At 71.0% G+C, this 85,781-nt stretch carries 67 protein-coding genes and 1 pseudogene; 45 read left to right on the top strand and 23 right to left on the bottom strand.

All coding sequences use genetic code 11. The features are described from left to right. The coding region (locus H613_RS26765; RefSeq protein ID WP_035738244.1) for a glycosyl hydrolase family 95 catalytic domain-containing protein at nt 1-2,528 on the bottom strand (2,528 nt) is incomplete at its 3' end. Nucleotides 2,529-2,700: 172 nt separating this feature from the next. After that, nucleotides 2,701-3,468: a FadR/GntR family transcriptional regulator gene (locus tag H613_RS0115015; RefSeq protein WP_084546650.1), complete on the bottom strand. Its 768-nt coding sequence runs from the start codon at nt 3,466-3,468 to the stop codon at nt 2,701-2,703. A gap of 151 nt (nt 3,469-3,619) precedes the next feature. Between H613_RS0115015 and H613_RS0115020 the strand changes: the two genes are divergently transcribed. The 6 genes from H613_RS0115020 (at nt 3,620) to H613_RS26770 (ending at nt 11,155) form a co-directional block, all read left to right on the top strand. Continuing rightward, nucleotides 3,620-4,888 carry an ABC transporter substrate-binding protein gene (locus H613_RS0115020; protein WP_026924456.1) on the top strand — a complete coding sequence of 423 codons (1,269 nt, stop codon included), beginning with the start codon at nt 3,620-3,622 and terminating at the stop codon, nt 4,886-4,888. A 4-nt stretch (nt 4,889-4,892) separates the two neighbouring features. Beyond that, entirely contained in the window at nt 4,893-5,876 is a 984-nt protein-coding gene (locus H613_RS0115025) for a carbohydrate ABC transporter permease (protein WP_026924457.1), read from the top strand. Further along, a complete protein-coding gene (locus tag H613_RS0115030; RefSeq protein WP_026924458.1) occupies nt 5,876-6,703 on the top strand; it encodes a carbohydrate ABC transporter permease in 828 nt (275 codons plus the stop codon). The genes H613_RS0115025 and H613_RS0115030 overlap by 1 nt, the downstream gene beginning before the upstream one ends. Nucleotide 6,704: 1 nt before the next feature. Next, on the top strand, nt 6,705-7,853 hold the full coding sequence (locus tag H613_RS0115035; RefSeq protein ID WP_026924459.1) for a mandelate racemase/muconate lactonizing enzyme family protein: 1,149 nt from the start codon (nt 6,705-6,707) through the stop codon (nt 7,851-7,853). Between the two features lie 36 nt (nt 7,854-7,889). After that, on the top strand, nt 7,890-10,295 hold the full coding sequence (locus H613_RS32405) for an RICIN domain-containing protein (protein ID WP_084546651.1): 2,406 nt from the start codon (nt 7,890-7,892) through the stop codon (nt 10,293-10,295). Nucleotides 10,296-10,411: 116 nt separating this feature from the next. Next, nucleotides 10,412-11,155 (top strand): alpha/beta hydrolase family protein, encoded by a 744-nt coding sequence (locus tag H613_RS26770; protein ID WP_051393380.1) that lies wholly within the window; start codon nt 10,412-10,414, stop codon nt 11,153-11,155. An 89-nt stretch (nt 11,156-11,244) separates the two neighbouring features. On the opposite strand, the gene H613_RS31725 is transcribed toward H613_RS26770, so the two are convergent. Next, nucleotides 11,245-12,960, bottom strand: coding sequence for an RICIN domain-containing protein (locus tag H613_RS31725; protein ID WP_035738229.1), 1,716 nt, complete (start codon nt 12,958-12,960; stop codon nt 11,245-11,247). Between the two features lie 292 nt (nt 12,961-13,252). On the opposite strand from H613_RS31725, the gene H613_RS0115055 reads away from it, so the two are divergent. The 23 genes from H613_RS0115055 (at nt 13,253) to H613_RS0115165 (ending at nt 44,232) form a co-directional block, all read left to right on the top strand. Beyond that, nucleotides 13,253-14,200 (top strand): carbohydrate ABC transporter permease, encoded by a 948-nt coding sequence (locus H613_RS0115055; protein WP_211234839.1) that lies wholly within the window; start codon nt 13,253-13,255, stop codon nt 14,198-14,200. A gap of 9 nt (nt 14,201-14,209) precedes the next feature. After that, nucleotides 14,210-15,028, top strand: a complete 819-nt coding sequence (locus H613_RS0115060; protein WP_026924463.1) for a carbohydrate ABC transporter permease — start codon at nt 14,210-14,212, stop codon at nt 15,026-15,028. Between the two features lie 44 nt (nt 15,029-15,072). Then, a complete protein-coding gene (locus H613_RS26775) occupies nt 15,073-16,401 on the top strand; it encodes an ABC transporter substrate-binding protein (protein WP_035738230.1) in 1,329 nt (442 codons plus the stop codon). A 32-nt stretch (nt 16,402-16,433) separates the two neighbouring features. Beyond that, a complete protein-coding gene (locus tag H613_RS0115070; RefSeq protein ID WP_026924464.1) occupies nt 16,434-17,456 on the top strand; it encodes a LacI family DNA-binding transcriptional regulator in 1,023 nt (340 codons plus the stop codon). A gap of 126 nt (nt 17,457-17,582) precedes the next feature. Beyond that, the gene (locus H613_RS0115075; RefSeq protein WP_026924465.1) at nt 17,583-19,661 is read left to right on the top strand and encodes an alpha-galactosidase; all 2,079 of its coding nucleotides are present in this window, start codon (nt 17,583-17,585) and stop codon (nt 19,659-19,661) included. Nucleotides 19,662-19,717: 56 nt separating this feature from the next. Continuing rightward, complete coding sequence (locus H613_RS26780; RefSeq protein WP_051393381.1) at nt 19,718-20,956, top strand: ROK family transcriptional regulator; 1,239 nt, start codon at nt 19,718-19,720, stop codon at nt 20,954-20,956. 75 nt (nt 20,957-21,031) lie between these two features. Continuing rightward, nucleotides 21,032-24,049, top strand: coding sequence for an alpha-mannosidase (locus tag H613_RS0115085; protein ID WP_026924466.1), 3,018 nt, complete (start codon nt 21,032-21,034; stop codon nt 24,047-24,049). A gap of 131 nt (nt 24,050-24,180) precedes the next feature. After that, the gene (locus tag H613_RS26785) at nt 24,181-25,677 is read left to right on the top strand and encodes a PQQ-dependent sugar dehydrogenase (protein WP_084546652.1); all 1,497 of its coding nucleotides are present in this window, start codon (nt 24,181-24,183) and stop codon (nt 25,675-25,677) included. Nucleotides 25,678-26,174: 497 nt separating this feature from the next. Continuing rightward, on the top strand, nt 26,175-27,863 hold the full coding sequence (locus H613_RS0115095) for an ABC transporter substrate-binding protein (protein ID WP_026924467.1): 1,689 nt from the start codon (nt 26,175-26,177) through the stop codon (nt 27,861-27,863). 5 nt (nt 27,864-27,868) lie between these two features. Further along, nucleotides 27,869-28,843 (top strand): ABC transporter permease, encoded by a 975-nt coding sequence (locus H613_RS0115100; RefSeq protein ID WP_026924468.1) that lies wholly within the window; start codon nt 27,869-27,871, stop codon nt 28,841-28,843. Then, entirely contained in the window at nt 28,840-29,838 is a 999-nt protein-coding gene (locus H613_RS0115105; protein WP_026924469.1) for an ABC transporter permease, read from the top strand. Before H613_RS0115100 ends, H613_RS0115105 begins: the two co-directional genes overlap by 4 nt. Then, on the top strand, nt 29,835-30,698 hold the full coding sequence (locus H613_RS26790; protein WP_051393383.1) for an ABC transporter ATP-binding protein: 864 nt from the start codon (nt 29,835-29,837) through the stop codon (nt 30,696-30,698). The genes H613_RS0115105 and H613_RS26790 overlap by 4 nt, the downstream gene beginning before the upstream one ends. Next, nucleotides 30,695-31,564 (top strand): ATP-binding cassette domain-containing protein, encoded by an 870-nt coding sequence (locus H613_RS32410; protein WP_026924470.1) that lies wholly within the window; start codon nt 30,695-30,697, stop codon nt 31,562-31,564. Before H613_RS26790 ends, H613_RS32410 begins: the two co-directional genes overlap by 4 nt. Further along, nucleotides 31,561-32,841: an alpha/beta fold hydrolase gene (locus H613_RS0115120; protein ID WP_035738231.1), complete on the top strand. Its 1,281-nt coding sequence runs from the start codon at nt 31,561-31,563 to the stop codon at nt 32,839-32,841. The genes H613_RS32410 and H613_RS0115120 overlap by 4 nt, the downstream gene beginning before the upstream one ends. Beyond that, a complete protein-coding gene (locus tag H613_RS26795) occupies nt 32,838-34,283 on the top strand; it encodes an aminopeptidase P family protein (protein ID WP_035738232.1) in 1,446 nt (481 codons plus the stop codon). The genes H613_RS0115120 and H613_RS26795 overlap by 4 nt, the downstream gene beginning before the upstream one ends. Then, a complete protein-coding gene (locus H613_RS26800; protein ID WP_035738233.1) occupies nt 34,280-36,979 on the top strand; it encodes a glycoside hydrolase family 127 protein in 2,700 nt (899 codons plus the stop codon). The genes H613_RS26795 and H613_RS26800 overlap by 4 nt, the downstream gene beginning before the upstream one ends. A 94-nt stretch (nt 36,980-37,073) precedes the next feature. Then, the gene (locus tag H613_RS0115135) at nt 37,074-37,754 is read left to right on the top strand and encodes a GntR family transcriptional regulator (protein ID WP_035738234.1); all 681 of its coding nucleotides are present in this window, start codon (nt 37,074-37,076) and stop codon (nt 37,752-37,754) included. Nucleotides 37,755-37,830: 76 nt separating this feature from the next. Beyond that, complete coding sequence (locus H613_RS26805) at nt 37,831-39,027, top strand: NAD(P)/FAD-dependent oxidoreductase (RefSeq protein WP_035738235.1); 1,197 nt, start codon at nt 37,831-37,833, stop codon at nt 39,025-39,027. Next, a complete protein-coding gene (locus H613_RS0115145; RefSeq protein WP_051393384.1) occupies nt 39,024-39,338 on the top strand; it encodes a (2Fe-2S)-binding protein in 315 nt (104 codons plus the stop codon). Before H613_RS26805 ends, H613_RS0115145 begins: the two co-directional genes overlap by 4 nt. Next, entirely contained in the window at nt 39,335-40,741 is a 1,407-nt protein-coding gene (locus tag H613_RS0115150) for an FAD-dependent oxidoreductase (protein WP_026924474.1), read from the top strand. The genes H613_RS0115145 and H613_RS0115150 overlap by 4 nt, the downstream gene beginning before the upstream one ends. Before the next feature lie 15 nt (nt 40,742-40,756). After that, the gene (locus H613_RS0115155; RefSeq protein ID WP_026924475.1) at nt 40,757-41,689 is read left to right on the top strand and encodes a dihydrodipicolinate synthase family protein; all 933 of its coding nucleotides are present in this window, start codon (nt 40,757-40,759) and stop codon (nt 41,687-41,689) included. Between the two features lie 42 nt (nt 41,690-41,731). Beyond that, nucleotides 41,732-42,733, top strand: a complete 1,002-nt coding sequence (locus tag H613_RS0115160; RefSeq protein WP_026924476.1) for a proline racemase family protein — start codon at nt 41,732-41,734, stop codon at nt 42,731-42,733. A gap of 8 nt (nt 42,734-42,741) precedes the next feature. After that, entirely contained in the window at nt 42,742-44,232 is a 1,491-nt protein-coding gene (locus H613_RS0115165) for an aldehyde dehydrogenase (NADP(+)) (protein ID WP_026924477.1), read from the top strand. Between the two features lie 3 nt (nt 44,233-44,235). On the opposite strand, the gene H613_RS26810 is transcribed toward H613_RS0115165, so the two are convergent. Beyond that, nucleotides 44,236-44,688 (bottom strand): MarR family winged helix-turn-helix transcriptional regulator, encoded by a 453-nt coding sequence (locus H613_RS26810; RefSeq protein ID WP_051393385.1) that lies wholly within the window; start codon nt 44,686-44,688, stop codon nt 44,236-44,238. Nucleotides 44,689-44,784: 96 nt separating this feature from the next. Here H613_RS26810 and H613_RS26815 point away from each other — a divergent pair, with 96 nt between their 5' ends. After that, complete coding sequence (locus H613_RS26815) at nt 44,785-46,263, top strand: MFS transporter (protein WP_051393386.1); 1,479 nt, start codon at nt 44,785-44,787, stop codon at nt 46,261-46,263. A gap of 64 nt (nt 46,264-46,327) precedes the next feature. Here the strand turns inward: H613_RS26815 and H613_RS0115180 are convergent, their stop codons facing one another. Then, nucleotides 46,328-48,013 (bottom strand): cellulose-binding domain-containing protein, encoded by a 1,686-nt coding sequence (locus tag H613_RS0115180; RefSeq protein ID WP_169732008.1) that lies wholly within the window; start codon nt 48,011-48,013, stop codon nt 46,328-46,330. Between the two features lie 576 nt (nt 48,014-48,589). On the opposite strand from H613_RS0115180, the gene H613_RS0115185 reads away from it, so the two are divergent. Then, nucleotides 48,590-49,249 (top strand): DUF4360 domain-containing protein, encoded by a 660-nt coding sequence (locus tag H613_RS0115185; RefSeq protein ID WP_035738236.1) that lies wholly within the window; start codon nt 48,590-48,592, stop codon nt 49,247-49,249. Between the two features lie 81 nt (nt 49,250-49,330). Here H613_RS0115185 and H613_RS0115190 read toward each other — a convergent pair whose 3' ends face one another. The 4 genes from H613_RS0115190 to H613_RS26830 all read right to left on the bottom strand — a co-directional run bounded on the left by H613_RS0115190 (nt 49,331) and on the right by H613_RS26830 (nt 54,435). After that, nucleotides 49,331-49,714 carry a peptidase associated/transthyretin-like domain-containing protein gene (locus H613_RS0115190; protein WP_026924480.1) on the bottom strand — a complete coding sequence of 128 codons (384 nt, stop codon included), beginning with the start codon at nt 49,712-49,714 and terminating at the stop codon, nt 49,331-49,333. Between the two features lie 57 nt (nt 49,715-49,771). After that, entirely contained in the window at nt 49,772-51,049 is a 1,278-nt protein-coding gene (locus H613_RS32895) for a galactose-binding domain-containing protein (RefSeq protein ID WP_051393387.1), read from the bottom strand. A gap of 63 nt (nt 51,050-51,112) precedes the next feature. Then, nucleotides 51,113-52,141: a discoidin domain-containing protein gene (locus H613_RS31730; protein WP_211234840.1), complete on the bottom strand. Its 1,029-nt coding sequence runs from the start codon at nt 52,139-52,141 to the stop codon at nt 51,113-51,115. Continuing rightward, nucleotides 52,108-54,435, bottom strand: a complete 2,328-nt coding sequence (locus tag H613_RS26830; protein WP_211234841.1) for an MGH1-like glycoside hydrolase domain-containing protein — start codon at nt 54,433-54,435, stop codon at nt 52,108-52,110. Before H613_RS26830 ends, H613_RS31730 begins: the two co-directional genes overlap by 34 nt. Before the next feature lie 502 nt (nt 54,436-54,937). On the opposite strand from H613_RS26830, the gene H613_RS0115205 reads away from it, so the two are divergent. Continuing rightward, complete coding sequence (locus H613_RS0115205) at nt 54,938-55,639, top strand: hypothetical protein (protein ID WP_211234842.1); 702 nt, start codon at nt 54,938-54,940, stop codon at nt 55,637-55,639. 164 nt (nt 55,640-55,803) lie between these two features. Here H613_RS0115205 and H613_RS26835 read toward each other — a convergent pair whose 3' ends face one another. Then, nucleotides 55,804-56,502: an NUDIX hydrolase gene (locus H613_RS26835; RefSeq protein WP_035738238.1), complete on the bottom strand. Its 699-nt coding sequence runs from the start codon at nt 56,500-56,502 to the stop codon at nt 55,804-55,806. Between the two features lie 68 nt (nt 56,503-56,570). Here H613_RS26835 and H613_RS0115215 point away from each other — a divergent pair, with 68 nt between their 5' ends. The 3 genes from H613_RS0115215 (at nt 56,571) to H613_RS0115225 (ending at nt 60,497) form a co-directional block, all read left to right on the top strand. Then, on the top strand, nt 56,571-57,572 hold the full coding sequence (locus H613_RS0115215) for an SPFH domain-containing protein (protein WP_026924482.1): 1,002 nt from the start codon (nt 56,571-56,573) through the stop codon (nt 57,570-57,572). Beyond that, nucleotides 57,569-58,474, top strand: a complete 906-nt coding sequence (locus H613_RS0115220; RefSeq protein WP_026924483.1) for a diacylglycerol kinase catalytic domain-containing protein — start codon at nt 57,569-57,571, stop codon at nt 58,472-58,474. The genes H613_RS0115215 and H613_RS0115220 overlap by 4 nt, the downstream gene beginning before the upstream one ends. Nucleotides 58,475-58,673: 199 nt before the next feature. Beyond that, entirely contained in the window at nt 58,674-60,497 is a 1,824-nt protein-coding gene (locus tag H613_RS0115225; RefSeq protein ID WP_026924484.1) for an alkyl/aryl-sulfatase, read from the top strand. Between the two features lie 145 nt (nt 60,498-60,642). Here the strand turns inward: H613_RS0115225 and H613_RS26840 are convergent, their stop codons facing one another. Both H613_RS26840 and H613_RS26845 read right to left on the bottom strand, forming a co-directional pair. Beyond that, nucleotides 60,643-61,572, bottom strand: coding sequence for an alpha/beta hydrolase (locus tag H613_RS26840; protein ID WP_051393388.1), 930 nt, complete (start codon nt 61,570-61,572; stop codon nt 60,643-60,645). Between the two features lie 111 nt (nt 61,573-61,683). Then, nucleotides 61,684-62,310, bottom strand: coding sequence for a TetR/AcrR family transcriptional regulator (locus tag H613_RS26845; RefSeq protein ID WP_051393389.1), 627 nt, complete (start codon nt 62,308-62,310; stop codon nt 61,684-61,686). Between the two features lie 194 nt (nt 62,311-62,504). On the opposite strand from H613_RS26845, the gene H613_RS31465 reads away from it, so the two are divergent. Beyond that, nucleotides 62,505-63,239 (top strand): DUF4440 domain-containing protein, encoded by a 735-nt coding sequence (locus H613_RS31465; protein ID WP_169732009.1) that lies wholly within the window; start codon nt 62,505-62,507, stop codon nt 63,237-63,239. 217 nt (nt 63,240-63,456) lie between these two features. On the opposite strand, the gene H613_RS0115250 is transcribed toward H613_RS31465, so the two are convergent. Together H613_RS0115250 and H613_RS0115255 are read right to left on the bottom strand one after the other, a co-directional pair. Then, the gene (locus H613_RS0115250) at nt 63,457-64,086 is read right to left on the bottom strand and encodes a shikimate kinase (protein ID WP_026924485.1); all 630 of its coding nucleotides are present in this window, start codon (nt 64,084-64,086) and stop codon (nt 63,457-63,459) included. A gap of 70 nt (nt 64,087-64,156) precedes the next feature. Further along, nucleotides 64,157-65,317 (bottom strand): pyridoxal phosphate-dependent aminotransferase, encoded by a 1,161-nt coding sequence (locus tag H613_RS0115255; protein ID WP_026924486.1) that lies wholly within the window; start codon nt 65,315-65,317, stop codon nt 64,157-64,159. A gap of 18 nt (nt 65,318-65,335) precedes the next feature. Between H613_RS0115255 and H613_RS30960 the strand changes: the two genes are divergently transcribed. Then, nucleotides 65,336-65,503, top strand: coding sequence for a hypothetical protein (locus H613_RS30960; RefSeq protein WP_156926057.1), 168 nt, complete (start codon nt 65,336-65,338; stop codon nt 65,501-65,503). On the opposite strand, the gene H613_RS0115265 is transcribed toward H613_RS30960, so the two are convergent. Both H613_RS0115265 and H613_RS0115270 read right to left on the bottom strand, forming a co-directional pair. Next, on the bottom strand, nt 65,500-67,101 hold the full coding sequence (locus tag H613_RS0115265) for a multicopper oxidase family protein (RefSeq protein ID WP_051393391.1): 1,602 nt from the start codon (nt 67,099-67,101) through the stop codon (nt 65,500-65,502). The genes H613_RS30960 and H613_RS0115265 overlap by 4 nt on opposite strands. Beyond that, nucleotides 67,094-67,531 (bottom strand): hypothetical protein, encoded by a 438-nt coding sequence (locus H613_RS0115270; protein WP_035738239.1) that lies wholly within the window; start codon nt 67,529-67,531, stop codon nt 67,094-67,096. Before H613_RS0115270 ends, H613_RS0115265 begins: the two co-directional genes overlap by 8 nt. A gap of 109 nt (nt 67,532-67,640) precedes the next feature. Between H613_RS0115270 and H613_RS0115275 the strand changes: the two genes are divergently transcribed. From H613_RS0115275 to H613_RS0115290, 4 genes and pseudogenes are all read left to right on the top strand, one after another. Beyond that, nucleotides 67,641-68,540 carry a LysR family transcriptional regulator gene (locus tag H613_RS0115275; RefSeq protein ID WP_211234844.1) on the top strand — a complete coding sequence of 300 codons (900 nt, stop codon included), beginning with the start codon at nt 67,641-67,643 and terminating at the stop codon, nt 68,538-68,540. Nucleotides 68,541-68,775: 235 nt separating this feature from the next. Then, nucleotides 68,776-69,483: pseudogene (locus H613_RS32640) on the top strand (phosphotransferase); the annotation flags it as partial. 309 nt (nt 69,484-69,792) lie between these two features. Beyond that, nucleotides 69,793-70,200, top strand: a complete 408-nt coding sequence (locus H613_RS32645) for a YciI family protein (RefSeq protein ID WP_026924498.1) — start codon at nt 69,793-69,795, stop codon at nt 70,198-70,200. Nucleotides 70,201-70,208: 8 nt separating this feature from the next. Further along, nucleotides 70,209-71,351 carry an RNA polymerase sigma factor gene (locus H613_RS0115290; protein ID WP_026924490.1) on the top strand — a complete coding sequence of 381 codons (1,143 nt, stop codon included), beginning with the start codon at nt 70,209-70,211 and terminating at the stop codon, nt 71,349-71,351. Between the two features lie 2 nt (nt 71,352-71,353). Here H613_RS0115290 and H613_RS26865 read toward each other — a convergent pair whose 3' ends face one another. Further along, nucleotides 71,354-72,058 (bottom strand): TetR/AcrR family transcriptional regulator, encoded by a 705-nt coding sequence (locus H613_RS26865; RefSeq protein WP_084546662.1) that lies wholly within the window; start codon nt 72,056-72,058, stop codon nt 71,354-71,356. A 102-nt stretch (nt 72,059-72,160) separates the two neighbouring features. Here H613_RS26865 and H613_RS0115300 point away from each other — a divergent pair, with 102 nt between their 5' ends. Both H613_RS0115300 and H613_RS26870 read left to right on the top strand, forming a co-directional pair. Further along, nucleotides 72,161-73,330 (top strand): FAD-dependent monooxygenase, encoded by a 1,170-nt coding sequence (locus tag H613_RS0115300; RefSeq protein ID WP_026924491.1) that lies wholly within the window; start codon nt 72,161-72,163, stop codon nt 73,328-73,330. A 192-nt stretch (nt 73,331-73,522) separates the two neighbouring features. After that, entirely contained in the window at nt 73,523-75,754 is a 2,232-nt protein-coding gene (locus H613_RS26870; protein ID WP_051393392.1) for an alpha-L-rhamnosidase, read from the top strand. On the opposite strand, the gene H613_RS0115310 is transcribed toward H613_RS26870, so the two are convergent. The 4 genes from H613_RS0115310 to H613_RS26880 all read right to left on the bottom strand — a co-directional run bounded on the left by H613_RS0115310 (nt 75,751) and on the right by H613_RS26880 (nt 81,585). Then, nucleotides 75,751-76,644, bottom strand: coding sequence for a helix-turn-helix transcriptional regulator (locus H613_RS0115310; protein WP_026924492.1), 894 nt, complete (start codon nt 76,642-76,644; stop codon nt 75,751-75,753). The genes H613_RS26870 and H613_RS0115310 overlap by 4 nt on opposite strands. 64 nt (nt 76,645-76,708) lie before the next feature. After that, on the bottom strand, nt 76,709-77,731 hold the full coding sequence (locus tag H613_RS0115315; RefSeq protein ID WP_026924493.1) for a zinc-dependent alcohol dehydrogenase family protein: 1,023 nt from the start codon (nt 77,729-77,731) through the stop codon (nt 76,709-76,711). A 196-nt stretch (nt 77,732-77,927) separates the two neighbouring features. Further along, the gene (locus H613_RS26875) at nt 77,928-80,438 is read right to left on the bottom strand and encodes an ATP-dependent Clp protease ATP-binding subunit (protein ID WP_035738240.1); all 2,511 of its coding nucleotides are present in this window, start codon (nt 80,436-80,438) and stop codon (nt 77,928-77,930) included. A gap of 133 nt (nt 80,439-80,571) precedes the next feature. After that, a complete protein-coding gene (locus H613_RS26880) occupies nt 80,572-81,585 on the bottom strand; it encodes an erythromycin esterase family protein (protein WP_084546663.1) in 1,014 nt (337 codons plus the stop codon). 80 nt (nt 81,586-81,665) lie between these two features. Between H613_RS26880 and H613_RS0115330 the strand changes: the two genes are divergently transcribed. Then, nucleotides 81,666-82,370, top strand: a complete 705-nt coding sequence (locus H613_RS0115330) for a TioE family transcriptional regulator (protein ID WP_026924494.1) — start codon at nt 81,666-81,668, stop codon at nt 82,368-82,370. Nucleotides 82,371-82,415: 45 nt separating this feature from the next. On the opposite strand, the gene H613_RS0115335 is transcribed toward H613_RS0115330, so the two are convergent. Beyond that, entirely contained in the window at nt 82,416-83,714 is a 1,299-nt protein-coding gene (locus H613_RS0115335) for a ricin-type beta-trefoil lectin domain protein (RefSeq protein WP_051393394.1), read from the bottom strand. Between the two features lie 177 nt (nt 83,715-83,891). Next, nucleotides 83,892-84,701 (bottom strand): nucleotidyltransferase domain-containing protein, encoded by an 810-nt coding sequence (locus H613_RS0115340; protein WP_051393397.1) that lies wholly within the window; start codon nt 84,699-84,701, stop codon nt 83,892-83,894. 181 nt (nt 84,702-84,882) lie between these two features. Here H613_RS0115340 and H613_RS0115345 point away from each other — a divergent pair, with 181 nt between their 5' ends. After that, the gene (locus H613_RS0115345; RefSeq protein ID WP_026924497.1) at nt 84,883-85,185 is read left to right on the top strand and encodes a hypothetical protein; all 303 of its coding nucleotides are present in this window, start codon (nt 84,883-84,885) and stop codon (nt 85,183-85,185) included. Nucleotides 85,186-85,781: the final 596 nt, after the last annotated feature.

Here is an 85,781-nt window from a genome sequence, read left to right on the forward strand (position 1 = left end):
TGGATGAGCTTGGCTCCCGCGGCGGTCGAGGCGCCCTCGATGTCCGCGGCCTTCCCCGAGTGCTGCGCCACCAACCGATAGAACACCCCCGGCTCCACCACCGATCCCGCTCCCAGGGAGGTACCGCGGTAGGTGCGGCCCGACCGGACGGCGAACTCGATCAGGTCGTATTCGAGCTCCTCGGCCTCGACCGGCCCGCCGTCGGACTCGTCGACCAGTTCGTAGTCGCCGGTGAACATGCCGCTGCGGACCCTGACGGTGCCGTCCCGGTCGGGCCGGAGGGTGAACTCGTCGATCCGGCCGCCGCTCCAGACGGCGCCGACCGTGTGACCGCCGCGCCCGCGCAGGCCCGCCACGCTGCCCTCGGGCCACGCCGAAGGCAGGGCGGGCAGCAGGTGCAGCTCGCCGGTGTGGCTGTGCAGCAGCATCTCGGCGATGCCCGAGGCCGCTCCGAAGTTGCCGTCGATCTGGAACGGCGGGTGCAGGTCGAACATGTTGGGCGCGAGCCGCTCGGGCGTCAGGAGATCGCCGATCAGGTCGTGCGCCCGCTCGCCCTCCTCCAGGCGCGCCCAGAAGTTGATCTTCCACGCCAGCGACCAGCCGGTGCCCGCGTCGCCGCGCAGCTCCAGGGTCCGCCGGGCGGCCTCGAACAGCTCCGGCGTGCCGCGCCTGGTGATCTGGTTGCTCGGGTGCAGGCCGTACAGGTGCGAGACGTGCCGGTGGCCGGTCTCGGGCTCGATCCAGTCGTAGAGCCACTCCATGATGTTGCCGCGCGACCCGATCCGCATCGGTGCCAGCCGGGCGCGGGCGGCCTGGACTTCGGTCCGGAAGTCGGCGTCCACGCCGAGGACCTCGGCGGCGCGGTCGCAGCCGTCGAACAGGTCGCGCAGGATCTGCATGTCCATGGTGGGTCCGGCGCACACGCTGACCCCGGAGTGGTGCGCGAGCTCGGGCGAGTTCGAGGGGTTGGTGACGAGCCAGCCGAGGTTCGGCTCCTCCACCAGGGTCTCCAGGAAGAAGCGGGCCGCGCCCTTCATCGCCGGGTAGTGCTCCTGGAGGAACCGCGTGTCGCCGGTGAACCGGTAGTGGTCCCAGATCAGGCTCGCCAGCCACGCGCCGCCGGTCTGCCACATGCCCCACAGCGCTCCGTCGACGACCGAGCTGCCGCGCCATCCGTCGGTGTTGTGGTGGGTGACCCAGCCGTCCGCGCCGTACTGGGCGTCGGCCACTCGCGCGCCGGTCTCGGTCAGGTCGCCGACCATGTCGAAGACCGGTTCGAGGCATTCGGCGAGGTTCGTCGAGTCGGCCGGCCAGTAGTTCATCGGCAGGTTGGCGTTGAGGGTGTACTTCGAGTCCCACGGCGGCGTCATCGACTCGTTCCAGAGGCCCTGGAGGTTGGCGGGCTGGGAGCCCGGGCGCGAGGAGGAGATGAGCAGGTATCTGCCGTACTGGAACAGCAGCGCCGAGAGCTGCGGGTCGTCGGTCGAGGCGTGCTGTGCGATGCGGACGTCGGTCGTCTGGTCGGCGGCCGCGGTACGGCCGAGGTCGATGGTGGTGCGCTCGAACAGCTCCCGGTAGTCGGCCACGTGCCGGTCCCGGAGGTCGTCGTACGCCGTGGACCGGGCGCCGTCGAGACGGCCCCAGGCCACGCCCCGGTAGTCGCCGCCGACGTTCTGGTAGTCGACGTAGCCGGTGCCGATGGAGACCAGCAGTGTCACGCTGTCGGCGGCCGATACCCGCAGCGTCCCTCCGGAGCTGCTCACACTTCCACCTTGGGCCACGGCGCGGGCGAGCGCCAGGAAGCGCACGGCACCGGGGACGCCCTCGAAATCGCCGGACCTGCCCTCCATCGCGATCGTCGTGCTGTCGGGGCTGGACGCGGAGGCGCGTTGCGGGGTGCCGAACGATGCCGAGAAGGAGATCGAGCCCGGCGTCTCGGCGGTGAGGCGAACGGCGATCACCTGGTCGGGCGCGCTGGCGATCACCTCGCGCCGGTACCGCACGCCGCCGGCGACATAGGTGACGGCCGCGGTGGCGGTGGTGAGGTCGAGCCGGCGTTGGTATTCGGTGACGCCGTCCGCGCCGGGGAAGGCGATGGAGAGGTCGCCGACGGTCTGGTACGCCAGCTGTCCGGCCGGATTCCCCAGCATGGTCCGGTTGATCAGGTCCTGCGCCCGGCTCCACTGGTCGTCGAAGACCAGCTGCCTGATCTCTTGGAGCGCTTCGGCGCCCGCGGGGTTGGCGGAGTCGTACGGCCCGCCCGCCCAGAGCGTGTCCTCGTTGAGTTGGAGGCGTTCGGTGCCGGTGTTGCCGAACACCATCGCGCCGAGTCGGCCGTTGCCCACCGGCAGCGCCCGCAGCCAGTCCGACCCGGCCGGTTCGTCGTACCACAGCGCCAGGTCGTCGGCGGCCTCCACCGCTGGAGGCGCGGCCGACGCGGCGCCGGGGGCGGAGGCCCACTGGAGTGGGAGCGCCATGGCACCGGCCGCTCCGTACTGGATCAATCGCCTTCGCGGCAGTGCTGCCATGTCGATCCTCCGATGTGGCCGCCGATGCGGCCGTCGCACTTTGTATCGACGACAGTCTATAAAGATTGGATCTATAGAGTCAAGTATGCGAATATATACCTGTAATAAAGTACTTCTGGAGGCGCAAACGAGTCGATACATCAGACCTATGGCTCGACGTCGCGCCGCGGCGTCAGCGCGCGAGCCGGTCGGTCCCGCGTCCACTTCGGCGGACGATCCAGGCCTCGGTGATGTGGGTGAACATCGCTTCGGCGGCGCCGTCCGGATCGCGAGCGGCGAGGCGCTCGTAGACGCGGCGGTGTCCGCGGTTGGACGCCACGCACAGGGTCCGCTCGGTCCGGCCCACGTACCGGGCGGTGTTGACCGCCTGGCTCTGCAGCGATCGCACGACGGCTCGGGCGATGCGGTTGCCCGAGGCCCGCATGACGGTGTCGTGGAACTCGCGGTCGTGTTCGTGGTAGGACGCCGTGTCGTCGACGAGCCGGTCCATCTGATCGACCAGCTCGCACAGGCGGTCGAGCACCTCCTGATCAGCCACTCGGGCGGCGACGTTGGCCATGTCGGACTCCAGCAGGCGCCGGGTGACGACGAGGTCGTCGAGGACTGTCAGGTCCTCGTCCTCGTCGATGCTCGCTCCGAGGACGAGTTCGTCGAGCATGTTCCACGAGGCCGAGGGCAGCACCGTGGTCCCGGTGCCCTGGCGGATCTGGACCAGTCCCTTCTCCTGCAAGCTCTTCACGGCCTCCCTGACGACGGTCCGGCTCACCGAGAACGCCTGGCACAGCGCCGGCTCGGGCGGCAGCGCGCTGCCCGGCGCGTACTGCCGATGGACGATCCGCTGCACCAGCTCGGCGGTGACCGCCTTGGCCAGGTTCGTCGGCCGACTCGCCCACGCGGGGGGCGCGAGGTCGCCTGTGCCGGATTGCCGCAATGCCGCCATGTTCTCCCTACCCGCCTTCCGTCGCAGGCAGGAACCCCTGACCTGCTCGATCAGTATACGTCATTCCATTGACATAAGACGTCATACGAGTTATGTTCACGGCAGCAGTAGCGCCGGGCGACCGGCCACCCCCTCTGGAGAGTGATCCGCAATGAAGCAGCGAGCACTATCGGCGATCGCCGTGGCCACGACACTGGTGCTGGCCGGCTGCGGCAGCGCCGCCGACCCCGGCTCCGAGTCCGAAGGCTCGGCCGACAAGCTCGTGGTCTGGGACTGGAAGTCCGGCGACGAGGCCGCGGCCTCCTACATCGAGCAGGCGAAGGACGACTTCGCCGAGAAGCACCCCGACGTCGAGGTCGAGTTCGTGGCCCAGCCGTTCGACCAGTACTACAACCTGCTGGGGACGGCCATCCAGTCCGGCGAGGGCCCCGACGTCATGATGTTCAACGGCGGCGGCCAGATCCGGGACCGCGTCGACGCCCTCGTCCCGCTCGACGACTACGTCGCCGACGACCGGGACCGACTCGCCGGATGGGAGGCGTTCGGCCAGGACGGCCACGTCTACGCGGCACCGGTGACCTTGCAGGGCCACCCGATCTACTACGACAAGACCCTCTACGAGCAGGCCGGCCTCGACCCCGAAGCCCCCGCGACCACCTGGGACGAGTTCCTCGCCGACTGCGACACGATCGCCGACGAGACCGGCGCGACGTGCTTCGCGCAGGGCAACAAGGAGGGCTACGGCATCCAGTTCTGGCTCTCGGGGCTCGGCTCGGGAGTGCTGACCGACACCGAGTACGAGGACTGGATCGCCGGAGAGCGGGACTGGACCTCGCCGAACGTGAAGCGGATCTTCGAGTCGTGGCAGGAGGCCGGAACCTCCGGCCGGTTCAACGACGGCGCGAACTCGACCGCGATGTTCAACGACATGTTCGCGGTCTTCGAGTCCGGCGAATCGGCCCATGTCATCGGCCTGATGTCGGACGTCGGCCACTGGAAGGACTTCGCCGAGTTCCTCGGCGCCGAGAATGTCGGCGTCATGCAGGCCCCGGTCGTCAACCCCGAGTCGACACCGAGCCTGCCCTACGACGGCGGCATCGGGTACGGGGTCGCCGAGTGGACCGAGGACCCCGCGCTGGCGGCGGACCTGGTCCGGTCGCTGACCTCCACCGACGCGCTCACCGCCTTCTACGACGATGCCGGAGCCATCGCCGCCGACACCACGATCGACACCTCGACCGCCGGACCGGCCGTGGCCGACCTCGTCTCCTGGCTTCCGAGCGGCCGTCCGGCCCTGCACGTGGCCCTGTCCTCCGAGACACTGGAACTCATGGGACGGCTCTCCCAGCAGCTCCTGAGCGGATCGGTCACTGTAGACGACGCACTCGGCCAACTGGCCGAGAGCGACCAGGCGGGCTGAGGGCATGCCGATCGGAAGCCCGCCCTCCTCGGTCCGCGCCTCCGCTCTCGGGCGGATCGAGGGCCGGGAGGGCGCACCGGCGCGCCGCGCCGCGCCGAGATCGCGGCGCGGACGGGCCTCACGCCGCCCCCGCGCCGACCGCCTCGCCCCGTACGTCCTGATGGCACCCGCGGTGCTCATCATCGCCGGGCTGCGGCTGTACCCGCTGGCGCTCGGCGTCAACTTCTCCTTCACCGGCGACGGCGACCGGAACGGGCAAGCGGTCGGGCTCGACAACTACGCGGCCCTGTTCGACGACCCGCTGTTCCGCCAGGCGCTCCAGAACGTCGGACTCCTGGTCCTGCTCCTGCCGATCGCGGTGGCGATCCCGGGCCTGCTGGCGACGTTCATCTACCTGCGCGTGCCCGGCCACCGGATATATCGGAGCGTGTACTTCTTCCCGGCCGTGCTCTCGCCGGTGATCGTCGGCGCGATCTTCAATCTGCTGCTGGCCTACGACGGCACGGCCAACACCGTGCTCGGACTCGTCGGCCTCGGCCCGGTCGACTGGCTCGGCGATCCGGACACCGCCATGGTCACGGTCGTGGGCGTCCACGTGTGGGCGACCTTCGGCATGGCGCTGGTGGTGTTCCTCGCGGGGTTCGCCACGCTGGACGCCGCGCTCGTCGACGCCGCGCGGATCGACGGCGCCTCGCTGCCGCAGGTCGTCCGGCACGTGATCGTCCCCGGCCTGTCCCGCACGATCCAGTTCGTCTTCGTGACCACGATGATCGGCCTGCTGACGTCGATGTTCGGCCTGCTCTACGTCATGACCAGCGGCGGTCCGGAGGGCTCGACCTACTTGCCGGAGTACTACATCTGGGTCCAGCAGGGCCAGATGAACCGGCCCGCGCTCGCCTCGGCCGCCTCCACCGTCCTCTTCGGCATCATGCTCGTGGTGGGCCTGCTCCAGATCGCCGTACTGCGCCGCGCGGGGAGGGAGGACTGATGTCCCGCAACCGGATCGGCAGATGGCTGATCGCGGTCCCCATGGCCGCGTTGGCCCTGGCCACGATCTACCCGCTGGTGTTCACCGCCAATGTCGCCTCCAAGACCCGGCACGAGTACGTCCTCGACCGCTTCTCGGTGGCCGAATCGCCGCGGTGGGAGAACTTCGGGGCCGCGTGGAGCGGCGCCGACATGGAACGCTACTTCCTCAACTCGGTCATCGCCGTGGCCGGAGCGGTCGCGCTGCTGCTCCTGATCGGATCGATGGCCGGATTCGCGCTGAGCCGCTTGCGGTTCCGCGGCTCGCGGGCGCTGTTCCTCGGCTGCCTCGCGGCCCTGTTCATCCCCTTCCAGGTGATCATGGTGCCGCTCGCCCGCGTCATGGGGCAGATCGGCCTCATGGACACCTACCCCGGACTGATCCTCGCCTACGTCGCGCAGTTCCTGCCCTTCACCGTCTTCCTCATGACCAGCTACTACACGGGCATCCCGGCCGAGATCATCGATGCCGCCAGGATCGACGGCAACTCGGTGTACGGCGTCTACCTGCGGATGATGCTGCCCCTGGGCAGGCCGGCGCTGCTGTCGGTGGGCATCCTCAACGCGCTGTTCTGCTGGAACGACGTGCTCATCGCGCTGCTGATGATGCCCTCGGCCGAGCACCGCACCCTCATGGTCGGCATCACCTCGCTGCGCGGCCAGTACTCCGACGACATCCCGGCCTTCGCCGCCGGGGTGCTCATCGCCGCGCTCCCGATACTGCTGCTCTACCTCTTCTTCCAACGCCAGATCACCGCCGGCGTCACCGCCGGCTCCACGAAGGGGTGACATGAAGATCACCGGGTACCGCACCCTGACCACAGTCCAGGAATGGGGACGGCCCGTCGGCGACGCCAACGGCGTCATCGCCGACGGACGCGTCGCCGTGCCGATCGTCCTGGTCGACACCGACGAGGGCGCCACGGGCATCGGCATCGGATCCCATGCGGGGCTGGAGACGGTGTTCGCCGCCATCGACGGCGAGGACCCGCGCTCCACCGTCGCGCTGTACGACCGCATGCTGCGGCACACCTTCAAGGCCGGTCACGCCGGAACCGTGTTCGGGGCCGCCGGCGCGCTCGACACCGCTCTGTGGGACATCAAGGCGCAGGTGGCGGACGAGCCGCTGTGGCGCCTGCTGGGCGGACGCGACCGGACGGTCCCCGCCTACGCCTCGGCGCTCGACATCGGCCTGGACGACGAAGAACTGGCCGACGCCTACCGCCGCTACGCCGAGCGCGGCGTGCGCGCGGCGAAACTCAAGGGCGGCCTCGACGTCGAGCGAGACCGCACCCGGCTGACCCTGGTGCGAGAGCTGCTCACCGAGGCGGGGCGCGGGAAGCGCCCGAGCCTGATGCTCGACGCGAACGAGACCTGGACGCGCAAGCAGGCGGTCCGCCACGTCGAAGCACTCGAGCGCACCCTCGACCTCACGTGGGTGGAGGAACCCGTGCGGCGCTGGGACGCCGAGGGACTGGCCGCCGTTCAGCGGGGCGTGCGAGCCTCGGTGGCCAGCGGCGAGAACCTGACCGGCATCGAGCAGTACCGCCCGCTGCTGAAGGCCGGCGGGCTCGACGTCGTCCAGGCCTCGGCGGTCTGGGGCGTGACCCATTTCCTGCGGGTCGCCGCCCTCGCCCACGCCCACGACCTTCCGGTCAGCCCCGTGGGCAACACCCCGGTCGGGCTCCTGCACGCGGCGACCGCCGTCCCCAACCACATCGCCAGCGAACTGCAGGATCTGCTGCCGCCGGTCGGCCTCTCGGTCGACCTGCGCATCGAGGACGGGTCCTTCGTCCTCGGCGACGCCCCGGGCCTGGGCATCCGGGTCGACGAGGAGAGGATCGCCGCGCTCGATCCGCCCCCGAGCGCTCCCGGCCCCCGCGGGCCGGGTGTGCGCCCCGAACGCGCCGGGCAGCGGCTGCTCGACGACGACAACTGAAGCACCGAACCGCAACGACGCACGAGAGGAAAGGTCATGCGACACTCACCCCCCAAATACGGACGCGCGCCCGCTCTGGCGGCCGTCGGCCTCCTGGCGGCCGCCGGATCACTCGTCGGCCTGGGCGCCGCCCCGGCATACGCCCAGGCGGCCGAATACACGCTCTTCGTCGCTCCCGGCGGTGACGACGACGGCCCCGGCACCGTCGAGCAGCCGCTGGAGACCCTCGAAGAGGCACAGGAGCGGGCCCGGCAGGCCGCCGCCTCCGGCGACGGCGATGTCGAGGTCAACCTCCTGGACGGGACGTTCCGGCTCGATTCCCCCCTGCGGTTCGACGAGGCCGACTCCGGCCGAGGCGGGCACACCGTGACCTGGCGGGCCGCCCCCGACGCCGAACCCGTGGTGACCGGCGCCCGGGCCGTCACCGGCTGGGTCCTCGACGACGCCGCCGCGGGAATCTACCGGGCCGAGGTCGGCACCGGAGCCGAGACCCGGCAGCTCTACGTCGACGGCGTCCTGGCGCAACGCGCCCGCCTCAACCTGTCCCCTTCGGACATCTCCCTGAACGCCGACGGGTTCACCGTCCGGAACCCGAACCTCGGCTGGCTCTCCTCGCTGCCCGACCAGCGGCGCCTCGAACTCCTGGCGCACCTGACGTGGAGCACCCGGATCACACCGGTGGACCACATCTCCGGCTCGGCGGTCACCATGCGGCAGCCCGCCTGGGACAACAACACCTTCGGATACGACACGATCCAGAACCCGTACGTGGGCCCGCGCTTCTTCCTGGCCAATGCCAGGGAGTTCCTCGACGAGCCCGGCGAGTGGTACCTGGACACCGACGCCGGAACGCTGTACTACAAGCCGCTGCAAGGCCAGGACCTCGCGAACGCCAGTGTCGAACTGCCGAGGCTGGAGTCGCTGGTCGAAGTCGGCGGCACCTACGACCGGCCGGTCCACGGCCTCCGCTTCGAAGGGCTGACCTTCACCGGCACCACCTGGCTGCACCCGAACTCGTCCGACGGCTATGCCAACCAGCAGACCGGCACCTTCATCACCGGCGTCCAGCCCACCCGCCCCGCCGACGCGTTCGACTCGTGCTCGCGCGGCTGCTACGGATTCGAGGGCTCCCGCAACGGCTGGTCGCAGACCCCCGCCGCGGTGCAGGTCTCGGCGGCCGAGGACATCGCCTTCGAAGGCAACACCTTCGTCAACCTCGGCTCGATCGGGCTCGGCATCGGCAACGATGCCAACGCGCACGCCACCGGCGTCGGCCTCGGCGCCCATGACGTCGCCGTGGTCGGCAACACCTTCACCGAGAGCGCGGGCGGCGGCATCGTCGTCGGCGGCATCCGCCCCGACGCCCACCACCCCTCCGATCCGCGCATGACCAACAGCGACATCGTGATCAGCGACAACAGCATCTACTCGACGGCGCTGGAGTACCTCGACAACGACGCGATCCTCGCCACCTACGTCACCAGGCTCACCATCGAGCACAACTACATCGCCCACATGCCTTACAGCGGCATCGGCGTCGGGTACGGGTGGGGCGCCAACGACGCCGGCGGCAGCCAGGAGTACCTGAACCGCGGCCTGTACGACTTCCAGCCGATCTACGACACGCCGACGACCCTCACCGACGTCCACATCGTCGGCAACCACCTGGTGGACACCGTGAACACGCTCTGGGACGCGGGCTGCATCTACACGCTCTCGGCGCAACCGAACAGCTCCGTCGAGGGGAACTTCTGCGACGGCACCGGCCAGCTCGGCATGTACTTCGACGAAGGCTCCCGCTACCTGGACGTGACCGGCAACGTCATGATGAACACGGCAGGGCAGTGGGCCCACGCGAACATCGCCGGAGGCCACAACACCGGCGACCTCACCTTGACCGGGAACTACTCCACCAGTGCGGACATCACCGGCATCGTCGACGGCGAACGCGGCAACACCGTCCGGAACAACACCGTCTTCTCCGTCGGCAACATACCGGCCGGGGCCGCCCAGATCATGGCCGCCGCGGGCCCGAGCGACGGCGGCCCGGCCCCCGCCTCCGGCGAACTGCTCGGCGTGGGTTCGGGCCGGTGCCTGGACGTGCCGAACCAGTCGACCGCGAACGGCACGCAGGTGGAGATCTGGGACTGCAACGGCGGGTCGAACCAGCAGTGGACGTATACCGATGCCGGTGAGCTGCGGGTGTACGGGAACAAGTGCCTGGACGCCGAGGGCGCCGGGACGGCGGACGGGACGCTGGCGATCATCTGGGACTGCCATGGCGGCACCAACCAGAAATGGAACCTCAACGCCGACGGGTCGATCACGAACGTCCAGTCCGGACTCTGCCTGGACGTGGAGGGCTACGGCACCGCCAACGGGTCCCTGGTCCACCTGTGGACCTGCCACGGCGGCACCAACCAGCAATGGAACCTCGCATGAGGTCCGCGGACCGAACACCGCGCCCGTGTGAACGAGCGTAGGGCCGCGGGTCGGCCGGGCGGGACTCGCGCTCGCCCGGCCGACCCGCACCGTCGGCCGTGCTAGCTTTACGCCTCATGCACTCCTTCGACTTCGAGCACCGCGGCCGCACGCTCCGCGGTGTCCTGCACCTGCCGCAATCGTCGCCGTCTCCGGCCGTGGTCCTGTGCCACGGGTTCTCCGGCACCCGCGTCGAGTTCGGCTACATGTTCGTCCGCCTCGCGAAGCGACTGGCCGAGCGCGGCATCGCCGCCTACCGGTTCGACTTCGCCGGGTGCGGCGATTCGGACGGCGACTTCGCCGACCTGGCCGTCTCCGACCAGGCCGACCAGGCGCTGGCCGCGCTCGACGCGCTGGGCCGCCACTCCGGCATCGATCCGGACCGGCTCTCGCTCATGGGCATGAGCCTGGGCGGCCTGGCCGCGTCCCTGGCCGCCGCCGCTCGCCCGGTCCGCTCCCTGACGCTGTGGGCCCCGGCCGCCGTCGCCGTCGACCGCGCGGTCCTCCAGCATCGGCGGACCGCGATCGCCGAGCACGGCTACGACGAGCTCTACGGCATGCCGGTCTACGAGCGCTTCGTCGACGACGCCGAGGCGATCGACGCGTTCGAAGGCGCCGCCGGGCACACCGGCCCCGTGCTCCTCGCCGGAGGGTCGATCGACGACATCCTCCACCCGGCGATCCTCGACGGCTACCGGCGGATCTACGGCGACCGGCTCGAACAGCACGTGCTCGACGGTGTCGGCCACGGTTTCGAGACCGTCGCCGCCCGCGAGCACCTGCTCGAGCTCACCGAGGCGTTCATGCGCCGCCACGCCTGAACCGTTCGGGCCGAAACCGAGGGAATCCGCCGCCTGAGCCCTCTCCGGGCTCAGACGGCGGATTCCTCAATGCTCGGACGCGGCCCGGCTCACTCCAGCGACCACTGCTGGTTGGTGCCGCCGTGGCAGTTCCAGAGGATGGCCCGTGCGCCGTTGGCGGTGGAGGCCTCCTCGACGTCGAGGCACAGTCCCGACTGCTGGCCGACGACGGTGCCGTCGCCGTTGAAGGTCCATCGCTGGTTGGACTGGCCGTTGCACGGCCAGATGATGACCGGGGTGCCCGCGGTCGTCTGGCCCTCGTAGGCGTCCAGGCACATGCGCGACTGGCCGGTGTAGACGCTCAGCTCGCCGGAGGCGGTGTGGGTCCAGGTCTGGTTGGCCTGGCCGTTGCAGTCCCAGATGTTGAGCTGGGTGCCCTGAGCGGTGGACGATTCGGGGACGTCCAGGCACTTGCCGGACGCGGCCGAGCGCAGCCGGCCGCTGTCATCGTTCGATCCTCCCCCTCCCGGGGTGAGGACGAGGCGGTAGGCGCCGAGGTAGTCCTGGTCGTTGACGGGGATGCTGACGCTGCCGCCGTTGACGGTGAAGGTCCGCGTCCACACGTGGGTCGCTCCGCCGACCGGCGTGGTCCGGCCCGAACCGGGCACGTACTCCAATGTGGCGCTCACCTGCGAGCCGAGGCCGCCGATGCCGTCGACCTGGATCGTGTTGTCCCCGGCCTCACCGGCGAAGACGACGCTCACCTCCTGCGCGCCGGCGTCGTAGGCGGCGACGGCGTCGTTGTAGGCGGTCGGGGTGACGTCGACGATCTGCCCGGACTGCTCGGCGTACCACTGGTACATCCAGTACGAGGCGGTCGGCTGGTTGTCGTGCAGCAGGCCGTTGAGCGTCCCGGCCTCGAACCAGAAGGCGCGCTCGGCGTCGCGGACGCCCTCGCGCTCGAACTGGGCGATGTAGTGGTTGACGCTTGAGGGCACGTCGATCTCGTCGGGCGTGGCGTACTCGTTGATCGAGATCGGCAGCGGCCCGATGCCCAGCTCCCGCTCCAGATCGCGGTAATCGCGGATGTGCTGGGCCACGCCCTGCCATCCGGACAGCTCATGCCAGGAGATGACCTGCGGCACGGTGCCCGAGGCCTTGGCGGCGGACAGGAAGTTCCGCATCCGGTTCTCGTCCCAGTGCGACTCGCTGGGGCCCATGATCGGTGTGGTGGCGTCGGAGGCGCGGATCCGGTCGTAGGTGCGGGCCCAGCCGTCGTTGAAGCTCCCCGCCGAGCCCGGCCAGGTCCAGTCCGGCTCGTTCCAGATCTCCCAGGCGGTGACGTTGGTGATGTCGGGGCGGGCATCGAGGTCGGCGATCATCCGGTCGACGCGGCCGAGCCAGTCGTCCCAGCCCTCCCAGTTGTAGGGGAAGCCGCTGAACGAGTCGGCCATGTCGACGGTGATGTCGGCTCCGGCGGCCATCGCGTTGTCCGCGATCAGGAGGGTGTCGCCGATACGCGGTTGGTCCACGCCGTTCGGAAAGTGGTCGTGGTTCGGCGGCGGCTGCCGCAGCGTGTTCAGGTCCAGCGGCATCAGCAGCTCCACCGGAGGCGTGTCCGCAAAGGCCAGCCCGTAGAGCATGCCGTTGCCGACCTGGCTGACCGGGCGGATCGGCGAGGAGGCGTCCACTACCAGAACGCTCTGGGTCGAGACCTGTGCCTGCGATGAGGCGGCGGCGCCGAGCAGGGACGCCGTCACGGTCACGGCCGCGGCCGCGGCGCCGAGGAGGCGCCATCGGCGTCGTGTGAGGGGGGTGGTGCTCATCAAGGTGTTCCTTTCGTACGGGACTTGTGGAGGACCGCGGGAGGCGCGGCGTGCCGGAGGCCTCCGGCAGTCGAAGCGTGAAAGTTAGCGCTAACAGTTTCACACTGTAAGTCAAGACATAGACGAACGTCAAGGTCTGTGCCTCTGGCTCAGATATCGGCAGGTTACGGCCGGGAAATGGGTATGCACAACCGCTCGCAACGGAAATCTCGATGCCGCCTTGACACGAGCGAACCGTGAGCGCTAACATTCGGTGGCATTAATCCGACCCCTACACGACGAGCCAGGTGCCATGCAGACCCTTCACGACATCGATCGGCCACCGCGGCCGACGGCCGCCCCCCGCGTGAGGCCGACGCGGCGCTGGAACCCGAAGACGACCATCGAGGCCTACGGGATGCTGGTCCCGAGCATCGTCGGCTTCGCGGTCTTCCTCATCGCACCGATCGCGGTGGTCGTCGCCCTGAGCTTCTACGACTGGAACTTCCTGTCCGATCCCGAGTTCGTGGGCCTCCAGAACTACCGCGACCTCGCGGGCGACGACCGGGCCCTCCGGGCGATCGGCAACACCTTCTACTACGTGCTGCTCAACATCCCCGCCCAGACCGTCCTGGCCCTCCTCCTCGCCCTGGCGCTGAACGCCAAGATCAAGGCCCGCAACGCCTTCCGCGTCGTCTACGTCCTGCCGTGGATGGCCATGCCGGTGGCGCTCGGCGTCATCTGGCGGTGGCTGTTCGACCCGATCAACGGTGGGCTGAACAAGTTCCTCGCCCTGTTCGGGATCGACGGCCCCAGCTGGCTGACCGACTCGGCCTGGGCGATGCCGGTCATCGCCTCGGTCAACGTCTGGCAGTACACCGGCTACACCATGCTGTTCTTCCTCGCCGGGCTCCAGGCCATCCCGAGCCAGCTGTACGAGGCGGCCGACGTGGACGGCGCCTCGAAGGGCTACCGGTTCTTCAAGATCACCCTGCCCCTGCTGCGCCCTGCGATGCTGTTCGTGCTCATCACCAGCGTCATCGGCTCGTTCCAGGTCTTCGACACCATCCACGTCATGACCGCGGGCGGCCCGGCCGGGTCGACGGCGACCTTGAACTACCAGATCTACCTGGAGTCCTTCACCCAGCGCAACGCCGGATACGCCTCGATGCTCGCCGTGCTCCTGTTCGCGATCATCGCCGCCATCACGCTGCTCCAGGCCCTGTTCCTCAGCAAGCGCACCGTCTACGACTTCAGCTAGGAGCCCGCCGTGCCGAAGAAGATCCTCCTCTACCTGGTGCTCCTGGCCGGAGCCGTGGTCTCGGTGGGCCCGTACCTGCTGACCCTCAACGCCGCCTTCAAGTCCAAGCAGGAGATCCTGACCTCCGAGCCGTGGGCGCTCCCCTCGAACCCGATCCTGTCGAACTTCGCCGAGGTGTGGAGCCGCTACGACTTCGCGACGTTCGTGCTCAACTCGGTGATCGTGGCGGTGGCCGTGACCGTCGGCCAACTGGTGTTCTCCACACTGGCGGCCTACGCCTTCGCCAGGCTCGAGTTCCCCGGGCGCGACGTGCTGTTCTGGGCCTACATCGCGACCATGATGGTCCCCCAGATCGTCACCCTGGTGCCCACCTTCCTCATCGTGCGCGAACTCGGCCTGGTCGACACGCACCTCGGCCTGATCCTGCCGTTCGTGTTCGGCTTCCTCATGCCCTACGGGGTGTTCCTGGTGCGCCAGTACTTCAAGACCATCCCGGCCTCGATCGAGCAGGCCGCCCGCATGGACGGCGCCGGCACCTTCACGATCCTGTGGCGGGTCATGATCCCCATGGCCAGGCCGATCCTCGGCACCCTCGCGATCATCAGCTTCGTCAACACCTGGAACAACCTGCTGTGGCCGCTGATCATCACCCACTCCGAGTCCACCAGGGTCATCACGCGCGGCATCGCCCAGATGCAGTCCCAGTTCAACCAGGAATACCACCTGATCCTGGCCGCCTCCGTGATGGCACTGCTCCCGCTGGTGGTCGTCTTCCTGACCTTCCAGCGCCACATCGTCCGCTCGATCGCCCTGAGCGGCATGAAGTGAGCAGGGCGAATACACCAACCTCTCAACGAAGAAAGGCAAGAAGGATGAACAAGACGCGAACGGCGGCCCTCGCCGCCCTCGCCGTCGCCGTGCCGCTGGGGCTCGCCGCCTGCGGCGGAGGCGACGATGACGGAGCGGTCACGCTCCGGTACGCCTTCTGGGACGACAACCAGCGCCCGGCGCTCGAAGCGATGATCGAGGAGTTCAACACCGAACACCCCGACATCACCATCGAACTCGAACAGAACCCGTGGGACGACTACTGGACCGGCCTGGACACCCAGTTCGCCGCCGAGGACGCCCCGGACGTGTTCTGGGACCACGTCTCCCGCTTTCCCTCCTACGCCTCCAACGGCGTGCTGCTGCCGATCACCGATCGGATCGAGGAGGACGGCCTGGACACCTCGATCTACCCCGAGAACCTGTACGACTCGTGGCAGTACGAGGACGAGCAGTACGGCCTGCCGAAGGACTGGGACTCGATCGCGCTGGTCTACCGACTCGACGCGCTCGAAGCGGCCGGCATCGACCCGGCGACCGTGAACGACCTCGAATGGAACCCCGTCGACGGCGGCACCTTCGTCGAGTTCCTCCAGAAGCTCACCATCGACGAGAACGGCAACAACGCGCTCTCGCCGGACTTCGACGCCGAGAACGTGGCGCAGTACGGCATCGCCCAGGCCTCGGGCACCGGCCAGACCGACTGGTGGAACTTCGCCGTCCAGAACGGCTGCTCGCTCCAGAGCGAGCCGTGGGGCCCGTACGCGATCGACGAGCCCGAATGCGTCGAGGCGATCCAGTTCACCGCCGACCTCTACAACCGGTGGGGCGTCTCGATGCCCGCCGAGGCCACCAACCAGCCCAACGGCGGGCTGGGCGCCGAGTACGTGGTCGCCGGCCAGGCCGCGACGACGATGGACGGCTCCTGGATGCTCGGCACCTACCGCGACGGGCTCGACCCGGGCACCTGGGCCGTGGCCGACAACCCCGCCGGCCCGGTCGGTTCGGGCTCGGTCATCAACGGGCTGTCCAACGCGATCTACGCCGGTACCGAGCACCCCGACGAGGCCTGGGAGTTCGTGAAGTTCCTCGGCTCCGAAAAGGCCCAGCGGATCGCCGCCGAGACGGGCTCGGTGTGGCCGGGCATCGCCTCGCTCAACAGCGTCTTCGCGGACTACTGGAGCGAGCAGGGCGTCGACGTCTCCGGTTTCCAGGCCGCCGCCGAGGGCACCACCATCGGCTATCCGCTCTCGATGAGCGACGCCGCATTCGGCACCGCCGCGCTCGACGAGTTCAATCAGGTGTGGCTGGGTCAGAAGGACGCCCAGGAGGCGGCCGAGGCGGTCGTCGAGATCGCCAACGCCGAGCAGTAGCCGGATCCCGAATCGAGAGGTGACCGACCGACATGAGCGCAGCCGAACCGAAGCCCGTCAGCATCTTCGACGTGGCGAAGCTGGCGGGGGTGTCGCACCAGACCGTCTCGCGGGTCATCAACGACGCGCCGATGGTCGCCGACGCCACCCGCGCCAAGGTCAAGGCCGCGATCGCCGAGCTGGGCTACCGGCCCAACCGCTCGGCGCGCGCCCTCGCGGGCGGCGCCGTGCGGTCGGTCACCGTCCTCACCACCGACACCTCGCTCTACGGCACGGCCGAGACGCTCCGCGGCATCGAGGACGCCGCCCGGGCCGCCGGGTTCACCATCCTGGTCTCGGTCCTCGACCCCGACCAGGACTACACCGAGGCCGACGTCCTCGGCAGGCTCCCGCACGACGGCGCCCCGGCCATCGTCATCGCCCACGACGAGACCACCACCGGGGCCATGCAGGTGCTGCAGCGCAAGCAGGCGGGCGCCACCGTCGCCACCGGCGGCGAGCACCTGGACATCGAGCAGCACGCGGACGACTGGCTCGTCTCGCTCGACGACCGCACCGTCGCCGCGCGCGCCACCAGGTACCTGCTGTCCATGGGCCACGCCACGGTGCACTACCTGGCGATCCCGTCCAAGGCGAACCGCCAGGCGGGCTGGGCCGAGGCGCTCGCCGACGCGGGCATCGAGGCGCCCGAGGTCGTCCACTCCGGATGGACGGTGGGCTCGGCCTACGAGGCCGCGCTCGAACTGGTCGCCGACCCGGAGGTCACCGCGATCCTGTGCGGCAACGACGACCTCGCCTTCGGCGTCCTGTACGCCGCCCACCGGGCCGACCGGAGCGTGCCGGGCGACCTGAGCGTCATCGGTTTCGACGACAGCCCGCTGGCCGCCTACCACGTGCCGCCGCTGACCACTGTGGACCTCGACTTCCGGGGCGTCGGCAGGGGGGCGTTCGAGCTGCTGCGTCAGAAGCTCGAAGGCGGCTCCCACCCCAGGCCTACCTGGCGGTCTCCCGAGCTCATCGTCCGCGAGACGTCCGGGCCGCCCGGTCGGCGATGACGAGCGAAAGGGCCGCCATGACCTCGCTCATCGTCTGCTGAGGAAGCCCGCCCCGGCTCCGGGGCGGGCTTCGGCTCGGAACGCGCCGAGACCGCAACCCTGCACACCGCCTTGAAAGGAAAGCGCATGTCAGCGCCGCAACCACGCCTGTGGGTCGTCGACACCCCGAACACCAGCCATGTCGTGGCCTTGGACGCCGTGGACCGACTCCACGGCCTCCACTGGGGCCCGCGGCTGTCCCGGGAGCAGGCCGCCTCGCTGCTCGACCTGCCCGAGGCCGTGGGGCGGTCGGTCACCGACGGGTGCGACGCCGTCCTCGACTTCACTCCGGGGGCGGCGTTCCGATACGGCGCGAACGGCCTGCAAGTGCGATTCGCCGACGGCACCCGCGAGCTCGAACTCGCCTTCACCGAGGCGGTCGAGACCGAGCGCGACCTGACCCTGGTGTTCGACGACGGGCATTACGGCCTGGAGGTCCGCCTCCACTACCGCACCTTCACCGACAGCGACGTGATCGAGCGGTCGATGACATTGCGCAACAACGGCGCCGAACCGGTCGAGGTCGTCCGCGCCGACTCGGCGACCTGGGCGATCCCCGAACAGGAGGACTACCGCCTCACCCAGCTGTACGGCGAGTGGGGCGCCGAGACGCGGCTGAACCGGACCACGCTGCCCTTCGGCGAGACCCACCTGGGCTCGCGGCGCGGCATCACCGGCCACCAGGCGAATCCCTGGGCGGCCGTGGACGACGGAACCGCTGGAGAGGCGCACGGCGAGGTGTGGTCGACCGCGCTCGCCTGGAGCGGCACCTGGCGCCTGACCGTCGAGAAGGCGCCCACCGGCCGCGTGGCCGTCTCCCTCGGATTCGGGCACGATCCGATCTCGGTCCTCCTGGCTCCGGGCGAGACCCTCCAGACCCCGGTTGCCGCGGGCCTGTACGTCGCGGGCGGCTTCGCGGCCTCGGCCGCGGCCTGGCACGAATACGCCCGCGCCCACGTCCTGCCCCACCCCGAGGAGGTGCGGCCGGTCGTCTACAACTCCTGGGAGGCCACGGAGTTCGACATCGCCGCCGACAGCCAGGCGGCACTGGCCGAGAAGGCGGCCGCGATGGGCTGCGAGCTGTTCGTCATGGACGACGGCTGGTTCGGCGCCCGGGTGCACGACCGCGCCGGGCTGGGGGACTGGCACCCGAACCCCGACCGGTTCCCCGACGGGCTGGGGCCGTTGATCAAGCGCGTGCACGGGCTGGGCATGCGGTTCGGGCTGTGGGTGGAGCCCGAGATGGTCAACCCCGACTCCGACCTGTACCGCGCGCATCCGGACTGGGTCTACCACCAGCCGCACCGGCGGCGCAGCGAGATGCGCCACCAGCTGGTGCTCAACCTGGCCAGGCCCGACGTGGCCGAATGGATGCACGGCTGGCTCGACGAGCTGCTGACCTCCAACGAGATCGACTTCCTCAAGTGGGACATGAACCGGCCCTTCACCGAGGCCGGCCGACCCGGGGCCGAGGACCCCGACCGGCTCTGGTTCGACCACACCCGCAATCTCTACGCGATCCTCGACCGGCTCCGGGCCGACCATCCCCGCCTGCGGATCGAATCGTGCGCCTCCGGCGGCGGCCGCGTCGATTTCGGCATCCTGCGCCGCACCGACCAGGTGTGGACCTCGGACAACACCGACGCGGTCGACCGCATCGAGATCCAGGAGGGACTCGCGCAGGCCTACCCGGCGAACGTGATGGGCGCGTGGGTGACCGACTCCCCGAACCCGTTCACCCGCAGGGAGGTCCCGCTCGACTTCCGCTTCCACGTCGCCATGGCCGGAGCGCTGGCCGTGGGCGGCGACCTCAACGCCTGGACGGAGTCCGAGCTCGAGCGCGGCGCCGAACTGGTCGCCGACTACAAGCGCATCCGGCCCACCGTGCAGCTCGGGCGGCGACACCCCCTGCGCGCCGGGAACGTCGCGGGGGTGCAGTACAGCCGTGGTGACGAGACCGCGGTGCTGGCCTGGCGGCGCGCGCGCCGGTTCGGCTACCGGGATCCTCTGCTGAAGCCGGTCGGGCTCGACGCCGCGGCGCGCTACCGCGAAGCGGGCACCGACCGGGTCCACCACGGGGCGGTACTGCTCGCCCACGGCCTCGACCTCCGCCTCGATCGGGGCGACTACGCGTCCACCATGGTCCACCTCGTCCGAGCGGAGTGAGGCGGTACGCTGCTGGCACTCGACGGTGCCTCCGCTGGGTGGAAGGGCTGTGACTGATGCGTCTAGGGGCGAATCTCCCGCGGATCGGCGACTACAACGAGCTCGTCGTCCTCCAGGCCGTGCGCCAGGACGCGGGGATCAGCCGGGTCGCGATCGCCGACCGCACCGGGCTGGCGCCGCAGACCGTCTCGGGCCTGGTGCGGCGGCTGCTGGACGCCGGGCTCGTCGAGGCGGCGGGGACCGAGGTCATCGGCCGCGGCAAGCCGAGGACCCGGCTGCGCATCGTGCCCTCCGCGCGCTACGCGCTCGGCGTCCACTTGGATCCGGCGGTCGCGACCGCGGTCCTGCTCGACTTCCAAGGGGCGATCGTCGATCGGTTCGCCGACGCGGAGCTGCTGGACCGCGACCCGTTCGGCTCGACCCGGCGGGTCGCCGACGCGGCCTCGGCGCTGGTCTCCCGCAACGGCGTCTCCCCGGACCGCGTCGTGGGCCTGGGCGTCGCCACTCCGGGGCCGGTCGATCTGTCCTCGGGCACGCTGGTCGCGCCGCCGTGGCTGCCCGGCTGGGACGGATTCCCCCTCCGGCGGGAACTCGCCGCGAAGTTCGGCGGCGCGGTGAGCTTCGACAAGGACACGACCGCCGCGCTCGTCGGCGAGATGTGGCTCCGGTCCGGATCGTACGCGGCGGGGACGGTGCTCTTCGTGTACCTGGGGACCGGGATCGGCGCGGCGCTCGCCGCGGAGGGCGAGATCGTGCGGGGAGCGGGCAACGCCGGGGGGATCGGGCATGTGGTCGTCGATCCCGACGGGCCGCCGTGCCCTTGCGGCAGGCGCGGCTGTCTCGGCGTCGCCACCGACCCCGCCAGTCTGGTCGCCGAGGCCGTCCAGTCCGGACTGCTGCGTCCGCGACCGGGGCCGATGACGCCGCATGCGATCGCCCTCCAGTTCGCGGAGCTGTGCGAGGCCGCCGACCGCGGAGCGGCCGAGGCGGTGGCCTCGCTGGAGCGGGCCGCGCGGCGCATCGCCGAGGCCGTGCGGATGCTCGTCGGCGTGCTCGACGCCGGACACGTCGTCTTCGGAGGGCCCAATTGGCAGCGGCTGGAACGCTACTGCCTCCCGGCATGCGAGTCCGCGCTGTCGGGGAAGTGGCGGCCCGAGCCCACGGTCGTGCGGGGGACCGTCATGGGGTCCGACACCGGCGCGGTGGGCGCGGCGGCGATGGTCCTCGACGAGCGCTTCGTCCCGCGCGCCTCCCGGCTGCACGCGGCCTTCGAAACCGAGCGCGGCAGGGCTTGACATTATTAACGCTGAATGATGTGCTAAATCGGTTCGGAAGTTCGGGCACCCCCAGCGACGAAGGGAACCATCCCCGTGCATGACGATTCGGCGATACTGAACAGGAAGCTGGCACGGCTGCGCCGCGAATGGCTCGAGCCCGCCCGTGAGGCCGGAACGCATCCGGTCACCGTCGAGGCATGGGACGTGCCCGACGAGCCCGTGCCCCCCGCCGAGGCGCTCGCGGCCGAGTACAAGCCCTTCGCCGTCGGCTCACCGTGGTCGCGCCCCTGGGGCACGACCTGGTTCCGCGTCACCGGCACCGTCCCCGACGGCTGGGGCGACGACGCCGCACTGCTCGTCGACCTCGGCTACCTGGGCGGCGGACCGGGCTTCCAGGCCGAAGCGCTCGCGTTCCGGCCCGACGGTGTGAGCGTCAAGGCCGTCTCGCCGTTCAACCGGCAGGTGCCCGTCGAACCCGGCCCCGGCGGCGAGTTCGAGCTGTACATCGAGGCCGCCGCCAACCCCGACGTGATGCGCGACAGCTGGACTGCGCCGACCCCCCTGGGCGACAAGGCGACCGCCGGAGACGAACCGATCTACCGGCTCGACCGCCTCGAACTCGTGCGCCGCGACCGCGAGGTCGAGGAACTCCTGCTGGACCTCGACGCCCTCACCGGCCTGCTCGGTGAGCTGCCGCCCGAACTGCCGCGCTCCCAGGCGATCCTCGGCGCGATCGAGTCGATGATGCGCGCCCTCGACCTCGACGACGTGGCCGGCACCGCGCGGGACGCCCGCGCCGCGCTCGCCCCCGCGCTCGCGTCCCCCGCCGCCGCCAGCGCCCACGAGGTCTACGCCGTCGGCCACGCCCACATCGACTCGGCGTGGCTGTGGCCGGTGCGCGAGACCGTCCGCAAATGCGCCCGCACCTTCTCGAACGTCCTGAACCTGATGGACCTCGACCCCGACTTCACGTTCGCGGCCTCCTCCGCGCAGCAGTACGCCTGGATCAAGGAGTGCTATCCGGAGCTGTTCGAGCGCATCCGCGCCCGCGTCGCCGAAGGCCGCTGGATCCCGGTGGGCGGCATGTGGGTCGAGTCCGACACGAACATGGTCGGCCCCGAGGCGATGGTCCGCCAGTTCACCGAGGGCAAGCGGTTCTTCCGCGAGGAGTTCGGCGTCGAGCCGCGCGAGGTGTGGCTGCCCGACTCCTTCGGCTACACGGCGGCCCTGCCGCAGATCGCCCGCAAGGCGGGCGCGGACTGGTTCCTCACCCAGAAGATCTCCTGGAACGACACCAACAGGTTCCCGCACCACACCTTCCGCTGGGAGGGCATCGACGGCACCGACGTCTTCACGCACTTCCCGCCGGTCGACACCTACAACTCGAACCTGTCCGCGAAGGAGCTGGCCCGGGCCGAGCGGCAGTCCCGCGACCAGCGGCGCTCGAACCGCTCGATCGTGCCCTTCGGCTACGGCGACGGCGGCGGCGGACCCACCCGCGAGATGATCGGGGCGGCCCGGCGCACCGCCGACCTCGAAGGCTCCCCGAAGGTCCGCATGGCCTCACCCGCGGCGTTCTTCACCGACGCCCAGCGCGAGCACCCCGACGCGCCCCGCTGGCTCGGCGAGCTCTACCTCGAATACCACCGCGGCACCTACACCTCCCAGCACCGCACCAAGCTCGGGAACCGGCGCTCGGAGCACCTGCTGCGGACCGCCGAGCTGTGGGCGGCCACCGCGGCCGTCGCCGGGGCCGCCGACTACCCGGCCGAACGGCTGCGGCGCCTGTGGCGCACGGTGCTGCTCCAGCAGTTCCACGACATCCTCCCCGGCTCCTCGATCGCGTGGGTCCACCGCGAGGCCGAGCGCAACTACGAGGCGGTCCGCGCCGAACTCGAGGCGCTCATCGCCGAGTCCCTGCGCGCCCTCGCCGGTGACGGCGAGCTGCCGCTGGTCGCGAACGCCGCCCCGCTCGCGGTCGACGGCGTCCCGGCCGGAGCGGTCGCCGTGCGCGGCGAGGTGACCGCCGAGCCCGTCTCGCTGAGCGCCGCGGACGGCAGTCACGTCCTCGACAACGGCCTGCTCCGGGTCGAGATCGACGCCGACGGGCTCGTGCGCTCGCTCATCGACGCCGAGACCGGGCGCGAGGTCGTCCCCTCCGGTGAGCGCCTCGGGCTCCTGCGCGTCCACCGCGACGTCCCCGCCCACTGGGAGGCCTGGGACCTCGATCGGGACTACCGCGACAGCGCCGAGGAGTTGACCGGCGCCGACGGCATCGACGCCGAGACGCTCCCCGACGGCTCGGCCGTCGTCCGCGTCCGCCGCACGCACGGGGCGAGCGCCTTCGTCCAGACCTTCACGCTCGCCCCGGGCCGCAGGCGGCTCGAACTGGGCACCGAGGTCGACTGGCACGAGCGCCGCAGGCTCCTCAAGCTCGCGCTCCCGTTCGCGGTGCACACCGACCGCGCGGCCTCGGAGATCCAATTCGGACACCTGTACCGGCCGATCCACGCCAACACCTCCTGGGACGCGGCGAGGTTCGAGACGATCGCGCAGCGCTGGCTGCACGTCGCCGAGGACGGCCTCGGCGTGGGCGTCGCCAACGACCAGACCTACGGGCACGACGTGACCCGCCACCACAACGACGACGGCGTCTACGTCGTGGTGGGGGAGTCGCTGCTGCGGGCCCCGATGTCACCCGACCCCGATGCCGACCAGGGCCGCCACTCGATGCGCACGGCGGTCGTCGTCGGCGGCGTCGACGATGCGATCGGCGAGGGCTACCGGCTGAACCTCCCGACCATTGCCGTGCAGGGCGCGCGAGCGGTCGAGCCGCTGGTCGGCGAGGCCTCGCCCGGCGCGATCGTCGAGGCCGTGAAGCTCGCCGACGACGGCGGCGGCGACCTCGTCCTGCGCGTCTACGAGGCCTGGGGCGGCAGGCGCACCGCGCTCGTCCCGCTCGGCGCGGACGCCGCGTCCGCGGTCGACGCCGACCTCCTCGAACGGCCGCTCGACCGCAACAGGGTCGAACTGACCGGCGACCGCGAGCTCCGGCTCGAACTGTCGCCGTTCGAGATCCGCACCGTCCGGATCGCCCTTCGACGCGGGTGAAAGGCCGATCGACCTGTATTGACCCTCTTACCTCGGCGCAAAACCTCCTTTGTATCGATTACCATCGATACAAGAGTTTATGTCTGCCACTGGGCCGGGCGGTGCGCGCCCAGCCGGAGGAGGGTCGCCACATGGAAGCCGCGCGAAGTCGACCGAGACGGCTCACCACCGTCGCCGCAGCGTCCGGAGTGCTCGCCGCCGGTGCCGTCGCGGTGGTCGCGGCGAACCCGGCACACGCCGCGGCCTGCGAGTCGATCGAGTACACCGTCGTCAACGACTGGGGCAGCGGCCATCAGGCCGCGGTCTCGCTCACCGCCGGAACCGACAGTGTGGACGGTTGGACCCTCTCGTTCGACCTCCCCGGCGGGGCGGCGGTGCAAAGCGCCTGGAACGTCGACTGGGACCAGGCCGGGGCCACCTTCACCGGCTCCGACGTCGGATGGAACGCCACCGTCCAGGCCGGGCAGAGCCGGGAGCTGTTCGGCATGATCGTCTCCGGCAGTGGCGCGCAGCCCGAGTCGTTCACGCTCAACGGCGTCGAATGCGGCGGCGAGGGCGAGGAGACGCCGACGGACGAGCCGGACCCGACCCAGGTCGGCGCGGGCCTGGTGCAGGTGGCCAGCGGATCGATGCCCACGGCCGGAACGGTCGGACCGGGCGGCGACCTCTGGATCGCCAACCGGACCGGCACGATCCAGGTGCTCGGCGACGACGGATTGAGCGATCCGGTCCTCGACATCAGCGACGAGACCACCACCGACGGCGAACGAGGGCTGCTCGGCATCGCCTTCGATCCGAGCTTCGCGCACTTCTACATCTCCTACACCGACCTCGACGGCGACACCGCCATCGAAGAGTTCGACATGCAGGGCGACCAACTCCGGCTCGACACCCGGCGGACCGTGCTCACCCAGGAGCAGCCGTTCTCCAACCACAACGGCGGCCACATCGCCTTCGGGCCCGACGGGATGCTCTACATCGGGCTCGGCGACGGCGGCAGCTCCTTCGACCCGAACGACAACGCGCAGAACCTCGGCACGCTGCTGGGCAAGCTGCTCCGCATCGACCCCTCGGGCGCCGACCCGTACGCGATCCCGCCCGACAACCCGTTCGTCGACGATCCGAACGCCCGTGGCGAGATCTGGGCCTACGGACTGCGCAACCCCTGGCGGTTCTCGTGGGACGCGGCGACCGGCGACCTCTACATCGGCGATGTGGGACAGAACGAGCGCGAGGAGATCGACGTCGCGCCCGCCTCCAGCGCCGGCGGTGAGAACTACGGCTGGGCCCGCATGGAGGGCACCCTCCCCGTCTCGGGCCAGGAGCCCGCGAACCACCGGCCGCCGTGGTTCGAGTTCGACCACGCCGGCGGGGCGTGCTCGGTCACCGGCGGGTTCGTCTACCGCGGCAGCGCGATCCCCGACCTGCGGGGGGCCTATGTGTTCAGCGACTACTGCCTCGGAGTCGTGCGGGCGCTGACGATCGATGACGACGGCGCGGTGGGGGAGGAGATCGAGTTCAGCGGCCGCATCGGCGCCGGATCGATCGTCTCGTTCGTGGAGGGCCCGGACGGCGAGCTCTACGTCCTGAGCCTCGGCGGCGCGATCCTCCGCTTCGAACCGGAGTGAGCGTTCCGACCGGCGGCCGTTGACGGCCTTCTCAGCGGGGGCCGGATCGCCCAGCGGTTCGGCCCCCTGCCGCGGCCGCCGGATGTCACGGGTTCGGGGGCGGTGAGCAGTCGGACGCCGAGTCGCCGCTGGTGGTGTCAGGTTTGCGAGCGGTCCTAGCGTCAGTGGTATGTAATATGTTACTGTCGCCAGGCGGCGCGAGCGCCGAGGGTGTTCTCACCGATACCCCTCGGTCTTCATGCCGGAGGTCCGAATTCTCGGACTTCCGCGCAGACGCGGCGCGCGCAGTGGCGGCACGGATTCGGCGATCCGTGCGCGCCGCAGTGATATATCACATGTCACACAGAAGGGCGGTGCGAGCGCGGATGGACCTGAACGGTCCGCCGCGAGGGCATCGCGGCACGGAGGTTCGCCGAACCCCCTGATCCGGCAACTCCGGCGTCCCGCTCGGACTCACGACGCGGCCGACCGGCGGAAGAACCGATAGGAAGTCCCTCATGAACAAGAGATCGACCCGCGCCCCGGCGGCCATCATGGCCGCGGCGCTGCTGCTCACCGGCTGTTCCGGCGGAGGAGCGGACGACTCCGGCGGTGGCGGCGGGGGCGACCCCGTCGAAGGCGGAACCGTCCACATGCTCCAGAACGCCGACTTCTCCTACCTCGACCCCGCGCGCGGCTTCGACGGCGGCGTGAACGCGTTCTACCGGCTGATCTACCGCGGCCTCACCACGCAGGCCGCCGGCGACGCCGAGGACCCGAACGCCATCGTCCCCGACCTGGCCGAAAGCCTCGGAACGGCCTCAGAAGACGGTCTCACCTGGACCTACACCCTCAAGGACGGCCTGAAGTTCGACAACGGCGACCCCATCACCTCCGCCGAGGTCGAGTTCGGCATCTCCCGCGCGTGGGACCCCGAGATCGGCATCGGCTCGCCGTGGCTGAAGAAGACCATCGCCGCCCCCGAGGACTACCTCGGCCCCTACCGCTCGGGCGACCACCCCGGCATCGACGCCCCCGACGAGCACACCATCGTCTTCCACCTCATCGAGCCCTTCCCGGAGTTCGACAACGTCCTCGCCCAGCCGAACGCGGTGCCCTTCCCCGTGGGCTCGGGCGCCGGTGACGAGTTCATCAACGACATCATCGCCTCCGGCCCCTACACGCTCGAGAGCTACACCCCCGGCAGCCTGATCGAGCTCGTCCGCAACGAGCACTGGGACCCCGAGACCGACGACGTCCGCAGGGCCTACCCCGACGCCTGGGAGTTCGAGATCGGCCTCGAAGGGGCCACGATCGACGAACGACTCATGGCCGGGCAGGGCTCCGACGTCAACGCCATCTCCGGCGTCATCCAGGCGGCCACGCTGGCGCGCGTGCAGACCCCCGAGCTGCAGGAGCGGCTGAAGACCTCGCCCGCCTACTGCACCACCTACATGTCGATGAACATGACCAAGGCGCCGTTCGACCAGCTCGAGGTGCGTCAGGCGATCAACTGGGCGATCGACCGGAAGTCCGTGCAGACCGCCTCGGGCGGCACCCAGCTCGCCGACCCCGCCACCACGATCATCCCCGAGGCGGTGACCGGCCACCAGGACTTCGACCTGTACCCGAGCGAGGACTACGGCGGCGACACCGACAAGGCGCTGGAGCTCCTCGCCCAGGTCGGCCTCGAAGACGGCTTCTCGTTCGTCCTCGACATCCGCTCGCAGCCCAAGATGCAGGCGCAGGCCGAGGCCATCCAGCAGGCGCTCAAGGAGATCAACGTCGAAGTCGAGCTGAACGTCATCGACACCTCGACGTACTACGAGACGATCGGCACGCCCTCGCAGCAGCACGACGCCGCCATCACCGGCTGGTGCCCCGACTGGGCCTCCAGCGCGAGCACGATGGTCCCGCCGCTGGTCGACGGGCGCAACATCACCGACAAGGGCAACACCAACCTCGCGCAGATCGACGATGAGACGATCAACGCCCGCATCGACGAGATCAGCGCCATGACCGACCTCGAAGCGGCGAATGCCGAATGGGGCGAGCTCGACGAGGAGGTCATGGCCCTCGCGCCGATCGCCCCCCTCGTCTGGGAGAAGGGCATCTTCCTCCCCGGTGAGAACATCGCCGGCTACCACCCCAGCACCAGCATGACCGACCTGACGATCATCGGGCTGGAAGACCCGTCGCTGGGCTGAAACCGATGACCTTCACCTCGACAGACCTCGAAGTCGAAGGCGCGGCGGGCGGCGAGACGGTCGGTGAACCCGCACCGGCCTCGCCGCCCGCACAAGGGCGACACCTCGTCCACGCCTTCCTCCGCGACCGCGTGGCCGTCGCCTGCGGCGTCTACATCCTGCTCGTCGTCCTCATGGCCCTCGCCGCGCCGCTGCTGGTCAAGATCAGCGGCTACGGGCCCCTGGAGTTCGACCAGAGCGCCGTCGACCCGAACCTCGGCGGGCTCCCGATCGGCTGGGGCGGCGGCATGGGCGCCGAGCACTGGTTCGGCGTCGAGCCCGGCAACGGGCGCGACATCTTCGCCCGCATCGTCTACGGCGCGCGGGTGTCGATGACGATCGCCCTCGCCGCGACCGTGCTCACGAGCGTCCTCGGCGTCGTCTTCGGGCTCATCGCCGGCTACTTCGGCGGCCGCGTCGACATGGTGGTCTCCCGCGTCATGGAGTTCCTCATGGCGTTCCCGGCGCTCATCTTCATGATCGCCGTCCTCTCCGCGCTGCCGGCCGACAACCGCCAGTTCCTGCTCGTCGTCGTGATCTCGTTCTTCGGATGGCCGTACCTGGCCCGCATCGTCCGCGGCCAGACCATGTCGCTCAAGGAACGGGAGTTCGTCGAGTCGGCACGGGCGTCGGGGGCCTCCAGCCTCCAGATCATCTTCAAGGAGATCCTCCCGAACCTCGCCTCCACCATCATCGTGATGACCACGCTCGCGGTGCCCGGCTACGTCGGCACCGAGGCGGGGCTGTCGTTCCTCGGCGTCGGCGTCGTCCCGCCGACGCCGTCGTGGGGGCAGATGATCGCCAGCTCGGTGCCCTGGTACGCCGTCGATCCCGCCTACTTCCTCATCCCGGGGGCCTTCCTGTTCATGCTCGTGCTGTCGTTCACCGTGCTCGGCGACCGCGTCAAGAAGATCGCCGAATCCGGGGAGGGCAGGGCATGAGCCGCTTCCTCCTCAACCGGCTGCTCGGCATGGTCGTCGTGCTGTTCGGCGTGTGCCTGTTCACCTTCGTCATCTTCTTCGTCCTCTCGCCCGATCCGGCGGTGCAGATATGCGGGAAGAACTGCACGCCGGAGGCGATCGACCAGATCCGGGAGAACCTCGGCCTCGACCAGCCGTTCTGGACCCAGTTCTGGACGTTCATCAGCGGGCTCTTCGTCGGGCGCACCTACGGCACCGGCCCCAACGCCATCGATTGCGCGGCGCCGTGCCTCGGCTACTCGTTCCAGACGAGCCAGCCGGTCACCGACATGATCATGCAGCGCCTGCCGGTCTCGGCGACCATCGCGATCGGCGCCGCCCTGCTCTGGCTGCTCTCGGGCGTCGCCGGGGGGCTCATCAGCGCCGTGCGCGAGGGCAGGTTCGCCGACCGCTTCATCGCGGGGCTCACCCTCACCGGCATGTCCATCCCCAACTACGTGCTGGCGCTCTCGCTCCAGTTCGTGCTCGTGGTCACGCTCGGCTGGCTGCCCTTCCCGCAGGCGGTGTCGTTCGGGAACGACCCGCTCCAGTGGTTCCTCAACTTCCTGATGCCCTGGATCGTGCTCGCCATCGGAGCCGCGGCCGTCTACACCAGACTCACCCGGGCGAACGTCATCGAATCGCTCCAGGAGAACTACGTCCGCACCGCGCGGGCGAAGGGCCTCAGCCCCGGCCTGGTCTGGCGGCGGCACGCGCTGCGACCGGCGCTGACGCCGATCGTCACGATCTTCGGCATGGACTTCGCCAACCTGCTCGGCGGCGCCCTCATCACCGAGACCGTCTTCGGGCTCAACGGCGTCGGCAAGCTCGCCGCCGACTCGATCACGAAGAACGACCAGCCGGTCATCATGGCCGTCACGCTGCTCGCGGCCTTCCTGGTCGTCGTCGGCGCCATGGTCGTCGACCTGCTGTACACCGCCATCGACCCGCGCGTGCGAGTGGGGAGCGCCAAATGAGCACCGCAACGGACACCGCCGCGCCACTGCTCCGCGTCCGCGGCCTCACGGTCGGCTTCCCGACCGCGGCCGGAACCACCGACGTCGTCAAGTCCCTCGACTTCGACCTGGAGCGCGGCGGCGCGCTCGGGATCGTCGGCGAGTCGGGCTCGGGCAAGTCGATGACCAGCCTCGCCATCATGGGGCTCCTGCCGAAGGGCGCCACGCGCTCCGGTTCCATCGAGTTCGACGGCACCGAGCTGACGACCCTGCGCGAGCGCGCGATGCGGGCCGTCCGCGGTGACCGCATCGCGATGATCTTCCAGGACCCGCTGTCCTCGCTCAACCCCTACTACACGGTGGGGACGCAGATCGCCGAGGCGTACCGCTCGCACCGCAAGGGCGTGACCAGGCGGCAGGCGCGAACCGTGGCGATCGAGGCGATGGAGCGCGTGCACATCCACGACGCCGCCCGCCGGGTCCACCACTACCCGCACCAGTTCTCCGGCGGGATGCGGCAGCGCGTGATGATCGCGATGATGCTCAGCATGGAGCCCGAGCTCATCATCGCGGACGAGCCGACGACCGCGCTCGACGTCACGGTCCAGGCGCAGATCCTCGACCTGCTGGCCGAGATCCGGGCCGACACCGGCGCCGGACTCATCCTCATCACCCACGACCTCGCCGTCGTCAGCGAGGTGACCGACCACATCGTCGTCATGCGCGAGGGCGACCTCGTCGAACAGGGCTCGGCGGAGCGGATCTTCACCGATCCTCAGGAGGAGTACACGCGCATGCTCCTCGACGCCGTGCCGCGCATCGACGACGAGATCGGCCTGCTGCGCACCACGGCCGCACCGAGCGCGGAGGAGGACCGATGAGCGACGGAAGCGAAGCCCTGCTGCGGGTGCGGAACCTGGTCAAGGACTTCACCTCGCCCGGCGGCGTCTTCGGCCGCACCAGGCGGTTCCGCGCGGTCGACGACGTCTCGCTCGACGTGGCGACCGGCGAGACGCTCGCGCTCGTCGGCGAGTCGGGCTCGGGCAAGTCGACCACGGCGCGCATGATCGCCCGGCTCATCGACCCCACCGGCGGCACGATCGAGTTCGCCGGCCGCGAGGTCCACGAGCTCACCGGGAAGGCGCTGCACGCCTTCCGCGGCGAGGTGCAGGTCGTCTTCCAGGACCCCTACTCCTCGCTGAACCCCAAGCACACCGTCGAGCGGATCGTCACCGCGCCGCTGGTCTACCAGAAGCGGAAGGTCCCCGGCGGCGCGCGCGCCTTCACCGGGGCGCTCATGGAGCGCGTCGGGCTCAACCCCGACCACTCGGCCCGCTTCCCCGCCCAGTTCTCCGGCGGGCAGGCGCAGCGCATCGGCATCGCCCGCGCGCTCGCCGTCGCCCCGAAGATGATCATCGCCGACGAGGCCGTGTCCGCATTGGACGTGTCGGTGCAGGCGCAGGTCATCAACCTGCTCCGGCGGCTCCAAGAGGAGGAGGGCTTCAGCTGCCTCTTCATCGCGCACGACCTGGCGGTGGTGCGGCAGATCGCGACGCGCGTGGCGGTCATGAACGGCGGGCGCATCGTCGAGACCGGCGAGCGCGACCAGGTCTTCGACTCCCCCCGCGACGACTACACCAGGAAGCTCCTCGCCGCCGTCCCTAGGATCAGACCCGAATGGGACGCCGAACGGCGCCGGAACGAGCAGGCCCGCAAGGACCGCGAACGGAAGGAGGCCGGACGATGATCGAGTACTCGATGCCCGGCATGTGGGTGCGCGAGCACCAGGTCCGTGTCCCGCTGGACTGGTGGAACCCCGGCGGCGAGATCGAGGTCTTCGTCCGCGAGATCGTCGACCCCGACAAGCGCGGCGGCGACCTGCCGCTCCTCACCTACCTCCAGGGCGGCCCCGGCGGGTCGAACCCGCGCCCGACCGAGGCCTCCGGCTGGCTGGCCGAGGCCCTCAAGGACTACCGCGTCGTGTTCGTCGACCAGCGCGGCACCGGCCGCAGCACCCCGATCGACGCCCGGATCGTCGCCGAACTCGGCGACGCCCAGGCCGGAGCGGGCTACCTCGCGCACTTCCGCGCCGACTCGATCGTGCGCGACCTCGAACACGTGCGCGCCACGCTCTACGAAGGACGGAAGTGGGCCACGCTCGCGCAGAGCTACGGCGGGTGGCTCACCCTCGCCTACCTCTCGCACGCGCCCGAGGCCCTGGCCGCCTGCTACGTGTGCGGCGGCATCCCCGGCAACCCCATGAGCGCCGAGGAGGTCTACCGGCGCACCTTCGACCGCGTCGCGGCCAAGACCGCCGAGTTCTACCGGCGCTACCCGCAGGACGTCGAGCTCGTCGCGCGGATCGCCGACCGGCTCGCCGCCGAACCCGTGCACCTGAGCGACGGCGACACGCTCACCGTGCGCCGCTTCCAGTCGCTCGGCATCGACCTCGGCATGAAGCCGGGCATCGAGCGCATGCACTGGCTCGTCGAGGACGCGTTCATCACCGGCGATCGCCTCTCCGAAGGCTTTCTCGCCGCCGTCCTCGCCCGCACCTCCTCGGCCGCCAACCCGCTCTTCTGGACCCTCCAGGAGTCGATCTACGGCGACGGCGCGAACGGGCCGACCGCCTGGGCCGCGCAGCGCGAACGCGACCGCCGCCCCGAGTTCGCCGAAGGCGTCCGCCCGCTCCCGTTCACCGGCGAGATGGCCTTCCCGTGGATGTTCGACGAGGTCAGGCTGCTGCGCGGCTTCGCTCCCGCCGTCCACGCCCTCGCCGAGCGCCGCGAGTGGAGCCCGGTCTTCGACTCCGGCCGCCTCGCGGCGAACGAGGTCCCGATCGCGGCGGCGGTCTACTTCGAGGACATGTTCGTCGACTCGGGACTCCAACTGGACACCCTGCGGGGCCTCGGCAACGCCCAGGCGTGGGTGACGAACGAGTTCGAGCACGACGGGATCGCGTCGGGACGGGTGCTCACCCGCCTGCGCGAGATGGTCCGCGACCGAGGAGGAGAACGGCGATGACCGAGACAGGGCGACCCCCGTACGCCGGCACCCGCTATCCCAGACTGGCCGACATCCCGGCCTTCACCGAGCACATCGCGAAGGGCTGGGGCGACGAGCCGGTTCCCGCGAGCATCGTCGACGGCGCCGCCGAGGCCGCGGCCTCGCACCGCGAGCGGCTGAGCGGACTCATGCCCGAGGCGACGATCGTCGTCTCCTCCGGCACCGCGCCGGTCCGCAACGACGACTGCGACTACCGCTTCCGCGCCGACAGCGACTTCGCCTGGCTCACCGGCTGCCAGGCCGAAGGCGCGACCCTCGTGATGACGCCCCGGCCCGGCGGCCACGACGCCCGGCTCTACCTGCCCGCCCCGTTCCGCCCCGGCGAGACCGGCTTCTTCGCCGACGCCGCCCACGGCGAGCTGTGGGTCGGCGCCTCCCCGGGCCTGCGCGAATGGTCCGAGGCCCTCCAGATCGCCGTCGAGCCGGCCACGGCCCTCGACGACCTCAAGGGACTCGACGGCGCGCTCGCGAGCCGCTCGGTGAGCGACGACCTCGCCGCCCGCCACGGGCTCGAACGCTCCGAGCCGCTCGGACGGCACCTCTCCCGGCTGCGGATGATCAAGGACGCCTGGGAGATCGAGCAGATGCGCCTCGCGATCGACGCGACCGTGGCCGGATTCGGCGAGGTCGCCCGCGAAGTGCCGCGCGCCGTCCGGGACGGCCTCGGCGAGCGCTGGCTCCAGGGCACCTTCGACCGCCACGCCCGCACCTTCGGCAACGGCCCCGGCTACGCCACGATCGTCGGCTCCGGCCCGCACGCGCCCACCCTCCACTGGGTCCGCTGCGACGGCCCGGTCCTGCCCGACGCCGCGCTGCTCCTCGACATGGGCGTGGAGGCGAACAGCCTCTACACCGCCGACGTCACCAGGACGCTCCCCGCGAGCGGCACGTTCAGCCCCCGGCAGCGCGAGGTCCACGACCTCGTCGAGAAGGCCCACCGCGCCGGGCTCGCACAGATCCGCCCCGGCACGGCGTACCTCGACTTCCACTTCGCCGCGATGGAGGTCGTCGCGCAGGGCCTGCACGACTGGGGCCTGCTGCCCGTGTCCGTCGACGAGGCGCTCTCCCCCGAAGGCCAGCAGCACCGGCGCTACCTCGCCTGCGGCATCGGCCACCACCTCGGGCTCGACGTCCACGACTGCAGCCGCGCCGAATACGAGGACTACATGGGGGCCGACCTCCAGCCGGGCGTCGTGATGACCGTCGAGCCGGGGCTCTACTTCCATGCGAACGACCGCACCGTGCCGCCGGAGCTGCGCGGCATCGGCGTGCGGCTCGAAGACGACGTGCTCGTCACCGACGGCGGCTCGGAGGTGCTCTCCGCGGGGCTGCCGATCGACGCGGACGGCGTCGAGGCGTGGACGCGCGAGCACTTCGCGCACGCGGAGCACGGACGATGACGACCGCCGAACTCCGCTCGCCGCCCCGGGCGCGCCCGTTCGCGCTCGGCGCGGCGCGCGTGGACGACGGATCCGTGTTCGCCCGCGCCCGAGACGAGATGCTGCACCTCGCCCGCGTCTACCCGGTCGACCGCCTCCTCGCGGTCTTCCGCCGCAACGCGGGACTCGACACGCGCGGCGCCGTCCCGCCCGGCAACTGGGAGGACTTCGGGCACCCGAACGAACACGCCTGGGGCGAAGGCGACTACCCGGGCCGCGAGCGCGCCCAGACGGCCAACCTGCTGCGCGGCCACTACGCGGGCCACTTCCTCTCGATGCTCGCCATGGCCGCCGCCGGAACGGACGACCCCGCGCTGCGCGCCAAGGTCGACGAGTTCGTCGCGGGCCTCGGCGAGACGCAGGCCGCGCTCGCCGCGACCGGCCGCTACTCGCATCCCGGATTCCTCGCCGCCTACGGCGAATGGCAGTTCTCGCGCCTGGAGGACTTCGCCCCCTACGGCGAGATCTGGGCGCCCTACTACACCTGCCACAAGATCATGGCCGGGCTCCTCGACGCCGCCGAACTGACCGGCAGCGCGCAGGCGCTCGACATCGCCGCCGCGATGGGCCACTGGGTCCACCACCGGCTCTCGCGCCTCGACCCCGAACGCCGCCAGCACATGTGGTCGCTCTACATCGCCGGAGAGTTCGGCGGGATGAACGAGGCCCTCGCCAGGCTCGCCACGGCCGCCGAGGAACCGCTGCTGTTGGAGACGGCCGCGTTCTTCGACCAGGAGAACCTGCTCGACGCGGGCGAGACACGTACCGACATCCTCACCGACATGCACGCCAACCAGCACCTGCCCCAGCTGATCGGCTACGTCGAGCAGTACGAGCGCACCGGCCGGCGCCGCTACCTCGACGCCGCGATCGGCATCTGGGACCAGATCGTGCCCGGCCGCACCTACGCCCACGGCGGCACCGGGGAGAGCGAGCTGTGGGGGCCGCCGGGGACCGTAGCGGGCGACGTCGGGCACCGCAACGCCGAGACCTGCGCGAGCCACAACCTGCTGAAGCTCGCCAGGAAGCTCTTCGGGCACACGCTCGATCCGCGCTACATGGACTACTACGAGCGCACGGTCCTCAACCACGTCCTCGGCTCGCGCCGGGCGGTCCGCTCCGACACCAGCCCCGAAGTGACCTACATGTTCCCCGTCCACCCCGGCGCGCTGCGGGAGTACGACAACGTCGGGACCTGCTGCGGCGGCACCGGCCTGGAGAACCACGTCAAGTACCAGGACACCGTCTACTTCCGGGACGCGGACGGGCTCTACGTCAACCTGCCGATCGACTCCGAGCTCGACTGGACCGAGGCGGGCCTGCGGGTCCGGCTGCATTCGGGCTTCCCGCTGGGGAACGTGATCTCGCTGCGCTTCGAGGCTCTCGGACAGACCGGACCGAAAGACACCGAGCGGACCATCCGCCTGCGCGTGCCCACTTGGGCCGCAGGAGAACTCGAACTGCTGCTCAACGACACCCCGGCCGGACCCGAACCGGTCCCCGGCGAGTACGCCTCGATCACCCGCACCTGGCGCGCGGGCGACGAACTGGTCCTCAGCGCCCCCGTGGCCCTGCGCGCCGAACCGGCGATCGACGACCCCCGCCAGTGCGCGCTCTTCCTCGGCCCGACCCTGCTGCTGGCGAATTCGGAGGCCACGACCGGGCTTCCCTTCGGCCTCAACGGCAGGCGAGCCTTCGACGGCGGCCTGATCACCGACGGCACCGGCGCCGAGCTCCCCGCCGAACTCGCCGAGGAGGGCGCGGTCGAACTCGACGGCGTCATGTTCGAGCCCTGCTGGTCCGGCGCCGAGAGCCGGTACCACATGTACGTGCGCTCGCACGACGCCGAGATCGCCTTCGGCGGGAACGGGACCGGCGTGCCGAACCGGGTGCGCTCCGACGGGAGCACCTTCCTCGACGAGCTGTGGTCGATCGGCGCCTTCCCCGACCGCGCCGCCTTCCTCGACCGCGCGGCGGCCGTGGCCGCCCGTGTGCGCGCCGAAGGACTCCTCGGCCGCGACGAACTCGCGGCGGTGCTCGCCGCGGCCGCGGCGTTCGACGGCGCTACGGTGCGGCCGATGCCGGTCGACCCGGCCGCGGTGCCGACCGTGCCCGACACGGGCGCCGTGCCCCCCGCCGTCGCCATCGAGATCCTGGAGGAGCCCGCCCCCTCGGGCTGGTTCACCAGCGCGCCCGCCGTCCGCGTGCGCGGCTTCGATGTGGACGATTCGGGTGCCGAGGACCGGCTCCGCCTGGAGCTGCGGATATCCGGCGGCGACTGGACGCCCTACACGGAGCCGGTCCCGATCACGACCGAAGGCGTGCACCGCATCGAGGCGCGAGTGACCGACCCGAACGGCCTCACCGGCGCCGTGAGCCGGGAGATCAGCGTGGACACCACCCCGCCGGTCTCGCATGCGACCGTCAAGGAGCTGGGGGCCAGTGTGGAGATCACCCTGAGCGCCGACGACGGCGTCTCGGGCGTCGAGCGCATCCAGTGGCAGGGCCCCGGAACATTCTGGGGCACCTTCCAAGAGGCGTTCGTGCGGGCGATCGACGACGAGCCGCAGGTGATCGAGTACGCCGCCACCGACAGGGCGGGCAATGAGGAACCGCGGCGGCGGCTCGTGATCCCCGGCGGCGGGGGCTCACGATGAGGGTCGCAATCGGAGGCGGAGCGGACCGCGCCGTGTACGCTGCGAGGCGACGGCGCCGGTCCGGTACGCGCGTTGTCGAAGGGAGAGCTGGGGAGTGACGTTGCCATCCATCCAACGACTGGAGCCGGGCGAGAGCCTGCGGGCGCGCGTGGAGCGGACGCTCTCGACCGCGATCATCTCGGGTGAGCTCGCGCCCGGGACGCTCCTGACCGTCCCGACGCTGGCCGAGCAGTTCGCGGTGTCGGCGACGCCCGTCCGCGAGGCGATGCTCGACCTCGAGAAGCGCGGCTTCGTCGAACCGGTGCGCAACAAGGGCTTCCGCGTGACGGCGGTGAGCGACGACCTGCTCCACGACATCGTCGAGATCCGGCTGCTGCTGGAGCCCCCCGCCATGGCGCGCCTCGCCGAGGCGTTCCCGGCCGACCGGCTGGAGGAGCTCCGCGCCCAGGCCGATGCGATCGTCACCGGCGCGCGCGCGGGCGATCTCGCCGCCTACCTGCTCGCGGACCGCCGCTTCCATCTGGAGCTGACCGCGCTGCTCGGCAACGACACGCTGGTCGAGACGATCGCCGAGCTGCGCGCGCGCACCCGCCTGGTCGGGCTCGTCTCGCTGCTGGAGACGAGCATGCTCGACGTCTCGGCCGCGGAGCACCACCGGCTCCTCGACCACCTCGCCGCGGGCGACGCGGACGCGGCGGGTGAGCTCATGCGCCACCACATCCGCCACGCCGTCGGATGGTGGGCGGGCAAACCCGAGGCGGCCGAGGGCGAGTAGCCCTCGGAGGAAGAGAACTCCGACCCATTGCGACCCCGATAAATATGTGACATACCACTAATGAGGAGGTGAGACCATGCAGGCGGATGTGGCGATCGTCGGCGCCGGCATCGTCGGCGCGGCGTGCGCGCGGGCCCTGGCGCGCGCCGGAATGAGCGTCGTCATCGTCGACCGCGGCGCCCCCGCCGCCGCGACGAGCGCGAGCGGCGAAGGCAACCTCCTGGTCTCCGACAAGGCGCCGGGGCCGGAGCTCGACCTCGCGCTCCTCGCCTCGGCGCACTGGCCCCGCCTCGCCGCCGAACTCGCCGACGAGCTCGGCGACTCGTTCCCCGCCGTCGAATACGAGCGGAAGGGCGGCGTCGTCGTCGCCACCACCGAGGCGGGGGCCGGGCCGCTGCGCGACTTCGCCCGCGGCCAGGCCGAAGTCGGCGTCGAGACCGAGGACCTCAGCGTCGCCGAGGCGCTCGAACTCGAACCACACCTCAACCCCGAGATCACCGCGGCCGTCCACTACCCGCAGGATGCGCAGGTCCAACCGGTCATCGCCGCCGAGGCCCTGCTCGCCTCGGCCAGGCGATCGGGCGCGCGGATCCTGCCGCACCGGGAGGTCGTCGGCGCACTGCGGGACGCCGCTGGGCGCATCACCGGCATCCGCACCGCCGCAGAGGAAATCCACGCCGGTGCCGTCGTCGTCGCGGCCGGGCCCTGGTCCGGTGCCGTCGCTGAATCTCTCGGCGCCGAGCTCCCCGTCCACCCCCGGCGCGGGATGGTCCTGGTGACCGCGCGCATGCACCAGAAGGTGTTCCACAAGGTCTACGACGGCGACTACTTCGGCGCGACCCAGTCCGCCGACGCCGCGCTCCAGACCTCCAGCGTCGTCGAGTCCACTCCCGGCGGCACCGTCCTCATCGGCTCCAGCCGCCAGCAGATCGGCTTCGACGACCGGCTGGACGTCGCGGTCCTCGCCGCGGTCGCGCGAAAGGCGCTGCGCCTCTTCCCCTTCCTGGAGACCACGCCGGTGATCCGCGCGTACGGCGGCTTCCGCCCCTACATACCCGACCACCTCCCGGTCATCGGCGAGGACCACCGGCACCCCGGGCTCTGGTACGCCACCGGGCACGAGGGCGCCGGGATCGGCCTGGCGGGGGTGACGGGCGAACTCATCGGCGCGCTCCTCACCGGCGCCGAACCGGCGATCGACCCCGGGCCGTTCAGCCCTTCGCGCCCGAGCCTCGCCGCCCACCTCACCCCGACCCCGGAGGGAGCGGCATGAGCGCCATCGTCCCCTGGAGATCCGACCCCATCCGCCCCGCCGAGCCCCGGCCGCTGCGCATCAGCGTCGACGGCGTCCCCGTCGAAGGGCTGCACGGGCAGTCGATCGCGGGCGTCCTCCTCGCGCAAGGCGAGACCGCCTGGCGCACCACCGTCGCGGGCCGCGGACGCGGCGTCTTCTGCGGGATCGGCGTCTGCTTCGACTGCGTCGCCACCGTCAACGGCGAGAGCGACGTGCGCCTGTGCATGCGCCGCGCGCAGGACGGCGATGTCGTCGAGACGCAGAACGATGCGGGGGAGGAGCGGGTATGAGCAGCGTTCTTGTCATCGGCGCCGGTCCCGCCGGACTCGCCGCCGCCGTGGCCGCGAGCGACGCCGGAGCGCGCGTCACCCTCCTCGACTCCGGCGACGGCCTCGGCGGGCAGTATTGGCGACACCTGCCCGCCCAGCGCCCCAGCCGAAACGAGGCCCGGCTCCACCACGGGTGGGCAGCCTTCGAGCGGCTCCGAAGCCGCATCGGCGGCGACGACGCGATCGAGGTCGTCACCGAGGCCCAGGTCTGGGCCATCGAGACCGCCGAATCCGTGACGGCCCAAGTCCTCGTCGGCCCCGCCGACGCCGCCGGACGCGAGGCGCGGGCCCTGACCGCCGACGCCATCGTGCTCGCCCCCGGCGCCCACGACCGCACGCTGCCGTTCCCCGGCTGGCACCTCCCGGGCGTCTTCTCCGCCGGGGCCGCCCAGGCCCTCGCGAAGGGCGAACGCATCGCCGTGGGCCGCCGCGCCGTCGTCGCCGGGGCCGGACCGTTCCTGCTGCCGGTCGCCCAGTCGCTCACCGCCGCCGGTGCGACCGTCCTCGGCGTGTTCGAGGCGGCCCGCCCGCCCGCCCTCGCCAAAGGCTGGCTCTCGAAGCCCTGGAAGCTCTTCGGCACGGCCCACAAGGGCCGCGAGCTCGCCGGATACCTGGCCCATCACCTCGTCCACCGGGTGCCCTACCGGCTCGGCCGCGCCGTGGTCGAGGCCCGCGGCGACGGCCGCGTCGAGGAAGTGGTCATCGCGCGCGTCGACGCGGAGTGGGCCCCGGTGCCCGGCACCGAGCGGACCCTCGCCGCCGACGCGGTCTGCGTCAGCCACGGCTTCACCCCGCGCCTCGAACTGCCGATCGCCGCCGGGTGCGCGATCGGCCCGGACCGCTTCGTCCGCGTCGACCCAGATCAACGCACGAGCGTCGACGGCGTGTACGCGGCCGGTGAGATCACCGGCATCGGCGGGGTCGACGCGGCACTCGTCGAGGGCCGCATCGCGGGCCACCGCGCCGCCGGAGGCGCGAAATCCGCAATGGACTCCGCCCGGCGCCGCCGCGCGGCCACTACCGACCTCGCCCGGCGCATCGAGGCCGCCCACGGCATCCGCCCCGGCTGGACCTCCTGGCTGCGCGACGACACCGTCGTCTGCCGCTGCGAGGAGGTCCCCTACGCCAGGCTCCGCAGTGTGGCAGAGGCGACCGAGCAGCACGCCATGCGCTCGGTGAAGCTCACGACCCGAGCGGGCCTCGGCATCTGCCAGGCGCGCATGTGCGGCCGCACGGTGGAGGCCCTCATCGGGGCGGACACCTCGCGCGGCGCCGACACCTCCGACCGGCGGCCCCTGGCCGCGCCCATTCGGCTCGGCGACCTCGCCGAGCTCCCCACCACGCCCAAGCGCGGCAGTGCCTAGAAAGGGAAGACACCCATGACTGACAAGAAGTTCGACCTCGGCGGCGTCGTCGTCGCGACGACGCTGGCGTTCAAGGAGGACCCGAAGGCGCCCGCCGGGCTCGCGGTCGACTACGACAAGTTCGCCGAGCACTGCGACTTCCTCATCCGCAACGGCTGCCGCGGCGTCGGCCCCAACGGCTCGCTCGGCGAGTACTCCTCCCTCACCGACTCCGAGCGCCGCAAGGTCGTGCAGGTCGCCGTCGAAACGGTCGGCGACCGCGGGCTCGTCGTCGCCGGTGTGCACGGCGTCGGCTGGCACCAAGCGGTCCAGTGGGCCGAGCACGCCCAGGAGGACGGCGCCGACGGCGTCCTGCTGCTCCCGCCGACGATCTACCGCGCCAACCGCGGCGAGGTCGTCGAGCACTACACCAAGGTCAACGAGGTCGGCCTGCCGATCATGATGTACAACAACCCGTTCGACACGAAGGTCGACATCGGGCCCGACCTCATCGCCGAGCTGTACGAGCTCGAGAACGTCGTGGCCGTCAAGGAGTTCTCCACCGACGTCCGCCGCGTCCTGGAGATCCGGGAGCGGTGCGACATCGACGTCATCGCCGGCGCCGACGACCTCCTCTTCGAGTCGCTCGTCGTCGGCGCGAAGGGCTGGTTCGCCGGATACCCGAACGCCTTCCCGCGCGAGGCCGTCGCGATCTACGATCTCGTCACGGCCGGGGAGATCGAGCGGGCCCGCGAGCTGTACACCGGCCTGGTGCCGGTGTTCCGCTGGGACACGAAGACGGAGTTCGTCCAGGCGATCAAGCTGTCGATGGACGTCGCGGGCAACAGCTACGGCGGGCCGACCCGCCCGCCGCGCGGGCCGCTCTCGGCAGCCCAGCGCGAGCAGGTCGTCCGCGACACCCGCCGCGCCCTGGACCACGCCGAACGATTCCACGGTTCCGCTTCCTAGAGGTACCGTGCCCGCACGGGGACCGCTCGCGATTGGAGGAGCATGAGAACGACACGGCTGATCAGCGCCGTCGACTCGCACACGGAGGGCATGCCGACCCGGGTGGTCACCGGCGGGGTCGGGACCATCCCGGGCGCGACGATGAACGACAAGCGCCTCCACTTCATCGAGCACATGGACGATCTGCGGCGCTTTTTGATGGACGAGCCGCGCGGCCACGCCGCGATGAGCGGCGCGATCCTCCAGCAGCCGACCCGCCCCGACTGCGACTGGGGCGTGATCTACATCGAGGTGTCCGGCTGCCTGCCGATGTGCGGGCACGGCACGATCGGGGTCGCGACCGTGCTCGTCGAGACCGGGATGGTCCCTGTCGTCGAGCCGGTCACCGAGATCCGGCTCGACACGCCCGCCGGGCCGGTCACCGCGCGCGTCGCGGTCTCGGGCGGTCACGCCGACGCGGTCACCATCGAGAACGTGCCGAGCTACGCCGACGCGCTCGACACGAGCGTGGAGGTGCCCGGCCTGGGCACCGTCCCGTACTCGATGGCCTTCGGCGGCAACTTCTACGCGATGGTGGACCTCGACGACGTCGGCCTGCCGTTCGACCGCTCGCGCGGGCAGGAGATCCTGGCCGCCGGACTGGCGATCATGGACGCGATCAACGAGACCGCTCCGCCGCGGCACCCCGAGATCGCCGGGCTCGACCACTGCCACCACGTCGAGTTCATCGCGCCGGGATCGACCGCGGCGCGCTCGCGGCACGCGATGGCGATCCACCCCGGCTGGTTCGACCGCTCGCCGTGCGGCACCGGCACGTCCGCCCGGATGGCCGAGCTGTGGGCGCGCGGCGAGCTCGATCTCGAGACCGACTTCGTCAACGAGTCGTTCATCGGCACCCGTTTCATCGGGCGGCTCACCGGCGAGACCACCGTCGGCGGCCGTCCGGCGGTGGTCCCCACGATCACCGGCCGCGCCTGGGTGACCGGCACGGCGCAGTACATGCTCGACCCCGCCGACCCGTTCCCTTCGGGATTCCAGTTCTAGGAGTGCTCATGACGAACCAGACGCCACTCGACAGCCTCGACGCGATCGCGCGGACCGCCGACGAGGCGGCCCGCGCGCTCGTGCGGATCGCCCCGGCGACCCGCGCCGCCGCCCTCGTCGCCGCCGCGGACGCGATCACCGCGGAAGCCGACGACCTGGTGGCGCTCGCGATGAGCGAGACCGGCCTGGCCGAGGTCCGACTGCGCGGCGAGCTGAAGCGGACCGCAGTCCAGCTGCGGCTCTTCGCCGACACGGTCGTCGACGGCGCCTATCTCGACGCCCGGATCGACCGCGCCGACCCCGACTTCGCGCTCGGGCCCCGGCCGGACGTGCGCAGCGTCAACGAGCCGATCGGGCCCGTGCTGAACTTCGCCGCGAGCAACTTCCCGTTCGCGTTCTCCGTCGCCGGCGGGGACACCGCGGCCGCGCTCGCCGCGGGCAACCCGGTCATCGTCAAGGCCCACCCGGGCCACCCGCTCCTGTCCGAGCGCACCGCCGAGGTCGCCGCCGCCGCGCTCGAAGGCGCCGGGCTCCCTTCGGGCACACTGCAACTCATCGCCGGGCAGGAGGCGGGAGTCGCGATGCTGCGGCACCCGCTCGTCAAGGCCGCGTCGTTCACCGGATCGGTCGGGGCCGGGCGGGTCCTCGCCGACATCGCCGCCGCGCGGGTCGACCCGATCCCGTTCTACGGTGAGCTCGGCAGCGTCAACCCCGTCTTCGTCACCCCCGGCGCCCTCGCCGAACGCGCGGGCGAGATCGCCGCCGGGCTCGTGGCGAGCGTCGGCGGCTCCGCCGGGCAGCTGTGCACGAAGCCCGGATTCGTCTTCCTGCCCGCGGGCCACGGCCTCGACGACGCGATCGCCGAGGCTTCGGCCAAGGTCGAGGAGCACCGGATGCTGGGCCCGCGCATCGCCGAGGGCTATGCGCGGCGGCGCGACGCGATCCTCGAAACGGCGGGCGTCCGCGTCATCGCCGCCGGGTCGCTGCGGACCGACGACGGCGGCCAGGGCTGGGTGACGCCCACGATGGCCGCCGTCGGCGTCGAGGACCTCCGCGCCGGTCTCGGCACGCTCCTCGACGAGTGCTTCGGCCCGCTCACGATCCTCGTCGAGGCACCGGCCGACGCCGATTACGCGGATCTGCTCGAGGAGTTCTTCGAAGGGAACCTCACCGTCACCGTGCACCGGGCCGACGGCGACGACGTCGCGCGCCTGGTGCGCGCGGCATCGCGCCGGGCCGGGCGCGTCCTGTTCGACGGCTGGCCCACGGGGGTCGCGGTGACCCCCGCGATGCAGCACGGCGGGCCGTGGCCCGCCACGACCTCGGGCGGCACGAGCGTCGGCACGGCGGCCATCGCGCGGTTCGTGCGGGCGGTCGCCTACCAGAACGCTCCGGCGGCGATCCTGCCGCCGCCGCTGCGCGACGACAACCCGTGGGACGTGCCGCAGCGGATCGCCCCGGCGGGGGAGTCCGCCGCGTGGGGAGGCCGCGCGGCGTAGTCGCTAACGCTCGTCGACGACCCGGCCGTACTCGTCGGCGAACTCGTGCAGCAGCGCGATGAGCCGTTCGGACTTCTCGGGTCCGAGCCTGTCGAGGGCGGACTGGTAGCCGCCGAGGACCACGTCCAGGTTCGCCTTGAGCGCCTCCGCGCCCGCCTCGGTGGGGGCGAATCGGTAGGCGGGGCTGCCCGGCTCGCGGGAGCGCTGGACCATGCCCTGGTGCAGCGCCGCGTTGACCTGGCGGTTGACGGTCGACTGCTCGAGCTTGAGCTGGTCGGCGATCTCGCGGAGCGTGCGCGGGCCGCTCTCGCTGAGGAGCCACAGCAGCCGCAGGTCGGCGGTGCCGATGGTGGCGCACTGGGTGATGACGTGGCGCTGGCGCTCGAACCGCGTGATCGCGGCCGCGAACCGCCGCCCGGGGTCGCCGGGGGCGGTACCTGAACGCTGCTCGGCCATGTCGCCTCCTTCACATGCGGGTGGACACATCCCAATGATTGTGTATGATACATAAGTCTATCGTATGTAACTTACACATCGAAGCCTAAGGAAACCATGTCCCCATCACCGCCAAGGGCGGAGCCGGAAGCGGCGCACCCCAGCTCCCGGCACCCCGCCCTGATCGTGCTCGTCCTCGGCTTCTCCAGCCTCTGCGCCGCCCTGATGCAGTCGCTGGTGATCCCGATCCAGAGCGAGCTCCCCAAGCTGCTCGACACCAGCGCGAGCAACACCTCCTGGATCGTCACCGCCACCCTCCTGGGCGGCGCGGTCGCCATGCCCACGGCAGGGCGCCTGGCCGACATCTTCGGCAAGAAGCCGATCCTCATCGTCAGCGCCGCGATCCTCGTCCTCGGCTCCCTGCTGTGCGCGGTCGGCGGCGGCTTCGCGCTCGTCCTGGTCGGCCGCTTCCTCCAGGGCATCGCCATGGGCTACGTCCCCGTGGCGATCAGCATGGTCCACGAGGTGACGCCGCCGAAGATGGTCAACACCGCCACCGCGGGCATCAGCGCCACGCTCGGCGTCGGCGGCGCGCTCGGCCTCCCGATCGCCGCCTGGATCGCCCAGGAGTACGACTGGCACGCGCTGTTCTGGCTCTCGGCCGTCCTCGCCGCGGTCATGACCGCCCTCACCGCCGTCGCCCTCCCGCACCGCGCCAACCGCCACCCGGCCCGGTTCGACCTCGTCGGCTCGATCGGCCTGGCCGTCGGCCTGGTCGCCCTGCTCGTGGGCATCTCCAAGGGCGGCGACTGGGGCTGGACCGACGGGAGCACGCTCGCGTCGATCATCGGCGGCGCCGCCGTCCTGGTCCTGTGGGGCGTCTACGAGCTGCGCCACCGCGCCCCGCTCGTGGACCTGCGCACCACCGCGCGGCTGCCCGTGCTGCTCACCAACCTCGCCGCGCTCGCGGCCGGGTTCGGCATGATGGCGCAGTCCATCGTGGTGCCCCAACTGCTCCAGATGCCCGAGCAGACCGGCTACGGCCTGGGACAGACGATCCTCCAGGCAGGACTCTGGATGGCCCCCGCGGGCCTGATGATGCTGGCGTTCGCGCCGATCTCCAGCGCGATGCTCACCCGCATCGGCGGCCGCCTCACCCTCGCGATCGGGGCGGCGGTGATCGCCGGGGGCTACCTCGTGGCCGCGTTCATGACCGACGAGGCGTGGAAGCTCATGGTCGCCAGCTGCATCTCCGCGGCCGGGGTGGGCATCGGCTACGCCGCCATGCCCACCCTGATCATGGACAACGTCCCCCGCTCCGAGGCCGGTTCGGGCGTCGGCGTCAACTCGCTGATGCGATCGATGGGCACCACCGTCGCCGGAGCGGTCATGGCCGTGGTCCTGACCAGCCAGACCATGACCCTCGCGCCGGGCACCCCGTCGATCCCCACGCACGACGCGTTCCGGCTGTGCTTCCTCATCGGCGCGGGTGCGGCGCTCGTCGCGGCGGCCCTGACCCTCTTCATCCCGCGCAGGCCGCGCCCGGCTCCCGTGCGGGACGAGCGCGTCGAATCGGAGCTCGAAGCGGTCCACTGAGCAACGACACGGCAAGGGGCCCGCGGCGGATCCGCCGCGGGCCCCTCACCGTGTCAGCCGTCGATCAGTTTGGCGCGTGGACGGTGCCGTCGTCCCAGTCGCGGGTGGCGCCCCGCAGGTACCAGCTCGACCCGCCGGACGGGGTGCTGCCCGAGAAGTGCTGCTCGATGGAGCCCTCGAACGGCGCAGCGGAGACGTTGCCGCCGTACGCGTCCGTGTAGACCGTGGTCGAACCGGAGCTCTGCAGCGTGAAGCCGCCCGGCCGGTACTCTCGCAGGCTCCCCGTGAACGGCGAGCGGGGGTCGTCCCATTCGAGCCGTTCCCCGGCTTGGAGGGCCTCCTCGCATCCCGGGCCGCCCAGCAGATCCGGCTCGTAGCACAGGTCCAGGACCCGGCCCAGGTTGTTCGGCTGGGACGGGTCGTAGTAGCGCGACGAGTTGACCACGTAGAACAGCGGCGAGATGCTGAAGTTCACTCCGGCGCCGTTGATCTGCGAGTTGCCGAACCAGAAGTCGTCCATGTCGGAGACGTTGAACGGCTGCGGGTCGGGGTAGAGCGGATCGTAGTGGGTCTCGCCGCGGCGGATCGCGTCGACGCAGCTCGACTCGGCGATCAGCCGTCCGGGCGTCACGTACTCCGAGGGCGAGTCCGCCGGCGCCGGAGTTCCGACGTCGATGAACCGGCCTCCGAAGCCGGGGCATTCGGACGGGCTGAAGCCGCCGGCCACGCCGAACGGCATCAGCACGGCTACGTCGGCCTGCACGGTCCGCCCGTTCGCGGTGCACTTGATGTTGCTGATCAGCTCGTGGACGTTGTTCTTGAACGCGTCCGGCGAGTGCGTGCCCTGGTGGATCTTCAACAGGATGTCGCAGTTGGCCAGGACCGTGCCCTGAGGCGGGAAGAAGGCGGAGCCGTCATCGCCCTGGATCACGTCGACGTTCTGGACCAGCACCTTGTGTCCGACATGGTCCTCGTGCCGCTGGCTCATGTCGGGCAGGCTGTCGGCCTGCACCTCGCTGACGTAGCCGAACGGCGGGAAGCCGCTCTCGTCGAACAGCGGCGAGTTGCGCGGGTCGTCGCCGTGCTCGTGCCCGAACGAGCAGCCGCTCGGGTCCTGGACGGGGTGCCAGGTGGGATAGACCTTGCCGTCGGGGCCGTAGGTCCAATACCTGGCGTGGATCTCGCTGGCGCACTCGCCGGGCTGGGGGTCGTAGCCCTTCGGCTGCAAGACCAGCTCGTACGCCATGCTGAGCTCGGCGTCGGCGGGCGGCGGCCCCTGGCCCCACTCGGGGTTCGTCGGGACGGGGTCCGTCGGGTCCGGATCCGTGGGGTCCGGTCCGGGGTCGGTCTGGCCGTCGCAGACGTCGCCGTTGACGGAGATCCGGCTCGGCTCGGCGCTGCTGCCGTTGCCGACGAAGCCGAAGACCTCGCGGCTCTGGCCGGAGCCGATGGAGCCGTTCCAGCCGACGTCGGTGCCGCTGAAGCTGGATCCGCTCTGGTTCCAGTCGACGTTCCACGCGCTGCTGACAGCGGTGCCGGAGGGGAAGTCCCAGTCGATCTGCCAGCCGTTGATGGGCTCGCCGGCGGTGATGGTGATGTTGGCCTGGAAGCCGGAGCCCCAGTCGTTGGTGACGTTGTAGTCGACTTCGCAGCCCTCTTCGGCGAACGCGTGGTTCGCCGAGACGATGGTCAGCGCACTGGCGCCGAGAGCGGCGACGGCCATGAGAGCGACCGCCAGCCTCCTATGCATTTGACGCGATTGCATAGTTCGATGTCCTTTCTTCTTGGTGGCGGCGATCGGAGGGGCTCTATCGGTGTCTTGGCTCGTGCGAAACGGGTTTGATGATCATTTCGACGAGGAAAGCGCTCCCAAGAAATATATTGATGGTTGCCTATATTTAGAGGACTTGTCAAGGTCTTCGCGGTATTTCCGAAATGTTTCCGTTGGCAAGCGTTTGATGCGGCGAAGCCGCTCTTGGAGGCGATGAAGCCGACCCCTCGCGAGGCGCGTCGAACCCGGCGGCGGCTCCGTCAATCTGGCCCCACCCCCACCGTGATGACCAAAATACTCATATGGTCACCATTTACTCTCTTATCTCCGCAATCCATCTAATATGAACTTTTAAGCACTTCTTGACTAATTCGTTACTTATAGATATACATGAATGTACCGATTGAGCATTCTCGACAGACCCTGGTTTTCGACCCATCCTCGCAAACCGCTGGGAGCGCTCCCGAATTTTGAACACCGGTATTGCCGTCCCCGATCCCTCACCCGCAGTAGAGCAGTCGCCATCGATTGCCCTCAGCCCAGAAAGTGATCCGAATGAAAATACTCCGAAAGACGCCGCTCCTCGCCGCGGTCGCCCTGGCCGCCCTGGCCGCCCTGGCCGCGGCCATGTTGGCCGGCCCCGCCGCGCAGGCGGACACCGAACTCGCCGACGCCCCCGGCGGCCGCGTCACCGTCGACGTCGTCACCGTCAACGGCTCCGGCTGCCCGCAAGGCACCGCCGACGCCACCGTCAACGGGGACAACACGTCGTTCACCGTGACCTACGACCGCTTCCTGGCGGAGGCCGGGGGCAGCACCGATGTCGTCGATTCCCGCAAGAACTGCCAGATCAACCTGGCCGTGAACGTTCCGTCGGGGTTCACCTACGCGATCGCCAGGGCCGACTACCGCGGCTACGGGCACCTCGAATCCGGCGCCACCGGCATGCAGCAGGCGAGCTACTACTTCAGCGGAAGCTCCGCGACCACCCGCTCCGCCCACGAGCTGGACGGTCCGTACAACGGCGACTGGCAGTTCACCGATCGAGCCGCCGAATTCGTCTACAAGCCGTGCGGCGAGCAGCGGAACTTCAACATCAACACCGAACTCCGAGTGAGCGCCGGCGACAACCCCGCCCTGAAGAGCTTCATGACCATGGACTCGACCCGTGGAAGCGTCAAGACCGTGTTCCACCTCGCCTGGAAGCGCTGCTGAGGCAGTCGATCTCCACGCCGACAACGTGATACGGGCCCGCGACCCGGAATTCGTTCCGGGTGGCGGGCCCGCCGCGCGCTATCAGGCGTCGGTGCCGCCCATGCCTCCGGCCGGGCCTCCTTCGCCTCCGGTGGGCGGTTCGCCTCCGCCGGGGGGCGAGGCTCCGGCGCCGCCTCCGGCCTCTGTGCCCGTGTCGACGCCGACGGTCAGCGAGACGGTGTACCCGCCCGCGGCGTCGCCCGAGACGGTGGCCAGCTGGCTCTCGCCGCCGTCGTCGCTGAACACGTTGTCGCCGTCGAGCGACACCTGGGCGAGGTTCGCGACGGACGCTTCGTAGCCCTCTTCCGCGTACGCCTCGTCGCAGACCTCCTCCGGCAGCGCCACCTGCGAGGTGGCGATCGCGTTGGTGCTGTCCGCGATCGCGTCGGCGTCGGGGTTCCGGAGCCCGCTCGGCGGGCGTTCCAAGACGCGTGCGGGGCGCCGTCACGATCGACGGCGCCCCGCACGGCTGTGGAGTTGGAATCAGAGCCCGTAACGGCCCTTCAGATGCCGCCACCAGTCGCGCAGCATCCACTGGTCGAATTCGGTGATGGTGGCCGAGGAGCCGGCCTTCATGATGAAGCAGCACTGGCCGGTCGGGGTCCAGTCGTAGAAGTCGTCGAGCCCGAACGTGTGCCCCAGTTCATGCAGGTAGATCGTGATCTGGGACGACCCGAGCGCGCCCGTGAAGTACTCGCTGCCCATGCGCTGGCCCCAGTCGCCGCCCGCGCCGCCGCCCATGCCCGCGGTCAGCCACAGGCTCTGGTCGTAATGGCGGTCGTAGCCGCCGGGGCAGTTCGGATAGTTGCCGTCCTGGTGGAAGAACCTCCCGCAGTCCTCGGAGCACTGCGGGGCGTCCTCGCGGATGTCGTTGATGTAGATGTCGACGGAGTCGTCGCTCCACTGCAAGAGATCCCGGTCGTAGGCGGCCCAGCCGACGACGTTGACATCGATGTGGTCGAACGGCCAGTCGTTCCAGCCGACGATCTGGTCGAACCACAGCTGGTACTGCTCTTGGAGCTTGGCCTCGATGCCGTCGCGCAGCGAGGCCGAGACCGACGCCTGCGAGTCCCAGCGGACGCAGTAGTTGATCTTCCCGCCGGTGGCCATGACCTGGTCCCAGCCGAAGTTGCGGAAGTCGAGGTTGTAGGTGTCCTCCACGTGCGCCCAGACCTCGTTCAGCGGCTGCACCAGGTTCGAGGGCGGATTCCACTCGTTCTGCTGGCCGCTGCCCTCGCCGTAGGCCTTCCATTCGAGGACGCCGACGCTGGCGGCGCCGCTCTGCATGACGGCGCGGAGCGCGGTGGTGGTGACCTCGGCGAACTGGACCGAGTTGTACTGGTCGGCGGCGGTCCCGTAGGCGCCGCTGGCGTTCACCGGTTGCCAGGAGCCGTTCGACAGGTATTCGATGTGCCACGAGGCGGGGACGCGGACGCCGCCGTTGTCGTCGAAGAAGTACAGGTCGGCGGAGGCGACGGTGACCGCCCCACCCCACGTGAGCTGGACCCACTGGGTGCCCTCTTCGGGCCAGGTGCCCCAGCGGGCGTTCTGCGTGTCGTCGGACTGGGGCGGGTCGATGCCGCCGTTGATCGCGTCGATGCTCTCCCACGGGGACGTGTAGGACGCCGACGGCGTCGCCGCAGTGGCCACCTGCGCCTGCGCGGCGCCTGCGGTGACGGCCTGGAGCGTCCAGGACAGCCCCGCGGCGAGTATCGCGGCGAGCAGGAGCCTCGCCTGCTGGCGTCTTGCGGTTCTCAGCATGGTTTCTCCTTGTGCCGGTTGGAGTTCGGTTGCATTCGGCGTTGACCGCGCCGACTCGGGAATCTAAGTGAAGACCTTCCATTCCAGGACGCCGACGCTGGCCGCGCCGCTTTGGAGGACGGCCCGGAGACCGGTGGTGGTCACGGCGTCGAAGTCCACGGAGTTGTACTGGTCGGGCGCGGTCCCGTAGGAGCCGTTCGCGTTCACCGGTTGCCAGGTGCCGTTCGACAGGTATTCGATGTGCCAGGAGGCGGGCACGCGGACGCCGCCGTTGTCGTCGAAGAAGTACATGTCGGACGAGGTGACGGTCACCGGGCTGGTCCATTCCAACTGGACCCACTGCTCGCCCTCCTCGGGCCAGGCGCCCCAGCGGGAGTTGGCCGTGTCGTTGGACCGCGGCGGGTCGATGCCGTCGTTGACGGCGGTGATGGTCTCCCACGGCGAGGTGTAGGACGCCGAGGCGGCGGCCGCGAGGGCGACGTTCTCGGGGCCGGACGAGCCGCCCTCCGCGGTGTAGTAGGCCTGGATCTCCTTGAGGCCGGTGGCGTGCCCGGCCTGGTGGTCCATGACGACGCGGATCCGCTCGGTGCCGACCTCGTTGAACTTGACCTTGTTGTAGTTGGCGCGCGGGGCGGCCGGGCTCTTGTCCTGGCCGGGGGCATTCACCCAGTCGGCGCCGTCGTGGTACTCGATCCGGTACGAGGCCGGTGCCGACAGGCCGTTCGCGGTGCGGTCGCGGTAGAAGTACAGGCGCACCTCGTCGACCAGTTCGGTCCCGTCGAACTCCACCTCGTACCAGTCACTGGTGTTGCCCGATCCGGCGCTGCTCCAGATCGGCGCGTTGACGGTGGTGCCGTTGACCGCGGCCGCCGCGCTGGTGCCCGAGGCGGCGTGCGAGGCCGAGACGGCGGCGCCCAAGGCGAGGTTCTCCGCGTCGTGCTCCAGGTTGGCGCCCGCCTTGGCGAACACGTCGACGACGCGGCCGGTGAGCTCGACGTCCTGCGGCGCCGACAGGCCCGCGATGGCCTGGTTGAAGAGGACCTGCCCCCGGCCGCCGGTCAACTGGACCTGGCCGGTGTCGGGATTCCACACGGCCGGAACGAGGCCGTCGAGGGTGAAGGCCCGCTCGCGCCGATGAAGACCGAATAGCCCTCGGGCACGCCCGGGTAGGCGGAGCCGGTGCCGGGCCGGTTCCAGGTGATGGTGAGGTCGGCGTTGCGGTAGCGGAGGTTGTTGACGGTGAAGTGGTCCCAGCCGATGTCGAAGGGGGAGAGCTCCACGGCGTTGTCGGTCCTGGGGCGCAGGCCCATCGCGTCCTCGACGAACGTCCAGATGCTCGAGCCGAGGATCGTGTGGTGGATCCACGAGCGGAACCCGATGGTCTGCGACTGCGGGTTCCAGTCGGCCCAGAACTCGTTGGAGTCGGGCCAGCGGGTGTCCCCGCCGATATAGGTGGCCCAGGCGTTCCAGTACAGGAGTTTCTTGTAGCTCTCGACGGTGATCGCGTCGGTGTCGTAATTTCGCAGGACCGAGGAGAAGAGTCGGAACTGGACGGTGGAGTTGATCTGGGAGAAGTTGTTCGAGCCCGGGAAGCCCGCGGCGGCGGCCTCGGCCTTGTCGACCTGATTGGCCGTGAAGAAGGGAAACAGCGGGTACTCGGCCTGATCGGCGAACAGGCGCAGCGCGTCGGTGTAGGGCTCCTCGTTCGGGATGGCGCCCACCGAGAAGGGGTAGTAGTTGTTGATCTCCTTCCACGGCACGTGCCCGCCCGAGTCGACGTGGACGTGCTCGAACAACTGACGATCGGGATTCCACAGGACTTGGACGATGCTGTTCGCGATCTCCTCGGCCAGGCCGCGCATCTCGGCGGCCTTCGACCCGTTCCCCAGCAGCTCGTAGGCCTGGGCGGCGGCGAGGGCGCCTGAGTACTGGTAGGCGGATTCGGCGCGGTCGAGGTTGCCGCTGCGCCAATGAAAGGAGACGGCGTCGGCGTCGTTGCCGGTCATCGCACCCCAGTCGTACTCGATGATGGCGTTGTTGTTGGTGTCGAAGGTGTCCAGCTGGCCCTTCACGTCCCCCTCGGCATAGCGCGCGAGGTTGGCCACGATCGGGAGCTGCCCGCCGTGGATCTGGTAGGAGCGCCAGGCGGCCTCGGCGATGTACTGGGTGTAGGAGTTCGACCAGTTCTCCGGGTCGCCGGGATTGTCCATGAAGCGCCCGCCCTCGGAAGACTCGCCGGTGGAGACCCAGGGGCCGTAGGCGTAGACGGGGTTGCGCAGGTATTTCAGGTCGTCGATGAACATCGGGACGGTCAGCGCGATGGCGTTGTTGTAGCCGGTGACGCCCTCGATGGAGGTGGGGAACTGGAAGTCGTTGCCCGGGATGTCGGCGTCGAGGTAGTTGTAGCGCATCAGCCACCAGCGGTAGTAGATGAACTTCTTGATCTCCTCGTCGGGCACGTCGAAGTAGGGCACGTTCTCGGCCCACCACCGGTTGTAGGTCTGGACCTGCTCGGCGAAGGCCGCCCCGGGCGCGGCGTCGCGGTAGGCGGCGTACTCGGTGGCCGACTCGGGGATCTCCTCGGCGATCATGCCGAGCTGGACCTTGACCGTGGCCGATTCGCCCGAGCCGAGGGCGAGTTCCCCGGTGAGCGCGCCGCCCGAGGGGGTGAGCCCGGTGCCCGACAGGCGCGGGAAGACGGTGGTGAGGCGCTCCCCGCGGGAGTTCTGGACGTCGAGGACGCCGGTGAGCTCCTCGCCGTCGGCCTGCCAGGCGAAGTCGGAGTCGACGCGAATGGGGACGGTGGTCCCGCCGCCGTTGTTCGTGATCGTGAGGTTCGCGACCGCGACGTTGTTGTGCGTGATGAACTTCTGGACCTCGACGGTCAGGTTCCCGCCGTTGTGGACGCTGGTCCAGTGGCTCGGCATCTGGCGGCGCCGGTTGACGACCTCGCTGAAGCCGCTCTGGCCGATGCCGACCGTGAACCCGTCGGTGTTGCTGGTGCGGTCGAAGAACGGGTCGTAGTAGGCGAGTTGGCCGCCGAAGCCGATGACGTCGGGGTCGTGGACGCGCATGAGCAGCGCCCGGCCCCTGGTCATGAGCCACTGGTCGCCGGCGGGGTCAACGCCCTCTCGGGCGAGCAGGCGGTCCATCCAGAAGTCGGTGCCCTCGGCCTCGGCCTCGTACATGGCCGGCATCATGCCGTCCACCGTGAACGAGGCGGGCTCGGGCGGAACGGGGTCGCCGCCGGTGAAGGTCGGATACCCGATGGTCTGCTGGGCCAGCGCGGGGCGCGACCCGGTGCCGACCGCGGCGGCGACGACCGGTGCGGCACCGGCCAGCGCGCCCAGTCGCAGGGCGGCCCTGCGCGAGAAGCGGGAACTCATGACGGCCTGCCTCCGGTGATGAGGAGCCGGGTCGACCGATGCCGTTGCGTCATTGCGTGCCTCCGAGGGTGCGGGTCGGTGTGGGGTCGGGGGATAGGGACCGAAACAAACCGAAAAGGTTTTCTGACACCTTGTAGGCGCTATGGTACGAGTCAGCACTCCATAGTGTCAATGCATAGACCTGAATCAATATTGATCGCGACCGGATTTATCGATCCACCTCGTCGCGGGCGGTGCGGTCAGACTGTGGCGGCGCGCCGTCTCGGCCGCGCTGCCGGTGAACCCGCCATGGCACCCGCTGGATCTATCCGGATTTGTATTGATTCCGGTCGATCCATTGACACGGCGGAACTCGGGCTCTTACGATGTCCCGTACAGCATTTCGAAAACCTTTTCTGACAGTTTCGGATGCTCCCGGCCTTACCTGCCGACATTCCCGGAGGTATGAAATGACGCGACAACATCGGCCGACCCGGCTCCTCACCACCGGAGGCGGCCCATCATGAGCTCCCACTTCCCGCGCAGGACCGCGCTTCGCCTGGCCGGCACCGTGCCGGCCGTGGCGCTCGGCTCCGTGGCGTTCGCGGACGCCGCCCAGGCCGCCCCGCCGACCGGCACGGTCCGGGTGTACTGGCTCAGGCCCACGGACGTGCCCTACGACCAGCGGTACCCGGACGGCATCACCGCCGTCATGCGGGAATCGCAGCGCTACTACCGGCAGGAACTGGGCGTGACGTTCACGCTCAACGACCCGGTGGTGGAGGTCGTGGCCGGAGACCACGACGCGAGCTGGTACGAGAACACCCCCAACGGCGGCGACCGGTACTGGTGGGTGGTGTTCAACATGCAGCAGGAGTTGATGGCCAAGCTCGGCCTCAACGCACCGGACCGCCGCTGGATCAATGTCGGCGAGATCAGCGCCGAGAAGGAGGGCGTCTCCGGCGGCGGTGGCGGCGGCGGCTGGGTGATCCTCTCGGGCCACGACGCCGACGGCGCGGCGGGCCTCGGCGGCGACATGAACCGCTGGTACGGCGGCATGGTCCACGAGTTGGGCCACGCCCTCGGGCTTCCCGACTCCACGTACACCGACGGCACGCCGATGTCGGCGTCGTTCTACAGCTACCCGAACTGCCACTTCAACGACCAGCAGAAGAACGGCATCCTCAACGGCCCGTACGGCGACTTCCTGTCCAGTACGCCGTAGGCGCGGCCGCACTCTGATACGGACCCGCATCTCCAAGGGCGCCGGTGACCCCTGCGATGACAGGGGCACCGGCCGGGAGGCGCGGGTCCGTACTGATTGGGCAGAACTCGGAAGCCTTCCGCCGCTGTGCCGATTCGCGGTCGCCCGCTCGCGCGAACTTCCCGCTATGTCGGAGCAGCGGCATCGACGTCGAGCCTGCGGCGCAGGATCGGCGGATTCAAGAGCGCCGCGTCGCCGCGGCGGTACAGCTTGGCCGGTCGGCCGGGCTCGCCCTCGGTCGATCGCCCGGTGGGCTCGACGAAGCCCGGTGCGGAAGTGGCCTTGCGGTGGAAGTTCCGCGGGTCCGGCGCCTCGCCCCAGACCGCCTCGTAGACCGTTCGCAGGGCGGCGATGGTGAACTCGGGCGGGCAGAAGGCGGTGGCCAGCGGCGTGTACTCCAACTTGGAGCGGGCGCGCTCGACACCGTCGGCGAGGATGCGGTCGTGGTCGAAGGCGAGGCTCTGGCGCCCGACCGGCTGCCACGCGGCCGCCGCCGCGTCCGTTCCGGCCATCGGAGCGGGAAGGTCGGGGAGCAGCGCCAGGTAGGCGACGGTGACCACGCGGCCGCGCGGGTCGCGCGCGGGTGCGCCGTAGCTGGCGAGCTGCTCCAGGTGCCCGCCCGGCTCGGCCAGGCCGGTCTCCTCGGCGAGTTCGCGCCGCGCTGCGGCGGCGAGGTCCTCGTCGGCGTGGACGAACCCGCCCGGCAGTGCCCACTGGCCGAGGTAGGGCTCGCAGCCGCGCCGCACCAGCAGCACGTGCAACCCGCCTTCGCGCACGGTGAGGACGACGAGGTCGACCGTGACGGCGAACACTGGATAACTCATTATCACCACCTTGACGATAATCTATCACGACTGTTATCGTCATAGTGACGAGAATGGAGGCCCACCCCATGGCCGATGTCAAGAGACTGCTGTTCCTGCGCCACCTGCGCGGCACCCCGACCGTCTGGGTTCGGTTCAAGAAGCGGGGCCGGCTCCGCAAGGAGGGAACCGACCAGTCGTTCTGGTACCGCCCGCTGACGGCAGTGCTCTCCGAGGTGCCGGTCGACGACCGGGAACTGCCCCTGCTGTTCCACGCGCGCACGGCGGACTTCGCCGACGTCACCGTCCAGGCCACGGTGACCTACCGGATCGCCGACCCGGCGCTGGCCGCCACCCGGCTGGACTTCTCGGTCGATCCCTACGACGGCCGGGCCCGCGCCCGACCGCTCGACCAGGTCGCGACCCTCCTCACCGAACTGGCCCAGCAGCCCGCCCTCGACCTGCTGGTCCACCTGCCGCTGGCGGACGCGCTCACCGTCGCCATCACCGAGGTCCGCCAGGCCGTCGCCGAGGCGCTCGCCGACGACGCCCGGCTCGGCGACATCGGGGTCGCCGTGGTCAGCGCCCGCGTCGTGGCCATCCGGCCCGAACCCGAACTCGAGCGGTCGCTCCAGACTCCCACCCGGGAAGCCGTGCAGCAGGACGCGGACAAGGCCACGTACGCGCGGCGCGCCCAGGCCGTGGAGCAGGAGCGGGCCATCGCCGAGAACGAGCTGCAGAACAAGATCGAACTGGCCAGGCGCGAGCAGCAGCTGGTCGAACAGAAGGGCGCCAACGACCGGCGCAAGGCCGAGCTGTCCGCGGCCGCGGCCCTGGCCGCCGCCCAAGGCGAAGCGGAGAAGGAGCGCACGCTCGCGGCCGCCCAGGCCGACAAGGTGCGGGCGGTCGGCGTGGCCGAGGCCGAGGCCGAAGAGGCCCGCATGGCCGCCTACCGGGACCTGCCCCCCGCCGTGCTGCAATCGCTGGCGCTGCGCGAACTCGCGGGCCAGCTGCCCGAGATCGGCCAGCTCACGATCACCCCGGACCTCCTCACCGGGACCCTCGCCCGACTCGCCGACGGCCCGCGATGAGCGGCACCCTCGCCCCCAGAGTGGTCGTCGTCAGCCGCCGCAGCGAGCTGGACGAGCTGCTGGCCCGCCACGGCACCCGAGCCGCGGCCGACCACTTCCTGCGGCAGCGCGGCCGCGGCCTGGACGAGGTCACCGCCCGGCACGAGGCGCTCCAAGCGGCGATCACCGCGGTGGACGCGGCGGTCCCGGCCGACTGGCGCCGGGGCCGCGTGGACCGGGCGGACCTGCCTCGGTTCCCATTCGCACCGGAGGACCTGGTCGTCGCGGTCGGCCAGGACGGACTGGTGGCCAACCTCGCGAAATACCTGGACGGTCAGCCGGTGATCGGCGTGGATCCAGAGCCGGGACGCAATCCCGGCGTGCTCATCCGCTTCCGGGCGGACGCGGCCGCCGCCGTGCTCCGGGCGGCGGCCGGGAAGACGGCGGCGATCCGGCGGCTCACCATGGTCGCCGCCCGCCTCGACGACGGCCAGGAGCTGACCGGCCTCAACGAGGTCTACGCGGGCCACGCCGCCCACCAGTCCGCCCGCTACCGGCTCGTCGGCGCGGACGGCCGCGGCGAGCGCCAGTCCTCGTCCGGCGTGGTGGTCGGAACGGGCACGGGAGCCACCGGCTGGAGCGCCTCCATCGCGGCCGAACGCGGCCGCGGCGAGGCGCTGCCCGCGCCGGAGGAACCGTCCCTGTCCTGGTTCGTGCGGGAGGCGTGGCCGTCACCGGCGACCGGCACCTCGCTGACCGCGGGCACGCTGCGGGCGGGGGAGGAGCTGCGCCTGGTCTGCGAGAGCGAGCGGCTCGTCGTCTTCGCCGACGGCGTCGAGTCCGACCACCTCACCCTCACTTGGGGACAGCAGGTCGCGATCGGCCTGGCCGACCGCCACCTCCACCTGGTCGTCCCCGAATAGGGCGGCGACCGGAGCCCCGCCGTCGTGCCCGACCTCGCTCGGCGTTCGCAATGGAGACGGACCTCGAGCGCGAGCAGGCTCGGTGCGGTGAAAACGGCGCCGGATCGGTCCGCCCGGCCATAGTCTGAGTCCGATTCATCCGCGCAGTCGACCAAGGGGGACCATGGCTGCCGAACAGGAGCGAGCCGGAGGACCGGGCATGTCCGCGACGTCGTTGGACGGCCTGGACTTCACCGACAGGCAGGACTTCGACGACGCCGACCGCGGGTTCCAGGCCCGCCTCGAACCCGGCGCCGTCAAGAACGACAAGGGCGAGGTGGTCTGGGACGGCGACGCGTTCGCCTTCCTGGAGGGCGAGGCGCCCGAGACCGTCGACCCGAGCCTGTGGCGGCAGTCCCAGCTGTGCGCCCGCCAGGGCCTCTACGAGGTCTGCGAAGGCGTCTACCAGGTCAGGGGCCTGGACCTGTCGAACATGACGATCATCGAGGGCGACACCGGCGTCATCGTGGTCGACCCGCTGGTCTCCTCGGAGACCGCCGCCGCGGCCCTCGGCCTCTACCAGAGCGCCAGGGGCGACCGGCAGGTCTCGGCCGTGGTCTACACCCACTCGCACATCGACCACTTCGGCGGCGTCCTCGGCGTGATCGACCCGGCGAGGAACCGGGTGCCGATCCTGGCCCCGGAGGGGTTCATGGAGCACGCGGTCGAGGAGAACGTCTACGCCGGTCCGGCCATGCTGCGCCGCGCCATGTACTACGCCGGTGCGGCCCTCGACACCGGCCCCGAGGGCATCGTCGGCATGGGCCTGGGCCTGACCACCTCCCACGGCTCCTCGGCGATCGTCCCGCCCACGGTCGACATCGCGCGCACCGGCCAAGAGGAGACCATCGACGGGGTGCGCCTGGTGTTCCAGCTGACGCCGGGGACCGAGGCGCCCTCGGAGATGAACTTCCACCTGCCGCAGCGCCGGGCGCTGTGCATGGCCGAGAACGCCACCCACAACATGCACAACATCCTCACCCTGCGCGGCGCGGTGGTGCGGGACGCGCGGGTGTGGTCGCGGTACCTCAACGAGGCGATCCTGATGTTCGCCGACGACTCGGACGTCCTGTTCGCCTCCCACCACTGGCCGACCTGGGGCGCCGACCGGATCCGCTCGTACCTGGCGGTGCAGCGCGACCTGTACGCCTACATGCACGACCAGACCCTCAGGCTGCTCAACCGGGGATACACCGGGTCCGAGCTCGCCGAGCGGATCGAGATGCCGCCCGGCCTGGCCGAGGCGTGGAGCGCCCGCGGCTACTACGGTTCGCTCTCCCACAACACCAAGGCGATCTACCAGCGGTACATGGGCTGGTTCGACGGGCACCCCTCCTCGCTGTGGGAGTACCCGCCCGAGCAGAGCGCCGCGCGCTACGCCAAGGCGTTCGGCGGCGCCGACGCCCTCACCGCGAAGGGCCGGGAGTTCCTGGAGGGCGGCGACGCCCGCTTCGCCGCCCAGCTGCTCAAGCACGCCGTGTTCGCCGAGCCGTCGAACGGCGAGGCGAAGGAGCTGCTGGCGAGCGCCTATGAGCGGCTCGGCCTCGCCGCCGAGAACGGCACGTGGCGCAACTACTACCTGATGGGCGCCAAGGAACTGCGCGGAGGCATCGAACCCACGGCCGTCTCCTCGGCGGGCATGGCCGCCGCGCTCACCGTCACCCAGGTCTTCGACTCGGTCGCCATCCGCGTCGACGGCCCGAAGGCCGCCTCGGAGCCGATGGTGGTCGACTGGGTCTTCACCGACATCGGCGAGCGCTACCGGACCGAGCTGTCGAACGGGGTGCTGATCCACTGGCACTCCACCGGAGACGAGGGCACCGAGCCCGACCTGACGCTCCGGCTGACCAAGGCCGAACTGCTCGGCCTGCTGGAAGGCGAGAACGCGGAGGCCATCGAGCACGACGGCGACCCGGCGGTCCTCGGCAGGCTCCTGGCCGTGCTCGACGAGCCCGACCTGAACTTCGCGATCGTCACGCCCTGAACGGGGCGCAGGTGATCGGAGTGCTCGCGCTTCCGCCCAGCGCCACTGCACTCCGAGCCATGATTCCTCCAAGCGAACGGTGTGTCGCTTCGCATCCTCCCCGGGAAAGCGGCACCGCACGTCCGAATCGGAGCATTGCCGCGCGTCAGCCGGTGAGGCCGCCCGCGAGGAAGTCCAGGGACGCGTCGATCGCGGGCAGCCGCGGCAAATGGTTCAGGTGGCCGTGCGTCATGCCGGGGGCCAGGTGGGACTCGACCGGCACGCCGAGCTCGGTGAGCTGGCGTTCGAGCAGTTCACCGGAGGCCCGCAGGTCGTCGTATTCGGAGAGCAGGATCCGGGTGGGCGGGAGCCCGTCGAGCCGGGCCGCCCCCGGAAGCGCGTCGGGCGGCAGGTCGCTGATGCGGCCCACATAGCTCCTGACCATGTTCTCGATGCTCTCGGTGGGGAACCGCGCGGGGATGGCGGCCATCTCGGCGCTCACCTGCGGGTCCAGGGCCGGGTTCGGGTAGTGCGCGAACGGGTAGGCCAGCAGCAGCGCGTCCGCCGGGCGGGGACCGGTGTCCCTGGCTCGCAAGGCGGCCGCGAGGGCCAGCGCGCCCCCGGCGCTGGCGCCGCCGATCGCGATGGGCAGTCCGCGGGCGGTCTCCTCACCGCACAGCCACGTCCACGCCGCGTGGACGTCGTCGATCGGGACCGGGTGGCGGACGCCGTTTCGCGCGAGCCGGTAGTCCACGGAGACCGTGAACACGCCAGCGCGCCGGGCGATCTCCAGGCTGACGACGTGGGCCTCGGGCATGTCGAGGTCGCCGTGGACGAAGCCGCCGCCGTGCGCCCACAGCGCCGCGCCGCGGATCGGCCCCTCGGGCCGGTAGGCGCGCAGCGGGATCGGGCCGTGCGGGCCCGCGATCGCGGTGTCCTCCACCTGGACGCCGGTGGCGTCCCACGGCTCGTCGTGGCCCTGGTACTCGCGCAGGAACCGCTCGGCCAGCGCTTCGCGCTCCTCGTCGGTCCGTCCCGAGGCGCGAGCCCGGTCCATGCCGCGGTACATCTCAGTGAAGTATTCGTGGACCGGCAACGCTTCCTCCTCCTGGAGCGACGGGGGCGCCGCGTCCCCGGCGGGCGGCGCGACCGCCCCCAGTCTCCAGCAAGCGCTCTCAGGCCTGCGGGCGGGGGCGGCCCCGCCGATCTACCCGGCCCCGATGCCCGCTTCGAGCTGGTCGAGCGCGCGTTCGCCCTCCGCCATGACGGCGGCCGCGATCTCGGCCACCGGCCGGTCGGCGATGGCGAGCCGGTGCACGATCCGCTGCATGGTCCGCGTGACGCCGATCATGGCGTTCGCGATCACCCACGCCTGGTCCGGCGTCACCGCCGGACCGCGCTCGGCCGCGACCAGCTCGGCGACGCTCTCGGTGCACCGGTCGAAGTCCCGGCGCACCCGCAGCCGCAGCGCCGCGCTGTCGGCGATCACCCGGGCGTGGCGGGCGATGGCCCGCACCGGCGCCTGGTCGGGCTGGGCGAGCGCGCCCCGGGTGTGGAGCGTGAACTCCCTGAACGCCCGGACGAGCGGCTGGTGCGCCGGGCGCGAGGCCAGGGCGTCGACGAGCGCCCTCTCGAAGTCCCCGCTGCCGCCGAGGACGAGGTCCTCCTTGGTCGGGAAGTAGTTGTAGACCGTCCCGGGGGAGACCTCGGCCGCGTGCGCCACGTCGACGATGCGGACGGCGTCGTAGCCGCGCTCGGTGAACAGGTCGAGGGCCGCGGCGACGATGCGCTCTCGCCGGGCCTGCTTCTGACGGTGGCGTAGGCCGGTGTCCATGGCGTCGATTCTACAAAATCTTGCAGTGACTTCAAATATGGAGTTACTATATTTGTTGCGCGCCCGCGGCCGACCGCGAGGCGGGGCCCCGAAATCGGGTTCCCCGCCGGGAATCGCGTCGGCGGCCGGGTGCCTCGCAGACACAAGCATTCCCGTCCGACCGATCAGATCGACGTCATAGAAAGGCCTTCGTCATGGACACCATCAACCGAGCTGACCTGGCGGAAGCGATCGAGTCCGGCACCGTCGTGGTCGTCGACGCGCTGCCCGCCAGACCGTACGAGAACCGGCACCTTCCCGGCGCCCGCAACCTGACCATCGAGGAGCTCGCCGACGCGGACCGGGTGCTCCCGGACAAGGACGCCAGGATCGTCACCTACTCCACCGACGCCGCCTGCACCCGCGGCCCCGAACTGGCCGAGGCGCTCACCGCCGCCGGATACACCGGCGTCAGCAACTACGCCGAGGGGATCGCCGGATGGGCCGACGCGGGCATGCCCCTCGAATCCGGTGCCGCGAGCGCCGCCTCGGGTGACGAGGCCGCGGTCCAAGGCGCCGTCCGGCGCTGGGCCGAGATGGAACGCGCCCAGGACGCCGACGGCCTCGAAGAACTGCTGACGGAGTCTTTCACCGGCATCGGACCGGTCGGGTTCGTGCTGGACGGTCCGCAGTGGGCGGGGCGCCACCGCGACGGCGGACTGGTCAACCACGAGCTCGACATCGCCGACGTCGACGTCGTCACCGAAGGCGACGTCGCGATCGCGCACGTCGTCGAGACACAGCGCGCCACCGCGCGCGGCCACGAGAGCAACGGCTCCTTCCGGGTCGGCCTCGTTCTCGTCCGGCGCGACACCGGCTGGAAGATCGCCCGGATCCAGTTCTCCGGCCCCATGATCCAGCCCGGGCAGGCGCCGCCGCAGCCCCGGTGACCTGACACCTCCGCAACGGACACCCGCCGCCGCGGCGGGGCCCTCCCGGCCCGCGCCGACAGGGCCCCGCCGCGCTCGTCGTGGAGGAGTCGACGATCAGGGCCCACGTCGAGCGCATCCTGACGAGACTCGGCCTGCGCGACCGCATCCATGCCGTCGTCCTCGCCTACCAGACCGGTGCGATCGAACCCTCCCGCCGCCCCGTCGGCGGTGAGCCTCAGAGCCCGAACAGCTCGCTCACCCGGCGAACCGAGTCCTCCTCGGTCATGGCGGTGTCCACCTCGACGGCCGCCAGCCCCAGCCGCCGCGTCTCCCGCCGCGTGCGGTCGACGAAGAGCCGGTCCCGCTCGGCGATGTTCCGCCCCGCCCGCTCGGGATCGCCAGTGCGGTGGAGGAACCCGCTGCCGGGCGTGGCGCGGCCGTTGACGGCGTCCGAGCGGAACCGCTGCGTGGGCAGCAGCCACACGGCCCGGCTCGGGTCCGCCAGCAGGGGCCCGACCAGGGCTGGGAGGAGCCGGAACCCCTCGGCGATGACGCGCGTGCCCTCGGGCAGGGCGAGCAGGTCCTCGACGATGAGGCCGAAGCCCTCGCCGCGGAACCAGTGGAAGGTCTCGAACATGACCTCCGGCGAGCGGCGCACCCACCGCTCGTCCATGCTCATGGCGATGAACTCGTGCAGGTACGGCGCCTGCTCGGGAGTGGTGCGACCGGCGTGGTCCGACATCACCGCGTCGGTGTCGTACAGATGCAGGCCGTGCTCGGCGGCGAGGCGGGCGGCGACCGTGGACTTGCCCGCGCCGCTGCCGCCGCCGATCCAGAGGACGTGCCGCAGACGCGACCGAAGCACCGCGGCCTCAGGGCTCGTCTCATGCTGCCGCAATGGCGACCGACCTCCGCACATGTGGTCTGCTGGGGCCTCAGAGCCTACCGAGCCGGTCGACGGCCTCGCGGAGCACCGCTTCCCGCTTGCAGAAGGCGAAGCGGACCTGCGTCCGTCCGGCGTCCGGGCTGTCGTAGAACACCGCGTTCGGCACGGCGACGACGCCGCAGCGCTCGGGCAGGCCGCGGCAGAAGGCGAAGCCGTCCCGCTCGCCCAGCGGGGCGATGTCGGTGGTGACGAAGTAGGTGCCCTGCGGCTCGTAGACCTCGAACCCGGCGGCCGCGAGCCCGGCGGCCAGGAGGTCGCGCTTGGCGCGCAGGTCGTCCCGGCACCCGGTGAAGTAGGCGTCGGGCAGGCGCAGCGCCTCGGCGACGGCGTACTGGAAGGGCCCGCCGCTGACATAGGTCAGGAACTGCTTGGCCGTGCGCACGGCGGCGACGAGCTCGGCGGCGGCGGTCAGCCAGCCGACCTTCCAGCCGGTGAAGGAGAAGGTCTTGCCCGCCGAGGAGATCGCGACCGTGCGCTCCCGCATGCCGGGCAGGGAGCTCAGCGGGACGTGCTCGCCGTCGAAGACGAGGTGCTCGTAGACCTCGTCGGTGACCACCAGGAGGTCGCGGGCGACGGCGAGCTCGGCGATGGCGGCCAGCTCGTCGCGGGTGAGGACCATGCCGGTCGGGTTGTGCGGGGAATTGAGCAGCAGCAACCGCGTGCGCGGCGTGACGGCGTCGCGGAGCGCGTCGAGGTCGGGCCGGAAGTCGGGGGCGCGCAGCGTGAGCGGCACGCGGGTGGCCCCGGCCATGGCGATGCAGGCGGCGTAGGAGTCGTAGAACGGCTCGAAGGCGATGACCTCGTCGCCGGGCTCGAGGAGGGCGAGCATGGACGCGGCGATCGCCTCGGTGGCGCCCGCGGTCACCAGGACCTCGCTGTCAGGGTCGAAGGACAGGCCGTACCAGTGCCGCTGGTGCTCGGCGACGGCCTCGCGCAGTTCGGGGACGCCGGAGCCGGGCGGGTACTGGTTGCCGCGGCCGTCCCGGACGGCGCGCGCGGCGGCCTCGGCGACCTCGACCGGACCGTCGGTGTCGGGAAAGCCCTGGCCGAGGTTGATCGCGCCGGTGCGCACGGCCAGGGCCGACATCTCGGCGAAGATCGTGGTGCTGAACCCCTCCAGCCTCCGGTTCAACAGTGGCCTGTCCCGCATGCCCTCATCCTTCCCGCGTTGGAAGACCCATCTTGCCCGGCGGCCGAGCGCCCGATGCGGCGGCGGGGCCGTCCGGCCGAGACCGGCGCCATGAACCGGTTTCCCGCCCCGCCGGTCGGTTTCCCCGCCACGGCCGCCACCGCGGCGGCCGTGGCGTTCGCCGACCGGGTCGCGGGGCGCCGCTAGACGATCTCGAGATTGGCCATCATGCCCATGTCCTCGTGTTCGGCGTTGTGGCAGTGGAAGAGGAAGCGGCCGCGGTACCCCTCGAAGCGGGTGATGATCTCCACCGCCTCGCCCGGCCGCAGGGCCACGGTGTCCTTGAGGCCCGCGTCGTGGGGCAGCGGCTCCCCGCCGCGGCGCGACAGCACCCGGAAGCCGACCAGGTGCAGGTGGACGGGATGGTGCACGTCCGCGATGAGCCGCCACACCTCGACGTCGCCGAGGCCGGTGGTCACATCGGCGCGGGCCGGATCGAACGGGAGCCCGTCGATCAGCCAGCCGTGGCCCTCGCCCATCCGCCCGGCGCGGAACGTGAGGTCGCGGACCCGGACGGCGTCCTCGCGGCGCCAGGAGGGCAGGTCGGTGGCGAGCGTGTCCGGAACGCGGCTGTCGTCGGCGGCGCGGCGGGCGACGCGGAAGGCCATCACCTCGCCGGTCCGCCCCGAGCCGAGCCGGTTGAGGAGCCTGACGCGGCCGCCGACCGGCACGCCGGAGAAGTCGACGACCACGTCGTACCGCTCGGCCGGGGCGATCGGCAGGGACCGGTGCGTGACCGGCGCGGCGAGCAGGCCCTGGTCGGCGCCCACCTGGACGAGGTCGAGACCGCGCCCCTCGTCGTCGACCGCCTCGAGCTCGTAGTGCCTGGCGTTGGAGGCGTTCAGGATGCGCAGGCGGTACCGTGCGGCGTCGACCTCGCAGACCGGCCACGGGGCGCCGTTGACGAGGACGACGTCGCCGAGGACTCCCGCCAGATAGGGCTCGCTGACGCCCGGCCGCTCCCGCAGCGTGGGGTCGAGGGACGGGTAGTCGAGGCCGCCGTCGGCGGTGAACGCGTGGTCGGCGATCATCAGCGGCAGCTCGCGCGGCCCCGCGGGCAGGCCGAGGGCGTCCTCGGCCTCGTCGCGGACGAGGTGGAGCCCGGCCAGGCCGCGCCAGATCGCCGGGGCGGTGAAGTCCATCCGGTGGTCGTGGTACCACAGCAGCGTCGCGCGCTGGTCCATCGGGAAGGCGTAGTCCCGCGTCAGCTCGGTCACCACCGCCCGCGGGTCGTCCATGCCGTGCGCGCTGTGCGCGGTGGCGTCCCGCCAGCCCTCGGGCAGGACGAGGTCGGTCGGGTAGCCGTCGGAATCGGCCGGAGTCCGTCCACCGTGGAGGTGCACGACGGACGGCACGGGAAGCTCGTTGCGGTGGGCCACCTCGACCGGCCGTCCGCGCCGGGACTCGATCGTCGGGCCCGGGAAGGTGCCCTCGTACGTCCACATCGGGGTGTCGATGCCGGGCAGGACCTCCACGCTCGCCTCCCTCTGGGTGATCGCGTACCGGTCGACGCCACCCGAGGTGTCGACCGGTTCGAGCACGGCGGGAATGGGCAGCGGCACCCGGAACGGCGGCGGCAGCGGCACGGCGCTGTGCAGTTGGGCGCCGGTCATGGGAGGGCGGCGGGCCAGCACGGCCGCGGTCGACAACCCGGTGACCGCCGTCAGTCCGAGCGCCCCGCCGATGCCCAGCATCCGCCGCCTGCTCATGCCGCGGACGGACCGGCCCTTGTCGCGCTCACGCATCGCGGACCTCCCCGTTCGCGCGCGCACGCCGTGAAAGCGGCTGTCGCCACACGGCGATGAACTGCACGACCAGTGCCGCGACGGTCATCACGCCCAGCGGGAGGTGCAGCCACAGCGCGCCTTCCATCCCGGCGAAGTACTGCACCGTCTCGGCCGCCACCACCGCCATCGTGGCCGCGAACGGCCAGGCCCGGCGCAGCCGCACCCAGACGGCGATCGCCGCGACCACCTGCGCGTAGCCGATGTAGGTGACCGCGTCGGCGCCGATCGTGTGCCAGCGCAGGCTGTCGAAGTCGCCGCTCAGGTACGTCCCGGCGAACACCGGCTGCCCGGCGATCGCCACCATGTGCGCGCTGACGACGGCCCGGAACACCCACCCGATCGGTCTCGTCCCATGCGCGGCAGTGGATTCCAGACTGCTGGTGACCATGAGGCCCCTCCTCGCTCTGATGCCTCCATGTGCGAACGCGATCGAGACTATGCTTCATGGGTTATCTTGTCTAAGATCAATATCGCTATGATGTTATGCACGTGGAGGCATGATGGAGTTGAACTCGCTCAAGCAGTTCCTGGTGGTGGCGCGATTGGAGCACCTCAGCCGGGCGGCCGAGGAACTCTACGTCGCCCAGCCGTCGCTGAGCCGCACCATCGCCCGCCTGGAGGGCGAACTGGGCGCGCCGCTGTTCGATCGGAGCGGCCGCCTCCGGCTGAACGACGCGGGCAGGCGCTTTCGCGACCACGTCGAACGCGCCCTCGGCGAGCTCGAGGCCGGACGGCGTGCCGTCGCCGAGACCACCGGCGACGGCCTGGGGACCGTGCGACTGGCGTCGGAGACCTTCCTGACCCTCACCGACCCGCTGGCGGCCTACAAGCGCGCCCACCCCTCCGCCGAGATCGAGCTCCACTGGTCCCTGGCCGAGGACATGGCCCGCCTCCTGCGGTCCCAGGACGTCGACCTGTGCGTCACCTCGCAGCCGATCCGCGCCGAAGGCCTGGAGTCGGTGCGGCTGTTCGACGAGGCCGTGGGGGTGGGCGTGCCGCTCGACCACCCGTTCGCGGGCCGCGAGTCGGTGAGCATCGAGGAGCTCGCGGACCAGCCCCTCATCACCGCCCGCAAGGGACACTGGATACGCCGGTTGCTCGATCGGCTCTTCGCCGCCAGGGAGCTGACGCCGAAGATCGTCTGCGAAAGCGACGAGCCCAGCGCCATCGCGAGCCTGATCGGCGCGGGGATCGGCATCGGCCTCGTCCCCGCCTTCGCCCGCCGCATCACCATGGACCTCCCCGCCACCTGGGCCGCCGTCGACAGCCCCGACTGCCGTCGCAGCGTCACCCTGCACTGGGGCGCGGGCAGCCGCCTGTCGGCCGCCGCCCGACTGATGCGCACCACGATCGCCGACTGGGACTGGACCGCCGGAGGACTCCCCGAACAACGCTGACGCCCAGCGCCGAGCCGCAACCCGCTTGCGCCTCGCCGCCTCGTCGGTTAGCTTCCGGAGGTGACTGAGACACCCGAGCCGGAGTTCCCGTATCCCACCGCGCCGGCCGATCTCGAGACGCTGACCGCCCGCTACGAGCTCGGCGCCGTGCACGAGACCCGCTACCTGCCCGGCGGCAGGATGAACCGGAACTGGCGTCTCGACTGCGAGCGCGGCCGCTTCGCGCTGCGGCAGGATGAACCGGAACTGGCGCCTCGACTGCGACCGCGGCCGCTTCGCGCTCAAGCACCTCACCGATCGCGACATGGCCGCGGTCCGCCGCAACCTGGGCGTGCTCGACCGCCTCGCCGCCGCGGGCGTCCCGGTCGCCGCGCCCGTCGCCACCGCCTCCGGCGAGCTGGTCTGCGAGATCGGCGGCAACGCCTACTACCTGTGCGAATGGGTCGAGGGCGTCCACCCCGGACCGGACATGACACTCGCGCAGGCCGAGCACATGGGCGCCGTGATCGGCCGCATCCACCGGGCCCTCGCCGATCCCGCCCTCGGCCTTCCCGCGCCGCGGTCGGGTCCCGCCAAGGTCAACGATCCCGAAGCGGCCCTGGCCGAGACCGAGCGGTTCCTCAAGCTCGCCGCCGCGGGCTCGGACGCCTTCGACCGCGCCGCCGTCCCGGTCCTGCGCCGCCGCCTCGACCTCATCGCCGCCCACGCCCGCCTCCGTCCCGAGACGACCGCCGTGGTCGGGCCGCAGGGCTGGACCCACGGCGACTGCCAGGACTGGAACCTCATCTGGGCCGATGGACGCATCGGCGCGGTGATCGACTGGGACCGCATCGGCGTCCGCCCCTACGCCGAAGAGCTGGTGCGGGCCGCCACCTGGCAGTTCTACGGACCCGACGGCCGGATCGACCTTGACAAGGCCGCATCGCTCCTGGCCGGGTACCGGTCGGTGCGCCCGATCGACCGCGAGGCGCTGGCCGACGCCGCGCGCCGCCGCTGGTGGAAGATGCTGTCCCACTGCTGGCACCTGGTCTTCCACTACGACCGCGCCGACCGGTTCTGCGATGATCTGTTCTTCGGCGACGAGCGCATGATCACCTGGTGGACGGCGAACCTGGAGGCCGTCGAAGCGACGTTCGGAAAGAATTTATCGAATTTCTCGAATCATCGCCGTGCCGGATGTCGAGAATGCGGTGCCCGCTCCGTCCCAGGGGCACGAGCGGCCGCACGGACCGCACGACGAAGAAGGAGAACCATCATGAAGTACCTGCTCTTGAAGCACTACCGCGGCGCTCCGGCCTCGGTCAACGACGTGCCGATGGACCGGTGGACCCCCGAGGAGATCTCGGCCCACATGCAGTACATGAGCGACTTCGCGACCCGGCTCGAAGGGACCGGCGAGTTCGTCGACGGCCAGGCGCTCGCGCCCGAGGGGACGTTCGTCCGGTACGACGGCGAGGGCCGCCCGCCGGTCACCGACGGCCCGTTCGCCGAGACCAAGGACCTCATCGCCGGGTGGATGGTGATCGACGTCGACAGCTACGACCGCGCCGTCGAACTTGCCGGGGAGCTCTCGGCCGCGCCCGGGGCGGGCGGGAGGCCGATCCACGAATGGCTGGAGCTGCGCCCGTTCCTGACCGAGCGGCCCGCCACCACGGAGTGACCTCACCGATGGACGAAGTCCTGCTCCGGAGCCTGGCTCCGAGCGTGCTCGGCATTCTCGTCCGCCGCGGAGCCGATTTCGCGGCGGCCGAGGACGCCGTGCAGGACGCGCTGGTCGAGGCGGTCCGCGTCTGGCCGGACGATCCGCCGCGGGACGCGAAGGGCTGGCTGGTCACCGTGGCCTGGCGCCGGTTCCTCGACGCGGCCCGCGCCGACGCCGCCCGCCGCCGACGCGAGGACCTGGTCGACGAGGAGCCGGAGCCCGGACCCGCGTCCGGAGCGGACGACACGCTCCGGCTCTACTTCCTGTGCGCTCACCCCTCGCTGACGCCGTCGTCGGCGGTCGCCCTCACGCTGCGCGCCGTCGGCGGGCTGACCACGCGCCAGATCGCCCGGGCCTACCTCGTGCCCGAGGCGACCATGGCGCAGCGCATCAGCCGCGCCAAGCGCACCGTCTCCGGCGTGCGGTTCGACCGGCCCGGCGACGTCGCCACCGTGCTGCGCGTCCTCTACCTGGTCTTCAACGAGGGCTACTCCGGCGAGGTCGACCTCGCCGCCGAGGCCATTCGGCTCACTCGCCAGCTCGCCGCCCGGGTCGACCACCCCGAGGTCGCCGGGCTGCTCGCCCTCATGCTGCTCCACCACGCCAGGAGGGACGCCCGGACCGCGCCCGACGGGAGCCTCGTGCCGCTCGCCGAGCAGGACCGCGGCCGGTGGGACACGTCGCTGATCGCCGAGGGCGTCGCGATCCTGCAGGCGGCCCTGGCCCGCGACCGGCTGGGGGAGTTCCAGGCGCAGGCCGCCATCGCGGCGCTCCACGCCGACGCCTTCACCGCCGAGGAGACCGACTGGGTGCAGATCGTCGAGTGGTACGACGAGCTGGTGCGCCTGAACGACAGCCCGGTCGTCCGGCTGGGCCGGGCGGTGGCCGTCGGCGAGGCCGACGGGCCGCGCGCGGGCCTGGCGGCGCTCGCGGAGCTGGACGAGGCGCTGCCCCGCCGCACCGCGGCACTGGCGTACTTCCACGAGCGCGACGGCGACCTGGATGCGGCGGCGCGGCTGTACGCCGAGGCGGCCCGGAAGGCCTCGAACCTCGCCGAGCGCGACCACCTGACGCGGCAGGCCGCCCGCCTCAACAACCGCCGCCGCTGAGCTCAGCTCTCAGGGCCGCCCCGGCCGCGGTTCTCAGAGCCGCCGAGTCCCCAACCCTCAGAGCCGCCGAGTCCGCGGTTCTCAGGGCCGCCGAGTCCCCAACCCTCAGAGCCGCCGAGTCCGCGGTGGAGGAGCGCGGTGAGCGTGTCGATGACGGTCTGGTCGTCGAAGTCGCGGTCCTTGGCCGAGTTGACCGCGTAGCTGAGCATCGAGATCATCCCGCCGATGGCGGCGGCGACCAGCTCGGGGTCGCCGGGCAGCTCTTTTCCCTGCTCGGCGCTGTATTCGAGGTGCCTGCGGAAGACGTCGGTGTCCGCGGCGAGGTCGTTCCAGGCCCGGCCGCTGCCCGGCTCGGCGGCGATCATGGACTGGAAGAGCGCGGAGACGACCGGCGCGTGCTCCCGCATCACGGTCCATCCGACCTCGATGTGCTGTCGCAGCTGCGCCCGGTCGGTCAGGTCGTGCTCGCGGGGGTGGACCGTGGTGTCCACGAGCTCGTCGGCGCGGTCCTCCATGCCCTGGAGCATGGCCATGAGCAGCTCGTCCTTGCTCGCGAAGTGCTCGTAGAACGAGCCGGTCGACCGCCCGGCCTCCTTGGTGATGTCGGTGATCTTGGTGTTGAGGTAGCCGCGCTCGCCGAACAACCGCCGGGCGGCGTCGAGCAGCGCGGCCCTGGTCTCGGCCGCTCTGGCCTTCCGTATGCCCACGGTCACCTCACCTTTCCGGATCAGGGGGTTGACACCGTGCCAGTGTACCGAACATAATTTCACTGAACATAGATTCACTGAACGTATATTCAGGGAGTGAGCATGCGAATCATCGTCATCGGCGGCGGCGTCGCCGGAGCGGCGTCGGCACTGGCGCTGCGCAGCGTCGGAGCCGAGGTCACCGTCTACGAGGCCTACCGGGACCCCGCCGGGGACGTCGGCTCGTTCCTGAGCCTGGCCGCCAACGGACTGCGCGGCCTGGAACTCCTCGGCTGCCTCGGCGCCGTGCAGCGGGCGGGCGTCGACGTGCCCCGCCAGCGCATGTGGTCGGCAGGCGGCCACCTCATCGGCGACGTCGCCCGGGGGCGGCGCGCCGAGGACGACCTCCACTCGGTCACGCTGCTGCGCGGCCGCCTGGTCGAGGCGCTGCGGGAAGCGGCGGCCGCGGCCGGAGCCGAGTTCCGGCTCGGGGAGCGGCTGACCGCGGCGTCCCAGGACGCCGACGCGGCCGCCGTCGAGTTCGCGAGCGGGCGGCGCGACAGCGCCGACCTGGTCGTGGGGGCCGACGGCATCTGGTCGGTGATGCGCGGCGCCGTCGACGCCGGTGCGCCCCGGCCCGAGTACGCCGGGCTCTACACGGTCTCGGGGATCGCCGAAGGCGTCGCGGTCGAGCCCGGCGCGTTCAACATGACCTTCGGCAGGAACGGCGCGTTCATCCACCTGGCCGCCGAGGACGGCGAGGTCTGGTGGGCGGCCCAGATCGCCGAGCCGGTCGAGCCCGACCGGGACGGGCTGAGCGACGAGGCATGGCTGCGCCGCACCGCGGGGCTGTACCGGGGCGAGGCCGAGGCGTCGCGGATCATCGCGTCGACCGTGCGGCTGCACCGGCCGGCGGTCCACCACGTGCTCGACGAGGTCACGACCTGGCATCGCGGCCGGATCGTCCTGGTCGGCGACGCGGCCCACCCGGTGGGCGCCGGCCAGGGCGCGTCGATGGCGATCGAGGACGCGATCGCCCTGGCCGAGGCGGTCCGGACCGGGGCGGACCTGGGTTCGGCCCTGGACGCCTATGCGGCGCAGCGGAAGCCGAGGATCAAGAGACTGCTGGGCACGGACGAGGACCACCGGAACAGGAAGCGGGCGGGCCCGGTCAAGCGCCGGCTGTCGGCGGTGATGATGCGGATCTTCGTCCCGCTGTTCTATGAGAAGGCGACCGGCTGGCTCTACGACTACCGGCCCGTCCTCGAAACCCGGAGCTCCGCCGCGCGGTAGGCCGCCGTCGCGACGCGTGCGGCACGGCCCTCGGTATCCTCGTATGGCAATCGCTTGCTACCGGTCATGCCAAGGCTCGCCACCCATCGGCACGGTGAACGAGCGGCGCATGACCGGAGACGAGCGCCACCCGCGGACCGCCGCCGACGGCGGCCCCGCGGGACGATGACCCCGATGCCATCAGGAGCAGCAATGGAACCGAACTGGCAGGCACAGTTCATCGCACCGTCCTTCGCCCTCGAACCCGCCGGTCCCGCACCGTACTTCCGCCGCGAGTTCACCGTCGACGAGCGGCCGGAGCGGGCGACGCTGCACGTCACCGCCCTCGGCGTCGTCGAGCCGCACCTCAACGGCGCCCGCGTCGGCGACGAAGTGCTCGCCCCCGGCTGGACCTCCTACCACCACCGCCTCCCCGTCAGCGTCCACGACGTCACCGAGCAGATCCTCACGGGCGCCAACGCGGTCGGCGCCGTCGTCGGCGAAGGCTGGGCGGTCGGCGAGGTCGGCTACTCCCGCCAACGCGAATACTGGGCCGACCGGCCCGCCCTGTTCCTGCGCCTGTCGCTCGAATACCCCGACCGCACCGAGGTCATCGGCACGGGCACGGACTTCACCTGCGCGACCGGCGCCGTCCTCGCGCACAGCCTGTTCCACGGCGAGACCCACGACGCGCGACGCGAACCCGGCGGCTGGGACCTCCCCGGGTTCGACGACGGCTCCTGGACCGCGGCCGAACCCGTGGACTGGGACCTCGACACCCTGTTCGTCCGCACCGCCGAACCGATCCGGCGCACCGCCGAGCTCGCACCGGCCGCGATCACGACCAGCCCCTCGGGCCGCACCATCGTCGACTTCGGGCAGAACCTCTCCGGACGGGTGCGCCTGCGCGTCGACGGCTCGCCCGGTGAGACCGTGACCGTCCGCCACGCCGAGATCCTCACCGGCGGCGAACTCGACACCCGATCGCTGCGCTCGGTGGCGGCCACCGACCGCTACCGCATGCGCGGGGACGGCCCCGAGGAATGGGAGCCCCGCTTCACCGTCCACGGCTTCCGCTACGCCGAGATCGAGGGCCCCTTCGAGACGGCCACCGCCGTCGCCGTCCACAGCGACATGCCCCGCACCGGCTGGTTCGAGGCCTCGAACGAGCTGCTCAACCGGCTGCACGCCAACACGGTCTGGTCGATGCGCGGCAACTTCGTCGGGCTGCCGACCGACTGTCCGCAGCGCGACGAGCGGCTCGGCTGGACCGGCGACATCAACGCCTTCGGCCCCACCGCGGTGTTCCTGTACGACACGCGCGGCGTCCTCGGCTCCTGGCTCGCCGACGTCGCCGCCGAGCAGCGGGAGCAGGGCTTCGTCCCGAAATTCGTTCCGTACCTGGAGTCGTACCCGTCGCCGAGCACCGCACTGTGGAGCGACGTGGTCGTCAGCCTCCCCTGGGCCATGTACCGCGAATACGGCGACAGCGCGATCCTGCGCGACGCCTACCCGTCGATGACCGCGTTCATCCGCGACACCGCCGAGACGCTGAACGCCGACGGCCTGCGCGACAGCGGCTTCCAGTACGGCGACTGGCTCGACCCCGACGCGCCCGGGGACGACCCGGCGGGCGGGAAGGCCGACCGGTACCTCGTCGCCAACGCCTACCTCGCGCGGACCGCGCGGGAGGCGGCGCAGATCGCGGCGATCCTCGGAGAGCAAGCCGACGCCGACGAGTTCGGGGCGCTCGCCGACCGCGTCCGCACCGCCTTCCGCCGCGCGTACCTCACCGAAGACGGGGCCCTGTCCGAGGAGAGCGCCGCCGCCTACGCGCTGGCGCTCTCCTTCGGCCTGTTCGAACCCGACGAGCGGCAGCGGGCCGGCGAACGGCTGGCGTCGCTGGTCGCCGACGCCGGATACACGATCTCCACCGGCTTCGCGGGCACGCCGTGGGTGCTCCCGGCGCTGTCGGACACCGGGCAGCTGGAGGCGGCCTACCGGCTGCTGCTCCAGACCGAGTGCCCGTCCTTCCTCTACCCGATCGCCCAGGGCGCCACGACGATCTGGGAGCGGTGGGACGCGATCCGCCCGGACGGGACGATGCACCCGGCGGCGATGACCTCGTTCAACCACTACGCGCTCGGCGCGGCCGTGGACTGGCTGCACCGCACCGTCGGCGGCCTCAGCCCGATCGAACCGGGCTACCGCCGCATGCGGATCGCCCCGAAGCCCGGCGGCGATCTCACAAGCGCCGACCTGCGGCTGTGCACCGTCCACGGTGACGTCCGGGTCTCCTGGCGCCTCGACGGCGGCCAGGTCTCGATCGAGGCGACCGTCCCGGAGGGCACCGAGGCGGTGGTGGAACTGCCGCTGAACGGCGGGACCGAGGAGGTCGCCGCAGGACGCCACTCCTGGTCCTACGCGGCCGCCCAACCCGCTTAAGCCCGGTCGGCGGCACTCGCCCCGCGGCCCGGCTCACGCCGGCGCGGTTCGGCCTCGCGGGTCGCGGCCCAGGCTTCGAGGAGGGCGCACTTCTCGGCGGCCTCGGTGCCGGGCGGGGCGCTGTAGGTGATGACCTGCAGGCCGGTCTCGCCCGGCATCTCGAACACGTCGAAGGCGAGCTCCATGATGCCGACTTCGGGATGGCGGAAGGACTTCACGCCGGTGCGGTGCTGGTGCACGTCGTGGTCGGCCCAGTCGGCGCGGAACAGGGGACTGCGCGTCGAGAGCTCGCCGATCAGCGCGGTCAGCTCCTGGTTGAGCGGGTCGCGCCCGGCGTCGGCGCGCATGATCGCCGCGATGGTGCGGCGGGTGAGGGGCCAGTCGACGTAGTAGTCGCGGGCGCGCGGGTCCAGGAAGGTGAACCGCGCGACGTTCGGGGTCTCGCCGGTCTCGAAGTGCGGGGCGTACAGGGCCCGGCCCATGAGGTTCGCGGCGACGATGTCCTGGTTGGCGTTGCGCACGATCGCGGGCACCGACAGGTGGTCCAGGACGCGCCGCACCGAGGTCCGCACCGACTGCTTGACCGGCTCGCGGTGCCGCGCCGAGAAGGCCGGGCCGGTGCGGGCCAGGTCGAACAGGTACTCGCGTTCGGCGTCGTTGAGCCGGAGCGCGCGGGCGACCGCGTCCAGCACGCTCTCGGAGGCGCCGCGGATGTTGCCGCGCTCCAAGCGGGTGTAGTAGTCGAGGCTGATGTTGGCCAGCAGCGCGACCTCTTCGCGGCGCAGGCCGGGCACGCGCCGCTCCCCGATGTCGGGCAGGCCCGCCTGCTCGGGCGTGATGTTCGCGCGGCGGGAGGTCAGGAACTCCCGCACCTCGTCCTTCGTGCTCATGTCTTCAACGGTAGAGCCGTTCGGGGCCCGCTGGGAGGCCCCGTCGGAACCTCCCAGCGGCTCCTCAGACGGTGAGGAGCACTTTGACGGCGCGGCGCTCGTCCATGGCCCGGTAGCCCTCGGCGGCCCGTTCGAGGGGCAGGGTGAGGTCGAAGACCTTGCCCGGGTCGATCTCGCGGCGCCAGATCAGGTCGATCAGCTCGGGCAGGAACCGCCGCACCGGCGCGGGGCCGCCGTGCAGGTGCACGCCGGAGAAGAACAGCTCCCCGCCGGGGAGCTGGACGTCGTGGGTGAGCCCGACGAAACCGATGTGCCCGCCGGGGCGCGTGGAACGGATGGCCTGCGTCATCGACTCCTGGGTGCCGACCGCCTCGATCACCGAGTGCGCGCCGAGGCCGTTCGTGAGTTCCTTGACGCGGGCCACGCCCGCGTCGCCGCGCTCTTCGACGATGTCGGTCGCCCCGTACTCGCGGGCGAGCGCCTGGCGGTCGGCGTGGCGGGACATGGCGATGATCCGCTCGGCGCCGAGCCGCCTCGCGGCCAGGACGCCCATGAGGCCGACGGCCCCGTCGCCGACGACCGCGACGGTCTTGCCCGGCCCCGCCGCGGCGGCCTCGGCGGCGAACCAGCCGGTGCCGAGCACGTCCGAGGCCGCGAGCAGGCTCGGGATCAGGTCCTCGTCGGGCCGCCCGGGCGTGGCGACGAGCGTCCCGTCCGCGTAGGGGATCCGGGCCCGCTCGGACTGGGTCCCGATGTCCCTCGACACGAAGCCGGCGTTGACGCAGTGGGACTGGTACCCGGCCCGGCAGATCTCGCAGGTGTTGTCGGAGGTGACGAACGAGCCGACGACGAAGTCGCCGACCTCGATGGTGGACACCGCGTCCCCGACCCGCTCGACGACGCCGACGTACTCATGCCCCATCGGCTGGGACTCCACCGGGTCCTCGCCCCGGTAGGACCACAGGTCCGACCCGCAGATGCAGGTCGCCGCGAGCCGGATGACCGCGTCCGTGGGCTCGACGATCTCGGGCTCCGGACGGTCGTCGACCGCCACCTCGCCCGGCTTGACCATGACAACGGCGCGCATGGCCGCTCCTTTCCTCTTCCCCGTGCGGTGCGCCGTGCCCGATCGGCGACGGCGTGTTCGTGACCATCGAACACCCGCGGCATCGAGACTGGGAGGCCCCGACAGGGCCACCCAGCCGGTCGTGGACCGAACGAGGCCGAAGAAGACCGCTCAGGCGCCGTGACCGTCGGCGGGCCCGGAGCCCGCCGACCGGCGCTCACACCGCGGCGGCGTGGGCGTCCGCGGCGTGGAAGGCCAGCGAGCCGCCCTCGCGGTCGACGGTCACGCGCTGCCCCGGGCTCAGCTGCCCGTGCAGCAGCATGACGGACAGCTGGTTGTCGACCTCCCGCTGGATGGTGCGGCGCATCGGCCGCGCCCCGAACTCGGGTTCATAGCCGTGCTCGGTGATCCATTCCACCGCACCGGGAGTGAACTCGACCTCGATGTCCTGGGCGTGCAGCCTGCGGCGGGTCTCCTCCAGCAGCAGGGCGGTGACCTGGCGGAGCTGGTCGGTGCCCAGCGGCCCGAAGATGATGATGTCGTCGATCCGGTTGAGGAACTCCGGGCGGAAGTGCTCCCGCAGCCGGGGCATCAGCCGGTCCTGCACCGAGTCGCCCTCCTGCCCCTCCGGGGAGGAGGTGAAGCCCACCGGTCCCGAGCGGAGCAGGTCCGAGCCCAGGTTGCTGGTCATGATGAGCACGGTGTTCTTGAAGTTCACGGTCCGGCCCTGCGCGTCGGTGAGCCGGCCGTCGTCGAGGACCTGCAGCAGGGCGTTGAACACGTCCGGGTGCGCCTTCTCGATCTCGTCGAGCAGCACCACCGAGTACGGCTGGCGGCGCACCTGCTCGGTGAGCTGCCCGGCCTCCTCGTACCCGACGTAGCCGGGAGGGGCGCCGATGAGCCGGCTGACGGTGTGCCGCTCCTGGTACTCGCTCATGTCGACGCGGATCATCCGGTTCGCGTCGCCGAACAGCGCCTCGGCCAGCGCCTTGGCCAGCTCGGTCTTGCCCACCCCGGTGGGCCCCAGGAACAGGAAGCTGCCGACCGGGCGGTTCGGGTCGCCCAGCCCCGCGCGCGAGCGGCGCACGGCCTCGGCCACCGCCTGCACCGCCCGCTCCTGCCCGATGATGCGCTCGTGCAGGTGCTCCTCCAGGCCCAGCAGCCGGTGCTTCTCCTCCTCGGTCAGCTGGCTGGCCGGGATGCCGGTCGAGCGGGCGACGATCTCGGCGATGCCCTCCTCGTCCACCACGGGGAAGGTGCCCCGCTGCCCGTCGCCCCGGACCCGGTCGATCTGCTCGCGCACCGAGGCGATCTCGTCGCGCAGCGAGGAGGCCCGCTCGTACTGCTCGTCGGACACGGCCTGGTCCTTGTCCCGGATCAGCTGCTCCAGCCGCTGCTCGAGGTCGCGGCTCTCGCTGTCGGGCCTGCGGCTGTGCAGGCGGACGCGGGCCCCGGCCTGGTCGATCAGGTCGATCGCCTTGTCGGGGAGGAAGCGGTCGGTGATGTAGCGGTCGGCCAGCTCGGCGGCGGCGACGAGCGCCTCGTCGGTGAAGCGCACCTGGTGGTGCGCCTCGTAGCGGTCGCGCAGGCCGCGCAGGATCGCGATCGTGTCCTCGACGGAGGGCTCGGGGGTCAGGATCGGCTGGAACCGCCGCTCCAGCGCCGGGTCCTGCTCGATGTGCTTGCGGTACTCGTCGAGCGTGGTCGCCCCGATGGCGTGCAGTTCGCCGCGCGCCAGCGCGGGCTTGAGGATGTTGCCAGCCCCGGCCGCGCCCTCGGAGGCCCCGGCGGTGACGATGGTGTGCAGCTCATCGATGAAGATGATGAGCTCCTCGCCGTGGTCGCGGATCTCCTCCAGGATCTTCTGGATCCGCTCCTCGAAGTCGCCGCGGTAGCGGGTCCCGGCGACCACGCCGGTGAGGTCGAGCTGCACGACGCGCCGCCCGGCCAGGGTGTCGGGCACGTCGCCGTCGACCATGCGCTGCGCGATGCCCTCGACGATCGCGGTCTTGCCGACCCCGGCCTCGCCGATGAGCACCGGGTTGTTCTTGGTGCGGCGGGAGAGCACCTCGAGGGTCTGCTCGATCTCGCTGTCGCGGCCGATGACGGGGTCGATCTTGCCGGTGCGGGCCAGCTCGGTGAGGTCGCGGCCGAACTGGTCCAGCGTCGGCGTGGTGCTGGCCTGCTGCTGCTCCGACGGCTGCGTCCGGCCGGATGCGGCGGACTGCAGGGACTGCGGGGAGATGTGGTGGGCGCCGAGCATCCGGCCCGCCTCGGACTCCTGGTTCGCGGTCAGTGCCAGCAGCAGGTGCTCGGGGCCGATGTAGGACGAGCCGAGCGCCTGGGAGATCTGGTGGGCGTCGAGCAGCGCGCGCTTGGCGGCCGGGGTGAGCGCGGGCGGCTGGTCCCGCTCCGCTCCCCGCGAGGCCCGCTGGGCGATCTCGCCCGCCAGCGCCTCGGGGTCGGCTCCCGCCTTGGCCAGCAGCTGCCGCGTCGGCTCGACCTGGGTGGCGGCCCACAGCAGGTGCTCGGCGTCGAGGTCGGGGCTGCCCCACTCCATGGTCTGCCGGATGGCGGCGGCCAGGAGTTCGCGGGCCTGGTCGCTCATGAGCGTGGTGATGTCCACCCGGCGCGCCGGGCGCTGGGGCCCCTGCGGGCCGAAGAACCGCGCGAGGAACTCGTCGAGCGGGCTGTGTTCGAATCCGCCCCGGCCAAAGAAGTCGGTCATCGGTCCCTCCACGGTCGTCGAAGCGCCGCCCGGCAGGATCGCCGGCGACGGTCCACGGCGTTCCCGATCGGCGCGCGCCGAAACCCCGGTTTCGGAGGAACCACGGCCGGACGGCGCCGAGCCGGTCGGTGCCCTAGCCGACGTGCAGGACCGCGTCGGCTCCCTCCGAAGCGGCCGGGTCGGCCGCCGTCAGAACCCAAGCGGCGCGGGCGCCCGGCGCTTCGCCGCGACCCGGTCGGCCTGCGACGAAGGCGTACCGCTCTCCCAGCAGGGACGCGACGATGGCGCCCGTGCCGTGCCAGGTGATCTCCCCCTGCCATAGGCGCATGCGGCTCGGGTGCAACTGGAGGTGGACGTTGTGGGCGGAGACCAGGGTCGGACCCCGGCCGCGCTCGACGTCGCGGATGTCGAGGAGGTTTCGGGCCATGAGCGCGTCGCGGACGGCGCTCAGGCGCTCCCACCTGTCGCGGTCCTCGATGTGCTGCGCGGCCTGCCGGTGGTAGCGCAGCAGGCCCAGGCCGGAGGTGAGATGGGTCTCGGCCCGGCGCCAGTCGGCGAGCGAGGTCGCCGCGATCAGTTCGGGCGCGCGGGCGTAGAGCCAGGTGAGCATGTCGTCGGCGGCCACCCGCAGCTGCCCGGCCTCGTCGGTGTCGCCCGGCGACTCGGCCGGGTCGGTGACCGCTTCGGTGCGGCTCCACCGCTCGTCGTCGCCGACGAGACCGGCGATGTCGAGATCGAGCCCCAGGTAGTCGCGGGCGTATTCGAGGTCGGCGCGAGGGCTGGCACCGGTGAACTCCAGCGGGGCGTCGAGGCCGTGGAAGGACAGCCGTTCGGCCGCAGGCCGGTCCTCGTTGTACTCGCGCATCCAGGCGACCAGCGCCCTGTTGGCCTCGAAGGCGCCGAACCCGTGCGAGAAGCCCTCGCTCATCGCCGTGTCGAGCGTGCCGGTGCCCTCCCTGACGAAGTCGTCCACGGCGAGCGCGGCCACCCGGTCGCTCTCGAGCGCGAACGACCGAAAGCCGCGCTCGACCAGGCGGGCGAACACCTCGTTGCGGGCCCGCCCGAAGGCCGCGTCCCCGTGCGTCGGCTCGCCGAGCCCGACCAGCTCGTGCGAGTCGGTGATGAATTCCAGAATGCCCTGAGTCATGGCCTCGAACATATCGTTGAAATCTCGGTTGAGACTTGTCCGGGATCCGACCTCCAGAGTGTGCGATAAAGTCTCAACCGATGGTGAACCTGCGGCCTTCGGAACTCGCGCGGGAGCACGGCCTGTCGACCCAGGCGGTCCGCAATTACGAGCGCGACGGCTTCATCCCGCCCGCCGAGCGCACCCCCAGCGGCTACCGGATCTACACCGAAGTCCACGCGGCGGCGCTCCGCGCCTTCCTCGCGCTCGTCCGGGCTTACGGGCACGCGACCGGCGGCGAGATCATGCACGCCCTCGGCGACGGCGATCTCGACGGCGTCCTGATGGTCATCGACCGCGGCCACGAGCAGCTGCTGCGCGACCGGAGCACCCTCGAATCGGTGAAGGCGGCGGTCGACCGCCTGACGGCCGAGCCCGTCCCGAGCCGATCGGCCGGCCCCGCCCCCTACACCACCGGCGAACTCGCGCACCGGCTCCGACTCACCCCGGCGACCCTGCGCAACTGGGAGGCGGCCGGCATCCTCGTCCCCGAACGGGACCGGGCCACCGGATACCGCCGCTTCGGCGCCGACGACGTCAGAGACGCCGAGCTCGCCCACCTCCTCAGGCGCGGCGGCTACCCGCTGGGCCACATAGCGACCGTGGTCCAGCAGATCCGGACGGCGGGCGGCACCGAGGCGCTGTCCCGTGCCCTGGAGGACTGGCAGCGCAAGCTGACCGAGCGGGGCCTCGCCATGCTCGAGGCGGCCGGCCACCTCGGCCGCTACCTGAACGCGCTCGATTGACCGCTCAAGCCCCCAGGGTCTGAGCGGTCGATCGTCCGGGCCTCCTCAGGCCCGGTGCCACTTCTGGTTCTCGGTGCCCGCGCAGGTCCAGATCTGGAGCTGCGTGCCGTCGGCCGAGTTCCAGTCGGTCACGTCGAGGCACTTGTCGGCCTGCGGGTTCACCAGGTCGTTCGCCCCGGTGTAGACCCACTGCTGGGCCCCGGTGCCGTTGCACGTCCACAGCTGCACCTTCGCGCCGTCGGCGGTCGAGCCGCCGGAGACGTCGAGGCACTTGCCGAGGGCGCGGACGGTGCCGTCGCCGTTGAAGGTCCACTGCTGCGCGGCCGTCCCGTTGCAGGTGTAGAGCTGCACGGGTGTGCCGTCGGCGGTGCCCGAGGAGCGGACATCGACGCACTTTCCGGCCAGGCCGGTGATGGCTCCACCGGTCGAGCCGCCGCCGCTGCCGGAGTAGACGCGCACGTAATCGACCTTGAGCTGCTGCGGGAACTGGGTGGTCTGGTCGGGGTAGCCGGGCCAGTTGCCGCCGACGGCGAGGTTCATGATCATGAAGAACGGGTGGTCGAACACCCATTCGTTGCCGCCTATGTCGGCGGGCGTCAGGTGCGAGTAGACATTGCCGTCGACCGACCAGGTGATGGAGTCGGGCGCCCAGTCGACGGCGAAGACGTGGAAGGCGTCGGCGAACTGCTGGCCGCCCGGGAGGGTGTAGCCGTTGCCGATGCCCCCGGCGCCGGAGTAGCCGGGGCCGTGGACGGTGCCGTGGACGGTGCCCGGCTCGCTGCCGATGTTCTCCATGATGTCGATCTCGCCGCTCTGCGGCCAGCCGACCTGGCCGAGATCGTCGCCCAGCATCCAGAACGCCGGCCAGATGCCCTGGCCGCGGGGGATCTGCATGCGGGCCTCGAAGCGGCCGTACTGCTGGGTGAAGGTCTGCGAGGTGAGCAGGCGGGCCGAGGTGTACTCGCATGTCCCGTACCAGCACTGGTAGCCGGCGGGGTTCTCCCTGCGGGCGGTGATGACCAGGTTGCCGTTGCCGTCGTGGGCGGAGTTGGCGGTGCTGTCGGTGTAGTACTCGTGCTCGGCGTTGCCCCAGCCGCCTCCACCGATGTCGTAGCGCCACTTGGACGGGTCGGGCGCCGTGCCCGCGGGGGCGTTGAACTCGTCGCTCCAGATCAGTTGCTGCTGGACGGTGACCTCCGGTTCGGCATTGGCCGTGGTGAGCGATGTCAGGCCCACCGCGGCGGCGGCGATCGCCGCGCAGCCCAGGGCCAGAAGGCGAAATGATCTTCGGGGTGGTCTCACGGTCGGGTCCTCTCGTGGCAGTGAGACGAGAGCGCCCTCCATCAGTGACTTCCGCACTGCTCCCACGAGGAGAGCGCTCTCTCTTAACTGTCTTTCCTTTTTACCATTTTCCATAGATATATGTCAATGCTCAAGGGAATGCCTGTTCGCTCCCGAACGGTGGCATCGCGAGACTTGAGGGCCGCTGCGCGCAAACCCCACGCGGCCATTCGCCCGGCTTCAGAAACCGTGGTGCCGCTGCCAGTGGCGCCGGTGCGCGTCGATCGACCAGGCCGAGATCCGCTCCAGGTCCGGTTCGGCGGGCAGTACGGTGCCACCCGCGTCCAGCCGATCCGCCAAGCGGCCGCGCACGGCCCGGATCTGATCGAGAGCCTCGTCGACGGTGGCGACGCCGCCGGTCTTCACGCGCCGCACGTGCTCGCGTTCGGCCTCGGGCATGGGGAGGGTCAGCCGGGCGTGCTCGGCGAGCTCAAGGCCCTGGTAGGCCAGGCGGAGCGCGTGCGAGGCGTATTTGACGTCGTAGCCGTACCGCTCGACCAGCTCGGGCCGGTTCGGGACCCCGTTCTGCCCGCCGCGTCCGAGCATGCGGTCGAGCTGGCCGTCGAGATAGCCGACGAACCGCCGTGCCGCCCGCTGCGACAGGAACGCCTCTGCCAGTTCGCGCAGCTCGGTGCCGAACTCGGTGAGCGCGTACACCGACTCGGTGGGCGCGAACAGGGGCAGCAGCACCGTCGGGTTCCCCGCGCAGGCCAGGCGGAGATATTTGCGCAGCGAGTACATGACCAGGTCGGTGTCGCCGTGGCCCGAACGGTGGCCTTCGGGCTGCGTGCGCCACACGTAGTGGTCCATCGGCCCGGCCATGCCGATGACGCATTCGGGCGGTTCGATGAACACCCCCATCTCGTCGTGGTCGTCGGTGCCCGCGACGGCGATGCCGTGCAGGCCCGAGCCGACCTCGGTGCGCAGGATCTCGCCTGCGCGGGCGATCGCGGGATCGCCGTGCTCGGTGCGGTCGAAGGCGTCGGTCATCAGCTCGGGTTCCATTCGCAGGGGAGGGGCATCGGTCAGCGGAGTGCGGCGTCGACGCTAACAAATGCACTGTGGAGCGTCTAACGAATTCGTCGGAAGTCGCCGTGCGCCCGTCCCGGCGAGGCGATTCGATGGGGGATCGGGTTGCGCTCGATGCGCCACCGCTGGGAGCATGGTCGGCATGAGCGGTCATGAGATCCCGATACATCTGTGCTGCCTGCTGCGAGCGCGGCCCGGTATGGATCAGGAGCTCAGTGCCTACGAGGACAAGGTGCTCGCGCTCGTTCCCGAGCACGGCGGACAGCTGCTGTCACGCGTGATCGGCGACGGGACGGAAGGGCATCCGCACGAGGTCCACGTCTACCGCTTCGCGGGCAAGGCCGCACTCGATTCCTACATGGCCGACCCGAGGCGCCTGGAGCTGGCCGAGGAACGGGACCGGGTGGTCGCGAGCACCGAGCTGTTCCCTGTGGCGATTCGGTGATGCACGCCGATTAACGCGACCCTGCTCGGCGGTGCGTGGGTTGTCGCCGGTGTCGTCGACAGGGAGGCACCGCATGTGGACTGTCCGGGTCTCTGACCGGTTCTTGTACTCGCCCGCTTGCTTGTACTGGTCGGGCAGCCTTTGCATGCGGGCTCGGACGCTGAGCGGCAGCAGCAGCGACGACGGGCAGTGATGGGCGCGGGGGTCGGCTCTCGGCTTTCTGGCGTGACTGCCGGAACCGGTTGCAGGGCTGTGCGGTTCGGGCTTCGGGCAGGCGGCGACAACGGGCAGTGATGGGAGCCGGGCTCCGCTCTCGGCTTTCCGGCGTGGCTGCCCGAACCGGTTCCAGCGCCGCGCGGTTCGGGCTTCAAACAGTCAGCGACAAAGACGAGGCTGGAGGGGGTGGGGTCGGTCGTCGAAGAGGGCGCGCCGTTCCCCAAGGATCCGCAGGCGGACCACGCCATCTCGGGGAGTTGTCCACAGGCCCCCGCATGCCGCTGCCGGGAGTTATCCACAGGCCCAGAAACTTTTCCTTGACCGGTTTTCGGCCCTCTGTCAGGCTGGCGAGGACTTTCGTGGTGTGCAGGACGGCGGCG

Source organism: Glycomyces arizonensis DSM 44726, from assembly GCF_000482705.1.
GTDB lineage: Bacteria > Actinomycetota > Actinomycetes > Mycobacteriales > Micromonosporaceae > Glycomyces > Glycomyces arizonensis.

What these genes read in the sequence shown, in the direction of transcription:
- H613_RS0115015 (WP_084546650.1), bottom strand. Translation starts at nt 3,468, where the DNA reads ATGGCGGCATTGCGGCAATCCGGCACAGGCGACCTCGCGCCCCCCGCG.
- H613_RS0115020 (WP_026924456.1), top strand. Translation starts at nt 3,620, where the DNA reads ATGAAGCAGCGAGCACTATCGGCGATCGCCGTGGCCACGACACTGGTG.
- H613_RS0115025 (WP_026924457.1), top strand. Translation starts at nt 4,893, where the DNA reads ATGCCGATCGGAAGCCCGCCCTCCTCGGTCCGCGCCTCCGCTCTCGGG.
- H613_RS0115030 (WP_026924458.1), top strand. Translation starts at nt 5,876, where the DNA reads ATGTCCCGCAACCGGATCGGCAGATGGCTGATCGCGGTCCCCATGGCC.
- H613_RS0115035 (WP_026924459.1), top strand. Translation starts at nt 6,705, where the DNA reads ATGAAGATCACCGGGTACCGCACCCTGACCACAGTCCAGGAATGGGGA.
- H613_RS32405 (WP_084546651.1), top strand. Translation starts at nt 7,890, where the DNA reads ATGCGACACTCACCCCCCAAATACGGACGCGCGCCCGCTCTGGCGGCC.
- H613_RS26770 (WP_051393380.1), top strand. Translation starts at nt 10,412, where the DNA reads ATGCACTCCTTCGACTTCGAGCACCGCGGCCGCACGCTCCGCGGTGTC.
- H613_RS31725 (WP_035738229.1), bottom strand. Translation starts at nt 12,960, where the DNA reads ATGAGCACCACCCCCCTCACACGACGCCGATGGCGCCTCCTCGGCGCC.
- H613_RS0115055 (WP_211234839.1), top strand. Translation starts at nt 13,253, where the DNA reads ATGCAGACCCTTCACGACATCGATCGGCCACCGCGGCCGACGGCCGCC.
- H613_RS26775 (WP_035738230.1), top strand. Translation starts at nt 15,073, where the DNA reads ATGAACAAGACGCGAACGGCGGCCCTCGCCGCCCTCGCCGTCGCCGTG.
- H613_RS0115070 (WP_026924464.1), top strand. Translation starts at nt 16,434, where the DNA reads ATGAGCGCAGCCGAACCGAAGCCCGTCAGCATCTTCGACGTGGCGAAG.
- H613_RS0115075 (WP_026924465.1), top strand. Translation starts at nt 17,583, where the DNA reads ATGTCAGCGCCGCAACCACGCCTGTGGGTCGTCGACACCCCGAACACC.
- H613_RS26780 (WP_051393381.1), top strand. Translation starts at nt 19,718, where the DNA reads ATGCGTCTAGGGGCGAATCTCCCGCGGATCGGCGACTACAACGAGCTC.
- H613_RS26785 (WP_084546652.1), top strand. Translation starts at nt 24,181, where the DNA reads ATGGAAGCCGCGCGAAGTCGACCGAGACGGCTCACCACCGTCGCCGCA.
- H613_RS0115095 (WP_026924467.1), top strand. Translation starts at nt 26,175, where the DNA reads ATGAACAAGAGATCGACCCGCGCCCCGGCGGCCATCATGGCCGCGGCG.
- H613_RS0115100 (WP_026924468.1), top strand. Translation starts at nt 27,869, where the DNA reads ATGACCTTCACCTCGACAGACCTCGAAGTCGAAGGCGCGGCGGGCGGC.
- H613_RS0115105 (WP_026924469.1), top strand. Translation starts at nt 28,840, where the DNA reads ATGAGCCGCTTCCTCCTCAACCGGCTGCTCGGCATGGTCGTCGTGCTG.
- H613_RS26790 (WP_051393383.1), top strand. Translation starts at nt 29,835, where the DNA reads ATGAGCACCGCAACGGACACCGCCGCGCCACTGCTCCGCGTCCGCGGC.
- H613_RS32410 (WP_026924470.1), top strand. Translation starts at nt 30,695, where the DNA reads ATGAGCGACGGAAGCGAAGCCCTGCTGCGGGTGCGGAACCTGGTCAAG.
- H613_RS0115120 (WP_035738231.1), top strand. Translation starts at nt 31,561, where the DNA reads ATGATCGAGTACTCGATGCCCGGCATGTGGGTGCGCGAGCACCAGGTC.
- H613_RS26795 (WP_035738232.1), top strand. Translation starts at nt 32,838, where the DNA reads ATGACCGAGACAGGGCGACCCCCGTACGCCGGCACCCGCTATCCCAGA.
- H613_RS26800 (WP_035738233.1), top strand. Translation starts at nt 34,280, where the DNA reads ATGACGACCGCCGAACTCCGCTCGCCGCCCCGGGCGCGCCCGTTCGCG.
- H613_RS26805 (WP_035738235.1), top strand. Translation starts at nt 37,831, where the DNA reads ATGCAGGCGGATGTGGCGATCGTCGGCGCCGGCATCGTCGGCGCGGCG.
- H613_RS0115145 (WP_051393384.1), top strand. Translation starts at nt 39,024, where the DNA reads ATGAGCGCCATCGTCCCCTGGAGATCCGACCCCATCCGCCCCGCCGAG.
- H613_RS0115150 (WP_026924474.1), top strand. Translation starts at nt 39,335, where the DNA reads ATGAGCAGCGTTCTTGTCATCGGCGCCGGTCCCGCCGGACTCGCCGCC.
- H613_RS0115155 (WP_026924475.1), top strand. Translation starts at nt 40,757, where the DNA reads ATGACTGACAAGAAGTTCGACCTCGGCGGCGTCGTCGTCGCGACGACG.
- H613_RS0115160 (WP_026924476.1), top strand. Translation starts at nt 41,732, where the DNA reads ATGAGAACGACACGGCTGATCAGCGCCGTCGACTCGCACACGGAGGGC.
- H613_RS0115165 (WP_026924477.1), top strand. Translation starts at nt 42,742, where the DNA reads ATGACGAACCAGACGCCACTCGACAGCCTCGACGCGATCGCGCGGACC.
- H613_RS26810 (WP_051393385.1), bottom strand. Translation starts at nt 44,688, where the DNA reads ATGGCCGAGCAGCGTTCAGGTACCGCCCCCGGCGACCCCGGGCGGCGG.
- H613_RS26815 (WP_051393386.1), top strand. Translation starts at nt 44,785, where the DNA reads ATGTCCCCATCACCGCCAAGGGCGGAGCCGGAAGCGGCGCACCCCAGC.
- H613_RS0115180 (WP_169732008.1), bottom strand. Translation starts at nt 48,013, where the DNA reads ATGCATAGGAGGCTGGCGGTCGCTCTCATGGCCGTCGCCGCTCTCGGC.
- H613_RS0115185 (WP_035738236.1), top strand. Translation starts at nt 48,590, where the DNA reads ATGAAAATACTCCGAAAGACGCCGCTCCTCGCCGCGGTCGCCCTGGCC.
- H613_RS32895 (WP_051393387.1), bottom strand. Translation starts at nt 51,049, where the DNA reads ATGCTGAGAACCGCAAGACGCCAGCAGGCGAGGCTCCTGCTCGCCGCG.
- H613_RS26830 (WP_211234841.1), bottom strand. Translation starts at nt 54,435, where the DNA reads ATGAGTTCCCGCTTCTCGCGCAGGGCCGCCCTGCGACTGGGCGCGCTG.
- H613_RS0115205 (WP_211234842.1), top strand. Translation starts at nt 54,938, where the DNA reads ATGAGCTCCCACTTCCCGCGCAGGACCGCGCTTCGCCTGGCCGGCACC.
- H613_RS26835 (WP_035738238.1), bottom strand. Translation starts at nt 56,502, where the DNA reads ATGAGTTATCCAGTGTTCGCCGTCACGGTCGACCTCGTCGTCCTCACC.
- H613_RS0115215 (WP_026924482.1), top strand. Translation starts at nt 56,571, where the DNA reads ATGGCCGATGTCAAGAGACTGCTGTTCCTGCGCCACCTGCGCGGCACC.
- H613_RS0115220 (WP_026924483.1), top strand. Translation starts at nt 57,569, where the DNA reads ATGAGCGGCACCCTCGCCCCCAGAGTGGTCGTCGTCAGCCGCCGCAGC.
- H613_RS0115225 (WP_026924484.1), top strand. Translation starts at nt 58,674, where the DNA reads ATGTCCGCGACGTCGTTGGACGGCCTGGACTTCACCGACAGGCAGGAC.
- H613_RS26845 (WP_051393389.1), bottom strand. Translation starts at nt 62,310, where the DNA reads ATGGACACCGGCCTACGCCACCGTCAGAAGCAGGCCCGGCGAGAGCGC.
- H613_RS31465 (WP_169732009.1), top strand. Translation starts at nt 62,505, where the DNA reads ATGGACACCATCAACCGAGCTGACCTGGCGGAAGCGATCGAGTCCGGC.
- H613_RS0115255 (WP_026924486.1), bottom strand. Translation starts at nt 65,317, where the DNA reads ATGCGGGACAGGCCACTGTTGAACCGGAGGCTGGAGGGGTTCAGCACC.
- H613_RS0115265 (WP_051393391.1), bottom strand. Translation starts at nt 67,101, where the DNA reads ATGCGTGAGCGCGACAAGGGCCGGTCCGTCCGCGGCATGAGCAGGCGG.
- H613_RS0115270 (WP_035738239.1), bottom strand. Translation starts at nt 67,531, where the DNA reads ATGGTCACCAGCAGTCTGGAATCCACTGCCGCGCATGGGACGAGACCG.
- H613_RS0115275 (WP_211234844.1), top strand. Translation starts at nt 67,641, where the DNA reads ATGATGGAGTTGAACTCGCTCAAGCAGTTCCTGGTGGTGGCGCGATTG.
- H613_RS0115290 (WP_026924490.1), top strand. Translation starts at nt 70,209, where the DNA reads ATGGACGAAGTCCTGCTCCGGAGCCTGGCTCCGAGCGTGCTCGGCATT.
- H613_RS0115300 (WP_026924491.1), top strand. Translation starts at nt 72,161, where the DNA reads ATGCGAATCATCGTCATCGGCGGCGGCGTCGCCGGAGCGGCGTCGGCA.
- H613_RS26870 (WP_051393392.1), top strand. Translation starts at nt 73,523, where the DNA reads ATGGAACCGAACTGGCAGGCACAGTTCATCGCACCGTCCTTCGCCCTC.
- H613_RS0115310 (WP_026924492.1), bottom strand. Translation starts at nt 76,644, where the DNA reads ATGAGCACGAAGGACGAGGTGCGGGAGTTCCTGACCTCCCGCCGCGCG.
- H613_RS0115315 (WP_026924493.1), bottom strand. Translation starts at nt 77,731, where the DNA reads ATGCGCGCCGTTGTCATGGTCAAGCCGGGCGAGGTGGCGGTCGACGAC.
- H613_RS26875 (WP_035738240.1), bottom strand. Translation starts at nt 80,438, where the DNA reads ATGACCGACTTCTTTGGCCGGGGCGGATTCGAACACAGCCCGCTCGAC.
- H613_RS26880 (WP_084546663.1), bottom strand. Translation starts at nt 81,585, where the DNA reads ATGACTCAGGGCATTCTGGAATTCATCACCGACTCGCACGAGCTGGTC.
- H613_RS0115330 (WP_026924494.1), top strand. Translation starts at nt 81,666, where the DNA reads ATGGTGAACCTGCGGCCTTCGGAACTCGCGCGGGAGCACGGCCTGTCG.
- H613_RS0115335 (WP_051393394.1), bottom strand. Translation starts at nt 83,714, where the DNA reads ATGGAGGGCGCTCTCGTCTCACTGCCACGAGAGGACCCGACCGTGAGA.
- H613_RS0115340 (WP_051393397.1), bottom strand. Translation starts at nt 84,701, where the DNA reads ATGACCGACGCCTTCGACCGCACCGAGCACGGCGATCCCGCGATCGCC.
- H613_RS0115345 (WP_026924497.1), top strand. Translation starts at nt 84,883, where the DNA reads ATGAGCGGTCATGAGATCCCGATACATCTGTGCTGCCTGCTGCGAGCG.